The organism is Paenarthrobacter sp. NPDC018779 (assembly GCF_044391085.1).
Lineage (GTDB): Bacteria > Actinomycetota > Actinomycetes > Actinomycetales > Micrococcaceae > Arthrobacter.
Window position 1 is genome coordinate 1 of the sequence record NZ_JBIRZS010000019.1, and the last position, 87,552, is coordinate 87,552.

Genomic DNA, 87,552 nt, shown 5'->3' on the forward strand with positions numbered 1-87,552 from the left:
CCCGGAAGGCCAGAGCCCGCCAGAGCCCTGGCGAGCCACCCCGCATACTTTCCCGGCCCCACGGCGCGCCAGCGGCGCTCACACGCTGGGTCGCACTTGGGGTCGTTCCCAGCGCTGGGAACGACCCTAACTGCGACCCAGTTGGGGCTGCTAGCCGAGGCCCACGGCTTTGCCGAACAGGCTGAACCCGACGAACGCCACGATGTCCAGGAGCGCGTGCGCTATCACCAGTGGCATCACCCGTTTGGTCTTTGTGTAGAGCCAGGCGAACACGAGGCCCATCACCACATTGCCGATGAAGGGCCCGAAGCCCTGGTACAGGTGGTAGCTCCCCCGCAGGACTGCGCTGACGATGATCGCCACCGGCGTGCTCCAGCCGAACTTGCCGAACCGGTCCAGCAAGTAGCCCACCACGATCACTTCCTCGACGATCGCGTGGCGTATGGCCGAAAGGATGAGCACCGGAACGGTCCACCAGTAGGCGTCCAATCCACTGGGCACGATTGCCGTGGTAATGCCCAGCGCCCGCCCCACTGCGTACAGGCCCAGGGACGGTATGCCGATCGCGGCGGCGAGGCCCAGGCCTTGGAGCGCGTCCTTGCCGGGCCGGGCGAAATTGAAGCCCAGGCGGGCGAACGCCGACCCGCCCCCTGATCCACCACTGACGTGCAGGGACAGGAAGTAGAACACCAGGACTACCGGCACCAGGGCGAACAGGATGTCCAGCAACTGGTACGTGAGGTCGAAGTATTCACGCGTGCTTTGGGACCTGTTGAGGGTGGACGTAGCCTCCGACAAGGGGGCGCGGGTCAGTTTGTCCAGGAGCTGCACCACCGAATAGACGGCGGACTGGCCCAGTGACAGGCCCAGCACAATGAGGACTTCTGCGCGCAGGCGACGGCGGGAGGCTAGGAGCATGTTCCTATCTTGCCCGTAGTTCCTGCCACTTTGCCGGGAAGGCCAGCCCTATGCTTGGTGGGATGAGCGCCCCCGGCAGAATCTTCATGATCAGGCATGGCCAGTCCGCCGCCAATGCGGATACGTCCATCTACAACCGCGTGCCCGACTACCGGATCCCGCTGACGGCCAGGGGAGTGGAAGAGGCCCGGATCGCCGGGGAGAAGCTTCGCCGCAGACTCAACGGTGAGCAGGTCTGCGTCTACGTTTCCCCTTACTTGCGCGCCTACCAGACCCTGGAAGCACTGAACCTTGGTCCGCTGGTGGAACGCGTCATCGAGGAACCCCGGCTCCGTGAACAGGACTGGGCAAACTTCCAGATCGCCGGGGACATTGAGCATGCGGTGGTTCCACTGGACCGTGGAGTACTTCGAATCCTTGAACAATCCCGGGAATGCCGAATTGCGGACGCTGATCAGGACAGACGACGAGCTGTACGTCCTGGATGAGCCCTTCAGCCAGTGGGTGCCACGGAACGTGGACGACTCCGTACTGGACGCTCCCCCGATGCGGTTCTGAGGCCTACGCCGTGACCCCCGCCGGAGCCACGATCACTTCGGTGCCCTTGGATTCAAAGGCGGCCCGGTGCTCCGGCGAAATCCCGGAATCGGTAATGAGGTGCCGGAATTCGTAGCCGGCCATCGCAGCAAAGGAGCGGCGGCCCACTTTGGAGGAATCGGCGACCACGTAGGACTCGGTGGCCCGCCGCGCCATGACGGTGTTCACCATGGCTTCGCCCTCATCGGTGATAGTGGGGCCGAGGTCGGGGTCCACGCCGTTGACGCCGATGAACGCAATGTCCAGCGCCACCTTCTGCATGATGACGTCCGTGTACGGGCCCACAAGCTCGTAGGAACGGGGATTCAGGATGCCACCGGTGACCATGATCTTGATGTTCGGACGCACCGCAAGCTGTGAGGCGATGTTGATGGCGTTGGTGACCACCGTGAGCGTGGGCCGGTTGGACGGCGCGTTGAGGTCCTCGCGGGTGGATAGCAATTGTGCCAGCGCTGTGTTCGTGGTTCCTCCGCTGAGGCCGATCACCGCTCCGGGGCGGATCAACGCGGACGCCGCCAACGCGATGTCCTGTTTGGCTTCTGCATGGTCGTCACGGTTGTAGCGGCCCGGGAGATCGTAGGCCACGGATCCCGTGGTGGCGCCACCGCGGGTCCGGCTGAGCAGGCGCTGCTTGGCGAGGCTGTCCAGGTCGCGCCTGGCCGTTGCGGGAGACACGCCAAGCCGCGTCACGATGTCCTCGACTTCCACATGGCCGGATTCGGCCAGGAGGTCCAGGATGGCGGTCAGCCGATCGGTGCGGGTCATGACGAGCCTTTCGCGTCGGTCCAGCTATTTCGCTTTGGCGAACAGCGTCAGCATACGTGCAGATTCCAGCACGAGGGCGTCCCGGCCGGCCTTGAGGTACTTCCGGGAATCCACCACTGCAGGGTAGGCATCGAGGTACTCACGGACTGCGCGGGTGAAGAACCCGTTCAAATGTGTGGATACGTTGATTTTAGTCATACCCGCCCCGATCGCAGCTACGAGCATCCCGTCTGTGACGCCGGAGGAACCGTGGAGGACCAGTGGTTTTTCCACCGCGGATTTCAGCCGGGTGATGAGGTGGAGGTCCAGTTCGGCATTGCGTTCGGTCATGGCGTGGGACGACCCAACGGCAACGGCGAGCGCGTCCACCCCGGTTGCTTCCACGAAGGCAGCAGCCTCCCCCGGGTCCGTCCGGACGCCCGGCGCGTGTGCCCCGTCTTTGCCGCCAACCTTGCCGAGTTCGGCTTCCATATAGACGCCGTGGTCGTGGGCGTAGCGGGCTACCCGCCGCGTAACTTCCACGTTCCAGTCGTAAGGCAAGTGGGCGCCGTCGTACATGACGGAGCCGAAACCGAGGTCCACGGCTGCGAGTGCGAGGTCTTCGGACTCGGCGTGGTCCAGGTGGACGGCGACCGGAACGTTGGCGTCCCGGGCAATCGCAAGGGTGGCCAGGCCGATCGGTTCGAGCCCCCCATGGTACTTGGCACAGTTCTCCGAGATCTGCAGGATCAGGGGCACGCCGGCGGCTTCGGCACCGGCTACGAGGCCCTCGGCTGTTTCCACGTGGATCACGTTGAACGCGCCCTGGCCAGTGCCGTTGGCCGCGGCCTTCTCCATGAGTTCCCGCGTGTTGACCAGGGTCACCGGGTCTCCTTCCATGTCACGATCAGTTGTTCTTCGAGTTCCTTGTAGCGCGGGGAAATTTCGCCTGCAGCCGGCATGAGCACTGCCGCTGCGGACCAGGCGGTGGCGCGCCGGAGGATGTCGCGTGGCTCGGTGATGCCTTCGGCGAGGGCGACGGCGGCAGCCGCCACACCGGCGTCGCCCGCCCCTGTAGGGTTCCCGCTCAGCGGCGCCGGCAGCCGGGCGCTCCAGTAGCCGCCGGGGGCTGCGTGGTCGAAGGCGAGCATGCCCTCGGCCCCGGCGCTCACCAGCACAGTGCGCGCGCCCAAGGCGATGAGCGAGAGCGCCGCAGCTTCGACGCTTGGCTCCCCCGTGGCCTCGGCGAGTTCGTGGTGGTTCGGTTTCAGCACATCCGCGCCTGCGCGGGCTGCGTCGATGATTGCGGGACCTGACGTATCGATGATGGCCGGGATCCCGGCGTCGTGCGCCAACTGCACCAGCGAGGGATAAAAGTCCGCCGGCGCGCCCGGCGGCAGGCTGCCGGAACCAACCAGCACGCTGGCCCCGCCATGGCCGTCACCGCCGTGGATGGCGTTCACGACGGCGGCAGTCAGCGAGCGCCAATCGTCGGGCAGGAGGGGCTGGCCTTCCTCGTTGAAGATGGAGGTTTCGCCGGAAACGGTGTCCACGAGCGCGATGCTTCGCCTGGTTTCCGCAGCAACATTGACCAGGGTGTGCGGTACGCCGCTGGTCCAGAGCTCCGCCGCGAGCGTTTGCCCGGCGGCGCCGCCCGTGGGGGCTACGGCCAGCACGGGGTGGCCTGTTTGATGGGCCACCCGGGCTACGTTGAGTCCTTTACCACCTGCCCGGCTGAGGGGCGTGGGCACCCGGTGGCTGCCACCCTCGGTGATGCCGTGGACTGTGTAAGTCATGTCGATGGCAGGGTTGGGCGTCACTGTGACGATGCGGTTCATGGCGTGCCTCCCACCATGCTGTGCTCCAACGCGTTCCGTTCCAGGAGGGCACGGGCGTTAAGGGCTGCGCCGAGGAGGCCTGCGTCCTGGCCAAGCTGCGCTTTGAGCAGGCGGGGCCGGCGTTGGAAATCCAAGGTCTGGTCTATTTGGCGACGCAACGGCTCCAGCAGTTCATCCCCCGCTTCGGCCAGGCCGCCCCCAATCACAACGGCCTCGGTGCCAAGGATGTTGACGCACTGGCAGATAGTGAACGCCAGGGCATCCACGGCGTCCTGCCAAATCCGGGCCGCGCGGGGTTCGCCCGCGCGGGCCCGGACCAGCACTTCCCTGGCGCCGTCCACGGGTTCCGGGGATTGCGCGTTGTAGCGCTTGGTGATGGCTCCTGCAGAGCCCACCGCTTCAAGGATGGTGGAGCGGGGTGGTCCTGGGTCCGGATTGGGAACCTGGGCGTGGCCAAGCTCGCCTGCGAAGCCGCCCGCGGTGACGGCTTGGCCGCCCGAGAAGACGGCAGCGGCGATTCCAGTGCCAACCACCATGACCACTACATCGTTGAACTGCCGGGACGCGCCGAAGCGGTGTTCCACGGCCGCGGCGGAGCGGACGTCGTGGTCGAAAGCGACAGGCAGGCCCAGCCGCTTTTCCGCCTCGGCGGTAAAGGGGAAGTCCTTCCAGCCGAGGTTGGCCGAGTACACGCCCACGCCTTCGGTGGAGTCGACGATGCCGGGGACGATGATTCCCGCCGCTTTCGCCGGCACGTCCGAGAACTCGGCCGAGAGTTCGTCCGCGAGGCCCGCCAGCCGGTCCAGGACTGCTTCCGCCGGTCGGGCGGGGTCCAAGGGCGTGGGGACGCGGCGCATGCCCAGCACGTTTCCCTCAGCGTCAACGAGGCCGGCTTTGACATCGGTCCCGCCAACATCGAAGGCCAGGACAGCTGTGGATGCGGTTCCGAGAACCATGGCGGTGGCCTAGGCGGACGCGTCGAGAATGACTGAGCGCGTCAGGTTGCGGGGCAGGTCCGGATTCAGTCCGCGCACGCGGGCGCGCTCCAGGGTGACCTTATGGACCCGGGCGAGTTCGGCGAGCGGGTGCTTGTCCGCGTGGATGTAGAGGGCTCCGGTCACGGCCATGTCCTGGTCCAGGCCTTCGGGCTGGTTTCCGAAGAGCCACGTGACACGGCCGGGGGCCGCGATGGAGATCGGACCATGGCGGTATTCCATGGCCGGGTAGGACTCGGTCCAGCCCTGGACTGCTTCGCGCATCTTGAGCCCGGCTTCGTGGGCCAGGCCAACGGTCCAGCCGGTCCCAAGGAACGTGAATTGCTCGGCGTCCAGGAGTTCCTGTTCCACCGGCGCGGTGACGGCGCTGCGGGCATCGGCGATGGCTGTAGTGAGGTCGATGCCCAGGCTGCTCAGCAGGTACACCAGCGCGGTGGTTGCGAAACGTGTCTGGACCACGGAGCGCTCATCTGCGTAGGGCAATCCGATCACGGCATCGGCGAGGCCCACGATCGGCGAGGCCGTGTCTCCAATGATCGCCACAGTAGGAACGACGCCTTTGAGGGCAGCGAGAATCTCGAGCACTTCGGTGGTGGTACCGGAGCGGGTGATCGCCACGACTGCGTCGTACCGACGCCCTGCGCTGTTGTTGTTCAGGAAGGCCTCGGAGGCAGCGAAAGCATCCGTGACGCCCTTGCCTGCAGATTCGCGGGCCGCGGCGTAGCTTTGGGCCATGAACCAGGAGGTGCCGCAACCAATGACGGCAATCCGCTGGCCATCCGCGGGGAGAAGCTTTTCAGCGCTTGCCTGCTCAATCGCGCGCTGCCAGACGGCGGGCTGTGATTCGAGTTCTTCTTTCATGAAGGCACCCAGGGTGTTGTTGCTCATCGTGTGTTCCACTCCCGCTCAGGCAATGACGTTTTTTGATCTATAGAAACACTAAACGATCATTTTCAATCTCACAAGGATCATGGACGGCGACATCTGAGGACTTTCGCTCATCACGGGCACGGCTTCGATCACGCGATCAATCATGTGAGAACTTGTGCGAAACAACGAATATTCCGTTAACTCTTGTCAACTTCTGTCCGATGCAGCAGGCTTGTCGAGTCCGCAAGAACATGATTGTTACTCGCTCGGAATAATCAAGAAGGAGCAATATGCCCGGCTTGTCATCCCCCAGACGCCTCGCCTCGCTGAGTTTGGCCTGCGTCGTCGCCTCATCGTCACTCGGCTTACTCGCCCTCCCACCCGCCAATGCAGCGCCCCCGGCTGAGGCTTCAAGCCCCGGTAGCGCCACCCTGCGGTCCGGCCAGCTCAGCGTGGAGGTGTCCACCACCTTTCCCCAGGTCCTCAGCTACACCGATGCCGCCAGCAAGGCCTCGCTGGACGGTTCCCGGGCGCGGCTGCACACCGTCACCCTCAACGGCACCGAATACGAGGCCACAGGTTCCTCCACCGCCTCCGGCAAGGACACCATGGACTACGTCCTGACGGTTCCCGAATTCGGCAATGCCTCCATCACGGCACGCCTTTCCGTCAAGAAAAACGTGGTGTCCTTCAACATCACGGGAATCAAGGACTCCCCCGGGCACCAGGTGCGGACACTCCAACTCCCGCGCCTGAACCTCGTATCGGTGGATTCCACGCAACCCGGAGCACAGGTATCCACGGCCAACCTGTCCGTGGACCGGGCCGTGAGCGGCGACGAATTTACCCCCGTCACGGCGTCCACCCCCGTGGACCCAGCGGCGAAAAGCTCGGCCTACGCTCTGGCCAACACCTCCTCGCTGGGCGCAGCACTGGAGTCCAATGCCCTCTACGACACGTCTTCGGGGCCAGGTTCCAAGGATCGCGGACGGTTCTGGCGCCAAGCCGTCTCAGACGGCACCGGAGGGGTTTCCATGGGGATCGCCAGCGGCCAATGGCTCTACCGTGCCGATGGCTCAGACACCACCGAGGAATTGCCGTGGACCAGGGTGGCCATCACCACCGACGCCAACGCCGACGGAAGCGTCGATTGGCAGGACGCAGCAATCGCCATGCGGTCCATCCAGGTCAGCGCCAACAAGGGCGAACAAACCCCGGACAACGTGGTCACCCACATCCCGTTCAACTTCGCATCGCAAGCCACCCATCCGTTCCTGCGCACCCTGGACGACGTCAAACGGATCTCCCTGGCCACGGACGGCCTGGGCCAGGTGGCCATGCTCAAGGGCTACACCAGCGAAGGGCACGACTCCGCGAACACCGACTACGGCAACAACTTCAATACCCGTGCCGGCGGCCTGGAGGACCTGAACAAGTTGGTCAAGGAAGGTAAGGACTGGAACGCAAGCTTCGGAGTCCACATCAACGCCGCGGAAATCTACCCTGAGGCCAAATCCTTCAGCGAGGATCTTCTCCGGGCTGACAAGGCGCTTGGCTGGAACTGGCTGGACCAGTCGTACTACATCAACCAACGGCAGGACATCACGTCCGGCAAGCTGGCCCAGCGCATCAAGGAACTACGCGAGGCCACGGACAAGAACCTGGACTTCGTCTACGTGGACGTCTACTACGAGTACGGCTGGCTGGCCGAGCGCCTGCAACAGGAACTCGTCAAGAACGGTTTCCGGGTGGGGTCGGAGTGGGCTGACCATCTGTCCAGGAACAACACTTGGTCCCACTGGGCCAACGACGAGAAATACGGCGGCTCCACGAACAAGGGCATCAACTCCCAGATCCTCCGGTTCATCAACAACAGCCAGTCGGATGTGTGGAACCCCGACCCCAAACTTGGCGTGAGCCACATCGTCGAGTTCGAAGGCTGGACCGGCCAGAACGACTTCAACGCCTTCAGCGAGAACATCTGGACGGCAAACCTGCCCGCCAAGTTCCTGCAGCACCACCCCATCACCAAGTGGACCGCTGACCGGATCGACCTCGCGGACAACGTTTCCGTCACGGGCAACACCGCTGAAACCCGCAACATCACGGCCGGCGGCTCCACCGTGCTGACCGGGGGCACCTACCTGCTCCCCTGGTCATCCAAGGAGAACAACGTGGTGGACAAGATGTACCACTACAACCCCGTCGGCGGTTCCACCACGTGGACGCTGACCAAGGATTTCGCCAAGGCCAAGTCCCTGGAACTGTTCAAACTGACGGACAACGGCCGTGTGAAGGTGGCCGACGTTCCCGTAGCCAACGGCCAGGTCACCGTCACGGCCGACGCCAAACAGCCCTACGTCCTCACCGCCAAAGGCAACGCCCTGCCCAGGAACGCGGACTTCGGCGAGGGAACCGCGTTCAATGACCCCGGCTTCAACGGTGCGGACCTCTCCGCCTGGAACCCCACGGGCTCCGTCACCCAGGTCCGCGACGACAAAGGCCGCCGCTTCGCGCAATTGGGGGCGTCGCCGTCGTCCATCAGCCAGGAAGTAAAGCTCGACGCCGGAACCCAGTCCGTCAGTGCGTGGGTGGAAATCCAACCGGGCAAAACCCGGCCCACCACCCTCTCCGTCACGGTTAACGGGAAGACCGGGAAGACCACCATCGATTCCTCCACTGCCGAAAACTTCGTGGCAGGAGACGAAAAGCACGGTACTTCCTTCCAGCGCGTCCGCGTCCTGGTGGACGTGGCGCGAAACAACACCAAGGCGACCATCACCCTCAAAGCGGACGACGGCGACGCAACGGTACGGGTGGATGACTTCCGGGCGGTGAAGACCGCCCGGGTGGCAACCACCGGCGTCTTCAGCGAAGACTTCGAAAACGTGGACCAGGGCTGGGGTCCGTTCGTGAAGGGCAACGCCGGAGGATCCACCGATCCCCGCACGCACATCACCGAACGCCACGAACCCTTCACGCAGAAGGGCTGGCACACCAACGTGATCGACGAAGTACTGGATGGCCAATGGTCCTTGATTGCCCATGACGAAAACCGGGCACCGAACGGCGGCCCGGGCATGGTGTACCGCACCACCGAGGCCACCGTGCCGTTCAAGGCCGGCCACAAGTACAAGGTCTCGTTCGATTACCAGAACTCCAAAGCCGGGCAATACGCCTGGGTGTCGGGATACGATTCAGCGGCCGGACCTGCGGTGACCGGCAACCAGCCGATCGACGCCAAGACCAGCACCACCCGCTTTGAGCAGGTCTTCGATACTGGATTCTGCGGGGACTACTTCGTGGGCCTGCAGCGCACCGGCAGCGCCAACGGATCGGACTTCACCCTGGACAACCTCTTGGTGCAGGACCTCGGGTCCTCGGATGCTGTCCCGGCCTGTGCCCAGCTCACCGCGGCCCTCCAGGGCGATGTGATCCAGCAAGGGAAGGCCCAGGATTTCGTCACCACCTTCGTCTCGGATGAGCCTGCGGCCATCAAGGATCTGTCGGTTTCGTTGGAACTGCCCGAAGGATGGACGGGCACTCCGGCCACACCGGCAACCGCGGCAAGCGTACCTTCCGGTGGCAGCCTCGCCACTACATGGAAGATCACCGCACCCGCTTCGGCGGATGGCGACTACCCCGTCAAGGCAACAGCCACCTACTCCACCACCTCGGAACCGGTTGGTATGCGGACCATCAGTACCACCGCGTCCGTGCGTACCCTCCCCAAACCGCCGCAGGGCACCGTCTACGCCAGCGACCATCCTTGGGTGAGCGCCACCAACGGTTGGGGACCGGTGGAGAAGGACATGTCCAACGGAGGTACCGGAGCCGGTGACGGCACACCACTGACCCTGAACGGCACTGTCTACACCAAGGGACTCGGCGCGCATGCCAACGGCACCATCCGTTACTTCCTTGGGGGCCGTTGCAGCGCTTTCACGGCAACCGTGGGGATCGACGATGCGCAAGCAAGCCGTGGCAGCGTGAAATTCTCAGTGGTCGCCGATGGAACAGCCAAGGTGACCACGCCGGTCCTCGGGGCCACCAGCGCTCCCTTGCCATTGACGGTGGACATCACCGGGGCGCAGTACGTGGAACTCGTCGCCAATGATTCCGGTGACGGAAACGGCAACGACCACGCCGACTGGGCCGACGCGAAGTTCACCTGCTCCTAAAAGCAACGCGGGGTCAGATACGGCCCCTAAATCCCCTGGGGATGGGCCCTAAGTGACCCCGCGTTGCGATTCAGTTAGACAGCCTGCCGGCCGGCCCGCCACACCGCATGCGTCAGCGGGATACCCGGCCGGTAGGCAAGGTGCGTCGCCGACGGCGCCTTAAGCATGTGCAGATCTGCGCGATGACCGACGGCGAGCGAGCCCACCGCCCGTTCGCCGTCGACGTCGTTCCCGGACTCCCGGCCCAACGCCAAGGCGCCGCCGTACGTCGCCGCCCGGACGGCTTCGTGGACGCTCAAGCGCATCTGGAGGACCGCCGTCGTGACGCAGAACGCCATGGAACTCGTGTACGAGGTACCGGGATTGCAGTTGGCCGCCAACGCGATCTGCACGCCGGCGTCGATCAGATCCCTGCCGGGGGCCAGCGGCTGGCGCGTCGAAAGGTCGCAGGCGGGCAGGCAGGTGGCGACGGTGCCCTTGGAGCCGGTACCGCTGGTGGCGTCCCAGCCGGTCCACGTGCCAGCAAGCGACTGGATGTCATCTTCCGAAAGGTAATTCACGTGGTCCACGCTGGCGGCACCGAACTCCACTGCCAAGGCCACGCCCGGACCTTCGCCCAACTGGTTGCCGTGAACGCGCAACCCCAGTCCAGCCTCGCGGGCAGCGTGGAGGACCCGGCGGGACTGTGCCTCGGTGAAGGCACCGGTTTCGCAGAACACATCAGCCCAGCGGACGTACGGCAGAACGGCGGCGAGCATCTCGCCGCAGACCAGGTCCGTGTACTCCTCCGGGTCCGATCCCGCCGGCACCAGGTGGGCGCCAAGGTACGTCACCTCGTCCACGTGTTCGGCGGCAATCCGGGCGCTCCGGGCCTCGTTCTGTACGTCCAGGCCGTAGCCGGTCTTGCTCTCCAGGTAGGTTGTGCCCTGCGAGACGGCTTCCTGCACACGGGAGCTGACCAGGGCGCTGAGTTCTTCATCGCCTACGCTGCGTGTGGCGTTGGTGGTTACTCCGATTCCGCCCGCGCTGTAGTTCTGGCCGGCCATGCGGGCCTCGAACTCGGCGGTGCGGTCGCCGGCGAAGACCAAGTGGGAATGCGAGTCCACCCAGCCCGGCAGGACGGCGCGGCCTTCGGCGTCGATCCGGTGGTCCGCTGCAGGAGCGTCGGCGCTGGAACCGATCCAGGAAATCCGCTCCCCTTCCAGCACGATAGCGGCGTCCTTCAGGACCCGGTGCTCCAGGTCCTGGGTCATCAGTTCGCCGATGTTGGTGATGAGTGTGGTTCCGGTCATGTCCCTATTGTTCAGCGCCGGATGGACCAGCGGACTGCTGCCAGTTGCTCCGCTGTCCGGGATTCCGGACTCTCAGGCTGGACGTTTCCGAGAATGAGAGCGGCAGCGAGCTCGGCAATGGCGGACGAGGTTTGGAAACCATACCCACCCTGTCCGGCCAGCCAGAAGAACCCGGGGGCCTCGGCGTCGAAACCCACCACGGGTACGCCGTCCGCGGCTTCTGTCCGCAGGCCGGTCCAGGCGCGGTCCACTGATTGGATGCCGAGGGTGGTGACGGCGTTGAGGTTGCCGATGAGCTTGTCTACATCGCCTGCGTAGGGCTTGGCGTCTTCGGCGCCGCTGGGCACGTGTTCCGACGGCGAAATCAGTACCTGGTTGCCCTCGGGCCGGAAGTAGAAGGAATCGTCGGCGGCGCACACCATGGGAGTTTGAGGGGTCAGCGGGTTTTCCACGTTCACAATCGCTGCCGTGCGGCGGAACGGCTGCAGGCCGAGTTTCTCGACTCCGCTGAGGACCGCCAACTCGTCAGCCCACGCACCTGCGGCATTAACCACGACGCCGGACAGGAACCCTTCGGTGCCTGCGCCCAGTTCCCAGCCGCTTCCTATGCGCTGGGCCGAGTGGACCCTGGCTCCGGTGATGATGTCCACGCCGGCTGTTTCGGCGAGCTTCCGGTGGTCCTCCAGCAGGTTCGGGGCGTTGCAACCGTACGAGCCACTGTCAAGGCCGGCTGCGGTGAACGAGTCCGGCTTCAAGACCGGACACAACTCCATAGCTTCGGCATGGGTGATGCTGTGCATGTTGCCGCTTGCCTCGGCCTTGACCGTTGCTTCGTCCCCCACCAGCATGAAACCGCGAGGGGTCAGGACTGGCTCCGGTAAGTTCTCGTCCCGGGCCTTCATGAGTTCGAGCGTCCGGACGGTCAGTTCCTGCACCACCGGAGGGCCGTAGCTGGGGATCAGTTGGCGCGCCGACCGTGAGGAGGTATGGAACGCCAGGGATTGCTCGGCCTCCACCAATGCCACTGTGCACTGTCCTGCCAGAGCCGATGCCAGGGACAGCCCAGCGATCCCGCCGCCAACGATTACAACGTCATACTTCGAAGCCATGGCCCCATCCTTCCAGACCCTCCCTCACCGAATCACCCCTCCCACCGGACGCTCTCTCACCAAACCGCCCCTCCCACCGGACGCTCTCTCACCAAACCGCCCCTCCCACTCAAGCATCTCTCACCAAACCGCACTCTCCACCGGACGCTCTCTCACCAAACACCCCTCCACCGCTGGCCCTCACTCGCTTGCGTGTAGAAAGTGAGAGAGCGTTCTTGAAAATGGGCAGTTCGGTGAGAGAGCGTCCCGTAAAAATGGGGCATTCGGTGAGAGAGCGTCCCAAAAAAGGGGGCATTCGGTGAGAGAGCGTCCCAAAAAAGGGGGCGTTCGGTGAGAGAGGGTTCGGGAAAAGGGGGCGTTCGGTGAGAGAGGGTCGGGGTTAGGCGACCGCGGCGCGGCTCTTGACGAAGGCCTGGACGCAAGCCTCGACGTCGTCCGTGCTGTGCGCGGCGGAAAGCTGGACGCGGATGCGGGCCGCACCCTTGGGCACCACGGGGTAGCTGAACGCGGTGACGAAGACGCCATGGCCGAGCATCTCGTCGGCGATACGGGCCGCAACCACGGCGTCACCGAACATCACCGGGATGATGGCGTGTTCGCCGTCGAGCAGTTCGAAGCCTTCTTCGCTCATGCGGCGACGGAACAGGGCAGCGTTCTCGAAGAGACGTGTGCGCAGCTCGCCTGAGCCCTGCACCAGTTCCAAGGCCTTGATGGTGGCCGCAACAATCGCCGGTGCGAGCGAGTTGGAGAACAGGTACGGACGGGCCTTCTGGCGCAGCATGGCCACGATCTCGCCGCGGCCGGAGACGTAACCACCGGAGGCACCGCCGAGGGCCTTGCCGAAGGTTCCCGTGTAGATGTCCACGCGGTCCGATACCCCGGCATGTTCAGGCGTACCGGCGCCGGTGGAGCCCATGAACCCGACGGCGTGGGAATCGTCCACCATCACTAAAGCGTCGTGTTTCTCGGCGAGGTCGCAGATCGCTTCGAGGGGCGCCAGGTAGCCGTCCATGGAGAAGACACCGTCGGTGACGATGATCTTGCGCCGCGAACCGGACGCTTCCAAGAGCTTGGCTTCCAGGTCCGCCATGTCCTGGTTGGCGTAGCGGAAGCGCTTCGCCTTGCTCAACCTGATGCCATCAATGATGGAGGCGTGGTTGAGGGAGTCAGAGATGATGGCGTCGTCGGGGCCGAAGAGGGACTCGAACACACCGCCGTTGGCGTCGAAGCAGCTGGAGAAGAGGATGGTGTCCTCGGTCCCCAGGAAAGCCGAGACGCGGGCTTCGAGTTCCAGGTGCAGGTCCTGGGTACCGCAAATGAACCGCACGGAGGCCATGCCGAAGCCACGCTCGTCCATGGCTGACTTGGCCGCGGCGATGATGTCCGGGTGGTCGGCGAGGCCGAGGTAGTTGTTGGCGCAGAAGTTAAGGACCTTGTTGGCCGGCTGGCCGAGCTGGCCCGCGGCGATGTGGCTGGCCTGGGGTGAGTCGATGTGGCGTTCGGTCTTGAAGAGCCCGGCGCTGCGGATCTCGTCGAGTTCGCCTTGGAGTTGGTCTTTGATGGCTGAGTACATTGAATTGCTCCTGAAGGTTCCTAGAGTTCAGTCCAGTCGAGGACCACTTTGCCGCCCACACCGTTGCGGGCGATTTCGAAGCCCTTTTCCCACTCGGTGGCGGGCAGCTTGTCCGTGACGACGGCGGAAATGCTGCGGTGCAGCGTGGGGTTGGAGGAGAGCATGGCGCTCATGGCGTACCAGGTCTCGAACATCTCGCGTCCGTAGATGCCCTTGAGCGTGAGCATGTGCGTGACAACTTTGCCCCAGTCGATGTCGATGGACTGGCTGGGCAGGCCGAGCATGGCGATGCGTCCGCCGTGGTTCATGTTGTCGATCATCTCAGGCAGCGCTGTGGGGTGTCCCGACATTTCCAGGCCGATGTCGAAGCCTTCGCGCATGCCCAGTTCCTGCTGCGCCTCCCGGACGCGCATCTTCGAAACATCCACGGCAAGGTCCACGCCCATCTGCCGGGCCAGTTCGAGGCGCGGAGCCGAGACGTCGGTGATGGCGATCTTCCGTGCACCGGCGTGGCGGGCGACGGCGATGGCCATCAGCCCGATCGGGCCCGCACCGGTGATGAGGACGTCCTCGCCCACCAGCGGGAAACTCAATGCAGTGTGCACCGCGTTGCCGAACGGGTCGAAGATGGCACCAAGTTCCGGGGTGACGGATTCATCGTGGTGGACCCAGACATTCGTTTCGGGAATGACCACGAACTCAGCAAATGCACCATCGCGCTGAACGCCCACCGAGACCGTGTGGATGCACATCTGGCGGCGTCCGGCCCGGCAGTTGCGGCAGATCCCGCAGACAACGTGCCCTTCGCCGGAGACCCTGTCCCCCACCTTAACGTCACGGACGTCCTCGCCGATCGCCACCACTTCGCCGTAGAACTCGTGCCCGGCAATCAGGGGTGCTTCGATGATGCTTTGCGCCCACGCATCCCAGCTTTGGATGTGGAGGTCGGTGCCGCAGATGCCGGTGGTCATCACGCGGATCTTGACGTCGCTCGGGCCCGCCTCGGGCTCCGGACGGTCAACGAGTTCGAACCCGGCGTTTGGTCCGGATTTGTAGAGAGCCTTCATGGGATTCCTCACTGGCTTGGTGCTGCTTCGCTGCTGCTGACTTCCATTGAAAGCCCGCCAACGATTTAGCACAACTAGATTCTTCTCAATCAACGATTTAGGATTTGCTAATGGAAATCCACCAATTGCAGATGCTCCGGGAGCTCGGGGACCTGGGCAGCGTCAAGGCAGTAGCCGAGACCCTCATGGTCACCCCGTCGGCCGTTTCCCAGCAGCTTGCGCTGCTCCAGAAGTCGGTGGATGTGCCGCTCACCCGCAAGGAAGGCCGGGCTTTGGTGCTCACCGACGCTGGCCGCGTGCTCGCCGAGGCGGGGGCCGCCGTCGTGAACGCCATGGCCGATGCCCGCGCGGCCATCGGCGCCTACCACGACGCTCCCGACGCGCCCGTGAGTGTCAGCGCGTTCCACAGCGCGGGCCAGGCGCTGTTCGCCCCGCTCGCCGCGCTGCTGGCCAGCGGAAAAGCGTCCGACGGCGGGATGTCGCCACGGTTGCGCCTGTCCGACGAGGATGTGGCCCAGGAGGATTTCCCGGGGCTGGCGGCGCGTTACGACCTGGTCCTGGCGCACCGAATGGACAACAGTCCCCCGTGGCCCGAGGACAAGGTGGCGGTGATCCCGCTCGCGGATGAACCCCTGGACATTGCCCTGCCCGCGGACCACCCGCTGGCAGCACACCGCGAACTGGAGCCGTCCGACGTCGTGGATGAACCCTGGGTGACCAGCCGCGACGGCTACTCCCCCGCGGACGTGCTGGCCGCCGTCGTGGCTGTCAGCGGGCGCCCGGCCGAAGTCCTGCACCGCATCAACGACTACTCCACCGTGGCGGCGCTGGTTTCGGCGGGTGGCGCGATCGGGCTCCTGCCGCGGTTCACGGCGCGGCGCGTGCTGGACGCCGGCGTGGTGCTGCGGCCGTTGTCCGGGGTGAACTCGGTGCGCAAGATCGACATCCTGGCCCGGCCGGAAACCCTTAAACGGAAATCGGTCATGACGGTTTGCGAGTCACTTCAATCCGTCATGACCGGGCTTTCCGCACCCAAGTAGGGACAGCACTTGCTCCAATGAGGGTTCAGTGGAGCGTAATCTGTCCCCCGGTTGGGCTAGTCGCGGACCAGGGCGGGCTGGCCGGCGTCGAAGTACTCCACCAGTTCCGCGGGCAACTCCGGGACTTCCCGGGCGGACCCGTCGGCGCGCAGTGATTCCGCGGCCAGGATGCCGGCCACCACAGCCTGGCGGGCGGCGATGGGGCTGGTCTGGGTCCGGCCGCCCTCCGAAGCGAACCGCAGGAACTCCTCAATCAACCGCGGATCGGCGCCACCATGGCCTCCTTCGCCATCCTGGATGGTGACGACCTGGTCCGGCTCGCCCCGCCCGGAGGTGCGCGAGGTCCAAACGTTGATGGTCTCCCCCGGCCCGTCACCGAAGTTCTCGATCCGGCCCTTCGTGCCGATGACCGTGTAGTTCCGCCAGTAATCCGGCGTGAAGTGGCACTGCTGGTAGGAGGCCAGGACGCCGTTGTCCAGCACCATGTTCATCATGGAGATGTCCTCGACGTCGATCACCTCCGCCAGGTCCTTCTGTTCGGTGGGCGGCCAGTTGTCCAGGGAGAACCAATCCCCCATGCGCTTGCCGTCGTTGTTGCTGCGGTTGGTCACGTCGCCATAGACCGCAAGATCGCCGACGGCGGCAACCCGCTTGGTGTAGCCACCGGCCAGCCAGTGGATCACGTCGATGTCGTGGGCACCCTTTTGCAACAACAGGGAGGTGACGTTGGCGCGCTGGGCATGCCAATCCTTGAAGTAGTAGTCGCCGCCGTGGCCCACGAAGTGCCGGCACCACACGGCTTTGACCTCGCCGATGGTTCCTTGCTCAATGAGTTGGCGCATCTGCACTACAACAGGCATGTGGCGCATGTTGTGGCCGACATAGAGCCGTGTGCCCGTTTCATAAGCGGTCTTCAGGATCAGGTCTGCGGCCTCCAGCGTGACGTCCAGGGGCTTCTCGCAGAACGTCGGGATGCCGGCTTTCAGGGTGCGGATTGCGACGGCGGCGTGCTGGTTGTCCGGGGTCAGGACCAGTACTGCGTCCAGGCCGCTGGCAAGCAACTCCTCGAGGTCGTCCGTGATGCGTGCGGTGGGGATGCGCTCGGCGGCATCGGCCCGTCCACGTTCGCTGAGGTCGCAGACGATCGTCACAACAGACCCCTGGCCCGGCTTATGGGCGTGCTTCCACAATCCCGAACGCAGGCCGAAACCCACGATGCCGACCTTCAAATCCTTTTCCATGGTGTACAAATTCCTTCTGCTGATTCCTAATTAAGTCTGGTTGCGGCACTGCGGTGTGGTGCCGATTCCCGCACGAAGAGGTGCCAGGGGAAATCCAGGACCGTCGGCTTGTCACCGGGGTCCGTGGCCCGCTGCAGGAGCAGCCTGGCAAGCTTGTCGAAGAAGTCCACGGGACCCACGGTGCTGAGCGAGGGAGACATGCGCTCACCCTCCACCGTGTTGCCCACACCGATGATGTCCACGTCCTGGCCCACGGCCAAGCCCAGGCGTTGGGCCGCGTTGATGGCGCTGACGGCGGCGAAATCGGTGGTGGCGTAGATCGCCGTAGGGCGGTCCGGAAGTCCCAGTAGCCGGGTGGTGGCGGCGAAGGCTCCGGACGTGGTTCCGTCGAAGAGCCCCACGTAGTCTTCCCGTTCATCGATCCCTGCGGCGGCGAGCGCCTCCGAATACGCCCGGTAGCGGCTGCCACCGGACGTTCCGGCAGCCGTGGCCGGGGTCAGGCAAGCGATCCGCCGGTGGCCGTGGAGAAGATGCTCCACGGCCATCCGGCAGCCCGGCTCCGCGATGGAACGGATCACGTCGAAACCCTCCGGTTCCAGCGTTTCGTTGAAGACCACCAGCGTGGTTCCGTGCCCGGCCAGTTTCCGGAGCGCAGCAGTCTGCTCTTCACGGACGGCATCGACGAACACGGCATCGGCGTTGTGCGTACCGAGCACTTTCACCCAGTCCGCGTCGCCCAGGATCATTGGCGTGATGCCCAGGGGCTCCGCGGCCCGCTGGACCGCTTCGATGACGGACAGGGACCACGGATCCGAAAGCATGGTCAGCGACAGGATCACGGTGTTGGTCCGTCCGGTGCGGATGGCGCGCGCGGCCTGGTTGGGCCGGTATCCGAGCCGCTCCGCCGCCGCCTTGACCTTTTCCGCCGTCGGATCCGAAACGCCAGGCCCTCCGTCACCCCGGCGACCGGACATCACATAGGAAACCGTGGCTGTGGAGACGCCGGCAAGTTCGGCCACCATGCGGATGGTGGGCCTGACGCCGGTATTGCTTGTTTTTGCCATGGTTCCCCCTGGTGTTGATGTCCGCGTCACATTCTTTGCTCGATCGTATGGCGTTGCGGGGCTAGCTCCGGAACACTGGCGCGTTGGGGTCCAACGAAGCCTGGTACTCGTCACGCATCTTGTCGCCGCCCTCGCTCTTCCAGCGCTTCACCGCGTCCTTGAGTTCGTCGATCTTGGCGCGGCCGGTGATGATGTCCACCACCTTGTCCCTGAGTTGCTTGGTGATCTTGGCGCCCACCTTGGCGTTGGTGTCCGAGTAGGAACCGTTGGTGGGGTTGCGCCAGGCGAGTTCCAGGAGCTTCTTTTCCTGCTCGCTGACGTAGCGCGTGTCGTCGTCGAAGCCCGGGTTGAAGATGACGTTCTCCGGACTGGCCATGATGTTCAGGGCAGAGACCAGGCCAGGGGCGTTGGTGGTTCCGGTGTCCGTGCGGACCGGGTTTCCGCTGCCGTCCAGGGTGTAGTCCTGGCCGAGCTCGCCGAAGTTCTTCTGCATGTACTCCACCGTGCCGAACGGTGCCGACAGGTAGTTGATGAGGCCCAGAAGTTCGCGGATCTTGCCTTCCTCGGCCTTCTTGAACGGTGTGAAGCCCACGGTTCCGTAGCCCATGTCGTAGGTCGGTTTGACCTTGCCGTCGGCGCTGAACGGAATGAGGATGTCGAACTTGGCGGTGCGGCTTAGCGAACGGTAGCTGCGGATATCGTGCGGCCCCACCACCACCTGCGCGGCAACGCTGCCGTTGGCTACCCGGTTGCGGATATCCGTGGCCTTGGAATCCGGGTAGAACACGCCGGCGGCAAACATCTTGGCCGTGAACTCGACGCCCGCCATGTACTCGTCTGTTTCATACAGGTGGGTCAGCGTGCGGTCCTTGTTGACGGCCCAGCTGTTCGGGGCCCCGAACCATTCGGTGACCATGTGCAGCGCATTGATGTAGGCCGGTTCCAGGGCATATTTCTGCTCGCCGGGACGCGTCAGTTCCTTGGCTTTGTCCAGGAACTCGTCGGCGCTGGACGCTTCGAATCCACCTACCTGCGCCCACATGTCGTGGTTGCCCAGGTATACCTGGCCGAACGGGGTGCTCGGGATGGGAGCGCCCCAGATCTTGCCGTTCACGACGGCGGTCTTCCAGGAATCCGGCTTCAGTGCGGCCAGGTTGGGGTACTCGAGTACGGCGTCACCGGAGAGGTACGGCGTGAGGTCCTGGAATTTGGCCTCCAGCATGGGGCCTACGTTGGGGATGCCCTGGTTTGGCGGTACCCACATCATGTCCGGGAGGTCGTTGCTGGCAAGGACCGTGGCGAACTTGGCCGGGTAGCCGTCTCCGATGTCTTCGGCGATCTGCAGCTCGAGGTCCCCGCCGAGCTTGGCGTTGAGGCGCTGCCAGAACGGGTTGTCCTTCAGGCCCGGACTCATGGTGTCGAAGGTTTCCGTGAGTCCGGTGACCTTGCCCTTGAGAGGCGGGGTCTTCACGGACTGCACGGCGTTGGGCAGTTTGAAGTATCCGGCCTGCAGGCCCTGGGCGTTGCCGGCGATGTCCGGCGTCACACCCGTGAACTCTTTGTAGGTAGGCAGCTTGACCGTGGCGGAGGCAGCGGCGCCCCCACCCCCGGAAGCTCCGCCGCCACCGCAGGCGGAGAGGCCGACGGCGGTCACGGCCAGGCCGGCGAGGCCGGCGAGGCCGAGGAAGCCGCGGCGGCTGAATCCAGCCTGTGCTGAGGTAGTGCTCGTCATGGCATAACCCTTTCTGATGATCTTTGTTGGTTTTTGACGCGTGGGAATCTTGGTGGGCTAACCCTTGACGGCGCCGGTGATGACGCCCTTGGCAAAGTGCTTCTGGAGGAACGGGTAGACCATGAGGATGGGCACCAGGGCCACTACCACTACCGCCATCTGGATGGACTGCGGCGGCGGGGTGGTGGTGATGCCGAGTTGGTCGGCGGCACCGCTCCCCTGCACCACGAAGTTCCTGAGCAGCAGCTGGATGGGCCACTTGCTGTGGTCGTTGATGTAGAGCAGTGCGTTGAAGAACGAGTTCCAGAAGCCGACGGCGTAGAACAGGCCCACCACGGCGATCACTGCCTTGGACAAGGGCATGACGATCCGCCAGAGGATCTGCCAGTCATTGGCGCCATCGATCCTGGCGCTCTCGATCAGCTCACCCGGAATGTTCATGAAGAAGGACCGCATCACCACGAAGTTGAAGGCACCGAAGATGCCGGGCAGGATCAGCGACCACAACGAATCCAGCAGGCCCAGCTGGCGGATCATGAGGAAGGACGGGATCAGGCCCGGGGCGAACAGCAGGGTGAACAGGACTGCCAGCACCACAGGGCGGCCGAACAGCACCGAGCGGCTGGTGGCGTAGGCCATGGTGATGGTGACGAAAAGGGCCAGGATGGTGCCAACCACGGTGATCAGGGCGCTCACGCCCAGGGATTGCAGCACCATGGGGCCTTTGAAGATGGTTGCGTAGGCCTCCAGCGTGGGACGTTCCGGCCAGAGGACGAAGCCGCCGGCCTTGACCAACTGTTCGTTGTCCGCGAGGGACGTCGAGACCACCAGCAGGATGGGGGCCAGGATGGACAGGCTGAAGGCCACCAGGACCACCGACTTGACGGTCTGGTAGAGCGCGGAAGGGCGTTCCTTCCAGACCGGACGCTTGGGGTTGTAGCTCAGCTCCCGCGGTTTGCGGGTGAAAAGTGTTGTTGCCATGGGGGTTCTCCTTGTTCGGCCGCCGCTGGGGCTAGCCGACCTTTCGAGCGAAGATGCCGTCTTCGCCAAAGCGGTGTGCCAACTTGTTCGCGCCATAGATCAGCAGCATGCTGACCACGCCCTTGGCCAAGCCGGCCGCAGCACCCGAACTCCAGCCGCCACCCACAACACCGGTGTAGTAGGTGAACGTGTCCAGGACTTCCGCGGCCCCGGCGCCGACGGCGTCGCGCTGCAGGATGAATTGCTCGAAGCCCACCGAGAGGATGTCGCCGATGCGCAGGATCAGGAGCAGGACGATCACGGGACGCAGGCCGGGCAGGGTGATGTGCCACATGCGGCGCCACCGTCCGGCACCGTCCGCCGCGGCCGCCTCGTAGAGGGAAGCGTCGATGCTCGCCAGGGCGGCGAGGAAGATGATCATGGCCCAGCCGGCGTCCTTCCAGATCATCTGGACCACCACCAGCACGGGGAATGTCTCGGAGTTGGTCATGAACGGGATGGGATCCATGCCCCAGTCCCGGAGCAGGTTGTTCACGAAGCCGGCACCGCCCAGCATCTGCTGGAAGAAGGCGATCACCAGGACCCAGGAAAGGAAGTGGGGCAGGTAGGCGATGCTCTGGAAGACCTGCCGGACCCTGGTGCTGATCAGGGAATCGACAATCAGGGCCAGGACCAGTGGAACGGGGAACAGGAACACCAGCTGCCAGGCCGCCAGGTACAGCGTGTTCCAGAACGCGTGGATGAAGTCCGGGTTGGCGAAGAGGTCCACGAAGTTCTGCCAGCCCACCCAGAGGCTGTCCCCGATGCCCAGGTAGGGCTGGTAGTCCTGGAAGGCAATGACGTTGCCCAGGATGGGGATGTAGAAGAAGAGCAACAGGAAGGCGATGCCCGGCACCATCATCAGGAGCATCTGCTTGTCCCGCTTCAAACGCGAGCGGAAGCTCTGGCTGGGCGGCTTGGTGCCCTTGCCTTTCCGGGAGCGGGACACTGGCGCATTGGCGCCCTCCCGAGCCGGGACACGGCTGGCTTCGGGCAATGCCGGAGCCTGTTCCGTTGTCGAGTTCATGCTGTCTCCTCAAGTGCTGAGTGTGATTCAAGCCACGTTCGTTAACCGTTTAACAAACCATAGGTGACCCATGCGACTTTTGCAAGATCATGATTGAAACTGCGTTTAGAAATCAGTTTTCATCACTTTGAGCAATATGGAGCGCCAGTAAGATGGAGGACGGGCGAACACAACGGACGGCTTCGCACGGAGGAAAGAGCGGGAATGGCAGGATGCTGCAGTCCGGGCGGAACCGCCCGGGAAAGTTCGACGCCGGGGCTGACGCCACCACAGCGCGCGGCGGACGGACACCCCACGCCGCTAACCGGCGTCGTGCGTTCCGCCCAAGAACCCACGCCCGAAGGTACGTCCGCGCAGGCCGGTTCCCACGACGTCCCCATCCCCGCCGGGACGTTCACCATGGGCGATCCCTTCAATGAGGGGTATGCGGACGACGGCGAGTCTCCCGTGCACGAGGTGGCAGTCGGAGCCTTCCTCATCAGCGCCACCACCGTCACGAACCAGGAGTTCGCGGCTTTCGTGGACGCCACCGGCTACCGGACCGAATCGGAAAGCTTCGGAACCTCGCCCGTCTTCCACCTGGCGGTCCAGGCCGAGCCGAAGGACATCCTCAACCGGGTCAACAACGTCCCGTGGTGGCTGAACGTCCGCGGCGCCAACTGGGCACACCCGGCCGGACCGCTCTCCAGCTGGAGCGAAATTCCCGACCACCCAGTGACCCACGTTTCCTACAACGATGCCTTGGCCTACTGCGCCTGGGCCGGCCGACGGCTCCCTACTGAGGCCGAATGGGAGTACGCGGCCCGTGGCGGGGAGGACGGCCTGCGCTACCCGTGGGGCAATGACCTCCATAACTCCGGCGACGGGGAATCCCGTCACAACTGCAACATCTGGCAGGGCGAATTCCCCGTGCGCAACGACGTGGAGGATGGCTTCCTGACCACCGCCCCCGCCCGCTGGTTCGCCCCGAACAGCTACGGTTTGTACCAGACCAGCGGCAATGTGTGGGAGTGGTGCAGCGACTGGTTCCTGCCCAAGTACTACGCAACATGCCTGGCCAACGGCACGGTACAAGACCCGCAGGGACCCACTGTAGGACGCGGACGCGTCATGCGCGGCGGCTCCTACCTATGCCACGACTCTTACTGCAACCGGTACCGGTTGGCGGCGCGCAGTTCGAACACGCCGGATTCGGCCAGTGCCAACCTTGGCTTCAGGACCGTGGCGCTATAAAGAAGCAGGCCGCAGACAAAATCTGCGGCCTGCTTCTTGCGAAGGGCGTTTTAGCCCTCTACCCCGAGCTTCTCGAGGATCAGTTCGCGGACACGTCCGGCGTCGGCCTGGCCACGGGTGGCCTTCATAACGCCGCCAACAATCGCACCGATGGCCTGGACCTTGCCGCCTCGGATCTTCTCTGCGACGTCCGGCTGGGCGGCCAGGGCGGCATCGATGGCTTCCAGGAGCGGGCCGTCGTCGGAAACAACTGCAAGGCCGCGCTTCTCGATGATCTCCTCCGGGGTTCCTTCACCGGCGAGGACGCCGTCCAGGACCTGGGAGGCCATCTTGTTGTTGATCTTGCCGCCTTCAACCAACTTGTTGAGTTCGACGATCAGCTCCGGCGTAACACCGAGTTCGGCGGGCTCAACTTCGGCGGTCTTGGCACGGCCAACAACCTCGCCCATCCACCACTTGCGGGCGACGTCTGCGCTGGCACCGGCAGCAACGGTCTCCTCGATGGAGTCCATGACGCCGGCGTTCACCACATCGCGGAACTCGAGGTCCGAGTATCCCCAGGCTTCCTTGAGGCGCTTGCGGCGCTCCGCGGGCGGCTCGGGCAAGGTGGCGCGCAGCTCCTCAACCCATTCGCGCGAGGCAACCACGGGAACCAGGTCCGGTTCAGGGAAGTAGCGGTAATCGTCGGCGTCGGACTTGGGCCGGCCGGACGTCGTGGAACGGGTGTCCTCGTGCCAGTGGCGCGTTTCCTGGACAATCGGGTTGCCGGAGTCCAAAACGGCTGCATGGCGCTGGATCTCGTAGCGGACGGCGTGCTCCACGGCGCGCAATGAGTTCACGTTCTTGGTCTCGGACCGGATGCCGAAGCGCTCCTGGCCGTGCGGCCGGAGGGACACATTGGCATCGCAACGGACGTTGCCGCGCTCCATGCGGGCATCGGAAACGCCGAGGTTCTTCACGATTTCGCGGATCGCCGCAACATACGCCTTGGCCAGTTCCGGTGCCCGGCTGCCCGCGCCCTCGATCGGCTTGGTGACGATTTCCACCAGCGGAACGCCGGCACGGTTGTAGTCCACCAAAGAGTAGTCGGCACCCTGGATACGACCCGCGGCGCCACCCATGTGGGTCAGCTTGCCGGCGTCCTCTTCCATGTGCGCGCGCTCGATCTCAACGCGGAAAACCGTGCCGTCTTCCAGCTCGATGTCCAGGTAGCCGTCGTAGGCGATCGGCTCGTCGTACTGCGAGGTCTGGAAGTTCTTGGGCGTGTCCGGGTAGAAGTAGTTCTTCCGGGCGAAGCGGCAGGACTCGGCGATCTTGCAGTTCAAGGCCAGGCCGATCTTGATGGAGGACTCCACGGCCGTCTTGTTGACCACGGGAAGAACGCCGGGCATGCCCAGGTCAACCTCGTTGACGTTGGTGTTGGGCTCATCGCCGAAGACGTTCGGTGCCGAGGAGAACATCTTGGTCTTGGTGTTGAGCTCCACGTGGACCTCGAACCCCAGGACGGGATCGTACTTCTCCATGGCCTCTTCGAAGCTCAGGGTTGCGTCGACGGACATTAGTTGGAACCTCCGGCGGTGGTGGAAGCAGAACCCAGTACAGGTGCCTGTGCGAGCATCGGGCCGCCCCACTTCTCTTCAAGGATGGATTCGAGGACGGCGCCCACGCGGTACAGGCGGGCGTCTTCGCGGGCAGGGGCCAGGAGCTGGATGCCCACGGGAAGGCCGTCCTCGTCAGCCAGGCCGCCGGGAAGGGACAGGCCCGGGATACCGGCAAGGTTGGCCGGAATCGTGGCGACATCGTTGAGGTACATGGCCAGCGGATCGTCCAGCTTCTCCCCCAGCTTGAACGCCGTGGTGGGCGCGGTGGGCGAGATCAGGACATCGGCCTGCGCGAAGGCGGCGTCGAAGTCGCGCTGGATCAGCGTACGGACCTTCTGGGCCGAGCCGTAGTAGGCGTCGTAGTACCCGGCGCTCAGGGCGTAGGTGCCCAGGATGATGCGGCGCTTGGCTTCGTCGCCGAAACCGGCGGCGCGGGTTGCGGCCATGACGCGTTCGATGGTCATGGGGCCGTCCTTGGGGAGGACCCGCAAGCCGTAGCGGACGCCGTCGAACTTGGCCAGGTTGCTGGACACCTCGGACGGCATGATCAGGTAGTAGGCGCCCAGGGCGTACTTGAGGTTGGGGCAGGAAACCTCCACGATTTCCGCACCGGCGTCCTTGAGGATCTCAAGGGACTCGTTAAAGCGGTTCTCGACTCCGGCCTGGTAGCCCTCGCCGTGCAGTTCCTTGATGATGCCGATCTTCACTCCGGCCACGTTGCCCAGGCGGGCGGCAGCAACCAGGTTGGTGAAGGGATCGGTCAAGGAGGTGGAATCGAAGGGATCGTGCCCGCCGATGACTTCCTGCAGCAGCGCGGAGTCAAGGACGGTCCGGGAGACCGGGCCGATCTGGTCCAGCGAAGACGCCATCGCGATGGCACCGTACCGGGACACGGCACCGTACGTGGGCTTCACGCCAACCGTTCCCGTGACGGCACCGGGCTGGCGGATGGAGCCGCCGGTGTCCGTACCAAGAGCCAGCGGTGCTTCGAAAGCTGCGACGGCGGCAGCCGAGCCGCCGCCGGAACCGCCGGGGATGCGATCCAGGTCCCACGGGTTGCGGGTGGGCCCATACGCCGAGTGCTCCGTGGAGGAACCCATGGCGAACTCATCAAGGTTGGTCTTGCCCAGGATGGGCATCTTCGCGGCGCGGAGCTTCTTGATGACCGTAGCGTCGTAGGGGCTGTGCCAGCCCTCGAGGATCTTGGAACCGGCAGTGGTGGGCTGGCCGATCGTGACGATCAGGTCCTTGACCGCGATGGGCACGCCCGCCAGCGCATGCAGGTCCTCGCCCGCACTCCGCGCGGCGTCGACGTCTGCCGCGACGGACAGCGCTTCTTCGGTGTTCACGTGCAGGAAGGCATTGACCTGGCCATCGACGTCGGCGATGCGGTCAAGGTGCGCTTGGGTGACCTCGACGGCGGATACCTCGCGGGCGGCCAGCTTGGCGGCGAGGTCGGCAGCGGAGTGGTGGATGAGTTCGTTCTTCAGTTCAGTCATGGTGTTAGTCCTCATCCAAAATTGCCGGAACCTTGAAACGGTCCTCGGCAGCGTCAGGGGCGCCGGACAATGCCTGCTCGGCCGTGAACGTGTGGCCCACAACGTCCTCGCGGAACACGTTGGTCAACGGAATCGGGTGGGACGTGGCCGGGACGTCGTCCCCGGCGGCTTCGCTGACGGACTTCACCGAATCCACAATGACGGCAAGCTCGCCGGCCATCCTGTCCAGCTCTTCGGCACTCATTTCAATGTGAGCCAGACGCGCAAGATGCGCGACGTCGTCACGGTTGATCGCAGCCATGGATCTCCCCTGCAAAGTTCAAATGGTTTTCCGGACCAGTCTACTTGGCCGGGCTGCCCTTCACCTGCCGTGCAGCCGTCAGCGGCCGTCAGCAGCGGTGCAGATGGTGGCGGGCCGGCCGGCGGGCAAGGACCGTGACTCGGGAAGTTCCCAGATTCGGTGCGTACCATAGACAGCTTCTTACCCCGAGGAAAGGCCCGCGACGTGCAAGGTCGCCACAATACCCCTGACCACAACCCCGCAGAACCCACGCTTTACCCCGGCCAAGGAAGCCTCGCCGAAGGCAGCCTGGGCTCCCCGACGCGCAAGCGCCGCCGCTGGCTGAGAGTGGGCATCCTGGTGGTTGCCGCAGTGCTGGTGGGCGTCCTGTGCTTCGGCGGTTACTGGCTCTGGCGCCTGCAATCGAACATCTCCACCGGTTCCTTGGGCGCGGGTGGCACACGTACTGAAGGGGCCGTTGACGACAGGAAGGACCGGCTCCAGATCCTGGTCCTGGGCAGCGATACCCGCAGCGGCAAGAACAGCCAGTACGGCACGGCGGACCAATCCTCCGGCTATGGGCAGTCGGACGTCCTGATGCTGGTGGACATTTCCGCGGACAACCAGAACGTCAACGTCATCAGCTTCCCGAGAGACCTGCTGGTGGACGTCCCGGAATGCACCGACCAGGAGACCAAGCAGCAGCACGCCGCACGGGAGGGCGTGATGATCAACAGCGCCATGGCCGAGGCAGGCATAGGTTGCGCCGTGGACACCGTGAGCAAACTGACAGGACTCGAAGTGGACCACTTCATGATGGCCGACTTCAATGCCGTCAAGGAACTCTCCACCACGGTTGGCGGCGTGGATGTTTGCGTCAACTCGGCCGTCAACGATCCCGATTCCGGGCTGAAGCTCCCGGAGGGAACCTCGCAGGTGCAGGGCGACCAGGCGCTGGCTTTCCTCCGGACCCGTCATGCTTTCGCCGACGGCGGCGACTTGGGCCGCATCCAGGCCCAGCAGGCGTTCCTCGGATCCCTGACCCGTAAGCTCAAATCCGAGGGAACCCTCAGCAACCCGCAAAAGGTGCTGGACATCGCAGACACCATGACCAAGAACCTCACAGTGGACACTGGTTTGGCTTCGGTGCCCTCCTTGCTGTCCATCGCGGACCGGCTCAAGAACATCGACCCTGCGAAGGTCAACTTCATCACCGTGCCTACGGTGCCGGCGCCCTCTGATCCCAACCGGCTTGCCTTGGACGAACCAGCGGCAGGAAACCTGTTCTCGGCCCTGCAGAACAGCGCGGACCTCAGCAAGGGTGCCCCGGCGCAGGCCGACCAGTCCACGGCGCCTGCCACGCCCTCCTATGACAAATCCCTCCAACCGGTCTCGGTGGCCAACGGCACCAGCGTGGCGGGCCGGAGCAACGCCATCGCGGATACACTCACGGCGGCCGGCTTCACCATGATCACCAAGCTCCAGGCCCAACCAGCGCCTACTACCGTGGTCTACTACCAGTCCGGTTTCGAGGATGTGGCAGCGGACGTCGCCGCGCTGTTCGGTTTGCCGGCAAGCAGCATCCAACCCGCCTCGGCCATCCAGGGCGTCCAGGTCTACGCGGGAGAGGACTTTGCCTCAGGCGACAAACCCACCCCTGCACCGGCCCAAGGGAACATTGGCGCACAAACAGCAAATGACCAGACCTGCCAGGCGACGAACCCGGCAGGCTGATCATTTGCGGTAACGGCGGAACGTTAGCCGATGCCGATGGCTCCCGTCAGGACACCGACCGCCAGCATCACCAGCGAGATGACGGCGGTGCGCCATAGGACCTTCTTGTGGTGGTCGCCCAGGTCCACTTTGGCCAGGGAGACCAGCAGCAGGATGGCCGGGACCAACGGGCTCTGCAGGTGGAACGGCTGGCCGGTGATGGAAGCACGGGCCATGTCCGCGGCGCCAACACCGTAGTGTGCGGCAGTCTCGCTAAGGACGGGAAGGACACCGAAGTAGAAGGCATCGTTGCTCATGAAGAACGTCATGGGGATGCTGAGCACGCCGGTGATGACTGCCATGAACGGCCCCATGTCGGCTGGGATGATCTGGACGAGCCACTCGGACATTGCCTTGACCATACCCGTGCCGTTGAGGACACCCGTGAGGACTGCGGCTGCCATGACCATGCTGACCACTGCCACGATGGACGGTGCGTGGGCGATCAACTGGGCGCCCTGGTCCTTGACCTTGGGGAAGTTGACCAGGAGCGCGACCGCCGAGCCGACCATGAAGACGAACGGCAGCGGGATGATGTTGGCCACCAGCGTCACCATCACGGCGACGGTCAGGGCCAGGTTGAACCAGAAGAGCTTGGGGCGCAGCGTGGCACGGTTGGGGTCCAGTGCGGTGTCCGCCATGGCGGTGTCGTGCTCGTCAACCAGTTCTTCGGTGCGTTCCAGGACCACGACGCCGGCACCTCCGCCGGTGCCCGGCTTGCCTGCCGTCGGGGTTGAGCCGGTGCGGCCAAAACCGAAGCGGCCCTTAGCCGAACCCGGGCCCGTACCGCCGGCGACACTGCCGCCGCGGCCGTTGCCGCCGTCGAACGCTTCTGATGGGTCTGCGACCTCGCCCCAGATTTCGGGTGCGGTGGCGCGGAGGCGGTTGCGTTCCTGCAGGCCGAGCAGCCAGGAGAAGACCAGCACGACGATCAGGCCAACGACCAGGGACGGGACCATCGGAACGAAGACGTCGTTGACGTCCAGGTGCAGCGCGGTGGCGGCGCGGGCTGTGGGTCCGCCCCAAGGCAGGATGTTCATGGTGCCGTTGGCCAGGCCGGCCACACAGGTGAGGACCACGGGGCTCATCTTGAGGCGCAGGTAGACGGGAAGCATGGCGGCCGTGGTGAGGATGAAGGTGGTGGAGCCGTCGCCGTCCAGGGAGACTGCGGCTGCGAGGATCGCCGTGCCCAGGACCACCTTGGCGGGGTCGTTGCCGAGCTTGCGCAGGATGAACTTCACCAGGGGGTCGAAGAGTCCCACGTCGATCATGAGGCCGAAGTAGATGATCGCGAACATGAGGAGCGCGGCCGTGGAGGTCATGGATTTCATGGAGTCCATGACCATGGGCCCAATGCCGAGTCCGGCACCGGCGAAGAGGCCAAAGATGGTGGGGACGATGATCAGCGCCAGGACTGGCGTCAGTTTTTTGGTCATGATCAGGACCATGAATACCGCAATCATTGCGAATCCAAGCAAAACCAGCACGGCCGGCTCCTTACTACTGTGATGGCAACACTTCGGTGTGATGCGCACTACAAACCGTAGGGTGGCCTCCGTCACGCAGTGAGGTTTGTGGGTATTGATGGGAATACTGCTCGTTGCGAACGTTTTGCGCATTGTGCTCAGTGATTCAATGGAACAGGAGGAAAGGAGTGAAGGTGCCCCGCAACAGCCGGATCAGTATGCGCTTCTCCACCCAGACACTCCTCCTCCAGCTTGGCGTCGTACTCCTGGTGGTTCTCCTCAGCGGAGCTGTCCACGCCTGGCTGGTCTACGACCGCATCGGCACGGAAGCCGAGAACCAGGCGCTGACCCTGGCCCGGACCGTGGCAGCTGACCCCGATGTCAGATCCGACGTCCAGGAAATCAGCAAGGAAGAGGGCACCCCTCCCGCGGCAATACTCGCTGCCGGCCCCTTGCAGGAGGCCGCCGAAGCCGCCCGGATCCGGACCGGCGCACTGTTCGTGGTGATCACCGACGAAACCGGATTGCGGCTGGCCCACCCCGAGACAGACCGGCTGGGTGAACGGGTGAGCACGGACCCGTCAGTGGCCTTGGGTGGCCAGGAAATCACCACCCGCAACACGGGAACACTCGGCCCGTCTGCCGGCGCGAAAGTACCGATCTACGCGCCGGGCACTCCCGATGGTGCCGGTACGTCCACGGGTGCGATCGTTGGCGAGGTCAGCGTGGGCTACTCCATGGAGTCCCTCAGCAAGAGCCTGGCCCGGGACATCGTGCCCATTGCCCTGACGGCGGGCGGTGCCCTGCTGGCCGGCGTCCTGGCCTCGTTCCTGCTCCGCCACCGGTTGCAGCGGCTCACCCTCGGACTGGAGCCGGAAGAAATCAGCACCTTGGTCCACGACCAAGTGGCAGTCCTGCAAGGCGTGGACGACGGCGTGATCGGCATTGCCGCCGACGGCCGGATTTCGGTGTTCAACGCGGCAGCTTCCCGGCTCCTGGACGTTCCCGATGCCACAGGCCAGGACTGGGCCACCGCCCCGGTGCCGGAGCAACTCAAAAAGCTCACCCGTCCGGCAGCCCAGGACGCGGAGGCCGTGGAAGTGGTGGCCGGCGGGCGCGTGCTGGTGGCCAGCGCGCGCAAGGCCTGGCACCGCAAGGAGGACCTGGGCTGGGTGGTCATGCTGAGGGACCGCACCGAGCTCCAGCAATTGACCCGCCAACTCGATGCCGTGGGCACCATGTCCACCGCCCTGCGCGCCCAGCGCCACGAGTTCGCCAACCAACTGCACACGATTGCCGGCTTCATGAGCATCGGACAGCACGACCACGCCAAGGAATACCTGGCACGGATCTCGGCCACGGGTCCACTGAAGTTCCCCGTGGAGCAGGGCGAACTGCTCCAGGACACCTATCTGCAGGCGTTCGTGGGCGCCAAGAGCGTGGAGGCGTCCGAGCGCGGCGTGGCGTTGCGCATCGGCCCCGAAACCCTGGTCCGCGGCCACGTGGCCGACCCCCAGGACGTCACCACGGTCCTGGGCAACCTGATCGACAACGCCGTGAACGCCGCCGTCGCCGGCTCGGCGACGGAACGCTGGGTGGAGGTTGAACTCCTGGACGAACCCGCGCGCGACGGCGGCACCCTCCACATCCTGGTGGGAGACTCGGGCGACGGTTTGGGCGGCATCGAACCGGAGGACGTGTTCGCGGAAGGATTTACGACGGCGGGCCATCCGGTGCGTCCGGGCGCCGGCCAGGGCTTGGGCCTTGCTTTGGTCCGCCAACTTGCCCGGCGCCGGGGTGGTGACGTCCGGGTGCTCGAATCCGGCAGCACGGGTGGTCCAGGGGCTGTGTTCATGGCAAGTGTCCCCGGAGTCATGGACCCTGCGGAGACGGACACCAACCCAACATTGAGGAAGGACAGCAGTGGCTGAGGACTTGAGGGTGCTGATCGTGGATGACGACTTCCACGTGGCCAGGCTGCACGCGGCCTACGTCGATTCCGTGGCGGGTTTCATGGCCCTGGCCCCCGCAGGCTCCGTGTCCCAGGCGCTGCAGGCCATCCACAGCCTCCGGCCGGACCTGGTGCTCTTGGACGTTTACCTGCCCGACGGCTCAGGACTGGATCTCCTGGGCCAGCTCGACGTTGACGCGGTGATGCTGACCGCGGCCTCGGATGCCCAATCCATCAGGGTGGCCATGCGCCGCGGGGCATTGGGCTACCTGCTGAAGCCCTTCACCGCCGAGTCCTTGTCCCAGCAGCTCCGGTCCTATGCCCGGTACCGCCGCATCCTCGGCCAACAACCCAGCGTGGACCAAGGCAGCATCGAAAGGGCCAAACGGGCCCTCATCCCGGGCGACGTGACGCCGTCGGCGAAGCCGCGTTCGGCAACCGAAGCGGCCGTGCTGGAGTCGCTGGTGGCGGGCGAACAATATTCGGCCGCGGAAGTCGCGGACCGGGTGGGCGTCTCCCGGGCCACAGCGCAAAGGTACCTGTCCTCGCTCGCGGACGATGGCGCCGTCGAAATCCAACTGCGCTACGGAACCACGGGCCGCCCGGAACACCGCTACGGCATCCCGGGCTGACCCAAGTGGGGGACAGCAAACGTTCCACTCAGCGTTCAGTGAGGCAGTTACTGTCCCCCAGTTGGGTGCGCTAAGCGGACTTTTGCGCCACGAGCTCGATTTCCACGAGCATCTGCGGGTCCAGGAACGGCAGCACGTGCACCAGGGAGAGCGTGGGACGGATCTCGCCGAAGACCTCGCCATGCGCGCGGCCGGCGTCTTCCCACTTGCTGATGTCCGTCAGGTACAACTTGGACTGCACCACGTCCCCGTAGGAAAAGCCGGCTTCTCCCAGGACAGCGCCGAGCTTTTCCAGGATGTACTTGGTCTGCGAGTAGAAGTCATCGCCGACGATGCCGTCCGGGCCTGAGGCCGCCGTGGCGGAAATGAAGAGGGTGTTGTCCACTTGGACTGCACGGGAGTAGCCGAGGGTCTGTTCCCAGACCGAGCCCGAGCCGAATGTCTTGCGCATGCTGCGCCTTTCCTGTCGCTTCCCGGCCTGTTGCCGGGATTCCGAGGAAAACTTTAGGGCTGCTGTAGCCCAAGCCTGTAAACGAACAGCTTTATGTCGGTCCCCGGAACGAACCAGTCCCGCTCGGGGGCGCGGTCGAAGCCGGTCCGTTGGTACAGCGCGTTGGCGCTTTCCCACGTGGCACCGGTAGTCAGGCACACGGCGTCGATGCCTTCGGTCGCCTGCGCCTGCTCGACGACGGCCTGCACCAAGGCGCGCCCGGCACCTGAACGCTGGACTGCCGGGTCCACCACGAGGGTCCGCAGTTCCAGCTCGCCTTCCAGTCCGATGTCCGAAAAACCGCCACCGGCGGGGGCGGCCGTGACCGAGCCAATGATCTGGCCGTCGCGCTCAGCCACCAGGATGTCGGCGTGTTTCGCCCGGCCCGCTACGTTCTGCAGTTCCAGCAGGTAGGGATGGTCGGCGCTGCCGTAGTAGCCCGCAGTGACGTAGGAGTCCAGCGTGATGCGGGCAACGGCGTCGTAGTCTTCGGGCAGGGCGGGGCGGACGGTAATCGGCGAAAGCACCTGTCAATGATAGTGGTAACCAGGAGTTGCACTGCGCGAAACGGCGGTTTCCGTGACCGAACTATCAGTCTTATCCGGCGTTTTGTGTTGCTCCGCGTGGCCCAGGATTGAGTTGCGTTTCCTGGCGTGAAGCCGGATTTCCTGCCATTGCGGGCTGTTTCACAAAGCTGGCGCGGGGCATTCAGCCCGTGTTTGAGTTGCCACACGGATCAACCGCACCATCACCGGAACACGAACAGGAGGAACCATGCTCCAGGCCAACGCAGCCACCCTTGCCATGCCGGCGCATTCCTGCTGTCCCCCTTGCCTTCAGCACTAAGCGACCAGCACACCCTGCCTCCTGCGGCCCTTCCCCGGCCCGGCAGACCTCCGCACCTGAAAGGCTTTCCATGTTTTCCGCGTTCCCCCGCGCCCAAAAACCGTTCACCACGCCACCCAAGAACACCCCCAACCGACGCCAGATCCTTGGTGGCTTCCTTGCCCTCCCCGCTATCGCCTTCGTCACGGCCTGCAACGCCACGGCTACCGCAGGCACCCAAGCCACGCAGGCAGCCCAGGTCACCACGCCGCTGGCCACTACCGTTCCGGCAGGGACAACCCTGGTGGTTGGCGATCCCACGGTACAGGTGGCCCTGGAATTGTCCGGCCTGGACAAGAAGCTCAGCTTTCCCGTGAAGTTCGCCAACATCTCCGGCGGACCCGCCACCACCGAAGCCTTCCGCGCCAACGCGCTGGACGTCGGCTCGGTAGCGGACATCCCGCCCATCCATGCCACATGGACCGGCCTGGACGTCCGCATCATCGCCAGCGTATTCCGCGAGGACGCCGTCAACCATCCGCTCTACGAACTGGGCATCGCGCCCGGCGCCGGAATCACGGACCTGCAAGGGCTCCGCGGAAAGAAGATCGCCTACAGCCCAGGGCAGGCCCAGGGCGCCTTGGTGCTCCGGGTGCTGGAGAAAGCCGGGTTGCAGCAAAGCGACGTGAAGTTGGTGGAACTGCCCAGCACTGGTGACGCCTACTCCACGGCCCTCTCCAGCAAGCAGGTGGACGCCGCACCGCTGGGTGGTGTGCAGATCAAGCGCTACCTGGCCAAGTATGGCGCCGACGGCGGTACGACCCTCCGGCACGGACTCCGCGATGATCCAGGCCATCTCTACTCCCCCGCCAAGGTCCTCGACGACCCCGCCAAGGCCGCCGCCCTCGCCGAATACGTCGGGCTGTGGGGCCAGGCCCAGCGCTGGATCCAGGACCACCCCCAGGAATGGCTGGAGGGGTACTACGTGGAGAACCAGGGCCTCTCCGCGGAAGACGGCCAGTACCTGATCGACTCGGCCGGAGTGCGCGAACTGCCCACATCCTGGTCCGAGGCCATCGCCCGCCACCAGCAGACCATCGACCTGCTGGCCCGCGAACAGAAGAAGCCCAAGCTGGACGCCGCCAAACTCTACGACCTTCGTTTCGAGGCCATCGGCGGTAACGCGTACGCAGCCAAGGGAGGAACAGCATGACCACCACGGCCGCAGCCCGCCGTTCGTCCTTCCGCGCCACCGCAACGCCCGACGGCGGCACCCGGCCAGGCTCCGCCGTCGCGCCCCATCTGGACCCGGCGCTTGCCGGCCGGCCCGACGTCAGGCCAGGCACCCGGCGGCTTGGCCCCGGTCCGCGGCGCCGCTTCGCCGGACTCGTGGGACCCGCGGCGTTGGTCCTGCTCTGGGTGCTCGCCTCCGCGACAGGACTCCTGGATCCACGCATCCTCTCCGAACCGTGGACCGTCGTCAGCACCGCAGGCGAACTCATTGCCGATGGCCGCCTCCAGGAACACCTCGCCATCTCGGCACAGCGGGCCGGGCTCGGCCTGTTCTTCGGAATCATCGTGGGCGCAGTGCTGGCGTTATTGGCCGGACTCAGCCGGGTAGGTGAATCACTGATCGACGGTCCCGTGCAGATCAAGCGAGCCATTCCCGGCCTGGCGCTTATTCCGCTGCTGATCCTCTGGTTCGGCATCGACGAAACCATGAAGTTCCTCACCATCACCCTGGGCGTGTTCGTCCCGATCTACCTGCAGACCCACGCCGGACTGCGCGGCATCGATCTGCGGTACGTCGAACTGGCCCAAACAGTGGGACTCAGCCGGGCAGGGTTCCTGCGCAGGGTGGTCCTGCCTGGGGCGCTTCCCGGTTTCTTCCTGGGCCTGCGCTTCGCCGTGACGGGCGCCTGGGTATCCCTGGTGGTGGTGGAACAGATCAACTCCACCAGCGGCATCGGCTACATGATGGAGCTCGCCCGCACCTACGGCCAAACCAACATCATCGTCCTGGGACTGGCCGTCTACGGCATCCTCGGACTCCTCTCAGATGCAGCCGTCCGGCTCCTAGAACGAAAGGCCCTGTCATGGCAGCGAACACTGGCGGGCTAAGCCTCACCGCCCCTCCCACCCGGGAGGTTTCCGTCCGCAACCTCATCCGCAGCTTCGGACCGAAGGGCGTCCTCAACGGCGTAGACCTGGACATTGCTCCCGGCGAGTTCGTGGCCCTCCTGGGACCCAGCGGCTGCGGCAAGAGCACCCTCTTGCGTGCCCTCGCCGGGCTGGACCGGGACGTCCGCGGAAGCGGCGTGGTCCAGGTTCCCGAACAAGTGTCCGTGGTGTTCCAGGATTCGCGGCTGCTGCCGTGGGACACCGTGCTTGGCAACGTCACCTTGGGCTTGAAGGATCACGACGCCGATGCCCGCGGCCGCCGCGCACTCGCCGAAGTGGGGCTTGCCGGACGGGAGAAGGCGTGGCCCCATGAGTTGTCCGGAGGCGAACAGCAGCGCGTCGCCTTGGCACGGTCGCTGGTCCGGGAACCCCGGCTGCTGCTGGCCGATGAACCCTTCGGGGCCTTGGACGCGCTCACCCGTTTGAAGATGCATGCCCTGTTGAAGGACCTGGTTGCCGCGCATCGTCCTGCCGTGCTGCTGGTCACCCATGATGTGGACGAAGCGATCACGCTCGCCGACCGGGTCATCGTGCTCCAGGACGGCCGTGTGGCCCTGGAACGTGTCACCGGTTCCCGCGAGGCCGGAACCGCCGTCGAACATTCCGCCCTCCGAACCGAACTGCTGGGCGCCCTGGGCGTCACAGCCGCTGCCTGAATCCCAACCCGCAAAGGAATCAACCATGACTACTCCGCCACGCCACCTCCACCTCAACGCCTTCCTCATGAGCACCGGCCACCACGAAGCATCCTGGCGGCTTCCCGAAAGCGATCCCCTCTCCTCCACCAGGATCGAGCACTACCAGCACCTGGCCCGGACCGCCGAACGGGGCAAGCTGGACTCCATCTTCTTCGCCGATTCCCCCGTGCTGTTCGGCGAAGTGGGCAGGCGTCCAGTCGGCAAGCTGGAACCCACTGTCCTGCTCACGGCCATCGCAGCTGCAACGCAGAAGATCGGCCTGATCGCCACCGCTTCCACCACCTACAACGAGCCCTTTAACCTCGCCCGCCGTTTCGCATCCGTGGACTGGGTCAGCGGCGGCCGTGCGGGGTGGAACGTCGTGACGACGGCCGGTCCGGATGCCGCCCGGAACTTCGGCGTGGACGACCAGCCCGCCCACGCTGTCCGCTACGAGCGGGCCGCGGAATTCCTTGAGGTTGCGCAGAAGCTCTGGGACAGCTGGGAGGACGACGCCGTGCTGGCCGACAAGGCGGAGGGCGTGTGGGGAGATTCCACCAAGATCCGCGCCATTGAGCACGTGGGCAAGCACTTCCGGGTCCGCGGTCCCTTGAACGTTCCGCGGTCCCCGCAGGGCCACCCGCTGATAGTCCAGGCCGGGTCCTCCAACGACGGCAAGAAGCTCGCTGCGCAGTACGCCGAAGCCGTGTTCACCGCCCACCAAACCTTGGCCGACGCGCAAGCTTTCTATGCCGACCTCAAGGCACGCACCGCGGCCGTGGGAAGGGATCCCGAAGGCATCAAGATCCTGCCGGGCATCGTTCCCGTGATCGGATCCACCGAAGCCGAAGCCCTCAAGCTGGAACGCGAACTGGATGAGCTGATCAAGCCCGAGTACGCCCGGGAACAACTGGCCAAGACCCTGCGACTCTCACCCGAGGATCTTCCCTTGGACCGCCAACTGCCGGCCGATCTCCCGTCCGAGGACGAGATTGAGGGTGCCAAGAGCCGCTACACGCTGATCGTGGAACTCGCACGGCGCGAGCAACTGACAGTCCGCCAGCTCATCGGGCGCCTTGGCGGAGGCCGTGGGCACCGTACGTTCTCCGGCACGCCTGAACAGGTTGCGGACGCCATCCAGGACTGGTTCGACGCCGGTGCCGCCGACGGCTTCAACATCATGCCGCCGGTACTGCCCTCCGGGCTGGAAGTCTTCGTGGACCAGGTGGTGCCCATCCTCCAGCAGCGTGGGTTGTTCCGGACCGAGTACACGGCGTCCACGCTGCGCGGCCACTATGGTCTGGCCCGGCCGGAGAACCGTTTCGCGAACGCCGAGGCACGCGAACTGACCTCCATCGGCTCTGCCTTCTAGCGCTTGGGCCAGCTCCACAGCGGACCCTCCAGCGAGCCCAGTCCCTTGATCCTGGTCTCGCCAAGATCCTTGTAGAGCTCGTGTTCGTGGGCTTCGCCGCTGTCCCGCAGCGCCCTCAGCAGGGCCTCGGAGTGGGTCACCACTATCACCTGGCTGCTGGCACTGGCCTGGACGATCAGTCCTGCCAGTGCCGGCATCAGGTCCACGTGGAGGCTGGTCTCGGGTTCGTTGAGCACCATGAGCTCCGGCGGGCGGGGTGTCAGGAGGGCCGCGGTCAGCAGCAGGAAACGAAGAGTCCCGTCCGAGAGTTCCGCCGCCTTCATGGGCCTGAGCATCCCGGGCTGTTTCAGCTCAATACTGAACCGGCCTTCCTCGCTCACCGCGACGCTGAGCCGGCTCCCCGGGAAGGCATGATCGACGGCGGCATCCAACTGCCGCTCGAAGCCCACCTCCCGGAGGGTCTGCAGGGCCGCCGCCAGGTCTTTGCCGCTGTGGTGCAGTACCGGTGTACGGGTCCCCAACTGTGCCTGCCTGGCCGGCGCGTCCGCATCGGTCCGGAAATGGTCGTAGAAACGCCAAGAGCGCACCGAATCCCGGACCCGGAGGACTTCGGGAGCCCTGTCCAGGTCCGAGACCTCGGTCAGCATGCTCTGGAACGTATCCAGTCGACGGGAAAGCTCGGCCCAGTCTCCGTCCGGTCCCCGGAGCCGGGCCAAGCCTCCCTTGCGGTCCACCAGCAACGAGCCGGGCCGCGCCACCGGCCCCGAGAAGATCTGCTCCCGCTTGATTTCGGGATCGCGGCTGAACGCCGTGGGACGTGGCCTGCCGGTTTCCTCATCAAAGCCCGCTCCGCCCGGCACCGGGATGCCGAGATCCACCAGGTACCCGAAGTCATCCCCCGAATAGCCCAGCTTCAGGTTGATGACGTCCGTCCGGACGGTGCCCTGGACCGGCACCTCTCCACGCCGCATGGCCTCGCTGATGGTCTCGGGTCCCGCCCACAGCGTGGACGCCAGTCCACCGTCACGGGCCAAGGAACCCACCACGTTGCCCGAGTCCCCGCCGGCACACTCCGCCAACAAGCGCAGCGCCCGGTACAGGGACGACTTTCCGCTGCCGTTGGCCCCGGTCACCACATCCAGCCCATGAAGCTCCATGGTCAGGTCACGGATGGAACGGTAGTTGGCGATGGCCAGGGTACGGATCATGGGGACATCACAGCGGGAACGTGCCGGACAACTCCAACGTGCCGGCACACATCCACGCCGCCAACCGATCCTCGGTGCTTGGGCCGCCGTCGAGCGGGCTGGCGAGCTTCGGCCTGCGAACCCAGCAGCCCGCTTCCTCCGCAATCAAAGCGCCCGCGGCGAAGTCGTGCTCGTTCAAGCCACGCTCGCCGAACGCGTCAACGGTGCCGTCCGCCACGAAACAGAGGTCAAGTGCTGCGGAGCCGAGCCTTCGAATGTCCGCGAAGCTGTCAATGAGCCCCACCAGCCCTTCTGCCTGGCTGGCGCGCGTGGCGGGATCGTAACTGAATCCCGTGGCCAGGATCAGCCCCTTCCGCCCCGGTACGGGACCGGCCAGCCGCGTGGACTCCCCCGCTGCTTCCAGCCAGGCACCGTGACCCCTGGCCGCCGAATAGACGCGTCCCAAGGCCGGTGCGTGCACCACGCCGGCCAGCCACACGCCGTCGGCATCCGCGACCGCCACCGACGTGGCGTAGTAGGCGATGTTGCGGATGAAGTTGGTGGTGCCGTCCAGCGGGTCGATCGACCAGCGGTATCCGGAGGCATCCTCCGGCCGGGTGGTGCCGTGTTCCTCGCCGGTCACGGTGTCGTTCGGGCGGGCCTCATTGATGGCCTTGCGCACGGCGTTCTCCGCGGCAACGTCGAACTCGGTGACCCAGTCCCCGGCCTCGCCCTTGTTGGACATGCCCAGGCCATCGCCGCCGCTGCCCGAGACAGAGCGCCGGGCCAACACGGCCGCACCGGCGGCGGCAGCCTTCTTGGCCGCTTCCAACAGGTCCAGGACGTCGACGTGCTGCCCGGTCATTCGGCATCCCCTTCAACCGGCACCGAGGCTTCTCCTTCGCCTTCCTGGGTGTCTGGAACGGCGGGCCCGTTGGCCAGCAGCTCACGGAAGCCGTCCTCATCCAGCACCGGGATGCCCAGCTGTTCGGCCTTGTCCAGCTTGGTTCCGGCGGCCTCACCGGCCACCAGGTAACTGGTGTTCTTGGACACCGATCCGGCAGCCTTGCCACCGCGGATGATGATGGCTTCCTTGGCCTCGTCGCGGCTGAAGTTGGGCAGGGATCCCGTGACCACAATGGTGAGCCCTTCCAGGGTGCGCGGGGTTGCGGTGTCCCGCTCGTCCTCCATGCGCACCCCCGCGGCGGCCCAGCTCTCCACGATCTCGTTGTGCCAATCCACGGCGAACCACTCTGTGAGGGCGGCCGCGATGGTGGGCCCTACGCCGTCAACGTGGGCGAGCTGTTCTTCGGTGGCATTTCTGATGGCGTCCATGCTGCCGAAGTTCGTTGCCAGGGCACGCGACGCCGTGGGGCCAACGTGCCGGATGGACAGTGCCACCAGCACGCGCCACAGCGGCTGCTTCTTTGCCTTCTCCAGTTCGGCGAAGAGCTTCTCCGTGGTGGCGGTCGGCTTGGAAGGAGTCTTGGCCGTTGCCTTGGTGTAGAAGTACGGCACCAACTCATACTGGCCGGTGGCCACGCCCTTGGACTTCTTTTCGCGGCGGATCAGTACGTTGGCCAGGTCTTCCCGGGTCAGGCTGAACAGCGCGGCTTCGCTGGTGAGCGGAGGGATTTCCGGCTCGGCGGGCTGGGTCAGGGCGATCGCGGCTTCCCAACCCAGGGCCTCGATATCGAAGGCTCCGCGGCTGGCTACGTGGAACACGCGCTCACGTAACTGGGACGGGCAGGACTTTCCGTTGGGGCACCGGATGTCCACGTCGCCTTCCTTGGACGGCGCCAGGGGCGTGCCGCAGGACGGGCACTCCGTGGGCATGACGAATTCGCGGACGGGAGGTTCCTGCTTGTCGCGCAAGGCGAGGACGGGACCGACGATCTCCGGGATCACGTCTCCAGCCTTGCGGAGGATCACGATGTCCCCGATCATGACGCCCTTGGCCTTCACCACGTCCTGGTTGTGCAACGTGGCCATGCCCACCGTGGAGCCTGCAACCTTGACCGGTTCCATGAGACCGAACGGCGTCACGCGGCCCGTCCGGCCAACGTTCACCATGATGTCCAGGAGTTTGGTGTGGACTTCTTCCGGAGGGTACTTGTAGGCCGCTGCCCAACGGGGCACGCGGGATGTGTAACCGAGGGCCCGCTGCGTGGCGAAGTCGTCGATTTTGACCACGATGCCATCGATCTCGTGGAGGAGGCTATGGCGCTTCTCGCCATAGTTCGCGATGAACTCCAAAACGCCTTCATAGGTGTCCAGGACCTTCGAATAGGGGCTGACGGGCAGCCCCCATTCGCCCAGCAGCCTGTACGTCTCCGACTGGCTGGTGGCTTCCAGCCCTTCCCGGGCACCGATGCCGTGGACGAACATGCTGAGTGGGCGCTTGGCCGTTTCGGCCGGATCCTTTTGCCGGAGGGAACCGGCCGCGGCGTTACGGGGGTTGGCCAGAGGGGCCTTGCCGGCTGCGACCAAAGCCTCGTTGAACTCGACGAAGGCCTTCGAGGGGATGAACACCTCACCGCGGATCTCCACCTCGGACGGATAGCCCGAACCGCTCAGCTGCCGTGGGATCTCCTTGATGGTGAGCACGTTGTGGGTGATGTCCTCACCCGTGGTTCCGTCGCCGCGGGTGGCAGCGCGGACCAGCTTGCCGTCGCGGTAGAGGAGATTGACGGCGAGACCGTCGATCTTCAGCTCGGTCAGCCACGCAATGGGCGGAACCCGGTCTCCCAACTTGGCCACCGTCGCTTCGGCCTTGCGGACCCAGGCCTCCAACTCGTCGAGGGAGAAAACATCGTCAAGGCTGTACATGCGCTGCAAGTGCTCCACCGCGGCGAAGGCGGCGGATACTTCGCCGCCGACCTCCTGGGTGGGTGAATCGTTGGAAACCAACTCCGGGTGGAGCGCTTCCATTTCCTCCAGGCGCCGGTACAGGACGTCGTACTCAGCGTCGGAAACCGTCGGTGCGTCTTCCTGGTAATAGGCGTACCGATACTTCCGGACCAGGTCCGCCAATTCCTGGTATTCGTCCCGGAGGTTCTCCGACGGCGGCGCCACCTCCTCAGCGACGATGGCCGCGGCGGCCCTGGAGGTGGTTTCGACCCGATCTGGATTCTCTGGAGTGCTCACAGGGTCTATCTTGCCAAAAGGCAGTGACAATATGTGCCCGCGGTCAGTGCGAGGACAGGCGGTTCTTGCTCCACAGGGCGAAGGCCAGACCGCCCAGGCCAACCAGCAGCACACCGCCGAGGATCCCGAACAGGCCCATCAGGTTCGGCCCGTTGTAGCTCGCGTTGGCCAGCACGGCAGCCTGCGTTTCCTTGCCCTTGTCGATGGGCGTGTCCCAATTGGAGGACTTCGAGGGGCTGGGGCTCGCGGAAGGGCTCGCCGAAGCGGTAGCCGGGGCTGCCGCCGTCGTGCTCGGTTCAGGAGCGGCCGACGGCGGTTGGGTCGCCTCGGGCTCAACTGTTGCCGGCGCCTGGACAACCGCAGGTTGTGGCGCCTGCACCGCGGGTGCCGGCGCCGCCGGAGCAGGAGCCGGCTGCTGCTGGGTCTCACGGACGCGCGTCGGCTCAGGCCGGGGCGTGGGCTTCGTCTTGCCCGTTTCCGGCGCCAGGCCCGGCTGGGTCGGCGTCGGTTCCGTTGGCGCGGCCAAGGACGGGCACGAACCGGCAGTCGCCGGAACACACGGCGCCGCGTGGGCGGCCGTTTGCGGCAGCACCCACGCGCCTGCGGCGAGCAGGATACCCGCCAGGACGGCAGGCACCCGGCGTCGCAGGCCGGAGGGCATCACGGTATGGAGAACGGTGCGTTGCATGGAGCATGACCTCGCTTGGGCGTTGGGGCGCTTGAGGCGATCCGGAAAGGCGAATGTTTTCGGCATCCTCCTACACGAGGCCATGCAGATGCAAATCCTAGCCGCGGTTCTCCGGGGGCATGGCCACTTGCAGCTTCCGTACCTTGCCTCGCCCAACGATGTAGCCGCGGCCCGGAATGAAGTCCTTGCCGAGGCGTCCAAGGGAGGTGTTGAGGAGGCTGTCGCCTTCCACGTCGCCCGGGTTGAGCAGCAATCCGCGCCTGCCCGATTTGAAGGGCTGGGCCAGCGACCATGCCTGCGACCACGTGGACGTTTCGGACTCGCCCACCACCCACTGGTCGGCCTTGATGGCAGCGGTGACAAGCCGTCCCACCCCGGACTCGGCCAGCGTGTCCGTGAACTCGGTCAGGCCTTCGATGAAGATTGCCATTGTGCCGGGGTTGTCCGCGGCCTTGTCTACGAGGTCGTCAACCACGTCCGAGACTTCGTCGGGACCCACCAGGGAACGGCTCCAGATGTTCAGGGACGCCACAGCCGACCGGCGCGAACCGATGTAGATCAGGTCCGTGCGCGGGTTCGAGCGCCGCAAGGCGTAGGCGAGCGTGACCAGGGCGACGGTGCGTCCGGAGCCGGGAGGCCCGGCCAACAACAACGGGCCCTTGGCGGCGATGGCAGCAGAGCCGAGAGTCTCGTCGTCGACGCCGATCACCGGGTTGTCGGCAGAACCCACCGGGAGGATGTCCAGGTCCACGAGTTCGGGCAGGCGCTGGATCTGCGGCGCGTGGTCCAGGCCCTGGCGGACCATGGCTTGGCTGAGCTTGGATACTTCGCGGGCCTGGAGGGCCAGGTTGGAGTTTCCACCCAGCACGGCGAGCTGCACTTCCAGGCCGTCAAGCAGCCCACGCCCGGGAGGCGAAGCCGCGTTGAGGACGTCCTTGGGAACATCGAGGGTCATGTAGTCGTCTTCAGAGCTCAGCCTCAGGACCAGCCGCTTCTGGATGGAAGCAAGGAGCGACGCCGGGACGGAGTTGGGACGGTCACCGGCAATAACCAGGTGGATGCCCAGGGGACGTCCGTCGGTGGCCAATTGGAGGAAGATGTCCCACAGTGCGGACAGGTTGCTGTACTCGTAGCCCTCGCGGAAGGAGGACATGCCGTCCACGAGGATGAAGAGACGCTTCTCGTCGGGTCGGTTGGCCAGCTCCCGGTACTCCACGATGGTGGAGGCCCGGACCTCGGCAAAGCGGGTGGCCCGGTCATCGGCGATGTCCTTGAGCCAGCGCAGGAGCCGGCCTACCCTTTCCACGTCGTCGCCGTTGATGATTTCGCCAACGTGCGGCAGGCCGTCCAGCATCTTCAGGCCGGAGGATCCGCAGTCGATCCCGTACACATGGACGGGACCGCCGCGGGGAGTCACGGCAGCGGCGATCGCGATGCCCCGCAGCGCGGCCGACTTACCGGAGCCGCCGGTTCCGTAGACAGCCATGTTGCCGTCGCGGTCAGGTTCGTAGAACACCGTGGGCTGGTCCTGGTGGGCAGGATCGTCGGCAACACCGAGCAACAGCCGCTCATCCGTGCGGGGATTGGGCAGCTTGGAGAAGTCGTAGGTGGTGGCGAGTTCGTTGAGCCACGGCTTGCGGGGAGGCTCGATCTCCAGCACGTCCGCGGCCCTGATGATGTTGGCTGTCATCCGGGCAATGTCGTTGGGACCGGCCGGATCTTCCATGACGTCCGTGGCTGGCGGCGGCTCCCACGACGGTCCTGAGCCAAAGGCCATTTCCACGATGTCGATGCGGGGCCGCTGCGGTTTGTCCGTGGTCCAGCCGCCGGCGTAGCCGGTCTGGAAACCCTGGATCCGTCCCGGACCGGTCTTGGCGGCACCTCGGCCGGGAATGGAGGGATCGAAGTAGGCTGCTGTGGGAACACCCAGGATGTCCACGGCATCCACTTCATCGGCCATGCGGAGGGCCACCCGGAGGTTGGTGTTGGCCCGGAGGTTGTCCTTGATGACGCCGGCAGGACGCTGGGTGGCCAGGATCAGGTGCAGGCCGAGGGAACGGCCACGGGCGGCCACGTCCACCACGCCGTCCACGAACTCCGGGACCTCGGTGGCCAGGGCCGCGAATTCGTCCACGATGATGATCAGGTACGGGGGTGCCTCGGGGTCCGCTTCGCGCTGCAGGGCAAGGAGGTCCTTGGCTTTCTTCCGGTTCAGCAGGCGTTCGCGGTAGTGCAGTTCGGCGCGGAGCGAGGTCAGCGCCCGTCTTACCAGGTGCGGCGAAAGGTCGGTCACCAGGCCAACCGTGTGGGGCAGGTGCAGGCAGTCCGCGAAGGCAGCGCCACCCTTGTAGTCCACGAACAGGAAACTGACCCTGTCCGGGCTGTAAGCGGCGGCCATGCCCATCACCCACGACTGCAGGAACTCGGACTTGCCGGCGCCCGTGGTTCCACCCACCAGTGCGTGGGGCCCCTCGTTCTTGAGGTCGAGGTAGAAGGGCTCCACGCCCTTCGATCCCACCAGGGCCCGCAGGCTGCCGTTGTCCTTGCGGTTGGGTACGGCGCTGGCGTGCACGGAGTTGTTCTCCCGCCACCGCTCGGCCACCGACTGCGGGTTGTCCATGAATTCCTTGCCGATCAGCGCAGCGTAGGACACCGCGCGGGGCAGGTCGGAATCGTCCTCGAGCGGATTGCCGACGTCCACCAGGGGCGACATCATCCGGGCGAGTTGCGTTGCCAGTCCGGCGTCGAGGCTTTCACAGCTGACCGGGTAGGTGTGGCGGCCCAGCCGGACCTGTCCCGTGGTGGTGCCGTGATCGCCGTCGACGGAGAGGAAATCCCGGCAAGCGGCCGGAAGTGACTGCACGTTGGCTGCCACCCACATGACGTGGACCCCATAATCCGGGCCGCGTTCCACGAGACGGGTGAGGCGTCCGCGATCCACGGGGGCGTCGTCTTCCACCACCACCAGCACTGCGGGGACCACCGGGCCGGGAGTGTCCTCGTGCTCGTCCTTGAGCCCGGGCCTGGGCTGCTGCCCGGGTTCTTTGGCCTGCGCTTCGCGCTGTTCCACGAGGTCCTCCAGGCGGGACAGCAGCGTGGATCCGGCGGCCGGGCCGGCGGCAAGGTGGTCGCCGGAGAGCGGGCTGTGGCCGGAACCGACGTGCGGCAGCCACTGCAGCCAGTCCCAGCGCTCACGGGAGCGCGGGGACGTCAACGCCGTGACAACCAGTTCCGCCGGCGAATGGAGGCCCACCAACTGGAGCACCATGCCCCGGGCAACGTCGTCCACCACGCTGCGGTCGCCCGCCACGCCAAAGGATCCCGAGGTCCGCAGTTGGGACACGATGGGAACGCCTTCGATGATGCGGACTTGCTGCAGGCACTCCTGGATTTCCCGCATGTACTTGGGTTCGGTCTCGTTGGCACCGGGCTCGTCGAACTGGATGCGGGACGGCGCGGACCCAAGGCCGAACCTTACGCCCAGGAAGTGCTGGTGTTCGGGCCGGTTGGTCCAGAGCAGCGGTCCCAGCTTGTAGATAGCATCCACGGTGTCGCTGACGGAGGGCGCCTCCTGCAACCGGACGGCACGCTCGATGTTCTGCTGCCGGTCGATGTCCTCGCGGAAGGCCAGCATGGCAGCCCTGAAGTGCTTGTGCCCTTCCTTGGCCTGCTTCTTGCCCTGCATCTTGTGGTCCACATAATGGCCCACGACGAACAGCGGCATCATGGCCATGAAGATCACCGAGAGCAAGTTCTGCGTCAGGGCGAACAGGACACCACCCATCAGGAGCGGCGTGATGAGCATGATGTACGGGAACGGCTGGTGCTCAGGTCGCTTCGGGCCTGCCGGCGGTACCCGTTTGGGCGATTCGAACCTCGGCACCACGCGCGGCGAGCGGTTGAAATCCACCAGCGGCGACGTCGGCCCGCCGGAGTGGTTTCTGGAAAGCGAAACCACTCCCACGGTGGTGTCGCCCAGGGTGACCGTATCCGAGGATTCCAACGTGGCCCGGGTGACGGGCAGGCCATCCATCAGGAGGCCGTTGGCCGAGTTGGTGTCAACGATTTCCACCGTTTCGCCCACGGTGATCCGCGCGTGGCGCTTGGACGTCAACGGGTCGCTCAACCTGATGTCGACGTCCCGGTCCCGGCCGATGTAGCTGGTGCCGAAGGGCAGCGAAAATTCGCGTCCGACGTCGGGCCCTGCCATGACGCGCAAGGTGGCCGCAGCGGGTCCGCGGTCCACGCCGTGCCCGGTCGAGGCGAACTGTTCGCTCACTTGGGCCAGCGACACACGCGAGCCGGGCCGCAGTCCGGACTCCAGCAGGTTGTCGGCAGGCTTGAGGATCTGGCCGGAGAGCCCGCCGCCCACGAACGCTTCGTCCACGCTGATGGACAGGTTCGACGGCGGTTCGGTTCCCTTCCGTGCGGGGTCGGCTGCCCAGAGTTCCGTGGCGATATCGGCCACCGTGGCGCGGCCATCCACCGTGACGGCGAGGTCTTTTGCTTCCGCGGGGTCTCGCCGCAAGGTCAGGCGGAACTTCATCCTTCGTCGACTCCAGTCTCGGTTTCCAGGAGGTACAGGTCTGCGGCGGTCACCAGGTGGGAGGTCACGGCGTGCTCCACCAAGCGGGCGCGGCGGTTGGTGGCGAGTTTGCCCGCTCCCCCACGCAGGCCCACGACGCCCACGCGGTCCAGCTTGTCGCACACGTTGTCCAGCTTCCGGTTGAACCGGGTCAGGGCCCAGCCGAGCCGCTTGGCAGCCTCGGCCGAGGACGGGATGGCGCTGAACCCGGTGCCTTCACGGCGGAGCATGGGCTCGGCCAAGGCAACAATCAGTGCCTTCTGCGAGTCGGTGAACACCACGGGACCAATGGTGGTGTCGCCGGCCTGGTCCTCGTCACGGGCTTCGTGCCGGAACGAGGGCGTCTTCAGATGCACGGCGAATTCGTACGTGGTGGGTCCGGCCGTGAAAATGACGTTGGTGTGGCTGAAAACCAGCGGAATGCGGGCACCCGGTGCAAGCCAGGCCTGCATGCCGCCGGAACCATCGGCGATGGTGGCGGACAGCATGCTGCCCACGTTGCTGAGCCACCAGATGCCGTCATACCGGGCGATCTGCAGGAAACGCCGGTGCAGGTAAGGGTTATCGTCGACTTCGAGGTCGCCTTCGCGGCCAATGTCAAAGACGTCCTCGTCAGACGGTTCGTACCATTCGCCACAGAAATCTATTGCTAGATCCCCCATGATCTGTGCCTCCTCGCTGGGCAGTGTGTGTCTTTCATGGCCTGCTACTTCTCCAGGCACGCAATGGAGTCAGGACCACCGGGCGAAGCGGAACCGTCGGAGCGGACAATGATGACCTGGACACAGATGGGCAACTCACTGAATCCCGAGACGAAAGCCTTCTCGGTACCGGTGGTTTGGTAGGCCCCGTCTGCCTTGGCCGATTTGGTCCGCCATTTATAGGAGTCGTCCTTCCCTGGCTGGGGGTTTTTCCAGGAAAAGACCACAATGTTCGGATCCTTGGTGTCCCGCGCCGCGCTGAGTCCCACGACGTCCGGAACGTTGCCGTCCCCGATCGGATCTGCCGGCGGCTTGCTTGCCGACTCCGTCGGTGCCACCTTGGGCTGGGCCGAACCGCCCAGCACCACGCCAACCACGACGGCGACAACCAGGACCGCGCCGCCGGTGACGGCGAGCCACAGATTACGTTTCCCGTGGTCGGCTTGCGGGGCCTCTTCCGCCGCGGGCGCGGCGCCGGGCGCCGAACGGTTGACGGTTGCATCGAGGTTGTCCGACGCCGGTTGCCAGCCCCGAAGGACAGTGGATTCTGCAGTCTCCGGTTCCGCCTCGGCAGGCCTGATGGACCTGGCATCCGGCATCTGGAACTGCGGCGTGTACGTCTGGGCCGGCGGCAGCTGCGGAGCCTGGGTGGGCTGTGGCTGTGTTGGCTGCGGCCGGGCCGTTCCCGGACGCGTGGTCTGCGGACTGGTTCCGGGCACCGTGGAGGGGAACGTCCGGGCCGGGAACGTGGGAGCCGAGCCGGTGGTTGCTGTTCCCGAGGCATCGGGATCGATCGAAGCGATGCTCCGGACGCGGGTTTCCTCCACATTGTCGTCCGGGTGCTGCTCATCCCCGTGCCCGGGTTCGGCGAGGACCTCGAATGGAGTGACCGAGAGGTTCAGCTCAGCCTGGATTCGTTGCAAGGCCAGGGCGAAGGCATGGGCCGAGGAGTACCGGGAGTCCGGAGACTTGGCCATGGCCGTGGCAAGGACCAGCTCCAGCGATTCGGGCACGTCGGCCCGTCCCAGCCGGGGCACGGGAGAGTTGGTGATCCGCGAAATCAGTTCGCGTTGCGAGTTGTCCTGGCCGGGAAGGACGAACGGGGAACGGCCCGCCAAAAGGGTGTAGAGCGTGGCGCCCAGTGCCCAGATGTCCACGGGAACACCGTCAACGGCACCACCGCGGAACTGTTCCGGGGGCGACCACGGGATGGACATGCCGGCGTCGTCATCGCTGTCCGTGCCGATGGTTCCGGAAATGCCGAAGTCCGTCAGGGCGGGCCGGTTGTAGTCCGTGACCAGGATGTTGGCTGGCTTGATGTCACGGTGGACGATGCCTGCCCGGTGGGCGGTCTCGACGGCGGACGCCACCTGGATGCCGACGGCCAGGACCTCGTCCACGCTGAAGCGTTGGCGACGGTACCGGACATCCAGGCTCGGCCGGGAGCAGTACTCCATGGCCAGGTACGAGTGCCCGTTTTCGGTGATCTCCGCTTCGAAGATGGTCACGATGTACGGGTGTGATGACAATTGCGCCATCAGGTTCGCCTCGGACTCGAAGCGGCGGCGCGCGCCCTCGGTCTTCAGGTCGGAGAGCAGCACTTTAACGGCCACTTTTCGGCGCGGCCTGTCCTGCTCGTACAGGAAGACGTCGGAGAAACCACCGGAACCGAGCAGGCTGATGTACTTGAACCCCGGGATGGGTGGAGGCGGCGCGGGGGGCCTCTTGGAACTCAAAGAATCTCCTCGAAACGCAATGAAATGTTGTCACCCAGTTCGGCGATGTCGCCGTCCAGCAGGATGGCCATCTCGTTTTGGGCAAGCCGGCGCGGGGCCTGGCCTTCCCTGATCAGGACGGTGCCGTTGGTGGCCTTGAGGTCGCACAGCATGACGTGCCAGCCTTCCAGCCGCACCTCGACGTGGGATCGCGAAATGTCACCGCCAGGGCTCTCCACTTGGACAAGGCGCGGCATGGTGCCACCCTGCACCCGGGAGACCGAGGGCTGGCGGCCGATGATGAGCGACTGGTCAAGGTCAATCAGCTCGCCGGTGGACAACCGCATCCGGCCCAGCCGCGGACGGGGAACCTGCACCGCGTCGCCGGACAAGGCCACGCCGCACGCCGCGCACTGCGGGTAGGTGGGTGGATTGGCATGGCCTTGGGAGCACACGCGTGCCAAAACGCTCGGACCGTTGCCCGCAGGCGCGCTGGCTTGGTCCGGAGCAGACGCCGCCGTGGGGAGGTCGTCTGCCACGCTGCTCTTCATGATCGTCTGGCCGTCATGGTCAGGATCGTGCTCCGGCACGGACTGCGCCGTTTGTACAGGTGCCGGCGGGACGGGAGCAGTTGGGACAACTGCCGGCGGAGCCGCAACGCCGGACGCTTCCGGCCCACCCTGCGGCGCCGACGTTCCGGTGCTGCCGCGCAGCCACGGCACGGAGTCGATCAAAGCGGGCACGCCAAGGGGCGCGGACGCCGGTTCCACGGCAGGCCCCGCTGGCGCGGCAGCAGTCCCAGCTGGAGCGGCAGGCGAAGGCCCGACGCCGGAGCCGCCGTTCGCGGCCTGCTCCCCCACTGCCTGCTCCCCCACTGCCTGCTCCCCCTCGATCGGGGCCGACCTGGGCGGCTCCGTGGTCTTCGGTGCCGGAGGCGCGGGGACATCGTGCTCATCGGAATCGTCCGCAATCCGTACGGCAGCGTCCTCGATGTTCCGCATCACCGTCTTGTCCCACAAATGGTCATAGTTGGTGGTGGTTTCCAACGTCGGAAGCAGCGGATCCGTGGTGCTGGTGTGCACGGGAACCCCGGTTGAATCCTCAGAGACGTCGGGCTCGGTGCCGGAATCAGCAGGCTTGTCCGGTCCGGACTGATCGGAGTCGTCCGGAAGTTCGGGGCCACCGGGCTGATCGGAGTCATCCGGAAGCTCGGGGCCGCCCGCCTGATCGGAGTCATCCGGACGCTCGGGGCCACCGGGCTGATCAGAGTCATCCGCCTGATCCGAGCCTGCCACCTCACCCGGGCCACTTCCCTGTTCCAGCCCTTCAGCCGAGGACGTATCCCCCGCGCCACCAAAGGCCAGTGCGTGCGGCGCGATGGTCAAGCCGAGATCGGCATCGGGGTAGCCGAGGACCGTTTCATCGGACACCGGGGCCGGAGAAACCGGTGCCTCGGAGTCAGGCTGATTCGGAATTTCGGCCGCCGTTTCCACCGCGTTGGCCTCGCCCGGGACCCCAACCGCTGTGGCCACGGCTCCCGCGGCCGGCTGTACCGGCTCTTCAAGGTCCGCCCCGTCCGTGAGCTCAACATCCACGCCGGACAAGCGCACCACGCCCTCAACCAAAGGCAGGGGTGAGCCGTCCGGCAGCGGCAGGCTGCCACCCGCCGTCGTGCTTGAAGCGATCCGCAGGCTGTACGCGTCAGCCGAGCTGAACCGCCGCTCCGTCCACGTGGTGACGTCCCGGCCGCTGACCTGCTCGCCGCCGGAGCCGGACCGGGCCCCGGTGGACTGGACCGTGAGCTCGAGGTCGCCGCGGAGGAACACCCGCAAGCCGTCCTTGGCGTCGATGATTCCGAAGGGCGGAATCCGGCTCAGGGAGACACCGAAGGCATCGGTGACTTCGTGGAGGACTTCGTGGGCTTCCGGCACGGTCGCCAAAACGTTCCACACCACGTCGATCAACGATGCAGGAGTGTCCGGTCCCAGCAGGACCACTGTCCCTTGGCGCACGACGCCAAACCAGTCACCCTGGCCGTAGCGGGCAACCATCGGACTGTTACTGCTTGGCATCTGCACCGGCCTCGGTCTCCGGGCCGGCGTCATCGTCATCGGCCCCGTGGTCCTCCGTGCTGTGGTCTTCAGTGCCGTTCACCCAGGCCCGCGGGAGGGTGTCTTCTTCCACCTCGGATTCCACTTCCGGGCGCGGAGCGGTGGTGGCGATGCCGGCGTCGTTCAGGACGTTCTTGGCGTCAACCACGATCACCGTGACGTTGTCCCGGCCGCCGCTGCGGAGCGCTGCCTGGATCAAGGCATCCACGGCGTCCTGGGGGTGCGCTACGGTGCTGAGGACGCGGAACATGTGATCATCGCCGAGCTCTCCGTTGAGCCCGTCGGAGCAGACCATCACGCGGTCGCCCTCCTGGATGGGCAGCAGCCAGAAGTCCGCCTCGGTTTCGTCACCGGTACCCAGGGCGCGGGTGACGACGTGGCGGCGCGGGTGGATCGAGGCCTGTTCCGGAGTGATGTCTCCGGAATCCACCAGTTCCTGGACCTCCGAGTGGTCAACGCTCACCTGCGAGAAGCCGCCTTGGCTGAGGAGGTAGGTCCTGGAGTCGCCGATGTTCATGACCAGCCAGTAGGGCACGCCCATCTGCTCCACCACCACCACGCCGGACAACGTGGTCCCGGCGCGGCCACCGGTCGCGTTGCGGATGGCCGCATCTGCCTTGAGCAGGCACGCCTGGAGTTCCCCGGCCGTCGCCGAACGGGTGCCGGTGGCCAGTTCCGGAGCGCTGCCCAGGGTGCGGACGCACATACCGCTGGCGATCTCCCCGGCCTCGTGGCCGCCCATGCCGTCCGCCACTGCGAAGACGGGATCGGAGGCGATGAACGAATCCTCGTTCAGCTCCCGCCGCAGGCCGCGATCCGTCCCGTAGCCGTAACTCAGCTGGAAACTGGGGCCACTGGGGGCGGCAAGGGCGTCGGCATCCGGGCTTGCCGGCTGTGAGTTCATGCTTGTCCTAGGTGGAAGGAACGGTCCCCGAAGTGAACGGTGGAACCGGGTCGAACAAAGACGGCCTCGCCCGGATGCAGCCGGGTCTGGATGCCGTCAGGCGTGGTGACGGCGCTGCCGTTGGTGGAATTGCGGTCGGTGACCCAGACGCCGTCGCCGTCCACCCGCAAATGCAGATGGGTCTTGGAGATCGACCGGCCGGGATCGGAAACCGGGAGCAGCTGCTGGGTGGCTTCTCCTGGCTGGGGTGCGGGGTTTCGGCCAAGCAGCACGGTGCCGCCGAGCTGGACATCCTGCCCGTCGTCCACGCGGATCCGCAGTACCGCCTCCACGCGCGCGGCGCCCGGCCGCATCTGGGTCCGGTCCAGGTCATCGTCCGGGTGCACCGCCGCGGGACTTTGGGCAGCTGGAGGAACGACGGCGGGGCTTGCGTTCCCGGGCCGCGGAGCCACCGGGGGCCGCCACTGGTTGGGGTCGTGGGAAGGCTGCGGAGCGGGAGCGTGGGGCGCGGTATTGGCCACGACGGGAGCCACTGCAGCCGCCTGGGCTGCGGGTTTCTGGGGCGCAACCGCCGAGCCGGGCACCGGCGAAGCCACGGGCTGCACGGGCGGCAGGTCCACGGGGGCGAAGCTGTAGGGTCCCTGGATCCCGCCCGTTGCTACGGGGTTGCGGCCGGCGTGGACGTCGAACACCAGCGATTTGGCTGCCTTGTCATGCCAACCCCGGAGCTTGCCGTTGCTGTCCCAGGCGTTGGAGACCACCACCAGGATGGCCCACACCACGCCAAGGCCCATCAACGGGAGGCCAATGAACAACATCAGCCCAATAAGTCCCAGACCGGAGAACACGCCTGCCGCGATGCTGCCGAGCAGCAGTACTCCCCCGGTGATGATGCCACGGACAAAGACGGCACCCGCGCCGGGTGCATAGCCGTCAGCATCCGAACTGCGGATGCCCATCACCTGGTTGCCGATGGTGTTGCCGGACTTGGCTTCCAACGCCAGGAGCACAATCATGTAGACCACGGTGAACGCGAGGCCGATGCTGCCCAACAGGACCAGCAACCCGGTGTCGTAGACAATGAAGCCGTTCCGGCGGGTCTGGGTGATACCGGCGATCCCGATGGCGAAGGTGGTGGCAAGCACAGCGACAGGAGCCAGCCAGTCCAAAACGGCCGCACCCAAGCGTTTACCGGCAGACGCCGGCGCGAGTTCAAGCTTCGTCGTCAAAGTGGTCCCTCCCCCTGGATTCGACGCTGCGCCGGCACCGGCTCCGGACTGTACCGGGAACGGTTGAACGGATCCGGCTGGCGCGGACACTACCGAGATACTACCGGCACCCGGCGCGACCTGCCGGGTCAAGGGATCCTGCGCAGCCGCCTGCGCGTGGTTGACGTTCCTGTCCCGGCGGGCTCCACGGTTGTTCAGCGGGGAGCCGCAGAAGGTACAGAACGATGCCCCGGGACGCACCGTGTGGCGGCAGGCCGGGCATGCTTCGGCCTCACTGCCCACTCTTGCCGCCCTTCGTGAACAAGGACCCGAGCCTGCTGCGGAGGCCGTTGGCCACACGCTCCTTCGGTGACCGTCCCTCCAGTTCCCTGCGCCTGAGGGCAGCCCGGCCGTCCGAGAGGAGGGAGCGCGGCGAGAAGCGGGCCTGCTGCCTCTTCCAGAAGCCCACGCTTCCCGTGATGCCGTCCAGTGACGAGTCCACGATCTCCCAGTACTCCTTGACCTCGGCTTCGCTGGGCTGCCCTGCACCGAACACAGCTGCGTCGGCGCGGTGCGCCAGCAATGTGGTGGTGGTCCCGGTGACGGGGAACGCCTCCGCGATCACCGACGCCGATTCGCGCCGGGTGGACTTGCCGTCGATCGAGGCGCCCATGTCCGTCGCCAGGCTCAACACTTCGTTCCAGCCTCCGCCCACGCGCTGGGCGGCGTGGCCGTCCCGGAACCGGGCTTTCCGGCGTCGTGCCTTCAACAGGAGAATCAGCAACAGCGGCAAGGCGAGGATCCCGATCGGAATCAACGCAACACCGATCGCCGCCAGCAGCGGACCCCAGAAGAGCCAAGGGTTGTTCTTTTTCTCGTCAGCATCAAGCGCGTCCGGTGTGGAGTCCGGCGGCAGGTCCGCCGGCTCCTGCGGCGGGGGCGGCGGCTGGAGTACCTGCGGCTTGGGCTTGGACTTGGTGTCCGGGTCCGGCGGGATGGGGACGTTGTCCTTGGGCGGGGTGGGATCGAAGGCCACCCAGCCGACACGGTCGAAGGCGACTTCCACCCAGGCGTGCACGTCCTTGCCGGTGATGTTGATATCGCCGGCGCCGTTCTCCGGGCTCTTGGGGTCAGGATAGAAACCCATCACCACGCGCGAAGGGATACCCAGGTGGCGCAGCATCAAGGACATGGCCACCGAGTACTGCTCGTCGTCACCGAGCATCTGCTTGGCAGACAGCAGGTTCCGTACGCGCGCAGAGCTGTGCCCGGGCAGGCTGGGCAACTGTCCGTCGGCGACGAGTCCGTTGCTGAAGGCACCGCTCTTCTGGAAGTGCGCTTCGATCTGCCGGACACGGTCGATCGCCGTGGGCGCGTCCGCGGAGAGCTCGTTGGCTTGCGAGGCCACGATCGGCGGAACTTCCTGCGCGTCAGGCAGCGTGATCTTGGCAAAGTCGTATTGGGTGAGCTGGCCGTGCTCCAGCGTTCCAGGATCGGAAACCTGGACGGTGTACTCATCACCCTTGGCCAGGCCGTTGGTGGTCACCGCGGTGTCCGTTCCGGCGTTGAAGTACAGCCCTGAAGCTGCCTCCGGGCTCTCCAGGAAGCTCAGGCCAGTGGTGTGCCGTCCGCCAGGAACAAAGTAGCCCTGGTAGTCCTCAATGGTGATGTCCAGCGTGTAGTTGGTGCTGGCCACCGGGCTGCCCGTGTCAGCGAGGGTGTTCAGTGAACGGGCATCGCCTACTTTGCTGAAGTTGCCCGAACTGTTGGGATCCATGGTGTAGTTCAAGCCGTTGAAGGAGTCCAGTGCGGCCAAGCGGACGCGGCCATCCTTGGGCAGGCCCTTGACGGAAAAGAGAGTCTGGTCCTTCTGGTCCTTCACGAAGTTGCGGAAGCTTGCCAGCGGAGTGATGTAGTCGCGGGGATCGAACGGCGGGACGATCGTGTTGCGCAGCACCTTCCGGTCATCGCTCGCAGTGACCAGCGGCGAGGCCACCGCGGTGATGCCGACGGCGGCGGCGATCACGGCTGCAGCAGTCCCCAGGCGGCGGAGCTTGCCACGGCGGGCCGTACCGGCGTCGTGGTCCGGACGGTTGGCCGACACCATCCTGGTGCTGCTCTGGCGCAACACGTCCCGGCGGAAGGTGGCCCACACGATCGAAATGATGGTCAGGGAAACACCGCGCTCCACGTTGAGGAAGCTGGCACTGGTGCTGAAGGCGATGCCCGTGACAAACAGTGCCAGAACGGGCAGGAGCGGCCAGTACGGGCTCTTGAGGCGCCAGGCCAACAGGCCCGCCCCCAGTGCCGTCAGCATCGAGCTCAGGAACGGAACAATGAGCATGCCGTTCGCGGTACCAACAGGCACGCCAACCGTCAGCATGTCCTTCCACGAGAACACGATGCCCAGCAACAGCGTGCGCAACGAATCCAGGCTCGGCAGGAACCCCAGCACGGCGGTGTCCGGCACTGCCAGGGCCGAGCCGAACAGCATGTAGGCGCCGAAGGCCAATGCAGTGGTAATCAGCAGGCCCAGCCGGAGGTGCGCGTTCAGCACCGCGATGCCCAGGCCCAGCAGGATTCCGCCCAGTCCGGCCACCAGGTAGCGTGCGTCCCCGCCGAAGCTCAGGCTGAAGCCAAGCACGCCCAGGAACAACAACGCCGCGAGGGCAACGCAGTCAACGGCAAAGTGCCACAAGGGCCGACCATCGGCGAAGATCGAGGCGCTGCTGTTGACCGCCCGCCTCCGCGTCCGGGCATCCGGCCTGCCGTCCCGCCGCTGGCGGTTGCGGGTGTTCGGCGCGGTGCTCATGCTGCCGCCTTTCGAAGGACAATGGCGAGATCGTCGAGGTCTCCCACGGTGAGGACTGTCAGGTCCGCGATGTTGGCGCGCGACGGCGCCGCGGCGGGCTGGACGCGAACGGCGAGGCTGCGGACTCCGGGCGGAACAGAGGCTGCCGCCGAACGGAGTTGCGTAGCCGTCACCTGGCTGCCCACCACGAAGAACACCACGGAGGCGTTCGGGACCGTATCGGCCAGGGTCCGGGCGAGGTCGACGGCGGTCTTCCGCATCGGCGCTCCGACGATCCTGGTCATGTCATCCAGCAGGTTGCGGCCGGTTTCGCAGCGCAAGGGGCCTTTTTGCGTCATGACATCCAGCTCGCGCTGTTCACGGATGGCCTGGCGCCCAATGGAGCCAGCCACGGAGATGGCCATCTCGAACTCGGCCTCGGAGTCATACTCGTCCAGGTTGATCGAGAGTGAAATGGCCAGGTGCGCCCGGCGGGTCTCCTCGAACTGACGGACCATGAGCTTGTTGGTGCGGGCCGTCGTCTTCCAGTGGATGTGCCTGCGGTCGTCACCGGGAACGTAGTCCCGCAGGGCGTGGAAGGAAACGTCTGCGCTGGACAGCTCGGTGGTGGGCATGCCTTCAAGGTCGCGGATAAAGCCCGCAGCCGATCCGCCGAGGGGAACCGTGCGGGGGTGGACGAACAAGTCCACCGGTTCCGTCCACAACACGCGGCGGCGGAGCAGGTGCAGCGGATCAGCCCGCACCGAGCGGACCGGGCCAACAACGATCACGGCGCGGCGGGCGGTGGGAATGGTGAACAGGTCCTCGTGGACCTGGGCAGGCTTCATGCGCGGCAAGTGGAAGATGGCCGTGTTGGAACCTACGGGAAGTTCCAGCGTGGCCGGCAGCAGCGGGCGGGTGGAGACGTTGGACACGGCAATGCTGCCCACCGCGTCGTCGCCAACGGCCACGCGGGTGCGTGCCAGGTCCAGCACCACGCCGTAGGCTGAGCGGCCAACAATGAACGCGATGGCGAACACGAACAACAGGAACGCCACCATGGCGGCGGACTTGGCCTCCTGCCAGCCCCAGGACTGCCCTGCGGTCCACAAGCCGATGGCTGTGGCCAGCATCACCCAACCGAGCACGCTCACCACGGACAGGACGGGCCACACGAAGCGCAGCCAGAGCCGGCGCACGGTGGACCATGCAGGGGCCAGTACCTCGCCCAGCGTCCCTGCGGCTTCGGCCCACACGGCTGCGGGGTGGAGCTTGCCGGGCTTGCCTGGCCGGGCTGCACCTGGCCGGATGCCGTTGCCGGAGCCAGTGCCGTTGCCGGAGCCGGTTGCGTTGCCGGAGCCGCCGAGGGAGCGGATCTTGCTGCCAAGCGCCGATGTTGCGCGCTTGAGCGAATCAGCAGCCCTGTTCAGGGGTGTGCTGGAGGACATGTGGGGACCTTTGTTCGTGCCGGGGTGCGGGTGGTTCGTGCGGGAGCCGTACTAGGCGCAGGCTTAGGCGCTGGCGCGTTGCTGCGGGGCGGCGACGTCCGCAAGGACGCGCGTGAGGACCACCTCAGGCGTGGCACCGGAGAACTCCGCCTCCGGGTCCATCACCAGTCGGTGGGTCCACACCACGGGAGCCAGTTCCTTGACGTCGTCCGGCAGGACGAAGTTCCGTCCCTGTCCGGCAGCCCACACCTTGGCCGCGCGAACCATGGCCAAGGCGCCACGGACGGACACACCCAGGCGGGTCTCCGAAGCGTTGCGGGTTTCCTCGCAGAGCCGGGAAATGTACTCCAGCACTGCGGTGTCCACGTGGGTGGTGGCCGCGAGGTCGGCCATGTCCGCAACGGCCTGGGTGGTGATGATGGCCGAGAGGTCCCGCGAACGGTCCTTGAGGTTGGAGCCACCCAGCAAACGCACAGTGGAGGCATGGTCCGGGTAGCCAATGGAGGTCTTGATCAGGAAGCGGTCCAGCTGTGCTTCCGGCAGTCGGTAGGTACCAGCCTGCTCGATCGGGTTCTGGGTTGCGAGGACCATGAACGGCCGCCCGGCGTCGTACGTGGTGCCGTCCACGGTGACGCGGGATTCTTCCATGACCTCGAGCAGCGCGGACTGGGTCTTCGGCGAAGCACGGTTGATTTCATCGGCCAGGACGATGTTGCTGAAGACCGGGCCCTTGTGGAACTCGAACTTCTGCGTTTTCTGGTCGTAGATGGTCACACCCGTGACGTCCGAGGGCAGGAGGTCCGGGGTGAACTGGATGCGGTTATGCGAACCCTGCACGGTGGCCGCCAAGGCGCGGGCCAGCGAGGTCTTACCCGTACCCGGAGCATCCTCGAAGAGCACGTGGCCCTCGGCAAGCATCGCCGTGAAGGTCAGCCGGATGACGTGCTCCTTGCCAAGCACTGCCTGGCCCACGTTGGCAACGAGCTTCTCGAACGTCTCTGCAAACCACGCGGCCTGCTCGTTTGTCATGGTCATCGGTTGATCCTGTTCATTGTGTGGGTGTTCGGATGAAGTTGTGTGTTTGCTGCGCAGGGCATCAGCAGCCGCCCGGCTCAGAACCGTAGCGGTCCACGGTGATGGCCTTGACGTACCAACCCGGGTGGCTGCCCTCGGTCACGCGGTACCACTTGGTGGAACCGCCGTAGATGTTCTTGGTGCAGTCGATCTTGAGTTTGCCCTCGGAACGGGAAACCCAGCCAACACCACACGACGGCCCGCTCGGGTTGTACGTGTCCGCCTGGCCCGGCTTACCAGGGCACGTGTTGTTGTGCGCCTGGATGGTGGTGGGCGACGGCGGTGGAGGCGGAGGCGTCGGATCGTCGCCGCTGGTGGCCGCAACCTGTCCGCTGCCCGGACCGGCAACAACCGTGACTGCCCGCACGTTCAGGCGCCGGGTCTTGTCCCATCCGCCACCGGAAACGTCGTACCGGTTAGCCTTGCCAACGCTTACCCAGCCGCCGCCGTCGAGGTTCACCTCGTAGTGGTCCAGCGGGCGGCCGTTGGTGGCCGGGTTGTTCCAGGTCCAGTGGACCTGGCCGTCGCCCTTGGCCGACTTGCCGCCGTTGACGTTCGGTGCATTCGGTGGCCCGTACGGGTTGCCCGTGCCGATCGCCTTGGCGTCGCCGGACTGGTTGTTCTTGACCGACGTCGCGATGATGTTGACCACCACGTTGCTGCCGTTGGGCTGGCCGCCGATGTCTCCACCGCCGCGGCCGATCGGGCCGGAACCCGAGGCCGTCTGCCAGCGGTAGGTGATCTCGTTGTCCTGCGAACCGTTGCGTTCGGCGGCGGTCAGCGGCGTGAAGGTCACGCGGAGCTGCCCGCTGGTGCCGGTGGCAGTCACGGAGCCACTGCCCACGGTCCCCGGCTTGCCCGCGGCACGGATGGCAGCGGACTGCTGGCTGACTCCACTGACGCCGGCCTTGTTGGTGGCCGAAACCGTGAACGTGTAATCCGCTTCGGAGTTGGCAACGGTCACGTTCTGCGACGTGGCAGCCACCGATTGGGAACCTACGACGGCGCCGCCGCGGTAGGTGGTCAAGGTATAGGCGGACACCGGGTCACCGTTGTTGTTGGGTGCCGCCCAGCTGACCCGCAGCTGGCTTTGGGTGCCTACCGATCCAGCCCCCGAGACCGAGGGCGCGGACGGCGTCGCAGGAATGCCGGCCGGAGTCTCCGCAGCAGAGTACGGGCTCCACTCGGAAGGCTCCTTGGCGTCATTCCTGGCCAACACGCGGACCTTGTAGGCCACGCCGTTGGTGAGTCCCTTCCAGACATAGCTGGAACCGGTCAGGTTTTGGATCTGCGCGTTCTGCCCGGCGGGTGCCGGTGAAATCTCCAGGTCGTAGGACTTGACCGGGGAGCCCTTGCTGGCGGGCGGAACCCAGGCGACGGACAGTTGCTTGTCCCCAAACTTCAGCGACGGCGCAACCGGGGTGTCCGGTTTGACGTCCGGGCGGACCTCGGCCGAGACCGGCGACCTTTCGGACTCGTTGATGGCGTTGGTGGCCGTCACCGCGAAGTGGTACTTCACGTTGTTGGTCAGGCCCGTCAGCGTACACGTGTTTGCGGGGCAGTCCTGCTTGAATCCGCCCTCGCCGTACACGGTGTACTTGGTGATGGGTGAGCCCCTGTCGGCGGGCGCAGTCCACGTCAACAGCGCAGTCTGGTCGCCCACGCTTTGGGCCTGTGGCGTGGTGGGTGCTTCCGGCTTGTCCTTCACGGTCAGGCGGACCCGGGCCGTGGCATAGCGCGACAACTCGCCGGTCTTGTCCGAAATGGTGTATGCCACCACCATGGTCCCGGTGAAGCCTCCACCGGGTGTGACGGTGACGCTGTCTCCCCCGGGTTCAGCCGTGCCTTGGCCGGTTTCCACCACGGCGGAAACGATCTTCAAAGCCGTGTCCGGGAACGGGTTGGAGTCGTTCGCCAGCACATCGACCGTCACAGGTTTGCCGGATTGGGCGTCCGGTTCCACGTCGTCGTTGGCCACCGGCTTCGGGCGGTTGGAAGCCGTCAACGTCAGCTTGTAGTTGGCGATCGCCTCAAGCCCGCGCCGGTCCTTGGCTTTCACCTGTACCGTGCCGGACTGCCCGATCTGGACGGAATCCTGGGCTGAGACATTAAGGCTCTTGCCGTCCACGTTCACCCGGAAGCCACCCGGCGCCGAACCGACCAGTTCGTAGCTCATGTTCTGGACGTCGTCAGCATCAGGATCGGACGTGAGCTTCTGCAGGTCCAGGCTTGCCGAATCACCCTTGGGCACCTCGACGTCGCTGCCCAGGAGTTCCGGCGGGTTGTTCTTGTTCGGATCGGGCAGCACCTTGGTGCGGATACTCAAAGTGGACTTCAAGCCGTTCGGGTCATCGGGGCCGCTGCCGTCGGTGACCTCGAAGCTGATGGAACCAGGGCCAACATACTCGGCACCAGCCGTGTACTTGATGCCCGTTCCATTGTTGGCGATGGGGTCGCTTCCGTCCCCGCCGATCAGCTTGATGCGGTCGGCCTGGGTGAGCCGGGGTGACTTGCCGTCACGGACCTTGACCCACTCGGCCAGGTTGACGGTGACGGACTGGCCGGAGACCAGTTCGATGACCTCGTCCTTGGCCAGGGTAGGAACCTGCTGGCCGACGCCGGGAACCCAGATGATGGCCGTGGACTTCTGGCCGTCGACGTCTTCCACGGTGTACGGCACCAGTTGCGGCTGCTCGGTGAGTTCCACAATCACGTTGCCCTCGGAGCCGGGACGCGCGGTGGGAACCTCGGTGCTGACTTTAAGGTTCTCCCCCACGCCGTCCGGGTCCTCGTCGTTCTTCAAAACGGGAACATCCACGGCCGTCTTGCCCAGGGTTTGGGCGGACGTGACGCGGTCGTCGCGGGCAATCGGGGCCTGCAGCGGGATGTCGTTCTTCACGATCACCCTGATGCTCGCCTGGCCTACGGCGTCGCGGTCATCGGCCACGGAGTAGCGGACATTCACTGTTCCTTCCACCGCAGGGGCGGTGACCAGGATGCGGCCGCTGGTCTTGCTCACATGGGCGTCCAGGGCTTTGTCGGCCTCGATGCTGTCCGTGAGGATCCGGATGGGGTCGCCGTCGGGATCGGTGTCGTTGGCTGTCGCGTCCACGGCGATTTGGCGTCCGGGACGGACCTTCACCTCGTCGTCCACGGGCGCGGGTTTCTGGTTGTTTTCGCCGCGTGGCGCAACACCGACCGTCACTGTTCCCGTGTTGACCGCACCCTGGCGGTCCACCACCTTGTAGCGGAACGAGTCGGTCCCTGCACCGTCACCTGCGGCGACAAAGTCGATGAAGTTGCTTCCCGCCGTCGCGGTTCCCATGGTGGGGGTGCTGTCGATGCCGGTAAGCTGCACCGAATCGCCATCGGGGTCGATGCCATCCAGCGGCACCGGAATCCGGACGGATCCTCCGGCCACCACGCGGGCGGTCAGGTTCTGCGGTTGCGGGCGCGAGTTCTGCGCCCCTTCCAGGGGAAGGATGTGGATGGTCACGGCTGCCGCGCTCTTCTGGCCTTGCGGGTCCACCGCGTTGTAAATGGCGCGCACGGTCTTCGGCGTTGGTCCTGCGATGAAGCGCAACGTGTTCTCGGAGACGAACGCCTTGCCGTCTTCCTCCGCGATGTTCTGGGCCAGGACCGGATCCACCTTGAGCTCTTCGCCCTGCGGATGCGTGTCATTGTCCAGCACCGGAATGGTGACGACGTCGTTCACGCGCACGTTGACTTCGTCGGGTTTCGGCTGGGGAGCCTCGACGACGGCGGGCGCCGGCACCGGGACCACGCCCACTGTTCCGGTGGCCGAGGAACGGCCGTTGGACATGGTGTAGCTGAAGACGAACGGATCCTTGGAACCCAGGACATCCGTGACGCGCAGGACGCTGTGGTCGATGACGCTCACTGAGGCTGTGGAACCCTCCGGGACCGTCACCGACTGCAACACAAGGACGCCGCCGGATGGATCGGAGTCATTCGCGAGCGGGTCCACCAGCACGCTGCCGCCCACCGGGAGCAGCGCGACGTCATGAACCGCCACCGGCGCGCCGGAGTCCTTACCGGACTCTACGTCCACACGGATCAGGCCTTGGCTGCTTTGCGGGCCATTGCTTGCGATGTACGTCAGGTACACCGGACCGGGAGTGTTGCTCTTGAAGGTGAACGTGCCGCCATCGGTGATGGCGCCCAACTCGGCCTGGCCTGCCGCTTCCACGTGGGCCACGCGCAAGGCACCGCCATTGGGATCCACATCGTTCTTGAGTGGCGAAATCACCAGGTCCTGGCCCACCACTGCCGTGACGTGGTCGGCGTTGACCACGGGAGCCAGCGCGCCCGGCGGCTGTACGTTGACCACCACGCGTCCGGTGGTGGTGGCCCGGCCGTCCCACACGGTGATGGTGACGTTCTTCTTGCCCGGCGCTGCGCCGGAATCCTGGTACGTGAGCAGGCCGTCGCGGCGGACCTTCACCTGGTCCTGGTCGTTGTCCGCCTTCGCATCCAGCAGGACCAGGTCGTCGCCGTCGGGGTCCATCCAGTCCGTCAGGATGTTCTGGCTCACCGACTTCCCTTGCTCCACCAGCATGGTGGTGGGTTCGGCCCTCTTGAAGAAGGGGGCCTTGTTGTCGTCGGGAGCCACCACACGCAAGGTGACCTTGCCGCCGGCGGACAGCCCACGGCCATCGGAGGCGTTGTAGTCGAAGGTCTCCGTGCCGGGCTTCGCCTCGGCGGGAACCTTGATCTGGAAGGCCGAGCCGCCGTAGATGCTCTCCAGCGCGCCTGCCTTGGGACCGTTGGCGCCCACTGCCGCGGTGAGGACGTCGCCGTCGGGGTCCGAGTCGTTGTCCAGGATGCTCAGGATGGACGTCCGGCCGGGACGCACGCCGAACTCGTCCGGTTTGGTTTCCGGCGGCCTGTTGGGCTTGGTGCGGTCAGGCAGGACGTTGATGGTGTTGTTGTCCGCGGACTCCTCGTCCTGGTCGTTGGACTGGTTCTTCGGCGGGACAACGTCGTCCCAGTTGTTGACCAACTGCATGTTCTGGTTGACCAGCCACACGCTGCCGGAGTTGACGTCGTTCAGGACCACCAGGTCACGGTTGACGCGGAAAACGTAGCTTGGTGAAGCACTGGCCTTGGGGACATCGTTCTTCTTGTCGTCAGCGTCGTTTTCGCAATCGCGGACGTACTTGTTGGCGCCTGCCCACGCTGCATGGACGCACTTGTTGATCTGCACGGGAGCCGCAGGAACGCCTTCGCCCCCGGCGGCGACGGTATCCGCCGTCGAGCCGTCCAGCGGTTGCTTCAGCAACGCCTTGCGGGTGGAAATCGCAACGAACCCGCTGTCCTCGCCGCTCTGCTGGAGCTTGGCTTCGCGGGCGTCCTGCAGGTTGAGTTTCCGCCCGCCGGGCAGGAAGAGGTTGCCGGACGCCGTGTCGAGGACTACCGGTTTGTCGCCCACCACCGTGAGTTGCAGGTCCCCCGCGCCCTTCAGTTCGTCCACTTTGGTGACGTCTGAGGTGGTCCGCTCACCGTTGGCATCAACGGTGGTCACCGTGATTTCGCCCTTGCCCGGATCCGCCGTGTAGATCCGGTTGTCCTGGCCTACCGCCGACACCATGCCCTGGGAGCCGGTGAGGACTGGCTCGGTGCCTTCTTCGTCAAAGCCGTTGACGGTGGAGGGAGAGAGCGCCCACACCTTGCCCTTGGCGGGGTCCGTAACGGAGAGGACGGTGGAACCGTAGCTGACCCGCGACGACGACGGGAGCTGCTTGTCGCCGCTCAGCTTCAGGTTCGCTGCCGACACCTGGTTGATGGTGGAACCGGACTCGTCGTCCACGAAGACGTTGCCGTCATGCTGCAGGACGTCGAACGTGGTGCTCGCAGGCGTCACGGCCCCGTCGAGGACGCGGCTGGGGTAGTTCAACCGGCCCACCGCGTTCTTGGTCTTGCTCACCACCCACACGCCGCCGTCGTTCAGGTCCACCTCGGTGGTCTTGAAACCCGGGTACAGCACGGCGAACGCCACAAGCACTGCCCCGGCCGCGGTCACGGCTGTGGCAGAGACGAGTTTCTTGTTTCGACGCTTTTTCAGCCAGTCCTTGCCGAAGAAAGAAGTCACAGCCCCAAAATTCCCTTGTTGTTCCAGCTGCACGAAACAGCTTCCAGGCCAACCGGCAGGCGCCGGCAGCCAGACATTCCGCAGTACCCCCATACAGCGGCGGAATTTTCAGTGCCTAAGAATATCCCACACGCCACACGGCCATCCATGGGAACCCGATACCGGGCTCTCCATTGGCTTTGACAGCATACTGTCTTGGCAGCAGCCGGCGCGATGGGTACAAGTACCCGGCGTAATGGCGAGGCAGAGGTCCGCACCGGCGCGGTCAGCGTCAGCATCGGGGCGCTCCGAGGCCTGCTGGATCACCGAGGTAGGTGTGACCTGCAATGATGTAGCGGCCAACGTTACGGTAGGAACCGGATTCGATCCGCCACCAACGCTGCATCCCTACCCAGCCGTCCGTCTGGTCAATGTAACAACGGACAACGATTTGCCCTTGGTCAGAGGTGTACATCCACGGAGGCTGGTTGCCGCCCTTCCCGTCACAGGTGTACTTGTTCGGATCGTAGTTCGATCCCCCAAGCGTGTAGCTGCACGACCGTTGCACCGCACCCGGGTTCATGGTGGTGGTCCATTCGCCCTTCTTGCCGGACTTGGCGCTGGCGCTGGCCACCGGCCCACCTTGGCCCAGGGAGTTGAAAGTTTGCACGTCAATGGTCCGGGTCTGCTCATAACCGCCGGTGTTGATGGTCCTGCTGCCGGAGGCCGCCACGGTTTCCCAACCGCCGCCGTTGATCCGGATCTTGGTGGTCCGGACATCGTTGGTTGCCGAAGACGGCGAGGACCAATTGAGGGTTACCGATGGATCATTCATGGCACCGTTGGTACCCGACGCCGACGGCGTCCCCGGCGCCCCGTACGGCGTAGCGCCGGCCGGTGCACTCGCGTCCGAACTCGGTGCCACCGAGGACTGCGCCGTCACAGTGATGTTGCTGGCCTGTCCGTTGGCGAAGCCACCCACAGTCTGACCTGGCTGGATGGGTCCGGACTGTCCCGTGCTGGCACGGTATGTGTAGCTGACTTCGCTGGCGCTCGAGCCGTTGCGCTGGGCCTGGTTGAGCACGGTGAAGTTGATGGTCACTTGTCCGCCCGCTCCCCCGGTGTTCGCCGGGGTTGCGCTGACGTTGCCCACGGTTCCCAGCTTGCCGGTAGCCCGTCGCGGAGCGGACGCGGCACTGACCCCGCCCTTCCCGGCTTTGTTCTCGGCCTGGACCGTGAACGTGTAGCCGGTTTCGGAGTTGTTGGCGGTAAACGTCGCGGTGCGGATGCTGCCTGCCACCGTCTGGGTTTGCGGGCTGCCACCGCCACCGCTCATGGTGACGTAGTAGTTCTTGATGGGGTCACCGTTGATGTCCGGCTCGGTCCAACTGGCCCGGAGCTGGTTTTGGGAACCAACGGAAGAGACGACGGCGGTGGTCGGCGCCGCGGGTGCGCCGGGCAGGCCCGCCGGGTGGTCTTCGGCGGAATACAGGCTCCAGTCCGAAGGTCCGAGGTCGTTGACGGCCTGTGCCCGCACCTTGTACTTCACGCCGTTCGTGAGGCCCGGCCAGGTGTAGCTGAGCCCGGTCACGTCGTTCTTCACCGCGATGCCGTTGGCGGGGGGCGGCGAGATTTCCAGGTTGTAGTGCTTCACGGGCGAGCCCTCGGTCTTGGCGGGGGTCCAGGTGATGGCCAGGTCCTTGTCTCCCGCTTTGACCGTGGGCGGCGCGGGCGGCGAAGGCTTTTCGTCGGGCCTGATCTCGTTCGAGGCCACTGAGGCCGGGGACTCCCCTACCTCGTTGGTGGCGGTCACGGTGAAGACGTACTTGACGTTGTTGGTCAGCCCGGTCAGCGTACACGTGGTGGTGGGGCATTCCTGCTGGAAGCCTGCCGACTTGACGGTGTACTTGGTAATCGGCGCGCCATTGTCCGACGGCGGCGCCCACTTGAGCACGGCAGTGCGGCTCCGGACGTCGGTTGCCGTCGGAGCGGACGGCGCGTCAGGTTTGTCCCGGACGGTGATCCGGACCCGTCCAACGGCCTGCCGCCCGGGGTCGTCCGTCTTGTCCTTGATGGTGTACCTGACCACCAGCACGCCCTTGGACCCGGGAGCCGGGGTCACGGAAATCGAGTCTCCGGATATGGACGGTTGTCCGGCGGTTGAACCCGTTTCGGTCACGGCCGAAACGATGGTGAGCGGTTCGTTGAACGGGTTGAAGTCGTTGCCCAGCACGTTGACCGTTTGGGGCTTGCCGGCATCGGCCTTGTCCACGGTGTCGTCGTTGGCCACCGGCTTGGGTCGGTTGGAGGACACCACGGTGACAGTGACGGCTGCCTTGACGGGCTCGGACCGCCCGTCGGTGACGCGCAGTGGAATGACGCCGCGAGCGCCCGGGTTCAGGGAGCCACCGGGAGTGACCTTGAGGACAGTGCCGTCAATGCGTGCGTCGAAGCCGCCCGGTTGCTGGCCGTCGAACTCGAACTTGAGCTTTCCCTGGTCCTGCTCATCCACGTCCTTGGCAAGGTTGCCCAGGTCCAGTTCGGTGGTATCGCCCTTTGGCGCGTCCATGGAGGCTCCGCTGAACGTGGGCGGATGGTTGGCATTGGGATCAGGCAAGACCTTGGTCATGATGGTCAGCGTTGACTTAAGGCCCTCGGAGTCGTCCGGCCCCGAACCATCGGTCACTTCGAAAGTGATGGAACCCGGCCCCACGTAGTCGGCCTGCGCTGCATAACGGAGCGCCGTGCCGTTTCCGGCAATGACATTCAGGGGGTCGCCGCCCTGGACTTTGATGGCATCCGCAACCGTGATCCGGGGGCTTCGACCTTCCCGGACCTTGACGTAGTCCGCCAGGGACAACGTCACTTCCTTGCCCGCCGTCACCTCAACCACGTCCGTCTTGGCCAGCGTCGGGTACTGCAGCCCCTGGCCGGGAATCCACATGACGGCAGTTGCCGACTGTCCGTCGATGTCCGTCACGGTATAGGGAATCAACTGGTCCACGGGAGCCAGGGTGACCACCACGTTCCCGGACGTTCCCACCCGCGCGTTCGGGTTGCCGTCCGGAAGGGAAATCTTCAGGTCCTCGGCCACGCCGTCGGGATCGGAATCGTTCTTCAGCACCGGCACATCCACGGCTGTCTTGCCGAGCGTTTCCGCAAGCGTCACGTGGTCGTCCACGGCAATGGGGGCGTGCAGGGGTGCCGTGGCACTGGTCTGCACACGGATCACGGCACTGGCTTCGGCTTTCTTGTCGTCCTGGATCCGGTAGCTGACGCTCTCCACCCCGGCCACCCCGGGCGCTGTCAGGACAGCCTTGCCGGCGGCGGCCTCTACCTGGAGCTCAGGCTTGGCCTCGAACGTGGGCACCAAAGCGATGGGGTCGCCGTCGGGGTCCGAGTCGTTCTTGAGCACATCGACGGCGACGCGCCGTCCGGGACGGACATCGATGACGTCATCAACGGCGATCGGCTTCTGGTTGTCCGCTTCAGCAGGGGCGATCCCGACGATCACGGTGCCAGTGTTCTCGGCCCCGATCCGGTCCCGGACACGGTAGCTGAAGGTGTCCGTTCCGGCCGACTTTCCACCGGCGGTGTATTCGAGGTACCCGTCCCGGAGGATGGCTGTGCCCAAGGAGGGTGCCTTGTCGATTCCGATCAACTGCACCGAGTCGCCGTCGGCGTCGATGCCGTCCAGCGGAACGGGAACACGCACGGTCATCCCGGCAACCACGCGCGCCGTAAGGTTCTTCGGTTCAGGACGGGTGTTCGCGGCATCGTCGCGGGCGCGGATCCGGATGGTCACCTGCTGGGAATCCGTCTGCCCTGATGCGTTGCTCACCTTGTAGATCGCGTAGACCGTCTTGGCCTCTTCGCCCGCGATGAACCGGAGCGTCTTGCCGGCCACGAACATGCGCCCGTCCGCTTCGTCCGGCTGCTGCGCCAAAACGGGGTCCAAGGTGAGATCGCCCCCGTTGGGATCAGTATCGTTCTCCAGCACGGGAATGGTCACCACGTCCCCGGCCCGGACCGTGACTTCGTCCGGCTTGGCCTGCGGCGCCTGGAGCTTGGTGGGCGCCGGGACCACCTGCACGGAAATGTCCCCGGTGGCCGAGGACTTGCCGTTGGAAATCGTGTACTTCAGAGACAACTGGCCTTCGGCCCGGATGTCGGTAATCTTCACCACCGAATGGTCCAGGACCGCCACGCTGACCGGCAGGCCGTCGGCCGCCGTCACGGACTGCACCACCAGCACGCCGCCGGCAGGATCCGAATCATTGCCCAGCACGTCCACAACCGTGCTTCCGCCGCTGGGCAGCAGGGCGATGTCGCGAACGGCCACCGGTGCGCCGTCGCTGTTCCCGGAGACGACGTCCACGCGAACCAGTTGCTGCGCGCTCGCCGGGCCGTTGGTGACCATGTACGTGACGTAGTGTGCGCCCACTGCCGTGGAATTGAACGTGAAGGTCTGCTGGTCCGGGCCCACCACCGCCGTGGACTGGCCGTCGGGTTGCGCCTGGGCCAGCCGCAAGGTGCCGCCCTGCGGATCGGTGTCGTTCTTCAGGGGCGCAATGACGGTGTCCTGGCCGGCCACGGCCACCACATGGTCCGCATTCGCGATGGGCGGCAGCGCTCCGGCAGCGCGGACATCCACGCTGATCTGGCCCTCGGTGGTCAGTGAGCCATCCGAGACGGTCACGTTGATTGTCTTCCGGCCCGGACCCGCGCCGGAGTCCTGGAACGTGAGCAAGCCGTCGGGCCTGATCCGGACCTGGTCCGCTGGATCGCTGCTGGAGGCCGAGACCGCGAAGAGGTCGTCGCCGTCGGGGTCCATCCAGTCCGTCAGGATGTACTGGTTGGCGATCTTGCCCGACTGGACCACCAGGGTGGTGTTGCGGTTGGGTTTGGGCTGCGGAGCGTTGTTTTCTTCCGGCGGCACAATGCGCAGGTCCACCTCCGCGGACGCCGTCCCACCACGGCCGTCGTCCACGGTGTACTTGAACGATTCCGAACCGGTGGTTCCAGCCGGGACCGCGATCTGGAAGCCGGTTCCGCCGTAAACCGCGGACAGCGCACCGGACTTGAGCGGCTCTCCGGCACTGACCGTCAGAACGTCGCCGTCGGAATCGGCGTCGTTGTCCAGGACGGGAAGCAGCGTGGTCTTTCCGGCGCGCACGCCATAAGCGTCCGGCTTGGCCACGGGAGGCGTGTTGGGCTTGCTGCGGTCCGGAAGTACTGTCTGCTGGACCTCATCGGCGGAGTCCTTGTCAGCGTCGTCCGAGGTCTGCTGGGGCGGAATGACGTCCAGCCAGTTGTTCACCAACTGCATATTCTGGTTAACCATCCAGACGTTGCCGGAGTTGACGTCGTTGAGGACCACCAGGTCCCGGTTCACCCGGAAAACGTACGACGGCGACGCACTCGCCTTGGGCACATCGGCGCGGCGGCTGTCAGCCTGGTTGGCGCACTCGCGAAGGTACTTGTTGGCTCCGGACCAGGCCGCGTAGGTGCAGCTGCCCACGTGGACGGGCGCCGCCGGAATGCCCTGGCCATCGGGCTTGACGGTCTTGGCCGTCCCACCGTCCAGGGGCTGCAGGAGCAACGCACTCTTGGTGGCAATGGCCACGGCGTCCGCTGCAGGTCCGGCTTGCTGGAGTTTGGCGTCCTTGGCATCGTCCAAGTGAACAGTGGAGCCACCCGGAAGCACCAGGTTTCCGTTGGCCAGGTTCAGCACCACAGCCTTGTCGCCCACGGCCGTCAGTTGGACCTCGCCGGCGGCTTTGAGGGCGTCGTCGGTCCGGACCTGGGAGTCCACGGCGTTGCCTTCTCCATCCACTTTCGTAGTGGTGAGCTTGCCGGTCTTGGGGTCCAGGGTGTGGATGGCGTCGTCGGCCCCGACTATGGAGGTGATCCCCGCGGATTGTTCGATCAGCGGCTTGGATTCGTCACTGAACCCGCTGACGGATGTCGGCGAAACCGCCCACACCTTGCCCTTGGAAGGGTCCGTGACGGCCAGGACCTTGCTGCCGAAGCTCACCTTCGCGGAGCCCGGAAGTTTCTGGTCGCCGCCGAGCCGCATGTTTGCGGCACTGACGGGGTTGATGGTTGCCCCGCGCGCGTCGTCGATGAAAATGTCGCTCGCTTGCTGCAGGATGTCGAAATCGTCGCTGGCCGGTACCACCGCGCCATCGAGGGACTTGGAGGGGTAGTTCAGGCGGCCGGCAGCGTTGTTGGCCTTGCTGACCACCCACACGCCGCCGTCGTTCAGGTCCACTTCGGTTGTTTTGAACCCCGGATAGAGAATGGCGCCGGTGACAACAACGGCTACGGCAGCCAACACGGACGTTGCCCCGATGGCCCTGTTGCGGCGCTGCTTTGCTGCGCTGTTTCCGGGCGCTCGGCGGCCAGGCCTCCTGAACGGTGCCATCAACAATCCCCCGTGAAATTGGCAGCCGTCACTCTTCGCGCGGCTGGCTTGACGCGAACAGTCACCCAGCCTACCGGTTTAATCCATCGATTAGCGAAGATGTGATGGGTACAACTGCCCGTTCGTGGCCGTCCACCCGCCCGTCCGGAGGCTAATCCAGGACCAGGCCCCTGCCCTGGCCGCGGGCCAGCATCACGGGGTGGATCTCACCGAAGCCACGCACATTTTCCGAGGCCTGCGGGACCAGGACGAAGCGCTCGTCCTGTCCCAAGGCAGCCGCCGTCATGGCATCAACCAGCACCGTTCCGGGCTGGGCCAAACTGGTCAAACGCGCCGCCAGGTTCACTGTGGGTCCATAGATGTCACCGAGGCGGGACAGGATACGCCCCCAAACCATGGATACGCGGGCCTGCGGAAGAATCTCGTCTTCCGTGAACGCATGGGCCAGCGCCAGGGAAATCTCGGCACCGGCAGCAGGCGTTTCAGCGATGTACAGCACTTCGTCGCCCACAGTCTTGACCAAACGTCCGCCACCGACCGAGATGATTTCGGCACATTTATTTTCGAAGCGCTGCACCATCTGCGCCAGCGTCTTCTCGTTCATGCGGCGCGACAAGCTGGTGTAGGACACCAGGTCGGCGAAGCCTACGGCGCGGGCCAGGGGCAGCGGAGCATCGTCCTCGTCGCCTTCACGGCCTTCCTCGCTGGCTTGGAGGCCTGCTTCGGCGCGGACGGCCAGCCGCTGCACGCCGGCATTGAGTTGACGGCGGTAGGAGTAGACCAGGATCTCCTCCAATGAATCCACCAGGGCCGGGAGTTGGTTCACCAGCTGCTTGCGGGCAACGGCGTCCGGGATGCCTTGCTCCTGGACCATGTCCTCCACCAGGGCTTCCACCTGCCACACCACCATGCGGTCCGTCATTTGGCCGATGGACCTGGTCACGGAAATGGCCGCTTCCTCCGTCAAAAGACCTGCGCGGACCAAGTCAAGGATGGTGGTCAATGCGGCCTGGTCCCGTTCGGTGAAGGCCACGTCCTCATCACCCCAGTTGGGGAAACCCAAAGCGCGCCACAGTTTCCGGGCGGACAGCACGGAAACACCGGCACCGGCGGCGACTTCACGACGGCGGAGCTTGCGTTCGCCGCCCAGCAGGCGGGCTTCGAGCGATTTGATGGCGAGCCGTTCCGCGGACATCACGCCAGTCGGCGGCCCGGTGGGCACCACCTGGCTGGGTACTGGTTCCGTGTCCTCATCCACTGAAGGTTCGGGTACGGCGTCGAACTCCTGGTCCAGGTCCTCGCCGGACTGCTGGTCCTCAACGCTCATCTCTTCCACCTTCTCTCACTTCCCACGGCAATTCCTCAAAATCCGGCAGCACTTCTCCTTCGAGGACTCCGTCCCTTGGCAGATCCTCCAAAGCATCGATGATGAAGCTACGGAATTTCCCCACCTCGGGAACGTCCGCGAGGATCGTCATTCCGGAGTGCCCGGTATCCAAGGATATATTCCCCGAGTGCAAGGTCCGCTGGAGCAGGCTCTGCTGGATGCCCACATTGCGGACTGACATCAACGGAACCTGCCAGTCCCCCCGGCGCAGCATCCCATGCTTGGCAATGATGCGGCGGCTTGTCAGGATGTACCGCAGGGACCGCCAACGCAGGAAACGCTTGACGCTGTAGGCCAGGATCGCGAAGGCCGCGAGACCCAAGCAAGCACCCATCAGCCACGGTGTCCATGCGCTGGTAATGAACGGGGCCAGGCGCTGCGGATTTCCCTTGGCGATCCACGCGCTGGCATACCCGGCCACCGCCGGAAGAAGGATGAGCACCAGCACCGGAAAGAAAAGGGCGCGGGGCTGCTGCCTCGTGATGGTCAGCACCTGCTCCCCCGGAAGCAGTTCCTTACGCATAACCGCTTTCTGTGGCACGCAGGTGCACCACGTCTCCGGCCGTCACCACGTGCTCACGGCCTCCGTGGTCCACCACCAGCAGGGACCCGTGCTCGTCCAGACGGGATGCGTGGCCCACCAGTTCGTGGTCGCCGGGCAGGTGCGCCCGGACCTCGCGGCCCAGGGTGACCATGGCCGATTCAACGCGCTTGTGCAGCGACGGCCCGCCGGCTAGTCCAGCCGCGGGGTCGCCTTCGGCGTTGCAGAAGCTCCGGTACAGGCGGGCGAAAGTCGAAAGGTAGCTCTTCAGCAGCGCGGTGCGGTCCGTCGTCGTGGTTCCTTCCAGGGCGAGCGACGTCGCTGTGGGGACGGGCAGTTCGTCCTCGGACAGCGTGACGTTGAGTCCTACGCCAAGGATCACGGCCGGGACCGAGCCGTCGCCCAGAGGGGTCATTTGCGCGAGGATGCCCGCGATCTTCCTGCCGTTGACCAGGACATCGTTGGGCCATTTGATCTCCGCAGTGACTCCCGCGGTCTGCTGGAGCGCTTCACGCAGGGCGACGGCGGCCAGCAAGGACAGCCAGGAGTAACTCTGCGTGGGGACGGGCATGCCCTCGGCCGTCACCGGTCGGAGCACCATGGATACCGACACCGCCGAGCGCTCGGGCGATTCCCAATGCCTGTCCAGCCGCCCGCGTGCTGCTGTCTGGTGCTCGGCCGCCAGCACGGCCAGGTCTGCCCACTTCTTCGGCTCAACCGTCACGGCGCGCACCAGGTCGGCATTGGTTGATCCCGTGGATTCCACGATATTGAGCTGGGAGATGCCGCTCGCCGCAAGGAAATCGGGCGCCAACAACGCCTCGCGGTCCAGGGCGGCGCGGAGCTGGGACTCGTGTGGTTCGCGGCTTTCGGGCAGTTCGGCATCCATAGCTGAATCCTATCCAGTTACCGGCCCCCGGACCGCTCTCCTGAGGTGTGAATCCGCTTAGAGGAAGATGTCCGGAACCAGCCGGTCTTCCGGTGCCCCGAGGCTGTACGGGGCGAAGTCGCGCACTCCAGCCGCACGCAGGACTTCTTCGTCCGTATAGAAGTTGCCGCTCCCGTAGCTGCCAGCCCCGTAGCTGCCAGCCCCCGCCAGGATGGCGTGGGCGGCGTCCGCCAGGATTTCCGGGCCGCGGGCAGCCTGCACCATCTGCTGCCCACCGGGCATGTTCCGGATGGCGGCCGTATCGATCAAGGTGCATGGCCAGAGTGAGTTGACCTGCACGCCGTCGTCCTTCAACTCCTCGGCGAGCCCCAGGGTGGTGAGGCTCATGCCGTACTTGGCCATGGTGTACGCCAGGTGCATGCCCGCCCACTTGGGGTCCAGGTTCAGCGGCGGAGACAGCGTCAGGATGTGGCCATGCTCCGATTCGCGCAGCGCGGGCAGCGCCATTTTGGACAACAGGAAGGTCCCACGGACGTTGATGTCCTGCATGAGGTCGTACCGCTTCATGTCCACGGCATCGGTCCGGGACAGGTCGATCGCTGAGGCGTTGTTGATCACGACGTCGATCCCGCCAAAACGCTCGACGGCGGCCCTCACCGCCGCAGCGACGTCGTCGTCCTTGCGGACGTCCCCCACCAGGGGCAGGGCCTGGCCGCCTGCGGCGACCAGCTGTTCGGCCGCAGTGAAGACGGTTCCTTCAAGCTTGGGGTGTGGTTCGCCGGTCTTGGCCAGGAGGACGATGTTGGCACCATCACGGGCAGCGCGAGTGGCGATGGCCAAGCCGATGCCGCGGCTCCCGCCGGACATGATGATGGTGCGGCCCTTGAGCGATCCCGTGGGGTTGTACTGCCCGGAGGCTGCGGACGTGGACGAAGCGTCGTTGCTTGGAGTCATGGAGACACTCTAACCGAAATATGTTACTCACGGGTAACATAGGTGGGCGTTAGCAGGCCACGCAGCGGCTGCTCCCGGTTGCGCCACGGCGAGCCCCATTGGGCATGGGCGCTGAAAATTGTAGGGTTTCTACAGCGGTTCGCGGCAAAGGCGTCACTAGACTGGCCAACAGGGCCTGTTCTTTGTACGGAAGCTACTTAACCAGTTGCTTCCCGGACAAGGACCGCGCCAAGGAATATCAGCTACAGAGCCGGAGACACTTGATGAGCCACGATCTGACAACGACAGCGGGAAAGATCGCCGACTTCCGCGACCGCCAGGCACGTGCCGAGCAGCCTTCCGGCCCGGAAGCGATCGAAAAGCAGCACGCACGCGGCAAGAACACCGCACGCGAGCGCATCGACCTCCTGGTTGATCCCGGCTCCTTCGTTGAGTTCGACGCCCTCGCCGTCCACCGCTCCACGGCCTTCGGCATGGAGAAGAAGAAGCCCCTCGGCGATGGCGTCGTTTCGGGCTATGGCACAGTAGACGGACGCCTCATCGCCATCTACAGCCAGGACTTCAGCGTCTACGGCGGCTCCCTCAGCCAGGTCAACGGCGAAAAGATCGTCAAGGTCCAGGAGTTCGCCCTCCGCAACGGTTGCCCGGTAGTGGGCATCAACGACGGCGGCGGCGCCCGCATCCAGGAAGGAGTTGCTTCCCTGGCCATGTTCGCGGACATCTTCCGCAACAACGTCCACGCTTCCGGCGTCGTCCCGCAGATCTCCCTCATCATGGGTCCGTGCGCAGGTGGCGCCGCCTACTCCCCCGCCCTCACCGATTACGTGGTGATGGTAGACAAGACCTCCCACATGTTCATCACCGGCCCGGACGTCATCAAGACCGTCACCGGCGAAGACGTGGACATGGAAACACTGGGCGGCGCCCGGCAGCACAACGCCACCACGGGCACGTCCACCTACCTGGCCTCCGACGAAGCCGACGCCATCGAGTTCGTCCGTGAACTCCTGGACTTCCTGCCCTCGAACAACCTTTCCGAGGCTCCGGTGGTGGAACACGACCAGGAACTGGACATCGACGAGGACGATCTCAGCCTGGACGGCCTGATCCCGGATTCCGCCAACCAGCCGTACGACATGCGCAAGGTGATCGAGCAGATCGTCGATGACGCACACTTCCTGGAAATGCAGGCCCTCTACGCACCCAACGTGATCATCGGCTACGGCCGCGTTGAAGGGCACACGGTAGGCATCGTGGCCAACCAGCCCATGCAGTTCGCCGGCACGCTGGACATCTCGGCTTCCGAGAAGGCCGCCCGCTTTGTCCGGCACTGCGACGCTTTCAACATCCCCATCATCACGCTGGTGGACGTCCCCGGCTTCCTGCCCGGCAAGGACCAGGAATTCCAGGGCATCATCCGCCGGGGCGCCAAGCTCCTCTACGCCTACGCCGAAGCCACTGTTCCCAAGCTCACGGTCATCACCCGCAAGGCCTACGGCGGCGCGTACATCGTGATGGGTTCCAAGAAGCTCGGCGCAGACCTCAACCTCGCCTGGCCCACCGCCCAGATCGGCGTCATGGGAGCCCAGGGCGCCGTGAACATCCTCTACCGCCGCGATCTCGCCGCGGTCGCCGAGGCCGGCGGCGACGTGGAAGCCCGGCGTGCGGAGATCATCCAGGGTTACGAGGAAGAACTGCTCAACCCTTACCAGGCCGCTGAGCTTGGCTACGTTGACGCCGTGATCGCCCCGTCCGATACCCGCGTACAGATCATCCGCGGCCTGCGCGCCCTGCGGGACAAGCGCGCGAGCCTGCCCACCAAGAAGCACGGGAACATCCCCCTGTGAGCGCGGCCAAGAACCCGGTCCCGGCCAGCGAGCCGGTGCTGCCCATGTTCTCCGTGGTCAAGGGAGATCCCACGCCCGAAGAACTTGCGGCCCTTGCCGCCGTCGTCGCTTCCGTTGGAGTACCCCAGACTCCGGAACCGGCCGCCAAGCCGAACGTCCGCCACTGGGTGCGCCGGCAGCAGTTGCGCCTGGATCCCACCCCGGGTCCCGGCGCGTGGCGGCGCAGCCGCGGCTGAAGCTTTCAATAACCCTTTCACATGGCGGAGGTGGCGGTTAGGCTCTTCGGGTGACTACTGCAAACACGCCCGTACGAGCCAAGTCCGCCATCGATGCCGTAGCTGACGCGTACACAGAAAAGCTGATCGAACTCAACCCCAGCTTCGCCACCACCCTGGGGCTTCCGGGCCACGAGACCGAGTACCAGGACTACTCTCCGGCCGGCGCGGAAGCCCACGCGGACGCCGCACGGTTGGCCTTGGATGCCCTGGCCGGCCTTGAACCGGGCGATGACGTGGACGCTGTCACGCTCGACGCCATGCGCGAACGCCTCGGCCTGGAACTGGAAATCCACGAGTCTGGCTGGGATGCAGCCGACCTCAACAACATCGCCTCTCCCGCCCAGGACATCCGCGCCATATTCGATCTCATGCCCACGGACACGGTGGAGCAGTGGGGACACATCGCGGGCCGGGCAGCCAACGTTCGTGGTGCAGTTGATGGGTACATTGCGTCCTTGCGCGCCGGCGCGGCCTCGGGGAAGGTGTCCGCAGCACGCCAGGTCCGCATCGTCATTGAGCAGACCGGCCGTTACGCCGCTCCGGATGGCTTCTTCGCCAAACTCGCCGCCGATGCCTCGGCTGGTGGTTCGCCGCTTCCGGCAGACGTCCAGGCAGAGCTCGACGCCGGTACTGCCGCCGCGCGCGAAGCGTACAGTGCGTTGGGAACCTACCTGCGGGACGAACTCCTCCCCCTCGCCCCCGAAAAGGAAGCCGTGGGCCGGGAACGGTACGCCCTGGCCTCAAGGTCCTTCCTTGGTGCGACGGTGGATCTTGAGGAAACCTACGCCTGGGGTGTCCAGGAGCTTGAGCGCCTGATCGCCGAGCAGGAAAAGGTGGCCAACCAGATCAAGCCCGGCGCTTCGATCGAGGAAGCCAAGAGCATCCTCAACAACGATCCCGCCCGGCAAATCAAGGGCACCGACGCACTGAAAGCCTGGATGCAGGAACTGTCCGACCGTGCCGTGTCCGAGCTCGCCGACGTCCACTTCGAGATTCCGGAGGTCATGAGGACGCTCGAATGCATGATCGCGCCCACGGACGAGGGCGGCATCTACTACACCGGGCCCTCCGACGACTTCTCCCGACCGGGCCGCATGTGGTGGTCCGTTCCTGCCGGCGAGGACACCTTCACTACTTGGTCCGAGACCACCACGGTGTTCCACGAGGGCGTTCCCGGTCACCACCTCCAGGTGGCCACGGCAACCTACCGACGGGAACTGCTGAACAACTGGCGCCGCAACGTCTGCTGGGTGTCCGGGCACGGTGAAGGCTGGGCGCTCTACGCTGAACAGCTCATGCTGGAACTCGGCTACCTCAAGGATCCCGGCGACCACATGGGAATGCTCGACGGGCAGCGCATGCGCGCGGCCCGGGTGGTGTTCGACATTGGCGTGCACTTGGAACTCCCCGTCCCGGAGCGTTGGGGCACGGGCACATGGACCCCGGAAAAGGGCTTCGACTTCCTCAAAGCCAACCTGGACATCAGCGAAGGCCAACTGCAGTTCGAATTCACGCGATACCTCGGCTGGCCAGGGCAAGCGCCGTCCTACAAGGTGGGCCAGCGCTTGTGGGAACAGATCCGGGCCGAGCTCGAAACCCGCGACGGCTTCGACCTCAAATCGTTCCACAGCAAAGCACTCAACATTGGCTCGGTAGGGCTGGACGTGCTGCGAAGGGCGTTGCTGGCTTGACTTGAACTGCAATTCGGCGGGCGGGCATCCGGCAGCGAGCGTCTAAGCGACGAAGGAGCGAGCTCGCAGAGGATGGCCGCCCGCCGAACCTGCCGGAGACCAACGTCACAAACGAACACGGAATAACTTTTGCGCACGTAACATTTCTAAACGTCCGTTCGCTATGTTATTTGCGAAGCACCTACCGTGTTCCGGTGAGCACCTCAAACACCATCACTCCCGCATCCGGCAAGACCGGTTTCCGGCTCCCCAAGTGGGCCAGTTCCTTCGGCGTCCAGATCATCGCCGCCCTCATCGTCGGCTTGGTTCTTGGCCTTGTTGCCAAGTACACCGGCAGCACCAAGACCGCCCCCAACGGTCTCGGCGCTACCCTCGCGACGATCGGCTCCAGCTACGTCTCGTTGCTGCAGACCGCCGTCGTTCCTTTGATCTTCACCGCCGTGGTGAGCTCCATCGCGAACCTTCGCCAGGTCTCCAATGCCGCACGCCTCGCCTGGAACACGCTGCTCTGGTTCGCCATCACGTCCCTCGTCTCGGTCCTGATCGGCATCGGCCTGGGTGTGCTCCTGCAGCCCGGCGCCGCCACGGGGATCACACAGAAGGCGGAGTACGCGGGTAAGACCGGCGACTGGTGGGCCTTCCTGATCGGGCTGTTCCCCAAGAACTTCCTTGGCCTGGGCGCAAACTCCACGGTCACCGAAGCAGCCAACACCGCCACCACGGTGAGCACCTCCGTGAACTTCAACGTCCTCCAGATCCTGGTGGTGGCGATCGCCGTCGGCGTTGCAGCCCTCAAGGTGGGCAAGCAGGCCGAAGCATTCCTCACGTTCAACGCCTCCGCCCTGGTCGTGATCCAGAAGGTCCTGTGGTGGATCATCCGCGTGGCTCCGCTCGGCACCATCGGCTTGATCGGCAATGCCGTGGCCATCTACGGCTGGGACACCATCGGCTCCCTCGGCAAGTTCACCGTGGCCATCTACATCGGCCTGGCCCTGGTGCTGTTCGTGCTGTACCCGATCCTGGTCCGCACGCACGGCCTCTCCATCAAGCAGTACTTCTCCGGTGTGTGGCCGGCCGTGCAGCTCGCATTCGTTTCCCGCTCGTCCATCGGCACGCTGCCGCTCACGCAGCGCGTCACTGAGCGCAACCTCGGCGTTCCCTCCGGTTACGCGTCCTTCGCCGTGCCGCTCGGCGCCACTACCAAGATGGACGGCTGCGCAGCGATCTACCCTGCCGTCGCAGCGATCTTCGTGGCTCAGTTCTTCGGCATCAACCTGGACTTCAGCCAGTACCTGCTGATCGTGCTGGTATCGGTCCTCGGTTCGGCAGCAACGGCAGGCACCACCGGCGCCGTCGTCATGCTGACGCTGACGCTCTCCACGCTGGGACTGCCGCTGGCCGGCGTCGGGCTCCTGCTCGCGATCGACCCCATCCTGGACATGGGCCGCACCGCCGTCAACGTGGCCGGCCAGGCCCTGGTCCCCGCGATCGTGGCCAAGCGCCAGGGCATCCTTGACGAGTCACTCTACAACGCACCCCGCAACGGTGCTGCTTTCTCCGACGAGTACGCAGCCGAGAGTGCTGCCGCTGCGGCTGAAGAGCGCGAACTGGCGGACGCCAAGGGCTAGGAACCTCATTCCGGTAGCCCTGCGCAATCCCTTGGGGACATCTCCCCGGGGGATTGCGCAATTTAAGGCCGGACACTGAGTAGGCTCAGGTTCATGCTGATCGTTACTTCCAATGAGATTCCCGGCCACCGCATTGACGCCGTCTTCGGCGAAGTCATGGGCCTTACCGTCCGTTCACGCGACATCGGATCGCAAATGCTCGCCGGTTTCCGTTCCCTGGGCGGAGGCGAGCTCCCCGAAATGACCCGGGCCCTGTACGAAAGCCGCCAGGAAGTCATGGCGCGCATGGTCAACGAGGCACAGCAGCGCGGCGCCAACGCGATTGTGGCCATGCGCTTCGACACCTCGGAAATGGGCACCAACTGGACCGAAGTCTGCGCCTACGGAACGGCCGTCTATGTCCTTCCCCTGGGTGAAGGTGAGCCCGGCGCTACCGGCCAGTCGATCTACCTGACCAAGCAGTCGCAGCAGGGCGCGGGCCAGTCCGCACCCTCCCAGCCAGCACCCCCGACGCAGCCGGGTCAGTCGCAGCCGGGTCAGCAGTTCCCCGGTCAGTCGCAGCCGGGCGCGCAGCAGCCGGGTCAGCAGTTCGGTCAGTCGCAGCCGGGCGCGCAGCAGCCGGGTCAGCAGTTCCCCGGGCAGTCGCAGTACTAGCCCCACCTCGGCAAACCAGGTCCCGTCCTTGCTCGTGGCACCTCTCGTGCCCGGTGCTTTGGCGAGCAAGGACGGGACTTACGTAAGCCTGATTGCTCCCGCGCTACGGCCCACCCGGCAGACGGGCAGCCGGGTTCAGTGCAGGACCATGCCCCGGCAGCGGCGGAGCCTTCGATCTGTACGTGTGGCCCGTTGGCGTGGTCACTTCCAGGGTGTGCAGACCCGGGTGGTGCACGCCCTGCCCGCTGATTAATGGCGTTGCTGCCCAACCGGGGTTTTCCTTGACGTGGTTGCACTGTTCGCACAGCCCGGCGCCGTTGCGCAGGCTGGTCGGCCCTCGGTTTTGCCATGAAACGATGTGGTCGATGTGCCGAATGGGCGCGTCGCAGTAAGGCGTTCGGCACAGAGCGTCCCTCGCCTCGATGAACCTCCGCATGCCGCCGGCAAACAGCCTCGCCCTGGAGTCCATGGCCACGAGTTCCCCACTGGCCGGGGCGGTGAAGAGGCGGCGTAGATACACCTCAAATGCCGCATCCGGACGTGGCTTGTTCTGCCCGGACAATTCGCGCGTCCCCGAAGAGGGCCATGGTGGACCGTACTCCCCGGGCAACGCCTGTCCAGCCAGCCTCACCGGCGCACCGGCCTCCGCCAGCGGTGGACCGCACTCCCCGGGCAGGGCCTGGTCAGCTTTGCCCACGAGTTCCCTTGCCCAACCACCCGGGACTACTCCGTAACCTTCAAGCCTTGCGGGCTCACTGTCTCCCTGGAACAGCGTGCGATCCGTCATGACCAACTGCACTTCCACCTTGGAAATGCCGCCCGGCGTACCCGTGAGTCTTTCTACGAGGGTGTCCGCCATGACTTGACCCCGGGAACGTTCATCGCCCGCCGAACGAGCCGAATCTGCAGCCTCCTTTAAGGCTTTGTAAGCCGCGATCCCTTGGGCGACAGGAAGCAGCGCAGTCAATATTGCCATGGTGTCCGGCGCCGGCCGAAGGCTCACATGCCGCTCCGAAGCCGCACGAGCCGCACGCTGCGTCACTGAACGGGGATCCCGCCGATAGGCCGCAGCCTTGGCCGCGGCGATGATCGAACGATCCCCGACGCCTTCAAAAGTTCCAGCGTCCGCTGCGAGTTCTTCGTCCACAGCGCAGCGATCCTCGGCTGACAAGCATGCAGTTTCCTTGACCAAGAGCGTTGCGCGCCATTCGTTGAGCTGGCCGGCATCCAACGCGGCCATCGTGTGGGGCATCTCGGTCACCAGCGCTTTAGCGAGCCCCAGCAGCCGTGCGCCACGGTTCGGCGATTCACGCCGCGCCAACGCAATCTGGGCAGCAACCCCCTTGCCGCGTTCCGATGCCGGAACGCCCCGCTCAGCCTGGACATGGCGTTGTGCGTGATCGAACGCCACGGCGATCTTGGCTTGGAGACCGGAAATTGCGGACTTCATGTCCTCCAGGATGCGCAATTGGTCAATCAACTGGGTGGCAACGGAGGCAGGATCAGCGCCAACCCGGTCGGACGCCGACAGCCCTGTACCGCTCCGGTCGGAAACTGACGGACCTGCAGCGCTCCGGACAGAAGCTGACGGGACCGCGGTCCGAGTCACAGCGTCCCGGAGGACCTCCCGATTGAGGGCCTCCGCCTGAGTACCCACACCGAGCGAAGGCACGTCCCCCACCTCCGCGAGCAGCACCTCTTTTCCGTCCATGCATCAACTCTTCCAGAGGGGTCTGACATTATTAGCGCCCTCCCTTGCAGCGTCATTAGCGCCCTGTGTTGCGGCGTCTCCGGGACCCGTCGCGAGCGCCCAAGCCAAAGGCCAATCTGCGCAAACCCTGAATCAAATTGCGCAGAGTGCAAAGTTGCACTTAGTGTAAGTCTGTGACCCCAACCAACCCTTCGGCCACCACCGAGCCAAGTGCTCCCTCGCGCCGCGAACTCAACAAGGCTGCTACCCGTGCGTCCATCGCGGCAGCCGCCCTCGACCTGCTGCGGAGCAACGGTCCTGGGAACTTCACCGTCGAGGACATCGCCGCGAGCGCCGGCGTTTCCCGCCGGACCTTTTTCAACTACTTCCCAAGCCTTGAGGCAGCCCTGTCCTCGGTTGCTGACGGCTTCATGGACCGGGCCCTGGAGCAATTCCGCCTTCGGCCCAGCGACGAAACCATCCTCGAATCGGCCCAGGCAGCCCTCATGGCGCTGGCGGATCCGATGTCCGTCGCCCCGATGGCGGAACTGTTCAGCCTGACCCAGGACAACCGCTCGCTGGCCCGTTCCGAACTCGAAGCCTGGGAGCACTGCACCGGCCAGATCATCGACGCGGCCCGCTCCAGGCTCGGTCCGGACGTCAGCGAGCTGTACCTTTACGCCTTGGCCGGAGCCGTGATTTCCTGCGGCAAAGCCGCCATGACCGTCTGGTTCGCCGAATGCGGACCGGACCTGTCCCCCGAATCCCTCGCGGTCCTCCGCCAGCACCTCATCGATGCGATGGGGCTCCTCGGAGCCGGCTTCGCGCCGTCGTCGTTAGCGTCACTTCAAACAGCACCCGTTCCCACCTCCACAGATCGGTCCTGACATGGCATCGCTCCTTTACCGTCTAGGCAAGTTTTCGTATCGCCGCCGCTGGCTGGTCATTTCCCTGTGGCTGGCCGTCCTGGTGGCCGTGGGCGGCTCAGCCGCTGCTTTCCACGGCACCATGTCCAACAACTTCACCATACCGGGTACCGAAACCCAGCGGATGGCCGACAAACTGAAGGAAGCGCTTCCGGCGTCGTCCGGTGGTTCAGCCAGCGTGGTTTTCGACGCCGGGGACTCGGGTTTCGACCAAGCCAAGAAGGACGCCGTCGCGGCTGCCCTCGACAAGCTCAAGGCGCTGCCCGACGTCCAAGGGACGGTCAACCCCTTCACCACGCAGGAGCAGCTGGACTCCGCCGCCAGCCAGATCGCTGACGGCGAAGCGAAGGCAGCGGCCGGGCAGGCCCAACTGGACGCCTCCCGGGCCCAGATCACAGCCGGGGAAGCACAACTTGCGGCTGCCGAGCAACAACTCGCCGCCTCGGGCCTTTCACCCGCGCAGATCGACGCCCAGCTCGCGCCGCGGCGCGCCGAACTTGCCGCTGGCAAGGAAAAGCTCGACGCCGGGACCAAGGAAGCTGCCGACGGCGCCGTAACGCTTGCGCTGGGCAAGCGGGAGGCCGCCGCGTCCGAGGGTCTCCGGTTCGTCTCCAGTGACAACAAGGCAGCGATCGCGCAGGTCCAGTTCAAGACCTCCATCAATGCAGTGGATCCCGCCGTCCGCAAGGAAGTCCAGGACATCGTCCATGGTGTCTCATCCGCAGGCGTCACGGCCTACGCGAGCAAGGAGATCACCGAGGACGTCTCGCAGATCTTCGGCATCGCGGAAATCGTCGGCGTCGCCGTGGCAGCCGCAGTCCTGATCATCATGCTCGGCACGCTCATCGCCGCAGGCCTCCCCCTGATCATGGCGTTGATCGGAGTCGCGGTAGGCGTCGGGGGCACATTTGCGCTGACCGGTGTGATCGACATGAGTTCCATCTCCCCGATGCTTGCCCTGATGCTGGGCCTGGCGGTGGGCATCGACTACTCCCTGTTCATCGTCAACCGGCACCGCAGCCAGCTCCTGGCCGGCATGAATGGCGAGGAATCCGCGGCCCTCGCTACGGGCACCTCTGGCAACGCCGTGCTGTTCGCCGGGCTCACGGTCATCATTGCGCTGGCGGCACTGGTGGTTCCCGGGTTGCCGTTCCTGGCGGTCATGGGTGTTGCCGCCGCAGCGACAGTTGCTGTCGCCGTCGTCGTTGCTTTGACCCTGACACCTGCCATCCTTTCCCTCATTGGCCGTCGACTGATTTCCAAGCGTGCCTGGGCCAAGGCCGCCCAACACAATGCGGCGCCGGGCCACGAGGCCGCCGACCGCGCCCTCGAGGAAAAGCGCAGCACCCGCGGCTGGGGTGGGCTCGTGACCCGCCACCCGTGGGTGTCGCTGGTTGCCAGCATCGTGCTGCTTGGCGCGCTTGCGCTGCCTGCCTCCCAGCTGCGTCTGGCACTGCCCGACGGCGGTTCGGAACCGGTTGATTCGCAGGCGTTCAAGGCCTACGACCTCACGCGCAGCAGCTTCGGCGAAGGCATGACCGGTCCCATCATCGTGGTGGCAGAATTCCCCGAAGGGCTCAGTGAAAACGACGCGAAGAGCAAGCAGTACGACGTCGCCGACAAGCTGCGCAGCGTCGAAAACGTCACCGCCGCAGTGCCTGTTGCCTTGAGCGACGACCGCCGCACGGCTCTGTTCCAGGTCATCCCGAAGGAAGGCCCGGCCAGCGCCAGCACGGTGAATGTGGTGTCCGAGCTTCGCGACAAGGGCACGGAAATCCGTGACCAAACCGGTGTGACCATCGGCTTGACCGGTCAAACCGCGGGCAACATCGATGTCTCGGCCAAACTCGGCGCTGCCCTTCCGCCTTACCTGGCGATCGTCGTCGGGCTGTCCCTGATCCTGCTGCTCCTGGTGTTCCGCTCGATCGTTGTGCCGCTGCTGGCGACGGGCGGGTTCCTACTCTCGCTCGCCGCAGCCTTCGGCGCCGTGGTGGCGGTATACCAGTGGGGTTGGCTGGGTGCCGTGTTCGACGTCGCCAACCCAGGCGCTGTCCTGAGCTTCCTGCCCATCATCCTGATCGGCGTGCTGTTCGGCCTGGCCATGGACTACCAGGTGTTCATCACCTCGGGTATGCGTGAGTCCTTCATGCACGGCGAATCCGCCAAGCACGCAGTCCGCACCGGCTTCAGCCATGCCGCTGCCGTGGTGACGGCCGCCGCGATCATCATGGTCAGCGTGTTCTCCGGCTTCATCTTCAGCCACCTGACCATGGTTCGGCCGCTCGGCTTCGCGATGGCGTTCGGCGTACTGATCGACGCGTTCATTGTCCGCATGACGATCGTGCCGGCCATCATGTACCTGCTCGGCGAGAAGGCCTGGTGGCTGCCGAAGTGGCTCCAGCGGATCCTGCCGGACGTGGACGTAGAAGGCGCCAAGCTGACCCGCAGCGACCGCACAAAGTCCGGCGCCGAGGAACTCGTCCACTAACCCTCCGGCACCAAACCCGATCCTCTCTCACCAAACACCCCCTTCCGACGAACGCTCTCTCACCGGCCGCCCCAGGTAGCCGGCGAGGGGGCGTTCGTCGACTCCCTTTGCCGTCCCCGCCGACGCTCGTTACCTTTTTCGTAGCCTGTTTCCTGGTGCAGGATATGGGTGTGCTGGCCTGCCGGCTCCGGCATGATTTTGACGCTCTGTCGCT

Annotated in this window: 59 protein-coding genes; 18 read left to right on the forward strand and 41 right to left on the reverse strand. The window is 65.4% G+C overall.

What is annotated here, in order from left to right; all coding sequences use genetic code 11:
* Positions 1–150: 150 nt before the first annotated feature.
* Complete coding sequence (locus tag ACH488_RS17015; protein WP_397325751.1) at positions 151–918, reverse strand: CPBP family intramembrane glutamic endopeptidase; 768 nt, start codon at positions 916–918, stop codon at positions 151–153.
* 62 nt (positions 919–980) lie between these two features.
* Between ACH488_RS17015 and ACH488_RS17020 the strand changes: the two genes are divergently transcribed.
* On the forward strand, positions 981–1,406 hold the full coding sequence (locus ACH488_RS17020; RefSeq protein WP_397325752.1) for a phosphoglycerate mutase family protein: 426 nt from the start codon (positions 981–983) through the stop codon (positions 1,404–1,406).
* A 73-nt stretch (positions 1,407–1,479) separates the two neighbouring features.
* Here the strand turns inward: ACH488_RS17020 and ACH488_RS17025 are convergent, their stop codons facing one another.
* The 5 genes from ACH488_RS17025 to ACH488_RS17045 are packed head-to-tail and all read right to left on the reverse strand — an operon-like array spanning position 1,480 to position 5,980.
* Positions 1,480–2,280 (reverse strand): DeoR/GlpR family DNA-binding transcription regulator, encoded by an 801-nt coding sequence (locus ACH488_RS17025; protein ID WP_397325753.1) that lies wholly within the window; start codon positions 2,278–2,280, stop codon positions 1,480–1,482.
* A 24-nt stretch (positions 2,281–2,304) separates the two neighbouring features.
* Positions 2,305–3,159, reverse strand: coding sequence for a class II fructose-bisphosphate aldolase (locus ACH488_RS17030; RefSeq protein ID WP_397325754.1), 855 nt, complete (start codon positions 3,157–3,159; stop codon positions 2,305–2,307).
* Positions 3,141–4,097 (reverse strand): 1-phosphofructokinase family hexose kinase, encoded by a 957-nt coding sequence (locus ACH488_RS17035; protein WP_397325755.1) that lies wholly within the window; start codon positions 4,095–4,097, stop codon positions 3,141–3,143. Before ACH488_RS17035 ends, ACH488_RS17030 begins: the two co-directional genes overlap by 19 nt.
* Positions 4,094–5,053, reverse strand: a complete 960-nt coding sequence (locus tag ACH488_RS17040; protein WP_397325756.1) for an ROK family protein — start codon at positions 5,051–5,053, stop codon at positions 4,094–4,096. Before ACH488_RS17040 ends, ACH488_RS17035 begins: the two co-directional genes overlap by 4 nt.
* A 9-nt stretch (positions 5,054–5,062) precedes the next feature.
* Positions 5,063–5,980, reverse strand: coding sequence for an SIS domain-containing protein (locus ACH488_RS17045; RefSeq protein WP_397325757.1), 918 nt, complete (start codon positions 5,978–5,980; stop codon positions 5,063–5,065).
* Positions 5,981–6,252: 272 nt separating this feature from the next.
* On the opposite strand from ACH488_RS17045, the gene ACH488_RS17050 reads away from it, so the two are divergent.
* On the forward strand, positions 6,253–10,143 hold the full coding sequence (locus tag ACH488_RS17050) for an endo-alpha-N-acetylgalactosaminidase family protein (protein WP_397325758.1): 3,891 nt from the start codon (positions 6,253–6,255) through the stop codon (positions 10,141–10,143).
* 74 nt (positions 10,144–10,217) lie between these two features.
* Here the strand turns inward: ACH488_RS17050 and hutI are convergent, their stop codons facing one another.
* The 4 genes from hutI to tdh form a co-directional block, all read right to left on the reverse strand.
* The gene (gene hutI, locus ACH488_RS17055) at positions 10,218–11,435 is read right to left on the reverse strand and encodes an imidazolonepropionase (RefSeq protein WP_397325759.1); all 1,218 of its coding nucleotides are present in this window, start codon (positions 11,433–11,435) and stop codon (positions 10,218–10,220) included.
* A gap of 11 nt (positions 11,436–11,446) precedes the next feature.
* The gene (locus ACH488_RS17060; protein WP_397325760.1) at positions 11,447–12,544 is read right to left on the reverse strand and encodes an NAD(P)/FAD-dependent oxidoreductase; all 1,098 of its coding nucleotides are present in this window, start codon (positions 12,542–12,544) and stop codon (positions 11,447–11,449) included.
* Between the two features lie 379 nt (positions 12,545–12,923).
* A complete protein-coding gene (locus ACH488_RS17065; RefSeq protein WP_397325761.1) occupies positions 12,924–14,117 on the reverse strand; it encodes a glycine C-acetyltransferase in 1,194 nt (397 codons plus the stop codon).
* Between the two features lie 20 nt (positions 14,118–14,137).
* On the reverse strand, positions 14,138–15,184 hold the full coding sequence (tdh, locus tag ACH488_RS17070; protein WP_397325762.1) for an L-threonine 3-dehydrogenase: 1,047 nt from the start codon (positions 15,182–15,184) through the stop codon (positions 14,138–14,140).
* Positions 15,185–15,294: 110 nt separating this feature from the next.
* On the opposite strand from tdh, the gene ACH488_RS17075 reads away from it, so the two are divergent.
* Complete coding sequence (locus ACH488_RS17075; protein WP_397325763.1) at positions 15,295–16,224, forward strand: LysR family transcriptional regulator; 930 nt, start codon at positions 15,295–15,297, stop codon at positions 16,222–16,224.
* 56 nt (positions 16,225–16,280) lie between these two features.
* On the opposite strand, the gene ACH488_RS17080 is transcribed toward ACH488_RS17075, so the two are convergent.
* The 5 genes from ACH488_RS17080 to ACH488_RS17100 form a co-directional block, all read right to left on the reverse strand.
* Positions 16,281–17,474: a Gfo/Idh/MocA family protein gene (locus tag ACH488_RS17080; protein WP_397325764.1), complete on the reverse strand. Its 1,194-nt coding sequence runs from the start codon at positions 17,472–17,474 to the stop codon at positions 16,281–16,283.
* Positions 17,475–17,491: 17 nt separating this feature from the next.
* Entirely contained in the window at positions 17,492–18,529 is a 1,038-nt protein-coding gene (locus ACH488_RS17085) for a LacI family DNA-binding transcriptional regulator (protein WP_397325765.1), read from the reverse strand.
* 61 nt (positions 18,530–18,590) lie between these two features.
* A complete protein-coding gene (locus ACH488_RS17090) occupies positions 18,591–20,261 on the reverse strand; it encodes a sugar ABC transporter substrate-binding protein (RefSeq protein WP_397325766.1) in 1,671 nt (556 codons plus the stop codon).
* A gap of 57 nt (positions 20,262–20,318) precedes the next feature.
* The gene (locus ACH488_RS17095; RefSeq protein ID WP_397325767.1) at positions 20,319–21,242 is read right to left on the reverse strand and encodes a carbohydrate ABC transporter permease; all 924 of its coding nucleotides are present in this window, start codon (positions 21,240–21,242) and stop codon (positions 20,319–20,321) included.
* A 31-nt stretch (positions 21,243–21,273) separates the two neighbouring features.
* Positions 21,274–22,308 (reverse strand): ABC transporter permease, encoded by a 1,035-nt coding sequence (locus ACH488_RS17100; protein WP_397325768.1) that lies wholly within the window; start codon positions 22,306–22,308, stop codon positions 21,274–21,276.
* A 204-nt stretch (positions 22,309–22,512) separates the two neighbouring features.
* Here ACH488_RS17100 and ACH488_RS17105 point away from each other — a divergent pair, with 204 nt between their 5' ends.
* Positions 22,513–23,541 carry a formylglycine-generating enzyme family protein gene (locus tag ACH488_RS17105; RefSeq protein WP_397325769.1) on the forward strand — a complete coding sequence of 343 codons (1,029 nt, stop codon included), beginning with the start codon at positions 22,513–22,515 and terminating at the stop codon, positions 23,539–23,541.
* 50 nt (positions 23,542–23,591) lie between these two features.
* On the opposite strand, the gene gatB is transcribed toward ACH488_RS17105, so the two are convergent.
* From gatB to gatC, 3 genes are read right to left on the reverse strand one after another with little or no spacing between them, the layout of a single operon-like run.
* A complete protein-coding gene (gene gatB / locus ACH488_RS17110; protein ID WP_397325770.1) occupies positions 23,592–25,100 on the reverse strand; it encodes an Asp-tRNA(Asn)/Glu-tRNA(Gln) amidotransferase subunit GatB in 1,509 nt (502 codons plus the stop codon).
* On the reverse strand, positions 25,100–26,641 hold the full coding sequence (gatA, locus tag ACH488_RS17115; protein WP_397325771.1) for an Asp-tRNA(Asn)/Glu-tRNA(Gln) amidotransferase subunit GatA: 1,542 nt from the start codon (positions 26,639–26,641) through the stop codon (positions 25,100–25,102). The genes gatB and gatA overlap by 1 nt, the downstream gene beginning before the upstream one ends.
* A 4-nt stretch (positions 26,642–26,645) precedes the next feature.
* Positions 26,646–26,942, reverse strand: coding sequence for an Asp-tRNA(Asn)/Glu-tRNA(Gln) amidotransferase subunit GatC (gene gatC, locus ACH488_RS17120; protein WP_397325772.1), 297 nt, complete (start codon positions 26,940–26,942; stop codon positions 26,646–26,648).
* Positions 26,943–27,146: 204 nt separating this feature from the next.
* Here gatC and ACH488_RS17125 point away from each other — a divergent pair, with 204 nt between their 5' ends.
* On the forward strand, positions 27,147–28,655 hold the full coding sequence (locus ACH488_RS17125; protein ID WP_397325773.1) for an LCP family protein: 1,509 nt from the start codon (positions 27,147–27,149) through the stop codon (positions 28,653–28,655).
* Between the two features lie 23 nt (positions 28,656–28,678).
* Here ACH488_RS17125 and ACH488_RS17130 read toward each other — a convergent pair whose 3' ends face one another.
* Positions 28,679–30,181, reverse strand: a complete 1,503-nt coding sequence (locus ACH488_RS17130) for a CitMHS family transporter (protein WP_397325774.1) — start codon at positions 30,179–30,181, stop codon at positions 28,679–28,681.
* A 197-nt stretch (positions 30,182–30,378) separates the two neighbouring features.
* Between ACH488_RS17130 and ACH488_RS17135 the strand changes: the two genes are divergently transcribed.
* Entirely contained in the window at positions 30,379–32,091 is a 1,713-nt protein-coding gene (locus ACH488_RS17135) for an ATP-binding protein (protein ID WP_397325808.1), read from the forward strand.
* Positions 32,084–32,743 carry a response regulator gene (locus ACH488_RS17140; protein WP_397325775.1) on the forward strand — a complete coding sequence of 220 codons (660 nt, stop codon included), beginning with the start codon at positions 32,084–32,086 and terminating at the stop codon, positions 32,741–32,743. Before ACH488_RS17135 ends, ACH488_RS17140 begins: the two co-directional genes overlap by 8 nt.
* 70 nt (positions 32,744–32,813) lie before the next feature.
* On the opposite strand, the gene ACH488_RS17145 is transcribed toward ACH488_RS17140, so the two are convergent.
* Entirely contained in the window at positions 32,814–33,194 is a 381-nt protein-coding gene (locus ACH488_RS17145) for a RidA family protein (RefSeq protein ID WP_397325776.1), read from the reverse strand.
* Between the two features lie 53 nt (positions 33,195–33,247).
* Positions 33,248–33,760 carry a GNAT family N-acetyltransferase gene (locus ACH488_RS17150; protein ID WP_397325777.1) on the reverse strand — a complete coding sequence of 171 codons (513 nt, stop codon included), beginning with the start codon at positions 33,758–33,760 and terminating at the stop codon, positions 33,248–33,250.
* Between the two features lie 389 nt (positions 33,761–34,149).
* Here ACH488_RS17150 and ACH488_RS17155 point away from each other — a divergent pair, with 389 nt between their 5' ends.
* The 4 genes from ACH488_RS17155 to ACH488_RS17170 are packed head-to-tail and all read left to right on the forward strand — an operon-like array spanning position 34,150 to position 38,288.
* The gene (locus ACH488_RS17155; RefSeq protein WP_397325778.1) at positions 34,150–35,271 is read left to right on the forward strand and encodes an ABC transporter substrate-binding protein; all 1,122 of its coding nucleotides are present in this window, start codon (positions 34,150–34,152) and stop codon (positions 35,269–35,271) included.
* Positions 35,268–36,179, forward strand: coding sequence for an ABC transporter permease (locus ACH488_RS17160; protein WP_397325779.1), 912 nt, complete (start codon positions 35,268–35,270; stop codon positions 36,177–36,179). The genes ACH488_RS17155 and ACH488_RS17160 overlap by 4 nt, the downstream gene beginning before the upstream one ends.
* On the forward strand, positions 36,155–36,895 hold the full coding sequence (locus tag ACH488_RS17165; RefSeq protein WP_397325780.1) for an ABC transporter ATP-binding protein: 741 nt from the start codon (positions 36,155–36,157) through the stop codon (positions 36,893–36,895). Before ACH488_RS17160 ends, ACH488_RS17165 begins: the two co-directional genes overlap by 25 nt.
* Positions 36,896–36,920: 25 nt before the next feature.
* Entirely contained in the window at positions 36,921–38,288 is a 1,368-nt protein-coding gene (locus ACH488_RS17170; protein WP_397325781.1) for an LLM class flavin-dependent oxidoreductase, read from the forward strand.
* On the opposite strand, the gene ACH488_RS17175 is transcribed toward ACH488_RS17170, so the two are convergent.
* The 19 genes from ACH488_RS17175 to ACH488_RS17265 all read right to left on the reverse strand — a co-directional run bounded on the left by ACH488_RS17175 (position 38,285) and on the right by ACH488_RS17265 (position 76,136).
* Complete coding sequence (locus tag ACH488_RS17175) at positions 38,285–39,496, reverse strand: AAA family ATPase (RefSeq protein WP_397325783.1); 1,212 nt, start codon at positions 39,494–39,496, stop codon at positions 38,285–38,287. The two genes, ACH488_RS17170 and ACH488_RS17175, sit on opposite strands and share 4 nt — an antisense overlap.
* A 7-nt stretch (positions 39,497–39,503) precedes the next feature.
* Positions 39,504–40,340 (reverse strand): inositol monophosphatase family protein, encoded by an 837-nt coding sequence (locus ACH488_RS17180; RefSeq protein WP_397325784.1) that lies wholly within the window; start codon positions 40,338–40,340, stop codon positions 39,504–39,506.
* Entirely contained in the window at positions 40,337–42,622 is a 2,286-nt protein-coding gene (ligA, locus tag ACH488_RS17185; RefSeq protein WP_397325785.1) for an NAD-dependent DNA ligase LigA, read from the reverse strand. The genes ACH488_RS17180 and ligA overlap by 4 nt, the downstream gene beginning before the upstream one ends.
* 43 nt (positions 42,623–42,665) lie before the next feature.
* On the reverse strand, positions 42,666–43,310 hold the full coding sequence (locus ACH488_RS17190) for a hypothetical protein (protein ID WP_397325786.1): 645 nt from the start codon (positions 43,308–43,310) through the stop codon (positions 42,666–42,668).
* 97 nt (positions 43,311–43,407) lie between these two features.
* Positions 43,408–47,856, reverse strand: coding sequence for an FtsK/SpoIIIE domain-containing protein (locus tag ACH488_RS17195; RefSeq protein WP_397325787.1), 4,449 nt, complete (start codon positions 47,854–47,856; stop codon positions 43,408–43,410).
* Positions 47,853–48,557, reverse strand: coding sequence for a hypothetical protein (locus tag ACH488_RS17200; protein ID WP_397325788.1), 705 nt, complete (start codon positions 48,555–48,557; stop codon positions 47,853–47,855). The genes ACH488_RS17195 and ACH488_RS17200 overlap by 4 nt, the downstream gene beginning before the upstream one ends.
* 44 nt (positions 48,558–48,601) lie before the next feature.
* Positions 48,602–50,332 carry a serine/threonine-protein kinase gene (locus tag ACH488_RS17205; RefSeq protein ID WP_397325789.1) on the reverse strand — a complete coding sequence of 577 codons (1,731 nt, stop codon included), beginning with the start codon at positions 50,330–50,332 and terminating at the stop codon, positions 48,602–48,604.
* Positions 50,329–52,383: a hypothetical protein gene (locus tag ACH488_RS17210; protein ID WP_397325790.1), complete on the reverse strand. Its 2,055-nt coding sequence runs from the start codon at positions 52,381–52,383 to the stop codon at positions 50,329–50,331. Before ACH488_RS17210 ends, ACH488_RS17205 begins: the two co-directional genes overlap by 4 nt.
* A complete protein-coding gene (locus tag ACH488_RS17215; protein WP_397325791.1) occupies positions 52,370–53,326 on the reverse strand; it encodes a PP2C family protein-serine/threonine phosphatase in 957 nt (318 codons plus the stop codon). Before ACH488_RS17215 ends, ACH488_RS17210 begins: the two co-directional genes overlap by 14 nt.
* On the reverse strand, positions 53,323–54,837 hold the full coding sequence (locus tag ACH488_RS17220) for an RDD family protein (RefSeq protein WP_397325792.1): 1,515 nt from the start codon (positions 54,835–54,837) through the stop codon (positions 53,323–53,325). The genes ACH488_RS17215 and ACH488_RS17220 overlap by 4 nt, the downstream gene beginning before the upstream one ends.
* Entirely contained in the window at positions 54,827–57,346 is a 2,520-nt protein-coding gene (locus ACH488_RS17225) for a transglutaminase domain-containing protein (protein ID WP_397325793.1), read from the reverse strand. Before ACH488_RS17225 ends, ACH488_RS17220 begins: the two co-directional genes overlap by 11 nt.
* Positions 57,343–58,773 carry a DUF58 domain-containing protein gene (locus ACH488_RS17230; RefSeq protein WP_397325794.1) on the reverse strand — a complete coding sequence of 477 codons (1,431 nt, stop codon included), beginning with the start codon at positions 58,771–58,773 and terminating at the stop codon, positions 57,343–57,345. The genes ACH488_RS17225 and ACH488_RS17230 overlap by 4 nt, the downstream gene beginning before the upstream one ends.
* A gap of 63 nt (positions 58,774–58,836) precedes the next feature.
* Positions 58,837–59,808, reverse strand: a complete 972-nt coding sequence (locus ACH488_RS17235) for an AAA family ATPase (protein WP_397325795.1) — start codon at positions 59,806–59,808, stop codon at positions 58,837–58,839.
* A gap of 61 nt (positions 59,809–59,869) precedes the next feature.
* Positions 59,870–66,052 carry an Ig-like domain-containing protein gene (locus ACH488_RS17240; RefSeq protein ID WP_397325796.1) on the reverse strand — a complete coding sequence of 2,061 codons (6,183 nt, stop codon included), beginning with the start codon at positions 66,050–66,052 and terminating at the stop codon, positions 59,870–59,872.
* Between the two features lie 178 nt (positions 66,053–66,230).
* Entirely contained in the window at positions 66,231–72,365 is a 6,135-nt protein-coding gene (locus ACH488_RS17245; protein ID WP_397325797.1) for an Ig-like domain-containing protein, read from the reverse strand.
* A 151-nt stretch (positions 72,366–72,516) separates the two neighbouring features.
* Complete coding sequence (locus tag ACH488_RS17250) at positions 72,517–73,692, reverse strand: adenylate/guanylate cyclase domain-containing protein (protein ID WP_397325798.1); 1,176 nt, start codon at positions 73,690–73,692, stop codon at positions 72,517–72,519.
* Positions 73,682–74,275, reverse strand: a complete 594-nt coding sequence (locus ACH488_RS17255) for a PH domain-containing protein (RefSeq protein WP_397325799.1) — start codon at positions 74,273–74,275, stop codon at positions 73,682–73,684. The genes ACH488_RS17250 and ACH488_RS17255 overlap by 11 nt, the downstream gene beginning before the upstream one ends.
* Complete coding sequence (locus tag ACH488_RS17260) at positions 74,268–75,182, reverse strand: biotin--[acetyl-CoA-carboxylase] ligase (protein WP_397325800.1); 915 nt, start codon at positions 75,180–75,182, stop codon at positions 74,268–74,270. Before ACH488_RS17260 ends, ACH488_RS17255 begins: the two co-directional genes overlap by 8 nt.
* 57 nt (positions 75,183–75,239) lie before the next feature.
* Positions 75,240–76,136: an SDR family oxidoreductase gene (locus tag ACH488_RS17265; protein WP_397325801.1), complete on the reverse strand. Its 897-nt coding sequence runs from the start codon at positions 76,134–76,136 to the stop codon at positions 75,240–75,242.
* Between the two features lie 263 nt (positions 76,137–76,399).
* Here ACH488_RS17265 and ACH488_RS17270 point away from each other — a divergent pair, with 263 nt between their 5' ends.
* The 5 genes from ACH488_RS17270 (at position 76,400) to ACH488_RS17290 (ending at position 82,234) form a co-directional block, all read left to right on the forward strand.
* Positions 76,400–77,983, forward strand: coding sequence for an acyl-CoA carboxylase subunit beta (locus ACH488_RS17270; RefSeq protein ID WP_397325802.1), 1,584 nt, complete (start codon positions 76,400–76,402; stop codon positions 77,981–77,983).
* 44 nt (positions 77,984–78,027) lie between these two features.
* Positions 78,028–78,219 (forward strand): acyl-CoA carboxylase epsilon subunit, encoded by a 192-nt coding sequence (locus ACH488_RS17275; RefSeq protein WP_387434159.1) that lies wholly within the window; start codon positions 78,028–78,030, stop codon positions 78,217–78,219.
* Positions 78,220–78,269: 50 nt separating this feature from the next.
* Positions 78,270–79,952, forward strand: coding sequence for a DUF885 domain-containing protein (locus ACH488_RS17280; RefSeq protein ID WP_397325803.1), 1,683 nt, complete (start codon positions 78,270–78,272; stop codon positions 79,950–79,952).
* 194 nt (positions 79,953–80,146) lie between these two features.
* Positions 80,147–81,580, forward strand: a complete 1,434-nt coding sequence (locus tag ACH488_RS17285; RefSeq protein WP_397325804.1) for a dicarboxylate/amino acid:cation symporter — start codon at positions 80,147–80,149, stop codon at positions 81,578–81,580.
* 93 nt (positions 81,581–81,673) lie between these two features.
* The gene (locus ACH488_RS17290; protein WP_397325805.1) at positions 81,674–82,234 is read left to right on the forward strand and encodes a YbjQ family protein; all 561 of its coding nucleotides are present in this window, start codon (positions 81,674–81,676) and stop codon (positions 82,232–82,234) included.
* Between the two features lie 103 nt (positions 82,235–82,337).
* On the opposite strand, the gene ACH488_RS17295 is transcribed toward ACH488_RS17290, so the two are convergent.
* The gene (locus ACH488_RS17295; protein ID WP_397325809.1) at positions 82,338–83,684 is read right to left on the reverse strand and encodes a DUF222 domain-containing protein; all 1,347 of its coding nucleotides are present in this window, start codon (positions 83,682–83,684) and stop codon (positions 82,338–82,340) included.
* A 434-nt stretch (positions 83,685–84,118) separates the two neighbouring features.
* Here ACH488_RS17295 and ACH488_RS17300 point away from each other — a divergent pair, with 434 nt between their 5' ends.
* Together ACH488_RS17300 and ACH488_RS17305 are read left to right on the forward strand one after the other, a co-directional pair.
* Complete coding sequence (locus ACH488_RS17300; RefSeq protein WP_397325806.1) at positions 84,119–84,811, forward strand: TetR family transcriptional regulator; 693 nt, start codon at positions 84,119–84,121, stop codon at positions 84,809–84,811.
* Position 84,812: 1 nt separating this feature from the next.
* A complete protein-coding gene (locus tag ACH488_RS17305; protein ID WP_397325807.1) occupies positions 84,813–87,338 on the forward strand; it encodes an MMPL family transporter in 2,526 nt (841 codons plus the stop codon).
* Positions 87,339–87,552 lie beyond the last annotated feature (214 nt).

Bases quoted from the DNA above. Each gene is read 5' to 3' on its own strand.
- ACH488_RS17165 (WP_397325780.1), top strand. From the start codon at position 36,155: ATGGCAGCGAACACTGGCGGGCTAAGCCTCACCGCCCCTCCCACCCGG.
- ACH488_RS17290 (WP_397325805.1), top strand. From the start codon at position 81,674: ATGCTGATCGTTACTTCCAATGAGATTCCCGGCCACCGCATTGACGCC.
- ACH488_RS17085 (WP_397325765.1), bottom strand. From the start codon at position 18,529: ATGGCAAAAACAAGCAATACCGGCGTCAGGCCCACCATCCGCATGGTG.
- ACH488_RS17260 (WP_397325800.1), bottom strand. From the start codon at position 75,182: ATGGATGCCGAACTGCCCGAAAGCCGCGAACCACACGAGTCCCAGCTC.
- ACH488_RS17160 (WP_397325779.1), top strand. From the start codon at position 35,268: ATGACCACCACGGCCGCAGCCCGCCGTTCGTCCTTCCGCGCCACCGCA.
- ACH488_RS17040 (WP_397325756.1), bottom strand. From the start codon at position 5,053: ATGGTTCTCGGAACCGCATCCACAGCTGTCCTGGCCTTCGATGTTGGC.
- ACH488_RS17230 (WP_397325794.1), bottom strand. From the start codon at position 58,773: ATGTCCTCCAGCACACCCCTGAACAGGGCTGCTGATTCGCTCAAGCGC.
- hutI (WP_397325759.1), bottom strand. From the start codon at position 11,435: ATGACCGGAACCACACTCATCACCAACATCGGCGAACTGATGACCCAG.
- ACH488_RS17075 (WP_397325763.1), top strand. From the start codon at position 15,295: ATGGAAATCCACCAATTGCAGATGCTCCGGGAGCTCGGGGACCTGGGC.
- ACH488_RS17215 (WP_397325791.1), bottom strand. From the start codon at position 53,326: ATGAACTCACAGCCGGCAAGCCCGGATGCCGACGCCCTTGCCGCCCCC.
- ACH488_RS17065 (WP_397325761.1), bottom strand. From the start codon at position 14,117: ATGTACTCAGCCATCAAAGACCAACTCCAAGGCGAACTCGACGAGATC.
- ACH488_RS17195 (WP_397325787.1), bottom strand. From the start codon at position 47,856: ATGAAGTTCCGCCTGACCTTGCGGCGAGACCCCGCGGAAGCAAAAGAC.
- ACH488_RS17200 (WP_397325788.1), bottom strand. From the start codon at position 48,557: ATGGGGGATCTAGCAATAGATTTCTGTGGCGAATGGTACGAACCGTCT.
- ACH488_RS17155 (WP_397325778.1), top strand. From the start codon at position 34,150: ATGTTTTCCGCGTTCCCCCGCGCCCAAAAACCGTTCACCACGCCACCC.
- ACH488_RS17035 (WP_397325755.1), bottom strand. From the start codon at position 4,097: ATGAACCGCATCGTCACAGTGACGCCCAACCCTGCCATCGACATGACT.
- ACH488_RS17190 (WP_397325786.1), bottom strand. From the start codon at position 43,310: ATGCAACGCACCGTTCTCCATACCGTGATGCCCTCCGGCCTGCGACGC.
- ACH488_RS17265 (WP_397325801.1), bottom strand. From the start codon at position 76,136: ATGACTCCAAGCAACGACGCTTCGTCCACGTCCGCAGCCTCCGGGCAG.
- ACH488_RS17270 (WP_397325802.1), top strand. From the start codon at position 76,400: ATGAGCCACGATCTGACAACGACAGCGGGAAAGATCGCCGACTTCCGC.
- ACH488_RS17225 (WP_397325793.1), bottom strand. From the start codon at position 57,346: ATGAGCACCGCGCCGAACACCCGCAACCGCCAGCGGCGGGACGGCAGG.
- ACH488_RS17305 (WP_397325807.1), top strand. From the start codon at position 84,813: ATGGCATCGCTCCTTTACCGTCTAGGCAAGTTTTCGTATCGCCGCCGC.
- ACH488_RS17050 (WP_397325758.1), top strand. From the start codon at position 6,253: ATGCCCGGCTTGTCATCCCCCAGACGCCTCGCCTCGCTGAGTTTGGCC.
- ACH488_RS17015 (WP_397325751.1), bottom strand. From the start codon at position 918: ATGCTCCTAGCCTCCCGCCGTCGCCTGCGCGCAGAAGTCCTCATTGTG.
- ACH488_RS17090 (WP_397325766.1), bottom strand. From the start codon at position 20,261: ATGACGAGCACTACCTCAGCACAGGCTGGATTCAGCCGCCGCGGCTTC.
- ACH488_RS17245 (WP_397325797.1), bottom strand. From the start codon at position 72,365: ATGGCACCGTTCAGGAGGCCTGGCCGCCGAGCGCCCGGAAACAGCGCA.
- gatA (WP_397325771.1), bottom strand. From the start codon at position 26,641: ATGACTGAACTGAAGAACGAACTCATCCACCACTCCGCTGCCGACCTC.
- ACH488_RS17235 (WP_397325795.1), bottom strand. From the start codon at position 59,808: ATGACCATGACAAACGAGCAGGCCGCGTGGTTTGCAGAGACGTTCGAG.
- ACH488_RS17045 (WP_397325757.1), bottom strand. From the start codon at position 5,980: ATGAGCAACAACACCCTGGGTGCCTTCATGAAAGAAGAACTCGAATCA.
- ACH488_RS17145 (WP_397325776.1), bottom strand. From the start codon at position 33,194: ATGCGCAAGACATTCGGCTCGGGCTCGGTCTGGGAACAGACCCTCGGC.
- ACH488_RS17100 (WP_397325768.1), bottom strand. From the start codon at position 22,308: ATGAACTCGACAACGGAACAGGCTCCGGCATTGCCCGAAGCCAGCCGT.
- ACH488_RS17030 (WP_397325754.1), bottom strand. From the start codon at position 3,159: ATGGAAGGAGACCCGGTGACCCTGGTCAACACGCGGGAACTCATGGAG.
- ACH488_RS17250 (WP_397325798.1), bottom strand. From the start codon at position 73,692: ATGAGCGTTGAGGACCAGCAGTCCGGCGAGGACCTGGACCAGGAGTTC.
- ACH488_RS17020 (WP_397325752.1), top strand. From the start codon at position 981: ATGAGCGCCCCCGGCAGAATCTTCATGATCAGGCATGGCCAGTCCGCC.
- ACH488_RS17170 (WP_397325781.1), top strand. From the start codon at position 36,921: ATGACTACTCCGCCACGCCACCTCCACCTCAACGCCTTCCTCATGAGC.
- ACH488_RS17180 (WP_397325784.1), bottom strand. From the start codon at position 40,340: ATGACCGGGCAGCACGTCGACGTCCTGGACCTGTTGGAAGCGGCCAAG.
- ACH488_RS17240 (WP_397325796.1), bottom strand. From the start codon at position 66,052: ATGGGGGTACTGCGGAATGTCTGGCTGCCGGCGCCTGCCGGTTGGCCT.
- ACH488_RS17105 (WP_397325769.1), top strand. From the start codon at position 22,513: ATGGCAGGATGCTGCAGTCCGGGCGGAACCGCCCGGGAAAGTTCGACG.
- ACH488_RS17025 (WP_397325753.1), bottom strand. From the start codon at position 2,280: ATGACCCGCACCGATCGGCTGACCGCCATCCTGGACCTCCTGGCCGAA.
- ACH488_RS17255 (WP_397325799.1), bottom strand. From the start codon at position 74,275: ATGCGTAAGGAACTGCTTCCGGGGGAGCAGGTGCTGACCATCACGAGG.
- ACH488_RS17095 (WP_397325767.1), bottom strand. From the start codon at position 21,242: ATGGCAACAACACTTTTCACCCGCAAACCGCGGGAGCTGAGCTACAAC.
- ACH488_RS17175 (WP_397325783.1), bottom strand. From the start codon at position 39,496: ATGATCCGTACCCTGGCCATCGCCAACTACCGTTCCATCCGTGACCTG.
- tdh (WP_397325762.1), bottom strand. From the start codon at position 15,184: ATGAAGGCTCTCTACAAATCCGGACCAAACGCCGGGTTCGAACTCGTT.
- ACH488_RS17295 (WP_397325809.1), bottom strand. From the start codon at position 83,684: ATGAAGTCCGCAATTTCCGGTCTCCAAGCCAAGATCGCCGTGGCGTTC.
- gatB (WP_397325770.1), bottom strand. From the start codon at position 25,100: ATGTCCGTCGACGCAACCCTGAGCTTCGAAGAGGCCATGGAGAAGTAC.
- gatC (WP_397325772.1), bottom strand. From the start codon at position 26,942: ATGGCTGCGATCAACCGTGACGACGTCGCGCATCTTGCGCGTCTGGCT.
- ACH488_RS17210 (WP_397325790.1), bottom strand. From the start codon at position 52,383: ATGCCAAGCAGTAACAGTCCGATGGTTGCCCGCTACGGCCAGGGTGAC.
- ACH488_RS17275 (WP_387434159.1), top strand. From the start codon at position 78,028: ATGTTCTCCGTGGTCAAGGGAGATCCCACGCCCGAAGAACTTGCGGCC.
- ACH488_RS17135 (WP_397325808.1), top strand. From the start codon at position 30,379: ATGCGCTTCTCCACCCAGACACTCCTCCTCCAGCTTGGCGTCGTACTC.
- ACH488_RS17060 (WP_397325760.1), bottom strand. From the start codon at position 12,544: ATGGCTTCGAAGTATGACGTTGTAATCGTTGGCGGCGGGATCGCTGGG.